This is a genomic window from Sorangium sp. So ce321 (assembly GCF_051530195.1).
Taxonomy (GTDB): Bacteria; Myxococcota_A; Polyangia; order Polyangiales; family Polyangiaceae; genus Sorangium.
Genome location: NZ_CP150329.1, coordinates 4,007,501 through 4,122,843, shown reverse-complemented (window position 1 = coordinate 4,122,843; position 115,343 = coordinate 4,007,501). Strand labels below are relative to the sequence as shown.

Below are 115,343 nucleotides of genomic sequence, written 5' to 3'. Positions count from 1 at the left end.
CGAGCCCCCCTCGATCGCCTCGATCAGATGGATCAGCTTCTCGGCGGCTTTCACGACGGCCTCTCGATAGGCAGCGTCGCTCTCCGCTTTCGTGAGGTTCTCTTTCTTGATCCACCTGACCTCCTCTCCTTGCGCCACCTTCTTGTGGCTGGCGACGCCGGTGGAGAAGAACACCGAGCAGCCCTGATGCTCGATCTTGAACCGCCCCGGCCGGTCGACGATCAGCAGCGGATAATACTCGTGTTGACCGGCGCCGAGCTGCTCGCCAACCGAAATCAGGTGAGGTCCCTCGTACAGCGTGCACCTGGGGCTCTTCCACTGTGCGACCTCCTTCTTGAGGAAGTCCACGCCCTTGTTGACCTCGTTGAGGGCCACCACGTCGAGCCAGTCCGCGTTGCGCTCAATGAGCGCCCTCAGGGCGTCGACCTTGTTCTGCGCGCTGTTCGCCTTCTCGGCGTCTTCGGGAGCGCCGTCTCCGGCGTCTTCGGGAGCGCCGTCTCCGGCTGGCTCTGGCTGGTTCCTTCTCCGCTTCTTCGGTGCTGGCTCCGACGATGGTTGGCTGTCTCCCTCCTCCTCGAGCATGGGATCCAGAGACGGCAGCGGGCCGTCGTTCCTGGCGCGCTTCCTCCGCGGCGGTGGCACGACGGCCAGCGGCGCCGGCTCCATCCGCCGCCTCTTCGTGGGCCTGCCCTCGGAGGGGTCGTCCGGGACGTCTTCATCCCTTGTTCGCTTCTGCCCCTGGGGCTGCTCGCCGAGGTGGTTGAGGTTCCACACGCAGAGGCCCAGTCGGAGAGGCGTGACGCGGGTGTTGGGCTCGTGGCGCGCGGCGGACGTCGCCGAGCCCGTGTCGATCAGAGGTGCGCTGTAGGAGCGCACCGGAGCGGACCACTCCCTGAGACTCGTCGTCGCGACGCTCACGTTGGAGCGCCAGAGATACGGCTGGTAGTGAAGATCCTCGCAGCAAAGGAGGAGGGTCCCCTTTCGCTGCGGGTCGTCGTCCACGAGAGGCCCCGGGACGATCTCCACCTCCAGATTCCACAGATCCCGTAGGATCCTCTCGTAAAACCCGCTCGCCCCTTCGAGCTCCGTCACCCCCCAGACGAGAGAGTTACGAAGCAGGAAATCGACCCTTTTTTTTGTCACCAGCCATGTGTTGATGGCGTCCACGATGGCCGAGCGGTCGCTGGTCAGCTCGTTCAGGAGGCCCCACCGGAGGAAGAGCGCCACAAGCAAGGGGTGGTTCGTCGGGTCTCGCCACAGCTCCTCCCACGCCGCGTAGACGGCGCGGCTGATCCCGTCGAACGCGGATTTAAGGTGCTCCAGGAGCTCGCTCTCCGGGCTCAATGGAAGCTGCGATAGCGCCTCCAGGTCCCATTCCTGGCCGCCTGGGACCTGGTCGAGCCCGAAGATCTCCTCCGCGGCGTGCCGCATCATCGCCGCCCTCACCGTCCCGGCGTCCCACTCGCCATCGGGTGCCCAGCCTATCCCTTCGTGGTTCAAATGCCTGGCCACGGAGTCGAAGAAGCAGTCTCCGCCATTGGCGACTTTTTCCAGGCGATATGGCATGGATCTTCATTCCGAGGATACCCGGCGGCGCCCGGCAAGGCGAGCCTTCCATCCGGGGCGCCGCCGAGCCGCTCGCTGCACGGCCCGTGGTCGGCGTGCCCGCCTCGCCCTGCTCATCCCCCGCGGGGCGCTCGCCTTCCGCTCGGGGATACCCCCCGCCGCCCCCGGGGCTCCGACAGCGAGCCTGCCCGCGCCGCAGCAGCCGATCACCACCCGGCTGCTGCTGAGGCAGCAGCGGAGCTATCCACCGCCCGTCCACGCTGACAACCCCCCTGGCCCGATTGGTGCTTGGGCCCGCCGCGGCGGATCCTCGATGAGCACCCCTGCAACGCTGTCTCCTCCCCTCGCCTCCGACACCGACGACCTCGCCGACGTGCTGGTGATCGGCGGCGGCCCCGCCGGCGCGTGGGCCGCGCTCGGCGCCGCGGCGAGCGGGGCGCGCAGCGTGGTGCTCGTCGACAAGGGCTATTGCGGCACCTCGGGCGCCACGGCCCCCGCGAACACAGGCGCCTGGTACGTGACGCCCGAGGGCGCCGCACGCGAGCGCGCGATCGAGGCGAGGTTCGCGCGGAGCGGCGGGCTCGCCCACCGCGAGTGGATGGCGCGCGTCCTCGAAGCGACCTGGACGCAGATCAACCAGCTGGCGGCGTGGGGCTACCCCTTCCCCGTGGACGACAGCGGCCTCCAGTACCGCGCCAACCTGAGGGGCCCCGATTACATGTACTTCCTGCGCCGGCAGCTCCGGCGCGCCGGCGTCCGCATCCTCGACCACTCCCCTGCCCTCGAGCTGCTCGTGAGCGACGGGGTGGTCGCCGGCGCCCAGGGCTATTCACGCCAGCAGGACGCCCCGTGGCGCGTCCGCGCCGGGGCCGTGGTGCTGGCCAGCGGCGGCTGCGCGTTCCTGAGCAAGGCGCTCGGCTGCGACGTCAACACGGGCGACGGCTACCTGATGGCCACGGAGGTCGGCGCCGAGCTCTCTGGAATGGAGTTCTCCGCCCAGTACGGCATCAGCCCGGCCTACGCCACGGTCACCAAGGGGCTCCCCTACTTCTGGGCGACCTTCACCACCGAGTCGGGCGAGGAGATCGACAGCCGCGGCAATCGCATGCTCGCGGTGGCGAGGGCGCTGCGCCGCGGGCCTGTCTACGCGGTGCTCGACCGCGCCGGCCCCGAGATCCAGCGCTGGCTCCGCGACGGGCAGCCGAACTGCTTCCTGCCGCACGACCGGCTCGGGCTCGACCCGTTCACGCAGCGGTTCCCGGTCACCCTGCGCTCGGAGGGCACCGTGCGCGGCAGCGGCGGGATCCGCATCGTCGACGACGAGTGCGCCACGAGCGTCCCGGGGCTCTACGCCGCGGGCGACGCGGCCTCGCGCGAGCTCATCGTCGGCGCCTCCAGCGGCGGCGGCAGCCCCAACGCGGCCTGGGCGATCTCGAGCGGCACCTGGGCGGGCCGCGCCGCGGCGCGCTTCCGCGCCGGCCTCGGCGACAGCGCCGCCGCGCGGCCCGTGCGCGCCGCCGGGACCGTCGGCCTCCGGCCCGGCGGGACAGCGGGCGGGCTCGGCGCCAGGGAGGTCATCGACCTCGTCCAGCAAGAGATGCTGCCGCTCGACAAGAACCTCTTCCGCCGCGGCGACCAGCTGGAGGCGTCGGTCGAGCGGCTCGAGGGCGCGTGGCGCGACGCGAGCGCGCACCTCCGCGCCGCCGGCGTCGCCCAGGTCCGGGCGCGCGAGGCGGCCGCGCTGCTGGCCACCGCGCGGTTCTGCTACCGCAGCGCGCTCGCGCGCGCCGAGTCCCGTGGGCTGCACCAGCGCACCGACCTGCCGGACACCGATCCCGAGCAGGGCCATTGCCTCACCACCGGCGGGCTCTCGTCCATCTGGGTCGCGCCTCGCCGGCTCCCGGACCAGCGCCCCTCATCGGCCCCCTCACCGGCCCCCCCACCGGCCCCCCACCAAGGAGACCTCGCTTGATCGAGCTCTTGAGCGACGCCCGCTGCATCGACTGCAACCTCTGCGTCAAGGTCTGCCCCACGAACGTCTTCGAGGCGAGGCCCGGCGAGGCGCCCTTCATCGCGCGCCAGGAAGACTGCCAGACCTGCTTCATGTGCGAGCTCTACTGCCCGACCGACGCGCTCTACGTGAGCCCGCTGGCCGAGCGCCGCGACCCCGTAGCGGAGGAGCGGCTCGCAGAGGACGGCCGCCTGGGGAGCTACGCGCACCACCTCGGGTGGCACGCCGCGAAGCCGGGGGGCACGGACCGCGACCCCACGTTCCGGTTCCGCGCCGTGACGGCCGGGTAACGCGCGCCGCGTGACGCTCCCTGCGCCGGCGCTCTCCCCTGCGCGGGGCGAAGGCCGCTGGAGAGCACGACCGCCATCTCATGAGGGCGCGCACGGCGCCCAGGACATTTCGGTGGAAGCCAATACCTCTCTGCAGCGCGCCCCTGGCGCTCCGTTGCTCCCGGACACGCCGCTCCGCTTCATCGTCCACTTCATCGCTCATTACCGCCCGTGGTATCTGGCGATGTTCGTGTTCGAGTCGGCGCACGCCTCGTTCGGGATCATGATCCCGTACGCCGTCGGTCAGGTCATCAAGGGGGTGACGCGCGAGTCGAGCGCCGGCCGCGCCGCGCTGACGGGCGAGCTCCGCGGCGCGCTGACGCTCTTCGTCGTGCTCATCGCGGGCGAGTTCCTTTTCAGCCGCATCGCCGGCCTCTGCCAGATCCTCGTCGGGCCGTGGCAGCGCCAGAACGTGACCCGCAACCTCTACGCGTACCTCCAGCACCACTCCCACCGTTACCTCAGCAACAACTTCGCTGGCGCGCTCGCCCACCGGATCAGCGAGACGTCGATGGGCGTCTCGCAGACGCTGTGGGCCGTCCTGTTCGACTTCTGGCCCATCGCCATCGTCTTCTCGGTCTCGATCGGCCTGCTCTACCGCGCTCACCCGGAGCTCGCGGCGTTCGTCTCGGCCTGGGCCGTCCTCTTCGTCGGCATCTCCTACTGGCTCGCGACCCGCTGTCAGCCGCACGCGGTGCGCGCCGCTTCGGCGCGGAGCGAGACGACGGGCAAGCTCGTCGATTCGGTCTCGAACCTCACGAGCGCGCGGCTCTTCGCCCGGTTCGGCTTCGAGCGCGAGTACCTGGACGAGCAGCTCGTGCGGGAGCTCCGGGCGGTGCGGAGGTCGAACTGGTACTCCGAGCGCGTCCGCTGGTTCCAGTTCGCGTCGGCCGCGCTGCTCAAGGTGGGGACGCTCTACCAGGCGCTCACGCTCTGGCAGCGCGGCGCCATCGGCGTCGCCGAGTTCGTCATGGCGACGAGCCTGTCGCTCCTCATCATCAACGAGGCGCGCAACCTCAGCCGCCGCTTCCTCGAGTTCTTCGAGTTCGTCGGCAACGTCGCGAACGGCGTGAACACCATCATCCGCTCCCACGAGCTCGTCGACAGGCCCGCCGCCGTCGCGCCGCGCCTCGAGCGCGGCCAGATCGAGCTCCGGGACGTGTCCTTCGGCTACACGCCCGATCAGCCGATCTTCGAGCGGCTCGACCTGACGATCCCGCGCGGCCAGCGGGTCGGGCTGGTCGGCTTCTCCGGCTCGGGCAAGTCCACCTTCGTCAGCCTCATCCTGCGGCTCTACGACATCAACGACGGTCAGATCCTGATCGACGGCGTGGACATCCGCGACATGACGCAGGACGCGCTGCACGCGCAGCTCAGCCTGATCCCGCAGGATCCCAGCCTGTTCCACCGGACGCTCCTCGAGAACATCCGCTACGGCCGCCTGGACGCGACCGACGAGGAGGTCGTCGAGGCCGCGCGCAAGGCGCACGCGCACGAGTTCATCGCGCAGATGAAGGACGGGTATCGCTCCATGGTCGGCGAGCGCGGGGTCAAGCTCTCCGGCGGCCAGCGCCAGCGCATCGCCATCGCGCGGGTCATCCTGAAGGACGCGCCGGTCCTGATCCTCGACGAGGCGACCTCGAGCCTCGACTCGATCACCGAGAAGGCGATCCAGGACACGCTGGACGGGGTCATGAAGGGCAAGACGGTGCTCGTCGTGGCCCACCGCCTCTCGACGGTCGTCCACCTCGACCGCATCCTTGTGTTCGACAAGGGCCGGATCATCGAGGACGGCACGCACGCCGAGCTGCTCGCCCGGGGCGGAGCGTACCAGCGGCTCTGGAGCAAGCAGTCCGACGGCTTCCTGGCGGACGGCGCCGCCGCCGAGCCGTCGATCCAGGCGCCGCCGGTCCGCGTCCTCGAAGCGCCGCGTCCGCAGCCAGCGGCCGACGGCGCCGACGGGCGCCCGCTGGCCACGCCGCTGAAGGCCTGGGCGCCGCTCGCCTGAGCGGCAGAGCGCGTGCTCCAGCGTCCCTTCGTTCCCGGCGCCGCCGGCTTCCGCCAGCGGCTGATCGTGCCGGAGCACATCCGAAAGCAGGTCGCTGTTCCGGTGGAGTCCAGCGGCGAGGAGCCTGTGTCGACAGGCCCGCCGGATTACCGGCTCGTGCTCACCGAGACCAGGTGGAGGCCGGCTCGCCAGGCCGGTCCTCCGCGGCTCAAGGGCGCGGGGATAGCGCGCGCCAGCACCGGAGACGCGCGCTTACCGGAAGGTCCACGGGTGCGGCTGGCCCATGCGGGTGCGGAAGGCTTCTTCCCAGCGGACGAGCCGCGGGGTGAGCCACGCCGTGCCCGAGGCCAGCGCGACGCCGGCCACCACGTCCACCGCGTAGTGCCAGCGGAGGAGCATGGTGGAGATGATGATGTTCATGGAGAAGAACGCGGCCACCACGGCCAGCCAGAAGAGGCGCCGGTCGGTGCGCGCTCGGTGGAAGGTGTACAGCGCGAACCAGAGCGGCCCCGCCGTGTGCAGGGAGGGAAAGACGTCCTTCATCGCGCCGCCGGCCTGCACGACGCTGCTCACGGCGCCCCAGAAGAAGCCGCCGTCGAGCGGCCCCTCGTAGAGGTGGCGCAGCGCCTGGATCGGACCGTACGCGGGGACCGCCATGTAGCCGAGCTGGCCAAGGCAGTACACGAGCGAGGTGCCGATCGCGAACTCGGTCGTGCCCCGGCCGGGGCGAGCCACCCAGAGCGCCAGCACCATCGACATGAAGCAGATGAGGAAGTAGCTGAAGTAGAAGAACGAGAACCACTCCACGATCGGGCGCGTGTTGAACCGCTCCATCCAGAGCGCCGGCTCCACCCGGAAGAGGAGGAGATCGAGGTGCAGGAGCTCCGCGTCGAGGCTGTCGTTGCGCACCGTCGGCAGGATGGTCCGCAGCGACAGGTAGTTGAGGAGGAAGGCCCCGACGAGCGAGAGCCGGTAAACCACGCTCCGGAGCAGGGGAGCCACGAAGGTCGCGCGGCGCACGAACACGCACAGGGACATCAGGGCGGCGATGCCGACGAGATTGCGCTGCACGCACTCGGTTCGCACCTCGCTCGCCGGCGCGAAGACCAGCGCGATCGTCGTCGCCACGAGGTAGCCGATGAGGATCACGTCCTGCAGGGCGAACACGGCGACCAAGCCGCGCAGCGCGTCCCTCCAGAGCGCTCCGGCGCGCTCGACGTCGACCAAGCCGCGGGAGCCGGCCACCTTACCACAGTCCGTTGTAAGCCTCTCGTGCATGTGGGGTTGTTCCAGGGATGGCGTGGTGCGCGCGCGGGCAGCTCGAGCCTGGCCGCTCTTTACCACGTGTAGCGTCGCCGTGACACGGCTGCCGTAACGCCGTCACGCCGTCACCTCCCACAGCAACCCGGAGGCCACGGGGACGTCGACTTTTTGACAGGCTGCTCCGCCATGCTTGACCGCGGCAGGCGCCGCGTCGCGACCGAGATCGGCGAGATCCACCTCCCCCGAGACGCCTCGCCTGGGCCATGCGTCGCCGCGCGGGCGAGGCCACGCGCGCGCAATCTCGCTTCGCGCGCCTGCGAACGTGACGACGCAGCGGCGCACGCGCTACGCGTTCCCCTCGCCTCTGCATCGCGGCCACCGCGCGTCGGGACGACCGGACCGACGAGCTGCTGGATGCGCAGAATCTGCGCGTTCGCCACCATCGCAATTTCTGCGTGCGTGCTGTACCCACCGAGCGCGCCGGCTGGAGGGGTGGAGAACGCGAACAGCGTGTCGTCAAGCGCGACGACACAGGAGCTGGGGTATTCGCGCTCGATAGCATCGCCGCGCGGACACGGCGCGGTGGCGCGGTGGCGCGGTGGCGCGGTGGCGCGGTGGCGCGGTGGCGCGGTGGCGCGGAACGGAGCGCATGGGCGAGCGGCACATCGCTCGACGATGTCGCCTCATCGCCGACGTCGTCCTTCTTGACAGCGCGCACCGGAGCCGCCGAGCTCCCTGCCACGGCGCTCCCCTCCGAACCGGTCGCCCGTACTGCCCTGGCGCCGCGCTGGCGGCCCGGAGGAAACCGCTCGAGCTCGGCCGTGGGGCAGCCCTGTCGCTCCGCGTGCCGGCGCCCCCCGCGGCATCGTCAGCCTGCGCGCGACCGCAGGGGCGCTGTCCACCCCCGGGCACGCACCGGCCTCCGGCCAGCCGCCCTCGCTGAACCACATCATCGCATGCCGCCCCCAGGACCCGCGACCTGGCCGACCTGCGGGGCCCTCTCGACCTGCGTCCCGGCGCCCGGGCCAGGGCCACCGGCGCGCGCTGCGCAGCTCACGCTGGACAGCGACAAACGATCATCATGGTTCAGCCCGTCAAGGGCCTTGACACGACTTCGTGCAGCGAGCGCCCCGTCAGCAACGTTGCGAGGGCTGAAGGTCAGACGAAAGAGCGTTGATGTCCCGGGCTCGACCGCATCCGCTCGCCACGGAACACGGTTCCTCGAGCGGACGGGGCGCGATGGCCCGTGCGCTCACGCGTGGTGGGGCAGTCTGCCGCGCGGCGGAACCTTGGCTGCAGAATCGGTATCAGCCAGGCTGAGCAGCGCATGCGGCGGATCCGCGGCCAGGCTGAGCAGCAAAATGGCGGCGGATCCATCGCGGGCTCCTGTTCGCCGGAGCACGCCCGCGCACGCGGCGGCGCGCGCGGAGCGACCGCCGCGCGACGCGTCCTGGACGCTCGGAAGCACCACCGAGAGCCACGGATCTCGCGCCGGATCCCCGCTGATCAAGGCCGGTGTCCATGATCTCTTCTCCATGGCATCCACGTTGCAATCTCCCTCGATGCCGACATCGTTCAAGGAAAAACCACGTGGCGCTGCACCTGGGTTGCCCCGTGCGTATGTTGAGCGATGCGCCCAGACACCACCAAGGAGACATCTCATGGCACAGCAACAAAACCAGAGCAGCAGTCGTGGGTTCGCGGCGATGGATGAGAAGCAGCAACGCGCGATCGCGAGCATGGGCGGGAAGGCCGCGCACCAGAAGGGCACGGCCCACGAGTTCAGCTCCGAGGAGGCCCGCGCGGCGGGCCGCAAGGGCGGCGCGACCGTGAGCCAGAACCGCGAGCACATGGCCGCGATCGGCCGCAAGGGCGGCGCGGCCGTGAGCCAGAACCGCAGCCACATGGCCCAGATCGGCCGCAAGGGCGGCGAGGCCCGCGGCGATGGCCCGAACGGCGCGCAGGGCAACAGCGGGCGCGAGGAGGAGCAGACGGAGCACGCCAGCAGCCACGAGCAGCACGCCAGCGCTGGCCAGCAGAGCCACTGATCCCGGTGCCGCGCTGCTGTAAGCGTCCCCCGCCCGGGGGACCGTGACATACGGGAGAGCCACGGGGCTGCCGCCATCGGCACCCCGCGGCGCCGTGCGCCGAGCGCAGCAGATGCGCCGGAGCGACCGCGAGGACGCGCACCGCAAGCCGGAGCGCAGGCCCTCTCGCCCTCCGGCCTGCCGCGCGCGGCCACCCCCTCGCGCCTCGCGCGAGCGCCCTCTCCAGGGCGCTCGCGCGAGGACGAGGCGGACGGCCAAGGAAGCGAGGAACGCCAGAAAGGACCAGCTCCCTGGTTCTCCTGGCGTTCCTGGCGCCTTGGGTGTTTTGTCGTTCGGGAGCGCCGGGCCAGGCGCGGCCGGGCGCCGCGCTGGCTAGCGCGTCACGGCGAGAGGGTCACGACGAAGACGTCGCCGTTGTCGAAATCGCGCGCGGGCGCGGTGTGCTCGAGCGGGGGGAGGCTACCGCCGAGCTCGATCCGCTCGCCGAAGAAGAGGCCCGCGGCGACGGTGTTGCCGCTGGCGGTGACCGCCTGGGCCGTGATGAACGAGTAGAACTGATCCCGGTAGACGTCGGACCAGAGCTCCTCGGAGAAGTCCGGGCTGAGCTTCGCGACGAACGCGTCGCCCGACGCCGGCGCCCCGACCGCGATGGGCGCCCCGCCGAGCGCCAGCGACCCGGTGAAGTAGCCGCTCAGCACGTGGTTGCCCCAGGGGTCCTGGGAGAACCCCCAGATGAACTCGTCGCCCGCTGAAGGAAACCCGCGCGCGGCGAGCGGCTCGCCCGCCTCGGCGTCGAGCCGGGCGAGGTAGAGGTCGTATTCTCCCGCCACGGGGTCCTCGATCTCGGTGGACCCGATCTGGAACCCCGCTGCGTAGTTACCGAGGACGACGGGATGGCCATCGATCCCGAGGCTCACGAGCTTCGCGAACTGCTCGCCGGCGCCCCCCAGCGAGCGCGCCCACACGAGGCTGCCCGAGGCGAGATCGAACCTGACGACGAGCCCGTCGATGCCGTAGATCGGCTCCCCGCCGCCGCCCCCGCCGTCGCCGCCGGAGCCGCCCGCGCCGGAGGTCTCGCCGTCGATGGAGCTCTCCACGACGTGGCCGTCGATCTCCAGGATGCCGCCGAACGCGCCGGTGGCGTAGAGGGCCGACTCGCTGACAGCGATGCTGCGGAAGCGCTGCCAGCTGTCCACGGATCCGAAGCGCTTGCTCCAGAGATGACCGCCGGCGGCGTCGAGCTTGGCGACGACGACGTTCGCGTCGCCGGTGCCCGTGAGCGCTGTCCCGGGATCCTCGCTGAAGTTGATGGCGCCGCTGGCGACGCCGAGGACGACGATCTCGTCCGCTCCGGTGACGGCGACGGCCGTGGCGTACTGGTCGAGCGCGTCGCCGAAGCGCCTGCTGAAGAGGTGATTGCCGTCGGCGTCGAGCTTGGCGACGAAGAGGTCCTTCCGGCCGGCGCTCACGAGCGCCGTGCTCGGGTCCGCGCCGAAGTTGAGGGTCCCCTCGAACTCGCCGGCGATGACCACGTTGCCGCTCGAGTCCGTCGCGACCGCGAACGGGTACTGCTCAGCGGCGTCGCCGAATCGCCTGCTCCAGACGTGCTCACCCGCCGCGTCGAGCTTCACCACGAAGATGTCGTGACGGCCCTCGCTCACCAGCTCATCGGCCTCGCCGCCGAAGTTGATCGCCGCCTCGAAGCCGCCGACGAGGAGGATGTTCTCGTCCTGATCCGCTGCGATCGCCTCGATCCGGTCGCGCTTCTCATCGCCGGCGCCGAGCCCCCAGAGGGCTTCTCCCAGGAACGCGGGCGGCTCGCCGCCGCCGCTGCCGCCAGCGCCCCCACCGCCGCCGGCGCCCCCGACCCCAGCGCCGCCGCCCACTCCACCGCCGCCGCCCACTCCACCGCCGCCGCCCACTCCACCGCCGGCGCCTCCGACTCCAGCGCCTCCGACTCCGCCTTGCCCGCCAGCGCCTCCGGCCCCGCCTTGCCCCCCAGCGCCGCCTTGCCCCCCAGCGCCGCCGACTCCACCGCCGGCGCCCCCGACTCCGCCTTGCCCTCCGGCGCCCCCGACTCCGCCTTGCCCTCCGGCACCCCCGACTCCGCCTTGCCCCCCGGAGCCCCCCTCGCCGCCGAGCCCGCCGGCGCCGCCCTCGCCGCCCTGGCCACCGGCGCCTCCGGCGCTGCTCGAGGAAGGCGAGCCGCCCCCTGGCTCCGAGTCGCAGCCGCCGCAGCCCAGGGGCATCCCCATGCTCGTCAGAAGCGCGATATGGGCCACTCTCGTGATGAAGTGCTCTTTCATTGTTCCTCCATGTATCGACGAAGAGCCCGCGCCGCCGGGTGTTCGGTGGAGGCAAGGAGGGTCAGGTACCCATCGTTGTGGGTTATCCAACGTCCTCATCCGCCGTGCCGTGGAGCTGGAGTACGCGTGTGCGCGGATCGAATCAAGAAGCTCCCCTGGCGAAATGGGGGACGACATCCTGCTACCTGCACGTCCTTCTCGCTCGCCCTCGCCCGACAGCGCCTCGCGCCCGCTGCGCGCCGGCCGGCGCGCGTCGCGCCTCGTCGGCGCGCTCGCGCGGTGCACGTTTGTCTCAATGTGGCGGAATGCCTCACTCCGAGCTCCTGGCGCGCGGGGACTTCGGCCGTCCTGGCCGCGCCGCGCGACGGTTGGTCGCGGTACGCCACCTGCATAGTCCAGCAGCCTGATGCGGACGGCCTGGCTCCGGAGCGCAAAGATCCTCTGCGCGCTCGCGCTCCTCGCGTGCAGCGGCGACAAGAGCCGCGCACGGGAGAGCTCCAGCGCGCCGGAGGGCGGCGTCGCGCCGCAGGCCGGGGCGCCGGTGGAGGCGGCGCGCGAGAGCGCCGAGGCGAAGCCGGCATTGCCATTTCGCGTGGCCACCTACAACGGCGGGCTCGCGATGGGCGTGCTGAAGTACGTTGACGAGCGGGCAGAGCCGCTCATCAACGCGCTCGCCGAGCAGCCCGTGGACCTGCTCTGCGTGCAGGAGTTCTGGCTGGAGGAGCACTGGCAGAGGCTCGTCGCCGCCACGTCCAGCAGCTTGCCCAACACGTTCCGGCTGCCGCCTGGTCACGAGGACGGCGGGTGCACGAGTCAGGAGACCGATCCGCTCGTGGCGTGCGCCGCGCAGAGCTGCGCGGGCTTGACCCAGCACGCATTGCTCCCATGTCTCCTCCAGAGCTGCGCATCGAAGCTCACCAGCCTGTCGCCCGATTGCTTCAACTGCCTCTCTGCGAACCCGCGGAAGGGGCCTGACGAGCTTGCCCGAGCGTGCCTTCGCACGCAAAAGAAGAGCGCCGCCGGCGCGCGTCCCCCCGCGCGCGCCGGCGGCGCGGCGGCCGTGGAGGTCTACTCCGGGGCCTCCGGCACGGCCGTCCTGACGAACGCCGAGATCCTCGAGCGGGATTCGCTGGTCCTCCCGTCCGCCATCGACCGCCGCGCGGTGCTCTACACCAGGCTCTCGCCGCCTTCCGTCGGCGAGCTCCACGTCTTCTGCACCCACCTCACGGCGAACATGGAGGGCGTCCCGCACCCCCGCAACACGTCGTGGCAGAAGGACCAGTCGGCGCAGATCGACGCGCTCCTCGCCTACGTGGACCAGAAGACGGGCGGCCGCGGCGCGACCCTCCTCCTCGGCGATCTGAACACCGGCCCCGCGATCGCGCCCTCGATCTCGGCGCGCCTGCCCGCCCACTACAACCGGCTGCTCGCGCGCGGCTTCGTGAACCCGTACGCGTCCCAGGAGGACGCGAAGTGCACGTATTGCTTCGACAACCCCCTCGACGGGGGCAAGGGCACCCGCGGGCTCCTCATCGATCACGTGCTCCTGCGCGGCTTCGAGGGCGACGCGTCCGGCGCCCAGATCATGCGGTCCAACCTCACGTTCGAGGCGGGCAAGAAGAAGGTGAAGAGCGGCTTCTCCGACCATTACGGGCTGCTCGTCACCCTGTTGAGGCGCGACTCATGACGCCCCCGGCGCACCGCGCTGGGCCTCTTCTTCACACTTCACCAGGCCTCTCCGGAGGCGACCGACGTTGACCGAAGTGACCGACGCGACGAACAGACACGACGGCCACGACAGACACGACAGACACGACAGACACGACGGACACGGCTGACGCGACTGACACGATCGATCACCGAGCGCCGGGATGCAGCCTTGGCGTCCACCCGCGGAGAGAGTATGACGGAGCGAGCTTACGACAAGAACACCGCCTGGACCCACGCCGTTATCTCTCCGATGGCTCCCTTCGCGACCGACCACGGGGCGGACGTGTGCGTGGTGGGCGCCGGGATCGCCGGGCTGACGACAGCGTATCTGCTCGCGAAGGCCGGCAAGAGCGTCATCGTCCTCGACAACGGGTCCGTCGGCGGGGGCGAGTCGGGGTTCACCACCGCGCACATCACCCACGCGCTCGACAGGCGCTGGGCCTCGCTCACGAAGCTCCACAGCGCGGGCAACCTCCGCCACGCGGCGAGGAGCCACACGCTGGCGATCGAGACGATCGAGCGGATCGTCAAAGAAGAGGAGATCGACTGTGATTTTCGGCGCGTCCACGGCTACCTCTTCACCGCCCCGGGGTCGCACCCGAGCACCTTGCGGGACGAGATCGAGGCCGCGCACCGCGCCGGGCTCGGCTCGGTCCATTACGTCGACCGGGCGCCGCTCCTGGATTTCGACACCGGGCCTGCGGTCCGCTTCCCCGATCAGGCGCAGTTCCATATCCGCCGGTACCTCGCGGGCCTCTCGCGGGCGATCGAGCGCGACGGGGGCAGGCTCTACACGCTGGCGCACGTGACCGACGTCGACGAGGACTCGGTGCCTCACAAGGTCGTGGTCAAGACGGCCCGGGGGCACCAGGTGATCGCCAGCCAGGCCGTGCTCGCCACGAACTCCCCCTTCATCCCCCGCATCAGCGTGCACACGAAGCAGGCCGGCTACAGGACCTACGTCATCGGCCTGCGCATCCCGCGGGGCGCCGTGCCGCCGGGCCTCTACTGGGACACGGCCGATCCGTTCCATTACGTGCGCGTGGCCAACGTCGACGGCGCGGACGGCCCCGACGAGGTGCTCATCGTGGGCGGCGAGGACCACAAGACGGGCCAGGCCAGCGACGCGGACCAGCGCCACGCGCGGCTCGAGGCGTGGGCGAGGGAGCGCTTCACCCAGGCCGGCGAGGTGCTGCACCGCTGGTCCGGCGAGGTGATGGAGACGGTCGACGGGCTCGGGTACATCGGCCGCGTCAAGAGGGACTCGCGGATCCTGATCTCCACGGGCGACTGCGGCAACGGGATGACCCACGGGACGATCGCCGGTCTCTTGATCTCGGAGCTCGTGCAGGGTCGCGAGAGCTGGATGGCGTCGCTCTTCGATCCCACCCGCGTCAACCTGAGCGTGGGCGCCGTCTCCGAGTACGTGAAGGAGAACGTCAATGTGGCGTGCCAGTACGCCTCATGGCTCGGCAAGGGCGACGTCGACGACGCGGCGCAGATCGCGCCGGGCTCCGGCGCTGTCGTGCGCAGGGGCCTGAAGAAGCTGGCCGTCTACCGCGATCCGCAGGGGCAGCTGCACGCGATGTCGGCCATGTGCCCTCACCTCGGGGGCATCGTGTCCTGGAACCCCGCGGAGCGCAGCTGGGACTGCCGCTGTCACGGGGCCCGCTACGACGCCATGGGCCGCGTCCTCCGCGGGCCGGCGACGAGCGATCTCGCGCCGGCCGCGCCGGTGGAGGCGCCCGCGGGCGCCGGAGAGCACGCGCCGCAGCCGGGTGCGCCGGAGGTCGTCGCCGTCCCTGTGTCGGCCGTCGCCGTGCCCCAGAGTCGCCCGGCCACGTGATCGGCGCGAATCGCGAGCGCCCCATGCGATGAGCGCGGCGAGCGCGGCGAGCGCGGTGATCCACGAGGGCGCGGAGAGCGCGGCGGACGCAGTGAGCGCGGTGATCCACGACATGCGGTGAACGCGACCAGCGCTGCGGGCGCGATGGGACCATCCGCGCGATGCGCGGGCGATGGCGTGGTTGACCCCTGCGCAAGCGGCGTGCGATCATGACCAGGTAGTCCGGGAAGGTCCCGGCAGCCTGGTGATGACATGAGTTTGCTGCGCCCCCGTGCCTCCCGCGCCGCAGGCATAGCGCTGGCCATCGTCTCGATGGCCGGAGCTCTCCCGGCGCGGGCCGAGCCCTCGGCGGCCGATCGTCAGACCGCGCGGACGCTCCTCATCGAGGGGCGCAAGAAGCGCGACGCGGGGGACGTCGCGGGCGCCCGAGAGGATTTCCAGGCCGCCCACGCGCTCGTGCGCGCCCCCACGACGGGGCTCGACCTCGCGCGCGCCGACGAGGCGCTCGGCCGCCTCATCGAGGCCCGGGAGACGGCGTACGAGGTCGTCCATCTGCCCCTCGGGAAGGACGAGCCCCCGGCGTTCACGCAGGCGCGGGCGGCGGCCACAGCGATGGTCGAGCAGCTCGAAGCGCGCATTCCGTCCCTGCTGCTGCGCGTCGAGGGCGCCGCGCTGGACCAGATCGAGGCGCGGGTGGACGGTCAGCCGATCCCGCGCGCGGCGCTCCCCTACCCGCGCAAGCTCAACCCGGGTCGCCACGAGGTGGCGGTGAAGGCGCCCGGCTTCCAGACGGAGCGGCGCGAGATCGCGCTGAAGGAGGCGGAGCGCGCGCCGGTCGAGGTCCGCATCACCCTCGTCCCGGGGGTCTCGACGGAGCCCGAGGCGGACGCCGACGGCGGGCCGCCCCCGCCTGGGGACGCGCCGCCGGAGCCGCGCGCGCCGGTGCCGCTGTGGGTGTGGGCGGCGGGCGGGGTGGGGCTCGCGGCGCTCGCGGGCAGCGCGGCGTTCGCGATCGACCACGCGGCCGCGCGCGATCAGGTCGAGAAGGACTGCCCCGGGTCCGTTTGCGACCGGCGCACCCACGATTTCGAGAGCATGGAGGCGCTCCGGGCGCGGTGGAACCGGAGCCTCGGCCTGTCGGTGACCCTCGGCGCGGCGGGGCTCGCCGGCGTCGGCGTGGCGGTGGGCGGCATCCTGCTGCGGCCCAGGGCGGGCACCGAGCGGGCAGCGCTGGTTCCGCTCGTGACGCCCACGGCGCAGGGCGTCCTGTGGCAGGGAGCATTCTGATGAGAGCGCAAAATTCCTGTGCTGTCACACCTGGCGCGGCGCCCGACAGGACGACGCTCGGGGGCCAGGTGTTCGGCGGCGCGGCGCTTGGCCTGGCCCTCCGCGGCGCGGCCGTCGGCCTGGCGGCGCTCGGCGGCGCGGCGCTCGGCTGCGCGCCGGATCTCAGCCTGTCGGACCCGGCGGGCTCCGGCGCCGGCGGCGAGGGGGGCCGCGCGCCGCAGTCGGGCGGCGAGGTGCAGTGGGCGCGCGCGCTCGAGGGCGACGGGGAGCAGGCGGGGGCGAGCGTGGCCGTGGCCGACGATCGCACCGCGGCGCTCCTCGGCAGGCTCACGGAGGCGGAGAGCGTGGCCCTCGACGGCAAGAGCGTGTCCCCGATCGGCGCGGAGAACGTGTTCTGGGCGCGGCTCGCTGCCAACGACGGGGCGGGGCTCGATCTGAAGCGCTTCGGCGCGTTCGATCCGCAGATCGTGAACGCGCTCGCGACGGACGGGAACGAGGGCCTTCTTGTCGCGGGGGAGTTCTCCGGGACGCTGGAGTTCGGCGGCGAGCCGCGGACCAGCGCCGGCGGGCGGGACGGCTACATCGCCCGCCTCGACGCCGAGGGGCGCGAGCTGTGGCTGCAGCCGCTCGGCGGCCTCGGCTTCCAGGCCGCGACGAGCGTGGCCGCGAGCGCGACCGGGCGCATCGTCGTGGCGGGCCGCTTCTCGGGCGCGCTCGTGATCGGCAAGAACCGGCTCGAGAGCGCCGGGGGCAGCGACGTGTTCGTGGCGAGCTTCGACGCCGACGGGACGCCGCTCTGGAGCAAGCGCTTCGGCGACGGCTTCGATCAGCAGCCCCGCGCGGTGGCGATGGACGAGCGCGGCAACGCGGTCGTCGTCGGCGATTTCGCCGGGACGATCGACCTCGGCGGCGAGCCGCTGCGGAGCGCCGGGGGTCTCGACGTGTTCGTGGCGAGCCTCGACGCGCTCGGCGAGCACCGCTGGAGCAAGCGCTTCGGCGACGCGGGGCTGCAGCGGGCCAGGGCGGTGGCGGTCGACGGGGCCGACAACGTCATCGTGGGCGGGGAGTTCGCCGGGACGATCGATCTCGGCGGGGGTCCCCGGACGGCCGGAGAGCGAGAGGCGGTGTTCGTGGCGAAGCTCGATCCGAAGGGCGAGCACCGCTACAGCCGGGTCATCGGCGAGCACGGCGCGTCGCTGGGCCAGCTGCTCGTCGACGGGACGGGCGACGTGCTCGTGGTCGGCGGGTTCCGCGGGGAGGCCGCGCTCGCGGGCGAGCCGGTGACGAGCGCGGGGGAAGACGACGTGTTCGTGGCCAAGCTCGATCCGGAGGGCGGCTATCGGTGGAGCCACCGCTTCGGCGGAGCGGGCCCGGACCGGGCGACCGGCGTGGCCGTCGATCGGGACAGGCAGGCGTTCGTGACCGGGGCGTTCACCGGAGACGTGCAGTTCGGTGAGAAGCAGCTCGAGGGCGGCGAGGGCACGGACGTTTTCGTGACGAAGCTGTCGCCATGAAGGTGGAGGCGCGATGAAGCGTACGGGAACAAGGGGCGTGCGGTCGCGCGGGCGACGGTGGACGGTGGGGCTCGCGGCGGGCCTGATCGGGCTGGTCTTGCCGGCCGCGGCGTGGGCGCAGGAGCTGGACACAGATCAGGACGGAATCGCCAATCCGAACGACAACTGCCCGGACGTCGCCAACCCGGACCAGGTGGATCTCGACGGCGACGCGACCGGGGACGCCTGCGATGTCGACTTCGACGGAGACGGCATCGACAACGACGCCGACAACTGCGAGAGCCTGAGCAACCCCGATCAGGCGGACTCCGATGGAGATGGCGTCGGGGATCTCTGTGACGACAACACCGACGTCACCGACACCGACAGCGACGGTATCTTCGACGACACCGACAACTGCCCCGAGGTGGCGAACCCGCTCCAGCAGGACACGGACGACGACAAGCTCGGCGACGTCTGCGACAACTGCCCCACCACGCGCAATCCGAACCAGGAGGACAGCGACGCCGACGGCACCGGCGACTTCTGCGAGCCGGACATCGACGCCGACGGCGACGGGCTCACCAACGCAGAGGACAACTGCCCGGCGGACGTGAACCCGGACCAGGCGAACGCGGACGGGGACGACCTCGGGGACGCGTGCGATCCGGACAGCGACGACGACGGGCTGGTCGACGGGGAAGACAACTGCCCCGTCGTTTCCAACCTCTTTCAGGAAGACACGGACCGCGACGGCGTCGGCGACGCCTGCGAGGACGACGACGACAACGACGGCATCCCGGACGAGAGCGACGACTGCCCGCACGTGCCCGATCAGGATCAGGCCGACAGCGACGGCGACGGCCGTGGCGACGCGTGCGACCTCGAGGCCGAGATCGATCGCGACGGCGACGGCATCGCGAACGAGAGCGACAACTGCCCTGACGTGCCGAACCCCGATCAGACGGACTCCAACGAGAACGGCGCCGGCAATGCGTGCGACGACACCGACGGCGACGGCCTGACCGACGCGGCGGACAACTGCGACGAGGAGCCCAACCCCGATCAGGCCGACAGCGACGGCGACGGGCAGGGCGACGCGTGCGACGACGACGGCGACGGCGACGGGGTGGTGGACGAGGAAGACAACTGCGACGCGGTCGCCAACCCCGATCAGGCCGACGGCGACGACGACGATCAGGGCGACGCGTGCGACGCCGATGACGAGGACGACGACGATGACGGCGTCCCGGACGACGACGACAACTGCCCGCGCGTGACCAACGCGGATCAGGGCGACGGCGACGCCGACGGGCTCGGGGACGCCTGCGACGGGAGCGGCGCGGGCGGCGCTGAGACCACGACCGAGCCGGAGGTCTCGTCCGGGCTGGTCTGCGCGATGCAGCGAGGCGAAGGCAGCGGCGCGCGCGTCGGCCTCGTGGCGCTCCTCGCGGGCGCGCTGGGCCTGGGGTCTCGCCGCCGGCGCCGGCGCGCGGGGTGATCGTCGCGGCGAGCGCCCGTCGGCGCCCGTTCAAGGCGCGCGGCACGGGCGCTGGTCGCGTTGAAGAGTGACGCGCGACGACGTCGGGTGGGGCGGACGACGCCAGGACAGGCGTGAAGCGCCTGGGCGTCGCGTGATTCGACCCCTCTGTCTCTCCAGATCGGCCTTCATCACGTCTGTCTCCAGGCTCGCTGGAGGTCGCCGCGGGCACAAGGTGGGTTGTTGCCCCACGAGCGCACGCCGCGCCCGGGCGGGCTCTGCCAGGTCTCGTGGTCCCTGCATTTTCATGAGCCGTGACCTTGCGCTGGTGTAACTGCTCTCCGTGAACGCGCCGGGGGACACCGCTCTGCAGCCGCGCTGCGGGCGGGAGCGCTGGCGCCACCTTTGGAGACACCATGCGCCTCGCTCTGCCGCTCTCTCTCTCGTTGCTGACCACTCTGTTCGGACTCACCCTGGGCGCCGGCTGCAGCGACAGCGCCGTGGATGGCGCCGCCCCATCGGGCGGCGCGGGCGCCGGCGACAGCGGCACGGGCGCCGGCGACAGCGGCGGCGGCAGCGCCAGCGGCGGCGCCAGCGCCAGCGGCGGCGCCAGCGCCAGCGGCGGCGGCGGAGCCGGCGCTGGCACCGGCAGCGCGGGCGGCGGGGGGATCCCGACCCCGACGACCATCGTCATGTGTCAGGGCAAGACGTACCAGTGCGGGGATCTCGTCGACAACGACGACGACGGGCTCCTCGACTCGCAGGATCCGGACTGCCTCGGCGCGTGCGACAACACCGAGGACAGCTACTACGGTGGGATACCCGGCCAGGCAGGGCCGGCGTGCACCGTGGATTGCTACTTCGACCAGGACTCCGGGGCTGGCAACGACGATTGCCACTGGAACCACCAGTGTGACCCGAACGAGGTCGCGCCCGGGTATCACCCCGAGTCCATCAACGGGACGATGTGCGCCTACGACCCTCGCGCATCGACGCCGGGCGCCCAGGGCCAGAGCTGCAGCGAGCTGAACGGCGAGCAGTCCGATCTCTGCCACAGCGTCTGCGGTCCGCTCACGCCGAACGGCTGCGACTGCTTCGGCTGCTGCGAGCTGCCCGCGGGCAGCGGCCTCTATGTCTGGCTCGGCTCGGACGCGGACGGCACCGGCGAGGGCTCCTGCTCGCGCGACGGCATCTCCGACCCGAGCCGCTGCGAGCCCTGCACCCCCGTCGACGCCTGCCTCAACACCTGCGGCCGCTGTGAGCTGTGCCTCGGCAAGGACACGCTCCCCGCCGACTGCTTCGATACAGGGACCGGCAGCGGCGGCGGCGGGGCCGGCGATGGCAGCGGCGGCAGCGGCACCGGCGGCGGCGCGGCCGGGACAGGCGGCAGCGGGAGCGGCGGCGACTCCGGAGGCCAGTGCGCGCCGGGCGTCCAGCCGTGCGGGCTCGCCGGTCAGGAGCCCTGTGCCGCCGATCACTACTGTATCACCGGTTGCTGCCAGCCCATTGTGAACTAGCACCGCGCTGGCCCTGGTTCTCCCTGGATTCGAAGGCAGGGCGTGAACCACGAAGAACGTAGAAGACACAGAGGTTTCGTTTCAACGCTCCTCTGTGTCCGCTGCGGTCCGTGGTGTATTGCCTCCGCTCGAGCCGGGGATGAGCTCCGGGGAACGAAGCGCGGGCCGCCCGCGAGCCGAGAGGCTGTGCGTGCGGCGACGAGACAGGGTTTGAAAGGAGACGAGTCCATGGTGATGCGCTCGATGGCTGTTGGGGTGCTCTGCGCCCTGGTGGGGGTGGGGTGTGGCGGCGATGACGAGGAGCAGACGAAGAGCTGCTCGGTGGCCGAGCAGACCGGGTGCGCCGCGACGCAGGTGTGTGAGGAGGTGGAAGGCGCCGAGCCCGCTTGCTTCGAGCCGGTGACGCTGAAGGGTCGCGTCTACAACTCGCTCGACGACAAGGCGATCGCGGGCGCCCGGGTGCTCGCCCGCGACGCGAACGACGCGGTGATCTCCCGGGTGGCGGTGACGAAGGCGGACGGGGCCTACGAGCTCGCCGTGCCTGCCCGCCGCGACGCGGACGGCGTCCCGGTCAAGGCCGATGTCACGCTGCGCGCCGACGCGCTCGCGTACGAGACCTTCCCGAGGGCGCCGCGGGTGGCGCTGCCCATCGATCTCTCGACCGCGACGGGCAAGCCGCTCTCGATCGCCTCGGCGGCGACCGAGATCGCGCTGCTGCCGCTCTCGGACAGCGAGGGGCTCGGCTCCGTCTCTGGCGTGGTGCACGCCGACCAGCCGGGCGGGACGCTGCTCGTCGCGGGCGGCGCCACGGGCGCGGCCGATCTCGACGGCAGCTACACGATCTTCAACGTGGCTGCGGGCGAGGTCACGGTGAAAGGCTACGCCGCCGGCCTCGCGCTCGACACGGCGAGCGCGACCGTCGGCGCGGGCAAGGAGACGACGGGCGTGGACCTCCACGCGACCGGGGACGCCACGGCGGTCGTGAGCGGAAAGGTTGAGATCGTGAATGCGTCAGGCGGGAGCGCGACGTCGGTCATCCTCGTCGTGGCCGACACCTTCAACGAGGCGACCGCGCGCGGCGAGACCCCGCGGGGGCTCCGTCAGGGCAACGTCAGCGGCGAGTTCTCGATCGCCGGGGTGCCTGACGGCGAGTACGTGATCCTGGCCGCGTTCGAGAACGACGCGCTCGTGCGGGATCCGGACACGTCGATCGGCGGGACCGAGATCGTGCGCATCACGGTCTCCGGCGCCGACCAGCCCGTGGACGAGTCTTTCAAGGTGACGGGCGCGCTCGCCGTCGTCTCGCCCGGCGCGAGCATGATGGACGAGGTGAGCGGGACACCGACGTTCGTCTTCGAGGACGACTCCAGCGAGGATCTCTACGAGGTGACGCTCTTCGACGCGCTCGGGGCGAAGATCTGGGAGAACCTCGAGGTGCCCAGGGTGTCGGGAAGCGAGGACGTCAAGGTCGAGTACGACGGTCCCGCGCTGGTCTCGGGGATGATCTACCAGTTCCGGGCCACCTCGAAGAAGGGCGGCACGCCCATCTCGCAGACCGAGGACCTGAAGGGGGTTTTCCTCTACGAGTGATCTCCGGAGGGCGCGCGCGGCGCGCGCGGCGCGCCGAGGCCGGCGTCAGCGGCGACGGCGGCGGGCGCGTCGCGCGCGGTCGAGCGCCGCGAGGAGCATGCCTATCGCCGCGAGCGCGCGGGCCGCGCCCGATACGCGGCCGGTCCCGCGGCCCGCCGCGGCGTGCGTGCAGCTGAAGCTGAAGCAGCAGCACGGCTCCGGCGGCGATCCTTCCCCGGCGTGGCCCCCTTCCCCTCCACCGCTCGCCGCGTCTCGGCCGCCGCCGGCACCTCCGCCGCCCGCTCCGCTGGCCTGGGTGCCGCACTGGCCGCTGGCGACGTCGCCCCCGGCTCCGGTCGCGCCGGCGCCGCCGCTGCCCGCGCCACCGCCGCTGCCCGCGCCACCGCCGCTGCCCGCGCCACCGCCGCTGCCCGCGCCACCGCCGCTGCCCGCGCCACCGCCGCTGCCGCCCGCAGCTTCTGTCGTGCCGCCGCTGCCGCCGCTGCCGCCGCTGCCCGCGTCTCGGCCGCCTCCGTCGCCCAGGTCGCGGCCCCCGCCGGCGCCGCCGTCACCTGCACCGCCGGTACCCGGGTCTCCCGCCGACCCGCTTCCGCCTCCGATGCCCGTGCTGCCACCGGCCCCTTCCGCGGGAGTCGCGTTCGGCGTGTTACGGCAGCCGAAGAGAGGTCGGCACTCGTCCGTGGTCGTCGGATCCCCGTCATCGCAGTCGAGGGGAATGCCGCTCACACAATTTCCCTCGAAGCAGCGCTCGATGCCATTGCAGACGTCGAGGTCGGCGCAGCGGGCGCCGTCCGGCAAGAGCACGTTGTCCGCGCATCTCCCGGCGCCGTCGCAGTACTCCCCTGGATCGCAGAGCGAGCCCGGACGGCAGAGCACCGTCGTCGGCTCAGCGGCGCACAGGTCGGAGCAGCAGTCGCGGTTGAACAGGTTGCCGTCGTCGCACTCCTCGCCTCGCCCGATCACGCCGTCTCCGCAGATCGCGGGCCGCACCATGAACACCGTCGGATCGGCCGGGCCGCCGAGCACCGGCTCGTCCGTGGACACGCTCGACTCGTTGATGCCGTCCGAGTCGGCGTCGAAGGAGACCGTTCCCTGGTTCGACAGGACCAGCCCCTCGGTGAACGGCGCGATCCTCGCGTCGATCGTGATGAGCACCCATTCCCCGGGCTCGATCACCCCGTCCCAGCCGATGGTGTTGGTCGTGGGATCGGACGAGACAACACCTTTCTCCACGACCGCGCCGTTCAGCGCGAGCTCCGGCGGGAGCACGTCCACGAACTCGAACCCCGGGTTGTCGGGCTGCTCGCGCCCGCCCAGGTTGTTGATGACCACCGAATAAACCGCGTTGTCGCCGGCCTCGCGCTCGCTGAGGACCGTCATGAACCCGAGCAGGCGGACCGGAATCGAGACGGAGGTGCGCTCGGTGCTCTCGTTGTTCTCCGGGTCCGGATCGTGCTCGGCCGCGGTGACCTTGGCCTTGCTCTCGATGACCTCGGCAACCTCGGACGGGGCGAGCGCGGGCGCAACCAAGGTGACCGCGATCGACGAGCTCGCCCCGGCGGCGAGCGACGCGCGTCGGCACACGAGCCCCTCGGCACCCAGCCCCTCGGCACCCAGGTTGCACGTCCAGCCGGTCCCGGAGGCGCTGACGAGGCTCGCCCCGGCCGGCAGGACGGACGTCACCACGACGTCGCTCGCGTCGCCAGGCCCCTCGTTGGCGACGCTGATCGTCGTGGTGAACTGCGCGCCGGGCGCCACCGGATCCGGCGCGTCCGCCTGGGTGATGGCCAGATCCGCCCCGCAGGCCCCGGACACGACCGGCACCGCTGCGAGCACGACGTTGTCGATCGCGACGCCGCACGGCCCGGAACGCCCGGCGTCCGTGCAGATCTGGCTGTCGTCCTGCGTGTAGTCGAAGCGGAGCTGGACGGTCCGGCCGCGCAGCCCCTCGCCCGGAAATCGGATCGACACGCGCTTGCTGCCGCCGGAGCTGCCGGACCAGACCGACTGGTCCGCGAGGTACTCCGGATCGTCCAGGGCCGGGAGGTGCTTTGGAAAATGGTGGAGCGCGCCGGTCACGATCCGCTCGGCGAACGCCTCCGCCAGGACCGCACGCGGCGCGGCGCCGGCCGTGAGGTCCTCGACGCGCAAGGTCAGGCCATCGAACGCCTGGACGAGCTTCTGCGGGTCGTCCTCCAGCGCGTAGGTGAGATCGAAATCTAGCGTGACATGGGATTTTTCGGAGCTGTCTGGAATTGTCACGTCGGGCGACACCAGCGCGACGTGCGCCGTGGTTGGCTGCTCGTCGTGGAACGCGGCGTTGTTGCCCGGCGTCAGCGTCTGCGAGACGACCCAGGTTGAGGCGGAGGCCGATCCGCCGGTGCGCACCGACTGCCAGCCGGCGGGCAGCGCGGGGGCGCTCGCGGCGTCGAAATCCTCGCGCAAGAGGACGTCGGCAGTGCCCGGGGCGCCCGTCTCGAGCTGGACGGGCAGCTGGATGACGCCCTGGTCGGAGCTCACCGTGAGCGTCAGGTCGATCGGCGCTCCCGGGTTGAAGTCCTGCGCCGTGCTGAGGAGGAACGGCGCGTCGCTCGCGGCGATACGGAGAGGATCGAGCTCCGGGTAGGTCGCGCTCGGCCTCACGATGGTCACCGAGGGCGTCTCCGTGGCGAGCGTGGCCGTGATCCCCGACACCGTCGTCCTGCCGGAGACCGGGTTGGCGAGGTAGTTCTCGAGGTACACGCCGACCTCGACGAGCTCCCCTGGATCGATGTGCTCGTTCGCGAGGTCGCCGCACGCCGGATCCGCGATCCGGGCGCCCGCGGCGCGCAGCGGGGGGACGCGCACGAACTCGTCGAGGGCGTCGAGCTGGACGTTCGGCGCGATCATGGAGGTCGACGCCGGCTGCCCCTCGTCGAACCTGGGTGCGGGACCCGTCACGCTGAAGACGCTGTAGAGCTCGCCGGCGAGCGCCATGCCGCCGATGCGCTCGCCGAGGTTCTGCCGGGAGACGTCGTTGCCGTGGCCCGCGTGGAAGGGACGATCCGTGATGGGCACGGGCGGGCTCCAGGTGGCGCCCTGGTCGCTCGACGAGGTGTGCACGACCTCGGTCATGTCGCCCGAGCTCGCGACATCCTGGTCGTAGTAGACGACGTGCGCGGTGCCGGTCGATCGGTCGACGGCGACGACGGGGAAAAACTGGGCTCGATCGCGCCCCGGGTCGCTGTTGAGCAGGACGGCGCGGCCGGAGACGCATCGCTCCGTGAAGGAGCGGAGGGCGACATCCCCCGTCCCTCGGTCGCCGCTCCGCTGGTAGACGACGTAGACCTGCCGCGTGGTGTGGTCGATGTCGATGGACGGAGAGAGCCTGGCGTGGTCCACGCCGGGGACCTGATCTTCCGGTGGGTAGCCGGTATCGTCGAGGAGGACGAGCGGTTCCCAGGTGACGCCTCCGTCGGTCGACCGGCGGCAGCCGATGTTGCGCCCGCGGCTCCCCGGCTCGATGGATCGGAAGACGGCGTAGACGACCGAATCCCGGTCGGTCGTCCCGGGGAGGATGCGCGCGCTCGGCCCGTCGAGGTCGCCGCCGGCCGGCGCCTGCGCGATCACCTCCGCCGCCGACCAGGTCTGCCCGAGGTCGTCGGAGTGGCTGTAGAGGATCCTCGGAGATGCCCCGCCGCGCTGAACCCAGGTGACGGCGAGCCGGCCGGTCGCCGTGTTGACGTCGACGGAGGCCTGCTCGGCGCGCTCCCCCGCAACGAACGCCGGGGCCACCTCCACCGGCGCGGACCAGGAGGTCCCGGCCGCGCTGCCGGGGTTCGAGCCGTGCATGCAGAGGCCCTGCACGCCGTCGGCGGGGCGGACATAAGTGGAGCAGCTCACGAACAGGTCGCGCCGCGGGTCGTGGACGACGCGGGGCGCGCCGAGCACCTGGCCGCCGGCGGCCGAGGGCAGCGCTGGCTCGCCGCCGGGGCCGTGCACCTCGGCGAAAGTCCTGCCTCCGTCGGCGGAGCGCGCGACGCCGGACAGGCTGCTCGGGTTCGCGAGCGCGCCACGCGGATCGGTGTACGTGACGACGAGGATGCTCGCGTCTGCGTTCGCTGCGATCGCGGCGTCGTTCTGGGCCCCGAGCGCCTCAGGAGAGTGCACGGCCCGGTCGGCGCCCGCGGTCGCCGCGAGCCGAGCTGCGCCGAGCACCTCGGGTTCGTCGCTGCCACATCCGGCGCCGGCCGTGAGCAGCTCCCCGCTGAGCAACAAAGCAATCCTGCATCGCGCGCGCATAAGCACCTCCGAACAGAGATAGATGCCGCGAGCTCGCAGGACGTGCCGATTGCCCCCACATGCACTGGCCGGTCCAGCAGCGAGGCGCGATGTGCTGCGGTCGTTTCGAGCGACTCCGACGCACGCCGCACGGTCGGCGCGGGCGGTGCGCCCGGCGTGGAGGATCGCCTCGACAGGCTTTCCCGTTCCTCCCGGGCGGCGGACCGGGCGCCCTGCGTATCGCGCGCGGACGGCCGCGCGGGCCGACGGCGCCAGGGTCGCCTGAGCGGGCGCTGGTCCAGCTCAGGTGCTGCGCCGGGGTCCGAGGTCGTCGTGGCTTGCCTGCGGGGCGAGAGGCGCCGGAGGATGGCCCGAGAGGACGAGCTCGGCGAGGCGGCGCGCGGCGGCGAAGGCCGCCTCCTCGTCTGGGGTGGCGAGGTCTTCAAAAGCCTCACCCAGGTTGGCGCCAGCGGCGGCGGCGAAAGCCTCACCCAGGTTGGCGGTACTGGCGGCGGGTCCTCCCACGGCGGGCCCTCCCGGGTTGGCGGCACTGGCGGTGGGCCCTCCCAGGTTGGCGGCACTGGCGGCGTCCTCGCCCAGGTTGGCGCGCCCGCTCAGGGTGAGCATCGCGATTCCGTGGAGGCCCGCGAAGAGAACATGGGTGTCCTCCGCCGGTCGTGCGCTGCCGTAACGGCGCAACAGTTCCACGAACGCGCCCCAGAGAGGGCGCGCGAGCCGCAGGCGCCCCTGCTCGCGCAGGCGAGCCCGGTCGAAGCGGCGCTCGGCCATGAGCCAGTACAGATCCGGATGGCGCAGCGCGAACTCGACGTAGCCCACCGCGAGCGACCGCAAGTCAGCACCGGCGCGCGCCCGCGCCTCCAGAAGCTCCGCGAGCCGCCGCCACCCGGCGCCGTCGACGCGGATGAGGAATCCGTCGAGCGAGCCGAAGTGGTGGTACAGCACCATCGTCGTCTGGCCCAGGAACGCGGCGATCTTGCGCGCGGTCAGGTCGTCGCGCGTCAGCCGGCCCTCGCAGAGCGCCTGAAACACGCGCGCGACCGGCTCATCGGCGTCCGTCACACCCATGCCCACAATCCTCTCACGTTCACGGCTCCCCTGTTGACATCCCGTGCATAACACTGTTATCCTGGTCCGGTATGGGATTGCTTCGCCACGATCCGGCTCGGTTCGGAGCCCACCGCGCCGGGCGCGTCCGGTTGCTGCGCCTCGCGCTCGCCGCGGGCGCGGTCGCGGGAGCGTGCACGTCGCGGCCACCTGCAAAGGACGACGCGCCCTCGGGCCCCTACGAGGTGGTGGACGGCTGGCCACGTATCCCTGAGGGGATGGTGTTTGGCCCAGCGCTCGACGTCGCGGTCGACGCGCGTGGGCGCGTGCTGGTCAGCCACGCGGCCGGGCGTACGTCAGGAAACGACGCGCCGATCACCGAACCGACCATCCTGGTCTTCGATCCGGAAACCGGGGAGCTGCTCGACGCGTGGGGAGAGGGGCTGTTCATGTATCCCCACGGGATCGAGGTCGATCGAATCGACTTCGTGTGGGTCACGGACTCCGAGCAGAACCGGGTGTTCAAGCTGACGGCGGAGGGGAACGTGGTCATGACCCTCGGCGAGGAGCCATGATGCGCGGGGGCGCGTGGCTCCTCGTGCCGCTCGTGGGGATCGGGTGCGCGACGAGCCCGGAGCAGCTCGACCGACCCACGAACGTGGCCTTCGGCCTGGACGGAGACGTCTACGTGGCGGACGGCTACAACCACGCGCGCATCGCGCGCTTCTCCGAGAGCGGCGAGTTCCTGATGGAGTGGGGCGAGAAGGGCTTCGGGCGAGGGCAATTCGACACGCCCCACGGCATCGTCACGGACGACGAGGGACGGGTTTACGTGGCGGACCGGGAGAACGCGCGCGTCCAGGTCTTCGACGCGGACGGCCGCTACCTTGCGCAGTGGAAGAGCGCCGCGCTGGGGCGGCCATGGGCCATCACGTTCGGGCCCGACCGGCATGTGTACGTGGTCGATGGGGGGGACCAGGATCCGGAGCGGCCGCGAGGGCATGTGCTGCGGCTCAACCTCGATGGGGAGATCGTGGACCGCTGGAGCACGTCCGGTGACGGCCCCGGGGAGCTCGACTGGGGGCACGGGATCGCGGTGGGGCAGGACGGAAGCGTGTACGTGACCAGCCTGAGGGGCCGCGGCGTACAGAAGTTCCGGAGGACGAAGTGAGCGGAAGAGCGCGCGCACTCGCGTTCGCCGCGGTCGCCACCGGTGGAGCGCTCGCGCCGACGCCAACCTGGGCGCAGGGGACAGGCGACATGCCGATGCGACCTGCGGACCGAGGTTATGTTGCTGTATACGGCATCTTTTCAGCCTCGCCGCAGCACCGGGAGCTGGCGACGATCCATGTCGCTCCCCAGGTCGCGGCGGGCATTCGCCTGACCCGCTGGCTGAGCGCAACCACGGACGTGACCTCGGCCTGGACCACGTTTCAGGTTGAGGGCGAGGCGCGGCGCTCGTCATTTCGCTTCGGGAATCCGTTCGTGAGCGTACAGGCGGCGCTGCTCGAGGAGCGAAAGCGCTCGATCTACGCCGGGTTAGGGGTTGCGCCGCCGGTGACGACGTTTCCCGGCACGATCCCGGAGAACACGGACGTCGAGTACAATTATGCGGTCGCAACGGCCGCGCGCGGTTTCGCGGATTGCTGGATGTGGGCGCCGAACGCGATCCCGATCGCGCTGTTGCTCCGCAGCAGGACGGAGCTGTGGAAGCCTGTGGTCGCTGGCGCCGAGCTGGACCCCGCCGTGCTCGTTTCCGTGAACTCCAATCCGTCGCGGCTGGCGGTCGCGGCCGCCGCATACGCCGGCGTCAGGATGGGGCCACTGACGCCCGGGCTGCGGCTGCAGTTGTTCACGCAATCGGCGCCGCTCGCCGGGCGAGATTTCTCGCAATGGGCGGCGAGCTTGTATGCGAACGCAGACTTCGAATCGGCGTTCGTTCGCTCCCAGGTTGCCATCAATCTGGATGCGCCGTTCGGCCTCGCGGGACAACGCGGTGCGACCGTCTGGGGGGCATCGCTGGGGGGCGGAGTCCGCCTGTAAAGGAGCACCAGCAACCTGACCCAGGTTGGCAACGGCAGCAACCTGACCCAGGTTGGCAACGGCTACCCCGGGCAGCGGCAGCAGCGGCACGTCGCGGGACCGACACACCTCGCGGGACCGACAACTAACGTTAGACAGCCGCGGCGCGACGACATGCCTGATCTGCGGGGCACAACAAGCCTTGGTCGGCGAAGGTGGCGGAGAGGGTGGCGGCCGTCACCGACGCGGACGTCGAGATCCACGAAAATCAGCTCTCTTTGGTCTGGCACAGCGCTTGAAATCTCCCGTCTGACCATGAGCCAGCCCCGCGCAATCATCCCCGGCGCTACCTATCTCCTCACACGCCGCGTCCTGCGAAGGCATTTCCTCTTGCGTCCCGATTCAGCCATCACACGGCTCGTCATTTACACTTTGGCTGTATCAGCTCGCCGCCATGGTATTCTCGTGCACGCGCTCTGCGTGATGTCCACACACCTTCATCTGGTCGTTACCGATACCCAAGGCCAGCTTCCGCGCTTTCTTCAGCAGTTCCATCGCCTTGTCGCGCTCGGAACCAAGGTTCTGCGCGCGTGGGAGGGTCCGATGTGGGCCCCTGGGGCAGCGAGCGTGGTGCACCTGGCGACACGAGATGCTCTGGTGGAAAAGATAGCTTATACCCTCGCGAATCCAGTAACCGCTGGCCTCGTACAGCATGCGCACGAATGGCCGGGAGCGAAGACGCGCGCAGACGAGCTCGGCAGCGGCACACTGCACGCGAAACGCCCTGAGGCATATTTCGACCCGAAGAACCGCCAGTGGCCCGAAGAGGCCGCACTTCCGATCACGCTTCCGCCGTCTATTCAAGCTATCGACGCCGACGGTTTTCGCCGAGAGATAACACACAAGCTCGAGCAGTACGAGCAGCAAGCTCATGCGACCGCACAACGGAATAGATTGGACTTCCTCGGCGCAGCTCGCGCGTGCGAGGTTTCACCCTACGAACGCGCGACGAGCATCGAGCCGCTTCGCGAGCTCAATCCGACGTTTGCGGTGGGTCGAGGGCATACGGAGGAACGAAAGGCTGCTATTGCTGCCAGGCATGCATTTCAGACCGCCTATCGGCAATCACTGCAGCACTGGCGAGGCGGCGTACGCAGCGCAGTCTTTCCAGCAGGGACATGGTGGATGCATGTATTTCACGGAGCTGTCGTCAACGACGGGGAGCTCGTAGCAGCATAGACGCGTCGCGAGGACCAGTTCCCATGAGACGATGAGATACACGAGCCAGGTCGGGCTGACGTCAGGTTGAAAGCTGAAAGCTTGGCATAGCTACGGTCGGGCCAGAGCGGAGGGCCGTGGCGCGGCGGCACGGCTGGACCCGGATCGCGGCGGTCGTGGGGTCGGCGCAACCACGGTCCGGTCTGGCCCCTTGGGGTCGGCGCAACCACGGTCCGGTCTGGCCCCGGTCCGGTCTGGCCCCTAGCTGGAAACGCAGGATCGCGAGGAACGTGCCGCGGACAGCCGATACTGGCCTAAAGAAAGGCGGACCAGAGTGAGAACTACAAGTACGATCTGCGCCACGGAGCAACTCGGACTGTCCATCGTTTCCCGGCGGGACACACATGCGGCGAGCCGATATTCGTGCCCCGACCTTGCGGCGGCACGGCTGACACCGGGGACGATGGTTACCTGATGGCTTTCACGGGCACTCGCGGTCGCAGCCCGAGCTACCTCGCGATCCTCGACGCCGCCAACCTCGAGGCCGACCCGACCGCCGAGGCCCACCTCCCCGTCCGCGTCCCCGCGGGGTTCCACGGCACCTGGGTCCCAAGCTCGTAGACCAACCTCCTCGTGACCCGCGGCTCACGCACCAGGCGGGGCGGCTCGCAATCTCGGCGGGGTGGCTCGCGGCGGCGGCCCGCAACCTCGGCGGCGGCTCCCAACCTCGGTCGGTTCGAGGCGAGGGGCGCGCTGGGCCCAACGGGCCGGGTCGACGGGCTGGCTCGGGGTCGGGGTCGACGTCCCTCGGCGCCGATCCGGTGGCCTCCCAGGTTCACGCGCCCGCGGTGGTCTCCCAGGTTCGCGCGCCCGCGCCAGCACCCAGGTTCACGCGTCCAAGGTTCGCGCGCCCAGCACGGTCGGCTCACGCCTCACGACCCCCCTCCCCATGCTAGACCGCGCTGCGCCGATGCCTCCCGAGCGCCCCCTCCTCGCCGCCTCGAGCTCCCCGCTGACCGCCACCATGGGCGAGCTCGCACGCAACCTCGACGAGCTCGCCTCGAACGACACCGACGGGAGCGGCGCACCCGCGTCCGCACCGACCGACCACGAGCCGCTCCCGTCGTTCGACCTCCCCGCGGACCGCCGCGTCGTCACGCCCCGTGATATCGCCGCAGAGCTCGCCGCCGCGCCACCTGGCACGCTCCACGTGACGGGCGCCGCCGGCTCGGCCGGCGCCCTCGTCATCCGTCGCCTCCTTGCTGCCGCGCCCGGCCGCCGCATCGTCGCCTTCACCCCCGATGTCGACAGCGCCCGGGCTCTCGCGGCGGACGCCTCGTTCCTGCTCGCCGCTCGGGACGCCGACGCCGCCGAGGCCGCCGGTGCCAGCGCCTTCGGCAGTGTCCTTCTCTACATGCCGAACGAGGCCAGCCCGTACGCGGACGTCAACCCGGATCGCCGCGGCGCCCAGACTCGCCTGGCCACGCTCTTCCACCTCGGCATGGACCTACCGTGGTTGGTCCTCGTCTGCCCCATCGCCGCGCTCGCCCGCAAGGTCGTCCCCAAGGACGAGATCACCGAGCACGCCGAGCTCGTCATCGCCGAGCAGGAGATGGATCGCGACGCGCTCTCCGCCCGCCTCGGCGCCTCCGGCTACGTTCGCAGCCCCCTCGTGGAAGACCCCGGCTCGTTCGCCGTGCGCGGCGCCCTGCTCGACGTCTGGGCCCCGTCCGCCGAGCTCCCAGTGCGCATCGACTTCTACGGCGACATCATCGCGTCGATCAAGACCTTCAACCCCGACGACCAGCGCACGGTCGCGGACGTGAAGGAGGTCTGGCTCCCGCCGGCGCGCGAGGCAATCCTCACGCCTGAAAACGTCGAGCGCGCTCGCCAGCGCGTTCGCGCCGCATGCGACGCCATCGACTTCCCGTCAACGAAGGCGCGGGCCCTCGTCGACGACGTTGCCAGCGGCCGCGCCTTCTTCGGGGCCGAGGGCTACCTGCCAGCCTACGTCGACCTCGCCTCCTTCGCCTCGTACCTGCCGGGCGACGCGCTCGTCGTCCTCGAGGACCCGGCCTCCCTCACCGCCGCCCTGCGTGACGAGCTCGGTCGCGCCGCCGCCGACCGGAGCCACAAGGATCGCGAGCCGCACTTCCCGCTCGGCGCCTTCTACGATGACGAGGCGCACGTCGCCTCCTGGCTCGGCGCGCGCACCGTGGTTGCGCTGCACCGCACCGGGGTTGAGGGCGCCGCGGAGGACCCGGGCTCGCTGGAGCGCTTCGAGGTCGTCCCCGAGGACGCCCCCTCGCTCGCCACGCGCGACCAGTCGGACCTGGAGCGCGCCATCAAGGCGGCCCGTGCCTCACGCGGCAAGCACGGCGCCCTCGACCCCCTCGTCCGCCGCGTGGTTGCCTGGCAGGAAGCGGGCCTGCGGGTGCTCATCGCGGCGCGCGCCCAGACCCAGGTTGAGCGGCTGGTCACCCTGCTCCGCCACCGCGATGTGCGCGTGAAGGCCAACCTGGGTCCGTTCGACCCCGCCTTCCTCGAAGGCAGCAGCTCGGCGGCGCCGCGCGACACGGCCTTCGTTGTGGTGGGCTTCCTCGCGCGCGGCGTCATCGCTCCGGCGGAGGGGATCGCGCTCGTCACCGAGGAGGAGATCTTCGGTGCTCGCGCCCACCGCCGCGCCGCCCGCGCCGCTGCGTCCTCCACGAAGCCGTCCCAGGCGTTCCTCGAGGACCTCCGGAACCTGGGCGTCGGAGACTACGTCGTCCACGTCAATCACGGCATCGGCCGGTATCTCGGCCTCGTCCACAAGCAGGTCGGCTCAACCACGGTCGATCTCATCGCCGTGGAGTACGCCGGGGGCGACAAGCTCTACCTGCCGGTCTACCGCCTGAACCAGATCCAGAAATTCAGCGGCGGCGAGGGCTCCCCCAAGCTCGACCGGCTCGGCGGGCAGACGTTCGCCAAGACCAAGGCGCGGGTCGAGAAGAGCGTCCGCAAGATGGCTGACGAGCTCCTGCGCCTCTACGCCGAGCGCCGCGCCGCCACCGCCGAGCCCATCTCGCCGCCGGACGACGACTACAGCGCCTTCGAGGCGACCTTCCCATTCGACGAGACGCCCGACCAGGCCCGGGCCATCACCGAGGTCGCGGCCGACCTCGAGTCCGGCCGTCCCATGGACCGCCTCGTCTGCGGCGACGTCGGGTTCGGGAAGACCGAGGTTGCCATCCGCGCCGCCTTCCGCGCCGCCAACGCGGGCAGGCAGGTCGCCGTGCTCTGCCCAACCACGGTGCTCGCGCAGCAGCACTACCTCAGCTTCAAGTCCCGCATGGCCTCCTACCCCATCGAGGTCCGCGCCATGTCCCGCTTCCAGACCAAGCAGGAGCAGGACGAGGTGTCCCGCGGCCTCCGGGACGGCAGCGTCGACATCGTGATCGGCACGCACCGCCTGCTCTCGAAGGACATCCACTTCAAGCGGCTCGGCCTGCTCGTCGTCGACGAGGAGCAACGCTTCGGCGTCACCCACAAGGAGCGCATCAAGGCCCTCAAGACCAACGTCGACGTCCTCACGCTCTCGGCTACCCCCATCCCCCGCACCCTCCAGATGGCGGTCTCCGGCCTCCGCGACATGTCGATCATCACCACCCCCCCGGTCGATCGGCGCGCCATCCGCACCGTCGTCACGCGCCACGACGAGGCCGTCCTCCGCGAGGCGGTCCTGCGCGAGCTCGGCCGCGGCGGCCAGGTCTTCTATGTCTACAACCGCGTCGAGGGCCTCTACGAGCGCGCCGCCCGCCTCGCCGAGCTCGTCCCGAGTGCCCGCATCTGCGTCGCGCACGGCCAGATGAGCGAGCAGAACCTCGAGCAGGCCATGATCGACTTCGTCGAGGGGCGCTACGACGTCCTCTGCGCCACCGCCATCATCGAGAGCGGTCTCGACATCCCCCGCGCCAACACCATCCTCATCGACCGCGCCGACATGTTCGGCCTCTCGCAGCTCTACCAGCTCCGCGGCCGCGTCGGCCGAGCCAAGGAGCGGGCCTACTGCTACCTCATCGTCCCGCCCCCGAACGCCATGACCGACGAGGCCCGCGCCCGCATCGAGGCCCTCGAGCGCCACACCGAGCTCGGCTCCGGCTTCCAGGTCGCCTCGCTCGACCTGGAGCTGCGCGGCTCCGGCGACCTCCTCGGCGCCGAGCAGAGCGGCACGGTCGCCCAGGTTGGCTTCGAGCTCTTCTGCCAGATGCTCGACGAGGCGGTGCACGAGCTGCGCGGCGAGCCCGTGGTTCACGACGTCGACACTGAGCTCTCGTTCGACGCCGACGCGCTTCTGCCAGAGGAGTACATTTCCGACGTTGGCGTACGCCTCTCCCTGTACAAGCGGTTCGCTGGCGCTGGCGGGGCCGAGGACGTGCAGGACCTCGCCGTCGAGATGGAGGACCGCTTCGGCCCGCCGCCGATCGAGGCGCGCCGGTTCGTCCACCTCATGCGGCTCAAGACCGAGCTGCGGCGGTTGAAGGCGCTCGCCTGCGAGGCGAGCGCGAAGGGGGTCACGCTGCACCTGCGCGAGGACACGCCGCTCGATCACGCCAAGGTGCTCAGGCTGGTCCAGCCGAAGGGCTCGCCTTACCGGCTCTCGCCCGACATGAGGCTGTCCCGTCGGGCCAGGGATGGCGAGGTCTTCACGAGCGGGCTGGAGGCGGCCGACAAGCTCCTCAGCGAGCTCGCTGGCTGCCTCAAGGACGGCGCCTGAGCGCGCCGCTTCCGTCGGTAGCGTGAGCCCGTGGGCACGCACCGTCGTGAGCCCGCACCGTGGTTCGGTCCGCCGGCCCTCACGGCGTCGGCCCGCACCGTGGTTCGGTCCGCCTTCGTGAGCCCGCACCGTGGTTCGGTCCGCCGCCGCGGTCCGCCGGCCCCCACCGTGGTTCGGTCCGCCCGCACGCGCCGGCCCCCGCCGCGCCGGCCCCCCACCGTGGTTCGGTCCGCCTTCGTGAGCCCGCACCGTGGTTCGGTCCGCCGGCCCTCACGGCGTCGGCCCCCACCGTGGTTCGGTCCGCCGCCGGCCCCCACCGTGGTTCGGTCCGCCGCCGCGGTCCGCCGGCCCCCCACCGTGGTTCGGTCCGCCCGCCCCCACCGTGGTTCGGTCCGCCCGCCCGGTCCGCCCACCCCCACCCGCGCGGCTCCCCGAGGGGGCGCACCGCCCCGACAGCGGCCCTCTCAGGACCCGGCCGTGATCACCACCGACGCCGCCGACCGCTGCGACCGCTGCGACCGCTGCGACGGCCCGTGGTGGACGGCCTCGATGTTGTTCCCGTCTGGATCGAGCACGAAGGCCCCGTAATACCCCGGGTGATAATGCCGCTCCCCGGGAGCGCCGTTGTCACGGCCTCCCGCCGCGAGCGCCGCCTCGTGGAAGCGGTGCACCTGCTCCCGATCCGCCGTCTGGAAGGCGAGGTGCACGCGCGACACCGGCCCGCCGTCGCTCGGCGAGACGAACAGCTCGTCCGCGGTGAAGTAGTCCGGCCCCTCCTGAATCGGATCGCGCCCGAGCGCCCGCAGCACCGCACGGTAGAAGCGCTTGCTCTGCTCCAGGTCGGCGACGCGGAGATGAACAGGGCCGATCAGCCTACCCACGTGGAATTGCATGGCGTCAGTGCCCACTACGACGCCGCGCGCGCCAGAAGCGCTCGGCGCGATGGGGACGCGGCGCTCCTCTGGTGATAATCTCCCGTGAGGGGAGGAAACGGATGACCGATCGCCCGGATCGCGAACAGCTCGAGGCGCTCCAGCGGAGCGTCATGACGACCTGGTACAGCCCGTTCCAGCTCGCCCGCTCCGCGCTCGACATGATCGTCTCGCGCCTGATGGGCGCGCGCGGCGACTTCCGGCTTCTCGAGGCGATCGCGGGGCCTCAGCCGCCCTTCGACTATGCCGTCCGAAACGGCGCCACGCGCGACGAGCTCTGGGTCGACTACGTGGCCGACACCGGTGATGGCTTCAACCCGACGTACGCGATCGCGAGCCTGCTCGCCCGGCCGTCGCTCTCGCTCGGCGGGCGGGAGACGAGGCGTGGAGAGGTGCTGATCATGGGCGGGGACCAGGTGTACCCCTCGGCCACGCGGCAGGCGTACTGGACGCGCCTCGTCGAGCCCTACGCGGCCGCGCTCCCGAAGGCCGACATCAAGGAGCCGCCGCACCTGTTCGCGATCCCGGGCAACCACGACTGGTACGACGGGCTCATGAGCTTCATGCGTCTCTTCGGCCAGAAGCGCACGCTCGGCGCGTGGAAGACGCTCCAGTCGCGGAGCTACTTCGCGCTGAAGCTCCCTCACGGCTTCTGGCTGCTCGGCGTGGATATCCAGCTCGAGGCCGACATCGACCAGCCGCAGATCGAGTATTTCTGCCGTCTGGCGAGGCACGAGATGCGCGACGGAGACCGCGTGGTCCTCTGCACCGCCGAGCCGGACTGGGTGAAGGGCGCCATCTACAACCCCGATCTCCAGAGCAACCTCGCGTTCTTCGAGAAGCAGCTCGCCGAAGCGCGGCCCGGGGTCGAGGTCGTCGCCCGCATCGCCGGCGATCTTCACCACTACCGCCGCCACGAGTCCGCGGACGGCCGGCAGAACATCATCGCCGGGGGCGGCGGCGCGTTCCTCCACCCGACCCACGGCGAGCCGGTCACGGAGGTCCGCTCCGGCGCGGGCGTGGACCAGCGCATCTATACCCTGAAGACCTCGTTTCCATCAGAGTCGGAGTCGCGACGGCTCACCTGGCGCAACCTCCTGTTCGCTCGATACAACCTCGGCTTCTGGCCCGCCGCCGCCTTCGTCTACATGCTCTCTTCCCTCACGCTGCCGCGCCCCGGGCCGGGCGCCGTGGCGTGGGTCCTCATCGTCCTGCTCCTCTTCATCGTCTTCACCGACACGCACCGGGTCTGGTATCGCCGGCTCGCCGGCTCGCTCCACGCCTGCGCCCACCTCGGGGCCGCGCTGGGGCTCACCTACCTCGGCGGCGCGCTGCTCCGCGTCGATGTCGGGAGCCTCCATTGTCTGTGGAGCATCCTCGGCGTGACGCTCTTCGTCGGCCTGACCGGCGCCGCGATCGGCTCGACGCTCATGGGTGCCTATCTCCTGATCTCGCTCAACGTCGCGCGGCGGCACGGCAATGAGGCGTTCTCGGCGCTCCGCATCGAGGACTACAAGAACTTCCTGCGCATCCACGTCCACCCCGCGGGGCTCACCTTCTACCCGGTCGGGCTGAGGAGGGTGCCGCGCGCGTGGAAGGTGGCGGAGGCCCGCGGGCCCGGCGAGCCGTACTTCGCCCCCGCCCGCGGCGCGCTCACGCCGGAGCTCATCGAGGAGCCGATCACGATCCCGATCGCGCCACAGCATCGCCGGAGCGACCCGCTCACGACCGACGCCGCCGCCGCAGGATCCTGCGAGCGCGCCGTCAACGAGCCGCATGAGCCGCGCGAGCCGCGGAGCCGCCCCTCTGGAGCAGGCGCGACGCCGGAGGCCGGCGCGATCGATCCGTAGGGGCTGGAGCGCCGGCGCCGCGCGCGCAGGCGGGAATGCCGGCGTTGGCGGGCGCGGGCGGATGCGCCCGAGGGAGGGCGCACGCTGCATGAGGCAGATCGCCTCATGTCGGGACATTCTGCCGTTCTCATGCGGGCACATCCGCACAGGCCGGGGGATCGAGCAGGGCCTCTCTGGACTGCCCTGCTCGCGGGGACTTCATGGCCCCTCTCTGCGCGCGTGTCCGGCGGCCGTGGGGCGAGCCACGCCGTCAGGGTGAGACGGCGAGGTTGGGGAGCGTCGACGTGGCAGGCGGCGGGCAGATGGCGCGTTGTTCCCCGGGGGGCGCGAGCGGATCCTGACCTTCCCTCGGGCACGAGCTCGGGCCGTTGGCGATGGCGTCCTGCTCGCGGTCCTCCGGGGTCCATTCGCGGTTGATGCTGGGTGCGTTCGCGAGCCCCTCGGCGCACGCCGTGGAGGCGGCGACGAGGAGCAGCGCGAGCGCGGAGCGGATCGAGGGGCAAAGAGGTCGTTTCATGGGCACATCCCGTCTCCCGTGGCGCCGGCGCTGGTGGCGCCGGTGCACGGAAGTCGTCAGGGTTTCCCGACGGGGTTCACGGTCCGTGCCAGGCCCAGGTCGTCGGGCCGTCCTGGCTGCCGGACGGCCCATCGCCGCCTGCCGCGGGCTCTACCGGCCGCGGGCTCTACCGGCCGCCGCTTCTACCGGCCGCGGCCTCTACCGGCCGCCGCCTCTGGAGGCGGTCGAGCCGAGCGCGGCGAGGCGGCTGCAAGCTCGACCTGAAGCGCCGCGATCCGTGGCTTGCGTCCACGCGGCGCTGCCCAAGGTGGTGGGCGGGGGGGTCTGTGCGGTGCGCGCCCCCGGAAGGAGTGTCGATATGGCGAGGGACGTCATCGAGGTGCTCAACGACCTCATCCAGCTCGATCGCGACGCGGTCGCCGCGTACGACCAGGCCATCGAGGCGTGCGAGCACGCTCGTATCAGGGAGATGCTCGCGAGGTTCAGGGATGACCACACGCGCCACGTGGTGGATCTGAGCGGGCAGGTGACATCGCTCGGTGGCATCCCGGCGCAGACCCGCGACCTCAAGGGCAAGCTCATCGAGGGGTTCACGGCGATCACGAGCATGGGAGACCAGAGCGCGCTCCTCGCGATGCGCGGCAACGAGGAGCTAACGAACCGACAGTACCAGGCGGCGCTGAACGAGGGCCTCACGACCGAGGCGCGGGTCATCGTGGAGCGCAACTACGACGATGAGCAGCGGCACCTCGCGTGGATCAAGGACGCGCTGTCGCGGAAATTCTGGGAGCAGGCCGCATAGAGCGACAACCGGGTTGAAGCTGCCTGAAAAAAAACTGAGGTTTGGACCTCCAGGACATCAAGGCGCCATGCTCTCTATTCCTGGCGTCCCTGGCGCGCTTGGCGGTTCGTTCCTCGGTGGATCAACGTGATCGGTATTCCAGGCGGGCGCTCGGCCCGGGACGGCGGCGAACACGACCTGAAGCAGGTTCTACGGTGGGGGTAATATGAAATTTAATCGGTCCATTCATCTCGCGCTCGCCATGGGCGCGCTCGCGGCCGTGCCAGCGCTCGCGGCCGCTCAGACGGGCAGCACGAGCCCGCCGCAGCAGCGCGAATCGGGCACCCCGGGCGCGGCGCAAGGCGGCAGCGCGCGCGGCAGCGCGCAGCAGGGCGGCAGCGCGCAGAAGGGCAATCAGCCTGGCGCGAGCGGCGGGCAGCGCGCGCAGCAGCAGGGGCAGGTCCAGAAGAAGCAGGCCATGAAGCTCCAGGAGCAGATCTCGTTTGAGGTCGAGGACGGGTGCACGTACACGGCGTCCGTGAACGGCCGGATCGAGCAGTCCGCGGCGAGCAAGTCGCGGCCGCCTGCGGGCGGCCAGCCTGGTGATGGCAGCCAGGGGCGAGGCGGCACCGGCGCGCAGGGCCAGACCGGCGGCGCAGCGCAGGGGACCGCCGGCGGCAGCCAGGCCCCGGCCGGCGGCGCCCAGGCGCGCGGACACGACACAGGTGGCAGCGAGGCTCAGGCGGGCGGCGCCCAGGCTCGCGGACACGACACTGGCGGCAGCCAGGCCCAGGCCGGCGCCGCCCAGGGCGGCAGCCAGGCGCAAGCCGGCGCCGCTCAGGGTGGCAGCCAGGCCGGGACGGGGGCCGGCGACCAGGAGAAGGTGAAGCCCAACCTGACGGTCTCCGCCTCCATGAGCTGCCCGAACGCGCCCGCCGTGCGCGTCACGGACACGCTGAAGACGGACACCGCCGTGTCCCGCTCGGAGCTCGAGGAGATGATCTCGCGGCGCGCGAGCATCGCGACCGAGAAGAGCGGACGCTTCTGCATGTATGTGCCGCAGTTCGAGCTGACGCGCGAGAGGCTGAGCGGAAAGGGCATCGCCCAGCTCTGCCGCGTGCCCGCGCCAGATCAGAAGCAGGGTATGCGGTAGTCGCTGGAGCAGGAGAAGGCGATCCTGGAGGCGCGCGCCTCCAGGATCGTTCGGAGATCGAGCCGCCGCGCGCGTGGGCGCGGCGGCTCAGCGCAAGGAGACGCTCAGATCGGAGGGCAGGGCGTCAGCCGGCCGATCACGTAGGGCCGCTCCGTATAACCGGTCGCAGGCGCGGGCGGGTAGTATGTGGCGCCCGAGGTGACGCTCCAGGTGTAGCCGTAGCCCACCAGGCTGCCCGAGAGATCGCTGTAGAGGCGCATGAAAGCCGTCCCCTCCCCCGCCGTGAAGATGCCGCCGACGCACCGGCTATCGGGGTAGCTGACGCTGCAGCCGTGGGTCGAGGTGGTGGAGTCGGCGATCGGCACCGCCCACTGATTCGTGTTCGAGAAAGTCGGGTTCAACGCGGGCAAGACCTGCGTCGCCGCGCCCGTGACGATCGCGGTGTGCCCGGTGTACGTCCCCGCCGGGCCGATGACGAGAACGTCGCCCGCCGCGATGTTGCTGACATTCGTGATCTTCGTGACGTGGTTCCCGGCGGTGAAGTTCGAGTAGTACTGCGCCGAGTTCGGGCTGGTCGAGCCCCAGAGGACGGCGATATCCGTGCTCGTGTACCCGAACGCCGACTTCTGGGCCGCCGTGAAGAACACAGCGCCGCTCCCCAACGGCGTCGTATCGGCGATGAGAGCGCTCGCGGCGGCAGAGATACCGGAGCACGCATCCGCGGGGGCGGAGCCGAACGCAACGAGAGAAACAGCAGCAGACGCCATCAGGAGACGAGCCACATTGCTGAGCATGAATTACCTCGGTTGACGGTTACTACGTTGCAGTTCCGCAGGCCGAGCAGATTCGGTAAAGGTGTTCGATCGGTCGTAGCCAGAGAATCGCACCTGGTCGGGTCGAGCCTAGCATCCAACGTTTACTTCCTATACACGGCTTCCGTCAACACACTTCTGGCAGAACTCGATTCAAAGACTCATTTTGATAGGCTCATGTGGGACACAAGAGCTCTTCGGATGGCACTGCCGGACAGTGTCCACCGTTTGCACGAGGCCTCGACTCACCGTCTCGGCCATCACGCGGCTGACGCCCTGCGCCAACATCTCCGAGGGGGAGCGGCTCATCGATCGGGCGATCCCGGAGATTGGTTCTGCTGGAATCCAGCAGCACTCCACACACGCTGAAGGCCGGAGCCGAGTTGCGCGGCCGTGGAGATGGCGGCCAGGACGTCCGGGCGACCGGGCGCGGTTGACGGTGGCGCGCAGGGCTCCAGGTGACGGTGCGATCGACAGGAGGTCCACGATGACGAAGCGACCGAGCCGTCCTTACGAAAAGGATTCGCGCTGCTGGCCCGGCTACGAGCCGGTCCCCGGCAAGCAACCGCACGAGCAGGGAAGCTGCCGCAAGAAGCCGGCGAGCAGGAACGGAGGGGTCGAGGTCGACCGAGAGGAGGCCCGGCGCAAGGCCGAGCAGGCGGCGCGGAGCCCGGAGGAGCGAGCCGCCATCAAGAAGAAGAGCAGCTCATCCGAGGTGCGCGCCCAGGGACGGCGGACGGCGAGGCGCGCGGGCAGCGCGACGGCGCGCACGAAGAGCGCGGCCACCGAGAGCGCGCCCAGCAAGCGCGCGGCTACCGAGAGCGCGCCCAGGGAAAGCGCGGCCGCGAGGAGCGCGTCCAGGAAGCGCGCGGCCACCACGAGCGCACCAAGGCGAGGCACGCGCTCCCGATCATCGGCGCGCTCCGGGTGAGCAGCAGCGGGGGACCGGCGCGCCGGGGCGGGCCGTGGTGACGGGCGCCGAGCACGATGCGGGGCTGTCGCTGGCACGGAGAGATTTCCCAGGATGATGGGGAACAGGAAGGGATCTCGGGTGGTATCTTCCCGCCTCCCCACCTTCATGCTCGGACGGCGGCACTGCTGAGCGACGCGAGGCGGAGCAGGCGGCCGCCTCGCTCCGCTTTCTCGCGCCCGTTACGGCAGTTTATCCGGCACGGGCACCTCCGGCCGCCGCCCTCGCGCCGTTCTTCGCGAGTCACGCGCTGGTCGGCACACCGCCGTGGGCCGCGTCAGCTCGCCGTCGGCGTCCGGCCACGGCAGCGGCCACTGTCCTGGATGTGTGAGCTATCGAGAGCGCCCGGGGTCGGCGGGCGCGCGCCGACGCGCAGTGAGACGCGCGCCGACGCGCAGCGAACCGCGCTGACATGGTGATGGAGAGGGTATCACGAGAGCGGCAAGCAGGACGTCAGCTTGCCGATCGCGTAGGGGCGCGTCGAGGGCGAATAGTAGGTAGCGCCCGAGGTGACGCTCCAGGTGTAGCCCAGCAGGTTTCCTGAGAGATCCGTGTAGAGGCGCATGTAAGCCGTACCGGTCCCGGCCGCGAACGTGCCTCCGTTGCACGCCCCCGACCAGCGGCTGTCCGGATAGCTGACGCTGCAGCCGTGGGACGAGGAGGTCGCGTCGGCGATCGGCACGGCATACTGCTTCGTGCTGGCATACGCCGGGCTCAGGGCCGGCGAGATCTGCGTCGCCGGACCCGTGACGATCGCGGCGTGGCCGCTGTACGTGACGACGCCCGACGAGTTGACCACCTGGTCGATGGCCAGGAGGTCGCCAGCGGCGATATCGGCGACGTTCGTGACATGCGTGAAATAGTGCTCTGCGATGATGTTGTCGTAGTAGACATGGGAATTCGGGCTGGTCGAGCCCCAGAGCACGGCGATGTCGGTGCCCGTGTACCCCGACTGATCCCTCATGGCGCGCGTGAAGAACGGAGCGCCGTTGGAGACCGTTGTTCCGGCCGTGATGATGTCGAGCGCCGCGTCCGCGACATCACTGCACGCTTCGGCCGGAGCGGAGCCGAGCGCCACGAGAGAAGCAGCAGCAGATACCATCAGAAAACGAGCCATATTGCTGAGCATCAGTTACCTCGGTTGACGGTTAAGCGTTGCCGTTCCGCAGGCCGAACAGATTCGATCCAGGAGGTCGATCGGTCAAAACCAGAAAGTGGCACCTGGTCGGGTCGAGCCTAGCATCCAACATCTACCGCCTATACCGGGCCACCGTCAACCCGCCTCGCCCCCATTATTCAGCTCGTGCATCGTTTTTCTGGGTTCATGTCGTACATATCAGCGCCCCGGCCGCATTGCCGGATCACGTCGACCCATGCATAAATGCCACACTCCATTGATTCGAGCGTCCATGCGGCAGACGCCACGCGCGGGCGCCTCCAGGAAGCGGCCGGGGGGAAGCTCGAATCCGGACACTGATTCTGCTGGATTCCAGCTACACTCCATGGATTTTATCATTCCCACTGCAGCCGCGCTGCGATAGGAGCGCCGGGCCAGCGCGCGCGTGGTGAGGGGCGAGGGGAAGAGCACGAGAGACAGAGGGGCACGCCTGGAGAGGCACGCGCTCCTGGTCAGCTGAGATGGTCCGCGAGGGCGAGGAGCGCCGCGAGGCGGCTCAAGGCTGCCGCCTCGCTCCCGCTCCCCTCCCCGCCTGCTTGCCTCAGTACGGCAGCTCATCCAGCGCTGGCGCCTCCCCGGGTCGCCCGCGCGCGCCGTTCTTCCCGAGCCGCGCCGTGTTCGGCACCCCCACGCCGGGCTGCGTCGGCTCGCCGTCGTCGTCCGGCCCGGGCAGCGGCTGCCCCATGGGCCGCCGCCCGGTGAAGCGGAGGTCCCGCGCGATCACCTCCGTGCGGTAGCGCCTGACCCCGTCCTTCTCGTAGCTCGACGTGCGCAGCCCGCCCTCGATCAGCACGCCGTCTCCCTTGGTCAGGACCTTCGCGAGCGCCTCGGCGCGCTGGCCCCAGAACACGATGTTGTGCCACTCGGTGCGCTCCTTGGGCTCCTTGTTCTTGTCGACGAACGACTCGTTCGTCGCCATGCGCAGCTGGAGCACCGGCGTGCCGTTGCCGGTGTAGCGCAGCTCCGGGTCCGAGCCGAGATTGCCCATGAGAATCACCTTGTTCAGACCTTCGTTCATGATGTGCTCCCTTTGATCGAGCGTCGTCATCTGTCGTCGTTTGCTGTCGTCTCTGTCGTCCGTACCGTCTTCTGTCGTTCGTGTTCTTCTCTATGTTTACCTGTCGTGGTGCGTCGTTCCTCGTGAGGCGCCATGTCGTCGTGGATGACGAGGAGCGGGTCCGGCGGCGCCCTGTCGCCGGACTCGCCCTCTCTGGGTCTCGCTCAGGAATCCATCGCCGCGCTGCCCGCGGGCCGCGCCGGCGCCGCCGCGTCGACGGCGGCGCGGAGCGACGTCGCCAGGGTCGGTTTCCCTATCAGCGCCTCGCGGGCGCGCTCCCTCCCCTGCCCGATGTGCTCGCCCCCGAACGACATGTGCGCGCCGCTCTTCTCCACCACGCCGAGCTGGCAGGCGAAGTCGATGAGGTCCGCCGCTCCGTCGATGCCGGATCCCCAGCGGATGTCGAACTCGGCTTCTCGGAAGGGCGGCGCCAGCTTGTTCTTCACCACTTTAACGCGTGTCCTCGACCCTATGGCCTCGTCGCTCACCTTCACCGGGCCCACCCGCCGCACGTCGAGCCGCACGCTCGCGTAGAACTTGAGTGCGTTGCCGCCGGTGGTCACCTCGGGGTTGCCGAACACGACGCCGATCTTCTGCCGGAGCTGGTTGATGAAGATGAGCGTCGTGTCCGTGCGGTGGCATATGCCCGTGACCTTGCGGAGCGCCTGGCTCATCAGCCGCGCCTGGAGCCCCATGTGCGACTCGCCCATGTCCCCCTCGATCTCGGCCTTGGGCGTCAGCGCGGCCACCGAGTCGACGACGATCACGTCGACGGCGCTCGAGCGCGCGAGCATCTCGACGATCTCGAGCGCCTGCTCGCCGTTGTCCGGCTGCGAGACGAGCAGCCGGTCGATGTCGACGCCGATCGAGCGCGCGTACGTGACGTCGAACGCGTGCTCGGCGTCGATGAACGCGGCGACGCCGCCGGCGCGCTGCGCTTCCCGCATCGCGTGGAGCGTCAGGGTCGTCTTGCCCGACGACTCCGGGCCGTAGATCTCCACGATGCGCCCTCGCGGATAGCCGCCGATCCCGAGCGCCGCGTCGAGCGACAGCGAGCCGGTCCGGATCAGGCCGATGTCCCTGGTCTCACTCTCATCGCTCAAGGCCATGATCGCCCCTTTCCCGAACTGCTTCTCGATGGCGCCAACAACGGTCTTCACGGTGCGGAGCTTCTCGGCGATCTCGGTCATCATCTTGGTCTCTCCTTTGTCGAACATGTCTGTCGTGCGTGTCTGTCGTGCGTGTCTGTCGTGCGTGTCTGTCGTGCGTTACGTGCCTGTCTTGCGTGTCTGTCGTGCGTTACGTGCCTGTCTTGCGTTACGTCTCTGTCTTGCGTGCGCGCCCCCGAGCGCGCGAGCTGCCGATACGGCGCGGCCGTCGGGGCGGCCGCGATCGCGCCCGCATCGCTGCGGCGCAATGATCCTTGGTCACGCGGCGGGCTCAGGCGCCCGCTGCGGCGGCCGCGGGCGGCGGCCCGGAGGCGGCCTCGCGGTCGAAGAGCCGCGCGCCGATCGCCTCGGCCACGTGCGCCGCCCGTACGGCGCCGCTCCTGTCCATGTCGGCGAGCGTCCGGGCGACCCGCAGCACCTTGGTATACGCGCGCGCCGAGAGACCGAGCCGCTCCACGGCCGACGCGAGCATGCGCGCGCCCGAGACGTCCGGCATGGCGACGCGCGCGAGATCGCGCGGGCCGAGACCGGCGTTGTGCGTCGCGACGACCTCGCCCACCTCGAACCGCGCGTGCTGCGCGGCCCGCGCCTCGACCACGCGCGCCCGCACGGCCGCGGAGCTCTCGGCAGCGTGGAGCGACGGCCGGCCGTCGCCCTCGGTCGCGCGGAGCGGCGCGCACAGGTGCGCGACGTCGACGGGGGGCAAGGCGATGTGCAGATCGATGCGATCGAGCAGCGGCCCGCTCAGCCGGGCGCGATACGCGCGGACGCGGTCGAGGGAGCAGACGCAGCGATTCCCACGGTCGCCATGGAAGCCGCACGGACAGGGGTTGATCGCGGCGACCAGGATGGGGCGCGCGGGGAAGACGACGCGGGCCCGGGCGCGGCAGAGGGCCACCGTGCCCTCTTCGAGAGGCTCGCGGAGGGCCTCGAGGACGCCGCGGCGGAACTCGAGGAGCTCGTCGAGGAACAGGCAGCCATGGTGGGCCAGCGAGACCTCGCCCGGGCGGATCGGATCGCCGCCGCCCACGAGCCCCGCGGCGCTCACCGTGTGGTGCGGGGCGCGAAAGGGGCGAGTCGTAACAAGGCCCCTGTCCGGCGAGAGCAGACCGGCGACCGAGTGGATCGCGGTGATGTCGAGCGCCTCATCATAGGACATCGGCGGCAAGATGGTGGGCAGTCGACGGGCGAGCATGGTTTTGCCGCTGCCCGGGGGACCCATCATGATGAGGTTGTGCCCACCGGCAGCCGAGATCTCGAGGGCGCGTCGCGCCCCGTGCTGGCCGCGGACCTCGGCGAGGTCCACCGACGCGGCGCTCGGCTCGGCGGCGGCGGTGGCGATGGATCCGGCGCCGGGGAGCGGCCTGCTGCCGCGGAGGTGCGCGACCACCTGGCTCAGGTGCTCCGCGATGAAGACGTCGACGCCAGCCACGCTCGCGGCCTCGCGCGCGTTGCCCTGCGGCACGATCGCGCGCGGGATCCCCTGCTCCGCCGCGCCGCGCAGCGCCGGCAGGACGCCGCGCACCGGGCGCACGGCGCCGCTCAGGGAGAGCTCGCCGAGCAGGCCAATCCGGTCGAGACCCTCGGAGGGGACCTTGCCGAGCGCCGCGAGCGCGGCGATCGCGATCGCGAGGTCGTAGGCGCCGCCGCTCTTCTTGAGGTCCGCCGGGGCGAGGTTCACGGTGATGACGTATTCGTCGAGCTCGACGCCGAGTTGCTGGAGCGCGGCGCGAACGCGCACGCGGCTCTCGCGGACGCTCGCCTCGGCGAGGCCCACCATCTGGAAGAACGACGGGCCGCGGCCCGAATCGACCTCCACGCGGATGGGGTGCGCGTCGAGCCCGAGCAGAGAGAACGTGAGCGCCGTGGCCTGCATGCCGGAGCCTCTTCGCGAACGGCGTGCCAGGCGGATATGGCGGCGAATCCAGGGAACTGGCGGGCCGCAGGGGTGGCGGATGCGACAAAAGGGGTGGCGGCCGCCAGGGGGGCGGCGGGATCGCGACCACGCGATCTGTCGCCCCGCTGCGCCACGCGAGCTGTCGCCCCGCTGCGCCACGCGAGCTGTCGCCCCGCTGCGCCACGCCAGCGAGCGCCCCTCAGCTCCGCCCCGCCGCCGTCCACCGCGGCGGGGACCTCCTCACCCGGCACCCGACGCGCTCGCCATGCGCAGGTGGCTACCCGGGCGCGCGGTACCTCGCCACGACGATCGTGATGTCGTCGTCCGGGCTCGGACACCAGCCCTCGACCTCCTCCAGGATCCGGTCGCGGATCGCGCTGACCGGCGACGCCTGGACAGCCTCGATGACGGCGCAGAGCCGCTCCAGCCCGAGCTGCTCGTTTTGCGCGCTGCGCGCCTCCGTCACCCCATCGCTGTAGAGCACGAGCACGTCCCCGTCCTGCAGGACGAACTCGGCATCTCGCGTCATGCCGCCGATCTCGGGCAGCGCCCCGATCCAGACGCCAGAGCTCGGGATGCAGGCGCAGCGACGCGTTCGCGCGGAGCACACGATGACGTCATCGTGCGCGCCAGCGAACGTCACGCGCCCGCCGCGCTCGTACCGGAGCAACAGGAGCGTCGCGTGCTCGTCGCGATCCAGGCGGTCGCGGACGTTCTTGTAGATCGCCCTGTTCAGCGCGGCGATGACCCTCGCCGGGCTCGCAGCCGGGTCATTGCACGTCAGCGCCGACACCATGCTCTGGATCATCAGCATGATGAGGCCCGCCGCGAGGCCGTGCCCCGCGACATCTCCGATGCCAAGCCACCCGCCCCCGCCGGAGGTCGGAATGACATCGTAGTAGTCGCCGCCGACCTCGACGGCCGGCTTCATGATCGCCGAGAGCTCGAGCCCCTCGATCGAGAGCCGCTTCGGCACGAGCGTCGTCTGGATCTGCGCCGCGACGCGGCTCTCCTGGCGGACCCTCTCCTGCTCCAGCCGCTCGCGCAGCTCCACCTCCCGCACGACCTGCCGGTGAAGCGACGCGGCCTTGACCGCGGAGCCGAGGTGGAGGCGCAGGACGTCATAGATCATCTCGTTCGCCTGCGCGTCGAGCACCGCGACCCCGAACTTCTCCACGTCGCCGAAGGCGACCGGGAGCACGACAACGCTCCTCCGCTCCGCGGCGTCCAGGAACCCAGGGGGCGCGAGGAGCTGGGACGGGAAGCTCACCGGCGGCACCTCCACCTCGCGGCCGTGCTCCATCAGGAACAGAGGCCTCATCGTGGCGCGCTGGGCGTCGTCGTAGAGCGACACCGCGACGCGCGAGAACTGCATCCGCGGCAGCTCCGACGCCAGCAGGCCCTTGAGCACCGGCAGGCTCAAGCACGCCGCGAAGCCCCTCGCGCCGTAGGTCACGTCGAGCGCGGCGAGCTCCACGTTCAGCCGCTGCTGCCCCTCGACGTGCACCGACGCGCTCCCGATCAGGATGCGCGACGCGTGCCAGAGCTGCTCCAGCGCGTCCGCCATGGCCGCCTCGTCGCCGTCCTCGGGCGGCGGGTGGACGCGCGCGCGCAGCAGCGAGATCACGCCCTGGAACTGGTCGAGCAGCACGCCCTCGCGCCTCGCCTCGTCGAGCAGATCCTGGAGCGCGCGCAGGAAGCGGCCCTTCAGGCCGGCGAGCTCCGCCTCGAGCGCGGCGAGCAGATCGCCCGCCCAGCCGTCGAGCGCGCCGGCCGGGACCACCACCGCCCTCATCAGCGCGCGCTCCAGCGGCACCCGCTGATCGGCGAGCGGGAGCGCACGACCCCGCGCCGACGGAGGCGGCGGCGCGAGCGACTCGCCCGAGTGGTAGCCGCAGCCGCACGACTCGCGCCGCGTGAGCTCCACCCGCACGAGCTGCAGCGCCGGCGCCGCCTCGCCGTCCATCATGCGCAGGACCGCGTTGACGGCGAGCCCGCCGAGCCGCTTGACGGGCTGGCGAACGGTGGTCAGCGACGGCTTCGTGAACCGCGCGATCCCGGCGTCGTCGAAGCCGCACACGATGACGTCCTCCGGGATGCGGCGCCCCTCCTCCTTGAGCGCGTCGATCGCCCCGAGCGCCATCCGATCGTTCGCGGAGACGACCGCGTCGAAGTCGACCCCCCGATCCAGGATCGCCCGCATCGCGTCGCGCCCGGTCGGGATCGTGAACGCGCCGCGCGCGAAGAGGCGCGGGTCATGAGGCATCGACCGCGCCGCGAGCGCGCTCCGGTACCCTCCGGCGCGCAGCTCCGCCTCCTCGTGGCCAGCCGGCCCGCCGATGTACGCGATACGCCGGCAGCCGTGGTCGTCGACCATGTGCGCGACCGAGAGCTCGGTCCCGAGGGCGTTGTCGATCATGAAGCTCGGCACGCCGGGGATCGCCATCCCGATGCTGCACACCGGCAGCGGCGCGAACGACGCGCAGAACGCCTGCATGCCCTCGACCCCGGCGAGGTAGCAGAGGGTCGACGACGCGACGATGAGGCCGTCGACCCTGCTCGCGCCGACGAGGTGATAGAAGCTGCTCCGGTCCACCTCGCCCGGCCCGCGCGCGGCGATCGGCTCGCCGAAGGCGGTCAGGAGGTTGACGTCGTGCGCCTCGGCGGCCCGCTCGACCCCGGCGCGCAGCTCGGATTGGTAGTCGCCGACGACGTTGTTGATCAGAAACGCGACCGTCCGGCGCCTCGTCGTCATGGCCGCAGCCTGTCACATCATCCGTCAGCGATCGAGACAAGCTCCGGGCACATCCGATCGAGGGGCTTCAGGCTCCGCCGCTGCCACGTGAGGCTCGGGTCGGTGACGAACCGTATCCTGCACTTCCGCCCGTGGCCCACGAGCCCGCAGATGAAGCCGACGAACGCCTTGATGCAGCTCGAGCTCATGAAGCCCAGGCCGCGCACGTCGAACTCGACGGTGCCGACCGAGAGCCTCGTCACCTCGGCCTCCAGCTCCTTGACATACTCCTTGAGCGGCGCGGCCGCCGCCATGTCGCCCCTCCCCGTGAGCTTGACGCTCAGGGTGCCGTCCTTCAACGCAGGCTCGATCAAGAAGCTGTCGGTGACGACAGAATCAACGCTCAAGCTATTCATCACTCCTCCATCTCTACCGGCTCGCGCAATGGTCGCCAGATCGTCCGCCCTCGATGCGGCGGTCGATGGCTGGTCCGGTGGTCGATACGAGCCCTCCAGGCTACGGCCTCCTCCGTCGGGATCCAATGCCTTCGTGCACGCCGCCTGCGCGCCCCGGCGCTCATGTGGGTGCGCAGGCACCAGACTCTCGACAAGGCCCGCCGAGCAGGACCGAGAGCGGCCGCTCTCCAGGTCAGCAGGGCGACAGCGGGCACCCCCAAAAATTACACTGCCGTGGTCCAATCGGGCGGCGCCGTGACAGCTCCATCGCGGGCGCGCGGCCGCGGGCGACCATCGACCCTGGGCCGATCGGAGCGCGCCGACGGGCGGCCTCACCTCGTCTCCGCCTAGGGGCGCACATCCCTCCACGTGTCGATTCCCGTCCTCCGCGCGAAGGTCGAGCTCATGTGTCAGCGAGCCAACCGTGACTTCCATTGGAACGAGCGGCCGCGCGGCCGTGATGGCCGAGGCGCGCCTCGCCGCGCACGTAAACCCGCGATGACGCGCCGTACCGAGCACCCCCTCTATCGAGCCTACATCAGCGACCCAGCCGTGGATTCGTGGCCTTGGGAAAAAATAATGTCCTTCCTCATTGCATGCTTGAACAATCGTTCGACCTGGACTTACAGTTCTGGATTGTGCGTTGTGTGGCCGCGGAGCTGCGCGACGCCTACGGAGGCATCTATGACTCGACTGCCCGGTTCACGGTGGGCGACGTTGGGCGCACTCGTCGCATCCTTGACTGCAATATCACTCTCCAGCGCTCCGGCGCTGGCGGCCCCCTCGTTCACGGCCTTCGAGAGCGGGCAGGTCCGCCCGCTGGCCATCTCGCCTGACAAAAAGCTGCTCTTCGCCGTCAACACGCCCGATAACCGCCTCGAGGTGTTCCGCATCGGCACGAGCGGCCTGGAGCACCGCGCGTCGATATCGGTCGGCCTCGAGCCGGTGGCCGTCGCCGTGCGCAGCAACAACGAAGTCTGGGTCGTGAACCACCTGTCGGACAGCGTGAGCGTCGTCCAGCTCGGCCTCGGCGGGAACACCGGGCGCGTCGTGCGCACCCTCCTCGTGGGCGATGAGCCGCGCGATATCGTGTTCGCCGGCCCGGGACGGGGCCGCGCCTTCATCACGACGGCACACCGCGGCCAGAACAGCCCGATCGACCCCCAGCTCACGACGCCCGGCGTCGGCCGCGCCGACGTCTGGGTCTTTGACGCGAACAACCTCGGCCAGTCCCTCGAGGGTAATCCGCTCAACATCATCACCCTCTTCAGCGACACCCCCCGCGCCCTCGCCGTGACCCCGGACGGCACCCGCGTTTACGCCGCGGCGTTCCACTCCGGCAACCGCACGGCCACCGTGAACGAGGCGCTGGTCCCCGACGGCTTCGGACCAAACGGCGTGCCCGGCCCCAGCACCAACGTCGAAGGAGTGCCGGCGCCCGAGACCGCCATCATCGTGAAGTATGACGGCGGACACTGGTACGACGAGCGGGGCGGGATCTGGGACAACCAGATGAGGTTCTCGCTGCCCGACAAGGACGTCTTCGTCATCGACGCCACGGCGAACCCGCCCGCGTGGATCAGCGGCGCCCAGGGGTTCTTCTCCGGCGTCGGGACGGTCCTCTTCAACATGACCGTCAACCCGGTGAACGGGAAGGTCTACGTCGCGAACACCGAGGCCTTCAGCCAGCAGAGCTTCGAGGGGCCCGGGATCTACGCCGGCGAGACCGCGCGCGGCCACCTGCATGAGAGCCGGATCACCGTCCTCAGCCCGGGGAGCGTCGCGCCGCGGCACCTCAACAAGCACATCGACTACAGCACCTGCTGCGCTCCGGTCCCCAACGCGGAGAACGCGAAGAGCCTCGCCTTCCCCCAGGAGATGGTCGTCACGAGCAACGGCGCCACGCTGTACGTCGCCGCGCTCGGCTCGAGCAAGATCGGCGTCTTCAACACCGCCGCGCTCGAGAGCGACACGTTCGTGCCGAGCACCACGAGCCAGATCCCGGTGAGCGGCGGCGGGCCGACCGGGCTCGTCCTCGATGAGGCCAAGAGCCGCCTGTACGTGCTCACGCGCTTCGACAACTCCATCTCGATCATCAACACCACGACGAAGACCGAGGTGGGACACGTTGCCATGTACAACCCCGAGCCGGCCAGCATCGTGGACGGCCGGCGCTTCCTCTACGACGCCTCCCTCACGTCGAGCCACGGAGACTCGGCCTGCGCGAGCTGCCACGTCTTCGGCGATCAAGACGACCTGGCCTGGAACCTCGGCAATCCGGACGGCTCCGTCGTGGCGGACCCGGGGCCCTTCCCGTTCGGCCTCCAGGACGTCATCATCAACCAGCCCATCACGAACCCGATCTTCCACCCGATGAAGGGGCCGATGATGACGCAGAGCCTGCGCGGCCTCGCCAACCACGGCCCGATGCACTGGCGCGGCGACCGCACCGGGGGCTATAGCGAGCCGAGCGCCCAGCCGGACGAGGGGTCGTTCGACGAGCGGGCCGCGTTCGGGCAGTTCCAGGTGGCGTTCCCCGACCTGCTCGGACGCAGCGAGCCCATCGCCGCCCAGGACATGGAAGCCTTCACCGATTTCATGCTCCAGGTCACCTACCCGCCTAACCCGATCAGGAACCTGGACAACTCGCTCACGCCCGATCAGCAGGCGGGGAAGGACTTCTTCAACGGCGACGTGGTCAACTCGATCGCGAGCTGCGGCGGGTGCCACGTCGTCGACCCCGACGCGAACCCGGGCGCCGACTTCCCCGGCCTCTTCGGGACGAGCGGCGGCTCCGTCTTCGACTTCCAGTCGCAGCTCTTCAAGATACCCCAGCTCCGCAACGTATATACCAAGGTCGGCGCCTTCGGCCTCCCGGACATCCCGTTCGTCTTCCTCGCGCGCGACAACAACCACATGGGCGACCAGATCCGCGGATTCGGTATCCTGAACAACGGCACCGTCGACACGATGTACCGGTTCTTCTCCGCGTTCGGGTTCTCCGACCAGTTCCCGAACAACGAGGACGCCATCCCCTTCACCCCGGCGGGCGACGTGATCCGCCGGCAGCTCGAGGCCTACGTGCTCGCCATCGAGAGCAACATGGCGCCCATCGTCGGCCAGCAGGTGACGCTCAAACATTCGAACGGGACGGTCGTCGCGCCGCGCATCGACCTGCTCATGGATCGCGCCGACCTCGGGGAGTGCGATCTCGTGGCGAAGACCCAGGGCTTCTTGCACGAGGTCGGGTTCCTCTACGTCGGCGGCGGCCAGTTCCTCACCGACCGGCAGATCCTCCCGCCCATCAGCGACGGGGTGCTCCGGCTGCTGGCCACCCAGACACACCACGATCTGACGTACACGTGCACGCCGCCCGGCTCGGGCGCGCGCGCCGGCATCGACCGCGACAGCGACGGCTTCCTCGACGGCGATGAGCTGGACTCCGGCAGCGATCCCGCCGACCCGAGCAGCACGCCCTGACCCGGGCCGCGCCCGCGCTGCTGCGCTCGACCCGCAGCAGCGCGGCGCGCTTCACCCGGCCGCCGCCCGCGCTGCTGCGCTCGACGCGCAGCAGCGCGGCTCGCTTCAGGCCGGCCGCGCCGCGCCCGGACGCCGCCCGAACGCCCCCGAGAGACCGTTCGGCCCCAGCGCATAGGCGATGCTGCTCTGCAGCGTCCCCATCGTCACGATGGACCCGAGATAGACGTTCTGCTCGATGAGCGCGCGGGCCACCTCCGGCCGCATCCCCGAGAGCACCGCCTTCGCCCCGAGGAGCTGCAGCGCCTTGGCCGTCTTGATCAGCGCCTGCGCCACCGCACAGTCGACCTGCGCCACGCCCGTGATGTCCAGGATCACCACCTTGGCCTGCCGCGCCTGGGACCCGGCCAGCGCCGTCTCGAGCACCTGCTGCGCCCGCGCCCCGTCCATCGCCCCGACGATCGGCATCACCAGCACGTCGTCGGTGATCGGGATCAGCGGCGTCTGCCGGCGCAGCATCTCCTGCTGGAGCAGCTCCCGCTCCGCCTCGGACGCCACGCGCAGCTCGAGCTCCCGCTGCAGCTGCTCGTTCGAGCGCTGCAGCGCCTCGGTGCCGCCGCGGATGTCCGCGATGAGCAGCGCGTTCTCCAGCGCGATGGCCGCCTGCGAGGCGAGCAGCCCGCAGACCTCGACCCGCCCCGGCGTGAACGCCCGCGGCGCCGCGTTGTTCTCGAGGTAGAGGATGCCCGCCGAGCGCCCCTGGTGGGTCATGGCCAGGCACAGGATCGAGCGCGGCTTGTGCTCGACGATGTACGGATCGCCGGCGAAGCGGCTGTCCTGCCGCGCGTCGTTCAGCACGACAGGCTCCCGCGTCCGCGCGACGAGCTGGACGACGCTCGTCGCGACCTCCTTGCTCTCGAGCGCCGGGATCGACAGCCCCGTCTCCACCACGTCGGGATCGACGCGCATGGAGGCCATGATCGCGAGCTTGCCGTCGCGCTCCAGGATGAGCGAGCCCCGCTGCGCCCCCGCGTTCGCCACGACGCTCCGCATCAGCCGATCGAGGAGCCGGTCGAGCACGTTCTCGCTCGCGACCGCCTGCATGGCCCGGACGACGGTCGCGACGTCGAACGACTCGGTGCTCCCCCGGCGCGTGCTCGTCGTGCCAAGCACCCTGCTCCGCTGCGTCTCGCCGATGGCGATCGCGTCGAGCAGCCGCTCGTGCTCCTGCGCGAGCTGCTCTGCCTTGGCCGTCGCTCCCCACCGGATGTATGCCCGGTACGCGTCGGCCAGGTGCCACCGCGCGATCTTCTCCCGCCCGCGCTGCAGGTAGAACCGCCCGCACAGCTCGTTGGCGAGCGCCTCGTGATGCGTGAACAGGCTCTCCCGCGCCCCCTCGATCGCCTGGTCGTAGAGCTCCGCCGCCTCCGCTTCCTTGCCGAGGACGCGCGCCATCTCGGCCCCGATGAGCCGCTCCTTGTGCGCGTAGTTCTCCGGGGCGTGCTGCGCCCACCCCGCGATCTTCGCCCGGTGCTCCGCCGCGGCCGCGAGGTGCCGCTCCCGCTCCTCCCCCGTGGCCGTCGCGCTCAGGGCGACGAGCGCGAGGCCCGTGTAGAAGGGGATGTCGTTGAGGAGGAACAGGCTCAGCGCGCTCGCGCTGTGCCGCTCCGCCCGCGCCGCCATCAGCAGCGCGTCCTCGTGGCTCCCGTACAGCACCGCGAGCACGAGCCTGCACACGAAGTACCAGCACCGCGGCAGCTCCTGCGCCGCCACGAGCCCCGCGAGGAAGTCGCCCTCGTCGAACGCGGCGTCGCTCAGGCTCTGGCGCCCCTTCGTCCTCCCCTCCAGGCACGCGACCATCTGCTGCGCGACGGCGAGCACCGGCGTGCCGAGCGGGTCCTTGGTCCGCTGCAAGAACCGCATGAAGCCGGCGAGCTCCTCCCGGAGCGGACCGAGCTCATGGCCCGACGAGAGCATGATCGTCCCGATGTTCAGGCAGGCGTACGCCCCGAAGCTGAAGTCCCCCGAGCTCAGCCCGGCCTGGTACGCCTTCGAGAGGCACGCGACCGAGCTGCGGGTCGGCTCGAAGAAGTGCGACGGCGCGCCGCACACGACGTACGCCTTGCACTGCAGCTCCACCCCGTCGGGCCGCTCGCTGAGCTCGAGCGAGACCCTCTGGAACTGGCGCGCCTCCTCGTACCGCCCCATCCCCCCCGCGAGCAGCAGGCAGTAGATGCCGTACGCGCAGGCCGCCGCGGGCGAGTTGCCGTACTTCAGCGAGAGGTTCACCTGCGTGACGGCGATGAGCGCGAGCAGCGTCGGATCGAGCGTGTATGCGCCCGGGATCATCGCCGCCAGGAGGCGCAGGGCGGCGAGGTGCTCGGCGTCGCCGACCCACGGCGCGTCCGCGAGCTGCTCGACGCGGCGCCCGGCCAGGTGGACCGGCACCTCCCCGAGCGCGGCCCCGAACGCCGCGCCGATCGCCTCCTGCCCCTCCGGCAGCTCGATCCCGAAGAGCGCCACGCCCTCGCGGCCGACGCGCAGCACCTCCGCGAACTCCCCGCGCATCGTGTGCACGAGGATCCGGAGGTTGTACACCTCCGCGCGCTCCAGCCGCGAACGCGCGTGCCCGAGCAGCTCCCGGATCAAGGCCTCCGCCTGCCCCTCGTTCCCGCTCAGCCACTCGCTCTCCGCCCGCTCCCGGTGCAGCGCGAAGCAGAGCGCGTAGTCCTCCTCCCACCCCCTCGCCCCGAGCAGCGACATCGCGACCTTGAAGTGCTCGGCCGCCGTCCCGTGGGCCATGGATGCCTTGGCCCGCCTCCCGACGCTCAGGTTGAGCCGCGCGAGCTCCAGCTGCTCCGCGCGGTCCTTGATCAGCGCCACGCCGCGGTTGCTGTGGCTCACAACCTTGAACAGATCCTCGTCGCGCGGCTCCCCGTTGAGCTGCGCCCGGAAGAGCCGGCCGATCCGGAGGTGCACCTCCTGCCGCTGCGCGTCCTCGATGAGGCTGTAGGCGGCCTGCTGCCCCCGATCGTGCAGGAACCGATATCGCACCTCCAGCGGCTGCTCCGCCGTCGTGCCGCCGGCCGTGTGGAGCAGCCGGTAGTCGGGGTCGAGCGGCAGGACGATGCCCTCGCGCAGCGCCTCCCAGAGATCCGCCGCGATGTCCGCGGGCGGCTTCTCGCGCACGGTCGACAGGGTCTTCAGGTCGAACTGGTGGCCGATGCACGCGGCGAGCTGCAGCACGCGCTGCGCCTCCGGCGAGAGCCGCTGCATCTTGTCCACGAGCAGGTCGTGGACGTTCACGGCGCCCCACCGCTGCCTGATCTGCGCGAGGTCCCACGTCCACCGGCCGGCCGTCGCGTCGAACGAGACGAGGCCCGCCGCGTACAGCTCCTTGAGCAGCTGGCTGAGGAAGAACGGGTTGCCCTGGCTCGTCGTGTAGAGCACCTCGGCGAGCGCCTGCACCTGCTCTCCGCGCGCGCTGAGCGCGTCGGCGATGAGCTGGCGCACGTCCTCCGTCGAGAGCGGCGGGAGCAGGATCTCGCGCCGCTCGACGCCCGCCGTCCGCAGCTCGCCGAGCCAGATCGTGAGCGGCTGCCCGGCGATCGCCTCCTGGTCCCGGTACGCGCCGATGATGAGCAGGTAGGCCCCGCTCGGATCGGTCAGCACGAGCTGCAGCAGCCTGAGCGACGCGGCGTCGGCCCACTGGAGATCGTCGAGGAAGAGCACCACCGGGTGCTCGGCCGTCGTGATGACGCGCAGGAAGTCCTGGAACACCAGGTTGAACCGGTTCTGCGACTCGCTCGGCCCGAGCTCCGGCAGCGCGGGCTGCGGCCCGATGACGAGCTCGATCTCCGGGATGAGGTCCACGAGGATCTGCGCGTTCTTCCCCGCGGCGCCGAGGAGCTTGTCCTTCCACTGCTCGAGCGACTCCACCGGCTCGGTGAGGATCTGCCGGACGCGCTGGCGCAGCGCGCCTGCCACGGGGGCGAGCGGCATGCTCCGGCTCAGCTGATCGAACTTCCCCTCGATGAAGTGCCCGCGCCGCTGCGTGACCTCCTTGTGGACCTCGTTCACGAGCGCCGACTTGCCGATCCCCGCGCCGCCCGCGATGAGGAACAGCTCGCACTTGCCCCCCCGCGCGCGATCGAAGGCGGCGAGCAGCTCCGCCATCTGCCTGTCGCGTCCATACAGCTTCTGCGGGATCCTGAGCTCGCTCGGGACGTCGTGCGAGCCCAGCGCGAACGGCGCGATCCGGCCGGTCGACTCGAGCGCCGACAGGCACGCATCCAGATCGGCCTTGAGCCCGGTCCCGCTCTGGTATCGCTCCTCGGCGACCTTCGACATCAGCTTTTGCACGATGTCGGACACCACCCTCGGGACCTCCGGCGAGCGCTCGCAGAGCGGCGTCGCGGTCCGCGCGATGTGGCTGTGCATGAGGTCCACCGGGTCGGTCGCCTGGAACGGGAGCACCCCGGCGAAGAGCTCGTACAGCGTCACACCCAGCGAGTAGAGATCGGTCCGGTAGTCGATGACGCGGTTCATCCTGCCGGTCTGCTCCGGAGACATGTACGCGAGAGTCCCTTCCAGGCGCTCCGGGCTCTCCACGGAGAGCGTCTCCTCCGAGAGCCGCGTCGAGCTCCCGAAATCGGTCAGCTTGACCTGCCTCGTCTCCGGGTTGACGAGGATATTCTGCGGCTTCACGTCCTTGTGGATGACGTGCTTGCCATGCACCGCCGCGATCGTCCCTGCCAGGGACGAGGCGATACGCAGCTTCGCCTTGAGATCGAGCCTCGTGGCGCGGGCGAGCGCGTCCAGCGTGACCCCTCCGAAGTCCTCCATCACGAGCGCCGCGCCGCCCGGGATCTTCTCCATGCCGTAGGCCCGGATCACGCCGTCGATCTGGAGGTGGCGTGTGGTCTCGAGCTCATGCCGGAGCTGCGCGACGTGCCGCTGATCGAGACGCTCCCCCTTCAGCACCTTGATCGTCACCGGAGCACCATCGCCATCGCGCTGTGCGCGATAGAGGAGGGTATCCGCGGTTTCGTACATCAGCTCAACCAGTGTGAAAGGGAGATCTCCGATCCTGGTCTTGCGCATGGTTCGTCGATGGTTGCATACGGGGAATACTTAGGGCAAGCCCTCAACGCGGAGCGGCGCGGTGGGTGATGTGCGCTGCGGTGCGGTCCTGCGCGTCGCGGTCTCACGGCGCCGCGGGAGCGCGCGTGTGCGCGGAACGAAGCTCGATGGGCCGCCGTGCGACCGGGCCGGCGCCGGATGTCGTCCATCTTGGGTGGCGGGCTCTCAGCGGCGCTCGAAATAGGCCAGTGGCGGGGCGCGGGGGACTCCGGATCTCCGCGGCTCGTGGCGAACGGCGGAGCGAGCTCAGCGACGCCACGACCGCGGAATGCCGTGGAGTGCCGTGGGAGTGGAATGGGAGTGGAAGAGGAGAGATCGACTCGGCTTTACCAGGGAGAGCTGCCCCCGGGGCGCCATCTGCTCTGCGGCGCACCCCGGCGCTAGGCGAGCCGCTCCCGACGGCCGACACCCCTCACCGCGCGGTAGTCGGTCAGCATCGAGCCGAGGATCGTGGCCGCCCCGGTGGCGACGTGGATGAGCGCGGCGAGCGGCGAGCGCTTCGCGTAGCCGAAGACGAACGGCGCCGCGATCGCCGACGCGCTCCACGCGTAGTCGATGGCCTCGTGCACCTCGATCGGAATCAGCTTCGCCAGGCTCAGCCGGTAGTCGGTGAGCATGGAGACGGACACGACCGAAGCGCCGAGGACGACGCCGGCGATCTTCGCCGAGCTCTTGCGCGCGGAGAGGCCCGCGAGGGCGACGATGAGGCCGTTCGAGTAGTCGAGGACGGAGTGGACGTCCTGCGGGATGACGCGCGCGATGGGCAGGGCGCCGAGGAGCGGTCGCGCGGGGATCGTCGCCCGCCGCTGCGTCGCCTGCGCGATCGCGCCGGGCCGGGCCCGCTCCGCCGGCATGTAGGTCGCCGGCAGGTCGTCTGCGCCCACGGAGATGTCGGACTGTGTCATGAGTACCTCCCGCTCCCCTGCAGAGGCAATCTGCAGACCGGACCGGAGCACGCGCGCGCGAGCGGGCGCGCTGCCCCGCGTGAGCCCGGCAGCCCCCCGGCGTCAGCCAGCCCAGGGGCGCCGGCGCTGGCCCGAGCCGGTCGGCCGCCGCGCTGCTCGTGGCCGCCGCGGTGGTCGGCCTCCGCGCCTTCGGGGCCGCGGCCGCGGCGCGGATCGCCGGGCGCGCCGCCCGTGGCCGCCGCATGCGCAGAGGGGCGCGACGCCAGCCCCTGTCCGCGCGATCAGCGATGCTAGGCTGCGCGCGCATGGGAGTCAGGATCATTCCTCTCGGCGGCCTCGGCGAGGTCGGCATGAACGCGTTGCTCGTCGAGGAGGAAGGCCGCCGCGTGCTCGTCGACTGCGGCGTCATGTTCCCCAACGACCAGGTGCTCGGCGTCGAGGTCGCGATCCCCGACCTCAGCTACGTGCGCGAGGCGGGCGGCATCGACGCCGTGCTGGTGACGCACGGCCACGAGGACCACATCGGCGGGCTGCCGTCGCTCCTGCGCGAGTTCCCCGTCCCCGTGTACGGCACGCGCTTCACCCTCCGGCTCGTCCGCGAGCGCCTCGCCGAGCACCGCATCGACGTGCCGCTGCGCGAGGTCGAGCCGCAGCAGCACTTCCAGGCGGGCCCGTTCCGCGCCGAGCCGCTCCGCGTGACCCACTCCATCCCCGACGCGGTGGGCTTCGCGATCGAGACGGGCGAGGGCATCCTCATCCACACCGGCGACTACAAGATCGACCTCACCCCCGTGGGCGGCGAGCGGCTCGACCTCGGCCGCTTCGCCGAGTACGGCCGCGCCGGCGTGGCGGCGCTCCTGTCGGACTCGACGAACTCCGAGCGCGACGGCTGGTCGGTCAGCGAGACCGCGGTGGCCGAGGGGTTCCTCCGTCCCTTCCGCGAGGCGAAGGGGCGCATCCTCGTCGCGCTCTTCGCCTCCAACGTCCACCGGGTCCAGAGCGTCCTCAACATCGCCGCCCAGCTCGGCCGCAAGGTGGTGCTCGCGGGGCGCAGCCTGGCGACCAACACGCGGATCGCCGAGGAGATCGGCATCCTGACCATCCCCCCCGGCGTGATCGTCGACGACGCCACGGCGGCCTCGCTCCCGCCCGGGCGCCTCATCGTGCTGGCCTCGGGCGCGCAGGGCGAGCCGAACAGCGCGCTCGCGCGCATGGCGGTGGGCGACCACCACCGGCTCCGGGTCGACCCGGGCGACACGGTGATCTTCTCGTCGCGCGCGATCCCCGGCAACGAGATCGCCGTGAGCCAGCTCGCGAACCGCCTGGCGAAGCGCGGCGCCGTGGTGCTCGACCGCGGCCTCGACCCGATCCACGCGAGCGGCCACGCGCAGGCCGAGGAGCAGAAGATCCTCCTCGACGCGGTGCGGCCGGAGCACTTCGTCCCCATCCACGGCGAGTACCGGATGCTGCTCGCCCACGCGCGCACGGCCCTCCGGATGGGCGTGCCGGCGGCGGGGGTGTTCGTGGTCGAGGACGGCGACTCGCTGGTCATCGAGAACGGCCAGATGCGCCTCGGCGATCCGGTGAAGAGCGGGCGGGTGTGGCTCGACGCGCGCGGCGGGCTCGACGTCTCCGCGATGGTGCTGCGCGAGCGCGAGCAGATCTCGGATCAGGGTCTCGTGATGGCGCTCGTGGTGGCCGACCGCAAGACGGGGGAGATCCTGCGCGGCCCCGAGCTCCTCGGGCGCGGCGTGGCGCACTTCGAGGAGGGCGGCCCGCTGTTCGCGGCCGCGCTCTCGAGCGCGCGCGACGCGCTCGCGGCGCTGTCGCCGGCGGCGCGCACGCTGGGCCCCGCGCTGGAGGACGCGCTCAGCCGCGGCGTACGGCGGGTGTTCCACCGCGAAGCGTCGCGTCGCCCCGCCGTGCTCCCCCTGGCGGTCCTGCTCTGACGGCAGCTCCGCGGGGAGCGCTGGCGGCCGATCCGAGCCGCTGACAGCCGCTCGCGCGCGCGCGGCTGACGCGGCTGACGCGGCTGACGCGCTGACGCTGACAGCCGGCGCGAGCGCGCCCGCCTGCGCCCCTTTCCTGAGCGCCGCGAGTGATTACGGTGCAGGGGCCGGCGGAGCCCCTTTGCTCTGCCGTGGCGTGGCCGACGTGGATCGTGGTCCATGCTGGGAGCTGTCCCCGCGCCTCGTGCTCCCGCGAGCACGAGCGGATCACCCGGGACGCGGCACCATGGTGGAGTAAGCGAAATGAAGGAGAAGCCCATGAGCTCGCTCCTGGCGGGCGAGACCGATAGAACATCCATCGACGTGGTCGACACGCGCGCCGAGGAGCGGCTCGACATCGACCTCAGCCATGTCGCGCTGCCGCGGCAGGAGACGCCTGCCGGCGGGCGGGCTGCGCCTTCGGCGCGGCCGAACGAGGACGTGACCGACATCTATCTCCAGGAGATCTCGCGCAACGCGCCGTCGAGCCGCGATCTCGAGGTGGAGCTCGGCGAGCGGATCGAGGCAGCGGAGCGCGCGGCGATCGAGGCCTGGGCGGCGTCGCCCGTGGCGCTGCGGGAGCTCGCGGCGATCGCGGACGATCTGCAGTCGGGGCGGGTCGCCATCGGCGATCTGCTGCTGAACGCGGACGCGGACGACGCGGCGCGCGAGGCGGCGTCCGTCCGCCTCGCGCGGCTGCTCGGGCTCGCGCGGTCGATGCTGGCCGCCGGGCAGACCGGGGCGAGCGCGCTGCGCGCCCGGACCGACCTCTCGGCCGGGCTCACCGACGTGCGCCTGGGGCCCGTGGTCGAGCAGCGGATCGAGCAGGCGCTGGGCCAGGCGCGGGCCGAGGCCGCCGGGCCGGAGCGGCGGGCGATCGAGGGGGCGCTCGCGGCCATCCGCGGCGCCCGCCGCGAGGCGGCGGAGGCGCGGGCCGAGATCGTCCGGGCGAACCTGCGGCTCGTGGCGTCGGCCGCCCGGCAGCTGAAGCACCGGGGCGTGCCGCTGCTCGATCTCATCCAGGAGGGCAACCTCGGGCTGATGCGCGCGGCGGAGAAGTTCGACTACCGGCGTGGCTACCGGTTCAGCACGTACGCCACGTGGTGGATCAAGCAGGCGCTGGCGCGCGCGCTGCTGTACCAGGGCCAGGTCATCAAGGTGCCGGTCCACCTCGCCGAGACGCGGCGCCGCGCGCTGCAGGCCCGCAAGGAGCTGGAGCAGGAGAACGCGCGCGAGGCGGCGCCGGAGGAGGTCGCGGAGCGGAGCGGGCTCTCGCTGGAGAAGATCCAGACCTTGCGGGAGATGGCGCTCCCGCCTGTGTACCTCGACGCGCCGGTCGGTGACGACGAGGGCGCTCGCCAGGGCGACTTCTTCGCGAGCGAGGAGGCGGCGCCGGACGAGCTCCTGGTCCAGCGCCGGATGCACACGCAGGTCCGCTCGCTGCTCGAGTCGCTGACGCCGCGCGAGCGCGAGGTGCTCCGCCTCCGGTTCGGCCTCGACGGCGAGCAGACGCACACGCTCGCCGAGATCGGGGGCATGTTCTCGGTGAGCCGCGAGCGCGTCCGGCAGATCGAGGAGAACGCGCTGAGCAAGCTCCGGACGTTGTCGCGGCGGCAGGCGCTCGAGACGCCGCTCGGGGGTTGACGATCGGGCCGGGCGCGGCGCGGCGGCGGTGCTCCGCTGCACGAAGCTCGTGAACAGGAGCTCTCCTGGGGGTGATGGCAGCGCTCCCTCACCCGAAGGACGCTCATGAAGGACATCCTCTCTGCTCGCCTGGAACCACGTGCTTTCTCCGCCGATACATGGTCCGAGTTGCTGCTCCACGCGCTCAGCGAGCGCTTCCTGAAGCGCGGCAGCTGGAAGAGCGGCCAGCAGTTCGTTGATCACCTGGACGCGAGTTGGTGGGATACGACCAGCTCTGCGCTCATCCGTTCAGATGGTCCTGTACGCGGCAGAAGGTGCACCGCTGGGTTGAGCGGTATGCCTCATGTCCGTGTTAAAAATCTTATCGAACAGTCCACCAGGGGGCCAGGTGGGGGCTCGAGTTCGGTGAAAGCTCCTGTCGCGGCGCGCGAGCGGGCGTGCGGGGGGCGTGGGCAGTCCCAAGCCCCGGTGGTGCGGCTCAATTCCTGTGCCAAGTCTCCCCTCGCGCATATACTTGGTCATGTGAGTTAAATTGCAGCGGCGAGCGAGCGGGGGGTCGATGATCGTTGGAACAGGCTATACGTTTCGCGAGAGGATCGCGGAAACCGCCGATTTCAGCCTGATCCGCGCATGCCGCGAGGGCGAGGACGTCCCGGTCTTGCTGAAGGTCCTGCGCGCGGAAAGCGCGACTCGCGCCGAGGTCGCGCGCTTCAAGCACCGGTGCGAGCGCATCGCGCAGCTCGCCTCGCCCCGCCTCGTCGCGCTACGCGGCGTCGAGGAGCTCTCCGGCGCCTTGATCCTCGTTCTCGAGGACTTCCCGGGCCGCGATCTCGCGCGGATCCTCGCCGCGCGCCCGGCGCGCAGACTGCCGGTCAGCGAGGCGCTCGATCTCGCGGCCGCGCTCGCCGAAGGGCTCGCCGCGGTGCACGCGGCGGGGCTCATCCACCGCGATCTGCGCCCGCACAACGTGCTCGTCGGCGCATGCGGCGCGGTCAAGATCACAAGCTTCGGCGTCGACGCCGAGATCACCCGCGCGCACGAACGGCTCTACGCGCCGGCGGTGATCGCCGACGTGCTGCCCTACGTCTCCCCCGAGCAGACAGGCCGCATGAACCGCGGCGTCGACTACCGGACGGATTTCTACGCGCTCGGCGTCATCCTGTACCAGGTGCTCACGGGTCAGCTCCCCTTCGAGGCCCTGGACCCGATGGAGCTCATCCACGCGCACCTCGCCATCGCTCCCGCGCCGCCGTCCCGCGTCGACCCGACGCTCCCCGAGGCCATCTCCGGCGTCGTGCTCAAGCTGCTCGCGAAGAACGCCGAGGACCGTTACCAGAGCACCGAGGGTCTGCTCGCCGACCTCGAACGCTGTCGCGAGGCCCTGCGCGGCACGGGGACCATCGAGCCCTTCGTCGCGGGCCAGCACGATCGCCAGGACCTGTTCCGGATCCACCAGAAGCTCTATGGCCGCGAGCAGGACATCGAGGCGCTGACCGCCGCGCTCGAGCGCGCGCTCGAGGGCAGCCGCGAGAGCGTGCTCGTCTCCGGCTACTCGGGCATCGGCAAGTCCTCGCTCGTTCACGAGATCCTGAAGCCGCTCGCGCGGCAGAAGGGCTATTTCACGAGCGGCAAGTACGACCAGTACAACCGCGACGCGCCCTACAGCGCGGTGATCCAGGCGTTCGACGGCCTGGTGCGGCAGATCCTCACCGAGAGCGAGGCGCGCATCGAGCGCTGGCGGAGCGCGATCCTCGAGGCGCTCGGGCCGAACGCGCAGGTCGTCTGCGACGTCATCCCCTCGCTCTCCCATGTGGTCGGCGCGCAGCCGCCCGTGCCGGCGCTCGACCCGCTCGAGGCGCAGACGCGCCTGAGCCGCTGCTTTTTGCTGTTCGTCTCGGTGTTCGCGCGCGGCGTGCACCCGCTCGTCCTGTTCCTCGACGATCTGCAGTGGATCGACGCCGCGAGCCTGGGGCTGCTCCGCACGCTCCTCGCCGACGACTCGCTCGAGGCGCTCTTCTTCTGCGGCGCCTACCGCGACAACGAGGTGTCGCCCGGGCACCCGTTCGTCCGGGCCATCGAGGAGCTCAAGCACACAGGGATCGTCGTGCGCGACATCGTCCTCGCCCCGCTCGCGCGCCCGCACCTGCTCGAGATGCTCTCGGACAGCCTCAAGCGCGACGACTGCGGGCCGCTCGCCGATGCGGTGCAGAAGAAGACCGGTGGCAACCCGTTCTTCGTCAAGGAGTTCGTCCGGTCGCTGCACGACCACGGCGTGCTCACGTACACGGCCGGGTCAGGCTGGCGCTGGGACCTCGCCAGGATCGACGCGCTCGCGTACACGGACAACGTCGTCGACCTCATGGTGCGCACCATCGCGCGCCTGCCGCCGGAGGCGGTGGAGGCGCTCAAGCTCGCCGCGGCGATAGGCAACCGGTTTGAGCTCGACATGCTCGCCACGGTGAGCGAGTGCTCGCCGGAAGAGGTGTACGGCCGCCTCGATCCCGCCGTCGGCGAGGGGCTCGTGCTCGCCGGGCGCGAGGGCTACCGCTTCGCCCATGACAAGATCCAGGAGGGCGCCTACGCGATGATCCCGGGGGCGGGCCGGCCCGCCTTCCACCTCCGGATCGGCCGGCTGCTCGCGGGCAAGCTGGACCTCTCCGAGAGCCAGAGCCTCTTCGACGTCGTCGGCCACCTGAACAGCGCAGGCGACCTCGTGTCGGACCCCGCGGAGCGCCTTTGCCTCGCCCGCATGAGCCTCGAGGCCGCCTGCCGCGCCGAGGACGCGTCCGCGTTCGGCGCGGCCCTGCGCTACCTGAAGCTCGGCCTCCTGCGCCTTCCAGAGGACGCCTGGACGTCGCAGTACCCGCTCCGACTCAAGTACGCGATGAAGACCGCGCTCATCCTCGCGCTCTCGGGCCAGCACGACGACGCCCTCGCGGTCCTCTCCGAGTGCCTGGAGCGCGCCACGAGCCGGCTCGATCGCACCGAGGTGCTGCGGCTCAAGATGGGCGTGCAGGTTCTCAAGAACGACCTGCCCGCCGCGCTCGCGGAAGGGCTCGCGGCCCTGCGCCCGTTCGGGATCGACCTGCCCCCGTTCCCCGACGAAGCCATGGTCGACGCGCAAATCCGGGCGACGATGGCGCTCGTCCGGGAAAAGACGCTCGAAGCGCTGCCAGACCTGCCGCCGCTCGCGGACCCGGAGAGCCGCGCCATGCAGGATGTGCTCCAGGAGCTCTTCGCTCCCTGCGGGTTCTTGAGCCCCAACAACCTCGGCATCACGGTCGCGAAGATCCTCGAGAACACGCTCCGCCACGGGCTATCGAAGCACGCGATTTACGCCTGCATCAACTTCGGGACGTTCCTCTGCGGCCGCGGCGACATCGAGCTCGGCTACCGCTTCGGCCGCGCCGCCATCGACCTTTCGGAGCGCCACCCGGACAAGATGTCCGAGTCGATGCTCCGCAACATGTGGGGCTCCTACGTGCAGCACTGGAGGGAGGGTTACCCCGCCTGCCAGAAGTCGCTGCTCGCGGGGATGCACGTCGGGCTCGAGACGGGCCAGTACATCTGGGCGTTTTACACCGCGGTCAACGCCATGATGAACAGCCTCCTGCGCGGCCTCCCGCTCTCCGACCTCCTCGCCGAGGCGCAGAGCTACCAGCCGATATGCAAACTCGACAGGGGCAACGCCATCACCTGGATGGTCGACGCGGTCGTACAGATCGCGCACCAGCTCTCGGTCGAGACCGCGCACCCGGCCAAGCTCAAGGGAGAATGGATCGACATCGACGAGGTGATCGAGGAGGCCCGCCGGATGGGCAACGTGCTCTCGCCTCCCTCCGCCCAGACGTACGTCGTGATCCTCGGCGTCTTCCAGGGCGCGTTTGAGGAAGCGGCGCGCACCGCGCTCTCGCTGGAGATCGAGATCCCGACCGTGGCGGGCTGGCTCGGCATCCCCGCGTGCCATTTCTACGCCGGCGTCGCGCTCACGCAGGCGGCGGACGTGGTCTCCCCGGACGAGCGCGCGCTCTTCCTCGCCCGCGCGGAGCTCTTTGCTGAAAAACTCTCGCGCTGGGCGGACCTCTGCCCGGAGAACATGGCGCACCGCAGCGCCCTGCTCGGCGCCGAGCTCGAGCGCATCCGCGGCGACGCGCGCGCGGCCTGGGAGCGCTACGACGAGGCGATCGCCCTCGCGCACCGCGGCGGCTACCTCCACGACGAGGCGCTCGCCAACGAGCTAGCGGGCCTCTCCTTCCGCGCGCTCGGCAAGACCACCATCGCCCGCACCTACCTGACCGAGGCGCACAGGGCCTACGGCCGATGGGGAGCGACCGAGGCGATGCGGCGCCTCGAGCGCGCGTACCCCGACCTCGTGCCCAGCGAGATCCTCCGCGGCGCGACGTGTCCGGAGGCCGCTGCGCCCGCCGGCACCGCGCTCGACCTCGGCTCGGTGCTCAAGGCCTCCCAGGCCATCTCGGGCGAGCTCGTCCTCGACCGGCTGCTCGACGCGCTCATGCGCATCCTGGTCAAGAACGCCGGCGCGCAGCGGGGCTGCCTGCTCCTCGCCCGCGGCGAGACCCTGCTCTTGGCTGCCGAGGCGAGGGCGGAGGGGCCCCAGATCGAGGTGCGGATTCCCCACGAGCCCGAAGCCTCCCCTTCGGATCTGCCGGTATCCCTCCTCAACTACGTCCGGCGCAGCCGGGAGAAGGTGATCCTGGACGACGGGACAGCACGGGATCCCCTCGTCGCCGGCGACCACCTCTCTCGGTACCCCAAATCCGCTCTCTGCCTGCCCATCCTGCGGCAGGCGGAGCTCGTAGGGCTGCTCTACCTGGAAAACGACCTCATCGCCGGCGCGTTCACCCCGGAGCGGCTTTCGGTGCTGGAGCTGCTCTCGGCCCAGGCCGCCATCTCGATCGCCAATGCCACGCTCTACGCCGAACTGCTTCAGGAGAACAGCGAGCGACGGCGAGCGGAGCAGGCCGTGCGGGACAGCAAGGAGCTGCTGCAGTCGATCATCGACAACTCGACAGCGGTCATCTACCTCAAAGATCTCGAGGGGCGCTACCTGATGATCAACCGGCGCTACGCCGAGCTGTTCCACGTCGGTGAGCAAGCGATCGTCGGCCGGACCGACTACGATGTCTTCCCCAGGGAGCAGGCCGATGCCTTCCGCGCCGTCGACCAACAGGTGCTGGCCACCCGAACGGCGCTGCAAGCCGAGGACGACGTCCCCCAGGACGATGGGCTGCACACCTATATCTCTCTCAAGTACCCCCTGTGCAACGCGGCGGGGCAGCCGTATGCCGTCTGCGGCATCTCCACCGACATCACCGAGCGCAAGCAGGCCGAAGCGGAGCGCCAGGCCCGCAAGACGGCCGAAGCCGAGAGCCACGCGAAGACCGAGTTCCTGAGGAACATGAGCCACGAGCTGCGCACGCCGCTCAACGCCATCCTCGGCTACGCCCAGATCCTCAAGCGCTCCCCGGGGCTCGACGATCGCCAGGCGACAGGACTGAACACCATCCAGCAGAGCGGTCAGCACCTCTTGACCCTCATCAACGACCTGCTCGACCTGGCCAAGATCGAGGCGGGCAAGCTCGAGCTCTATCCCGAGCCGATCCATCTCTCGAGCTTCCTGGCGGTCGTCGCCGACATCATCGGCGTCAGGGCGGAGCAGAAGAGCCTTCAGTTCCTCTACGAGGCCACGCCCCACCTGCCCCAGGCGGTGCTCGTTGACGAAAAGCGCCTGCGCCAGGTGCTGCTCAACCTGCTGGGCAATGCGGTGAAGTTCACCGATCGGGGGCGGGTGCGCTTCGGGGTGCAGGCTCTTTCCCAGGGCGAGACCGGGGCGCGGCTGCGCTTCGAGGTGGAGGATACCGGCGTCGGAATGACGCCGGAGCAGCTGGCCAAGCTCTTCCAGCCTTTCGGGCGGGTGGGGGACGTGCGGCGCCGCGCCGGGAGCGGCCTCGGGCTGATGATAAGCCGCCAGCTGGTGCACCTCATGGGGAGCGAGATCCACGTGGAAAGCCGGCCCGACGAAGGCAGCCGCTTCTGGTTCGAGGTGCCCCTGCCGGTGGCCGAGCTCGCAGCCCCCCTCCGATCCTCCGAGCGGCCCCCCATCGGCTACGAGGGGCCGCGCAAGCCGATCGACCAGGAGAGCCCGCTGCGGATCGGCGGCGCCCAGCTCGGGTTGACCCAGGTCCATGCCAGATCGGCTGCAGAGCGAGCCGAGGACGGGGAGGACGCGGAGCCCCTGGCGCCGCCCCGCGCGGAGATGGAAGTCCTGCATGCCCTGGCCCTGGAGGGCAACATGCGCGACATCCGAAAGCGGGCGGCCTACCTGACCACCCTCGGCGAGCGCTACCGTCCCTTCGCCGACCGCCTGGATCGCCTGACGCAGGACTACCAGTCCCAGGCGATCCTCAGCCTGGTCGAGCACCACCTGCAGGAGGTCGAGCCGGAGGCGACGGTGGGGCTGGCGCCGCCGCGGCGCGTGGAGGGCGGTCAGCGACCATGAGCAGAGCCACGGCACCCGGCGCGGGCCCCCGCACTATCTTGATCGTGGATGACATGCCAGCCAACCTCGGCGTGCTGGTGGATGGTCTGGAATGCACTGGTCATCGAGTGCTCGTCGCTCAGGGCGGTGAAGAGGCTTTGAAGCGGGCCAGCTTCACGAGACCCGACCTGATCCTGCTGGACGTGCTGATGCCTGGCATCGACGGTTTCGAGACTTGCCGGTGCCTGAAAGCGGCTGAAAGCACTCGAGACATCCCGGTGCTTTTCATGACCTGTGTGACCGACGCGGCCGACAAACTCGTGGGGTTCAAGTCGGGGGGCGTCGATTACATCACCAAACCATGCGACATCGGAGAGGTGATAGCGCGCGTCACGACGCACCTGAGCCTGCGCGACGCGCAAAAGGAGCTCGAAGCGAAGAACGCGCAGTTGCAGTGCGAGGTGGCGATACGCCAGCAAAAAGAGGCGGCGCTGCAGCGCGCTCATCAAGAGCTGGAGCAGCGGGTGCGCGAACGCACGGCCGAGCTGAGCAGCTCGAACGCCGCTCTCCGTGAGAGCCAGCATCTGCTTCAGGCCATCATCGACAATACGGCCGCCGTCATCTTCGCCAAGGACCTCGAGGGGCGCTACATGCTCATCAACCGCGGGTACGAAGAGCTCTTCCACATGGGTCGCGAGCAGGTCCTCGGCAAGACCGACCACGACCTCTTCCCACCCGAGCAGGCCGATGGGTACCGCGCCAACGATCTGCTCGTCCTGCAGCAGAATCGGGCCGTCGAGCTCGACGAGCCGGCTCCCCAGAGCAACGGCGTGCGCACCTACATGTCCCTCAAGTTCCCGCTCCGCGGCCCCGCCGGAAAACCTGAGGGCATTTGCGGCATCTCGACCGATATCACCTCCCGCAAGCACGCCGAGGACGTGCTGCGCCGTTCCTACTCGCTCCTCGAGGCTACGCTCGAATCGACAGCGGACGGCATCCTGGTCGTCGACAGCAGCGCGAGGCGCGTCGTGCGCCATAACCGCAGGTTCGCGCAGATGTGGCGCGTCCCCGAGGACGTCCTCGCCAGCGGATCGGCCGACACGTTCTTCGCGTTCGCCAGCAGCCGGCTCCGCGAGCCCGGGCCCTTCCTGCAAAGCGTCCATGAGCTCTACGCCGAGCCCGAGGCGAGCGCCGTCGATACGTTCCCGCTCCTGGACGGGCGGGTCTTCGAGCGTTACTCGCAGCCCCAGCGCCTCGGTGGGCTCGTGGTCGGGCGGGTCTTTAGCTTCCGCGACATCACCGCGCGCGTGGACGCCGAACAGCAACGCAATCGGCTCCTCCTGGAGGAGCGGCGCGCGCGTGCGGCGGCGGAGGAGGCCATCCATCTGCGGGACGAGTTCCTCCTTGTCGCCTCGCACGAGCTCCGCACCCCGCTCACCAGCCTGCAGCTCTCCGTTCAATCGCTGGAGCAAAGGCTCTCGCAAGGCATGAACGTCGAGCGCGTGCGATCCGCGGTCGCCCGCTCCGGGCGCCAGACCAAGCGCCTCGCCACGCTCATCGATACGCTCCTCGACGCCTCGCGGATCCAGGCGGGGAAGCTCGAGCTGAACAGGGCGTCCGTCGATCTGCGCGAGCTGGTCGCCGAGATCGTCGCCCACCTTGGCGACCAGCTCGCGCAGTCGGGCAGCACGCTCGCCATGCGCGCGGAGCAGCCGGTCATCGGCTGGTGGGACCCGTACCAGCTGGAGCAGGTCGTGACCAACCTCCTCACCAACGCGATCAAGTTCGGGGAAGGCTCACCGATCGAGATCACCATCACCGGGGAAGACGGGGTCGCACGGCTCTCGGTAACGGACCGAGGGATCGGGATCCCGGCCGAGGTGCAGGCGCAGCTCTTTGAGCGGTTTCGCCGCGGCGTCTCGTCGCGGAATTACGGGGGGCTCGGGCTCGGCCTCTTTATCACGCGCACCATCGTCGAGGCGCACGGCGGGCGAATCTGCCTATCGAGCGAGGTCGGCCAGGGCTCGACCTTCTGCATCGAGCTGCCGCTGTCGACCGAGGGCGCAGGGCGCCACGACGCGTAGCGAAGGCAGCCGGAGCCGGTCACCCCGACACGGCGCACCAGCGGCGGTGGGACCCGCGGCGCCGCGAGCGGCCCCTCGCCCGGCGGACGCCGCGCGAGGGCGCCGGCTCAGCGCGGCGCGTCGCCGCGGCGGTACTCCGCGGTGGCCTCGTCGAGCCGGGCCTTGAGCTCGGGATCGAGCGCGAGCTCGCCCGCGGCGAGCGTGGCGTCCAGCTGATCCGGCCGGCTGGCGCCGATGATCGCCGACGTGATCGCCGGGTTGGCGAGCACCCACGCCACGGCGACCGTCGTGAGGGACTGGCCCGCCTCGGCGACGAGGCCCTGCAGCTTCTCCACGGTCGCGAAGGCGCGCTCGTTCCAGTAGCGCTGCTGGTAGTTGGACGCCGCCGTGCCGAGCGTGAAGCGCGTGCCCGGCGTGGGGTCGCCGCGGTGGTGCTTGCCCGTGAGGAAGCCGCCCGCGAGCGGGTTGTAGGGGATGACCCCGAGGCCCTCCTCCTGCGCCAGCGGGAGCAGCTCGCGCTCGATCTCGCGGAACAGCAGCGCGTAGCGCGGCTGCACGGAGACGAAGCGCGTCAGCCCCCGCGCCTCGGCGCGGCCGAGCGCGCGCGCCAGGCGATAGGCCAGGTAGTTGGAGACGCCGATGTACCGCGCCTTGCCGGAGCGCACCACGACGTCGAGCGCCTCCAGCGTCTCGTCGATCGGCGTGTCGCGGTCGTCGGAGTGCAGCTGATAGAGATCCACGTAGTCGGTGCCGAGCCGGCGCAGCGAGGCGTCGATGGCGTCCAGGATGTGCTTGCGCGAGGCGCCCTGATCCCACTCGTTCGGGCCGACGCGGCCGACGCACTTCGTGGCCACGATGAACCGATCGCGCTTGCCCTTGAGCCAGCGGCCGACGATCTCCTCGGTGCGGCCGGCGGTCGGCAGGCCGCCGCCGAGCGGATACACGTCCGCCGTGTCGAGGAAGTTGACGCCGGCGGCCGCGGCCTTGTCGAGGATGACGCGCGAGGTCTCCTCGTCCGTCTGGAAGCCGAACGTCATCGTGCCAAGGCACAGGCGGGAAACGGTGAGGCCGGTACGGCCGAGGCGGGTAGTCGGGATGGTCATGGTCTTCCGTTGGGTTCTGTACTAGATACGGATCAATAGTAGATCGGCCCGACGCTGCCACCGCCGGCGACGACGGCGTCGCCGTTGATGGCGACGCTCCTCGGCGAGGCGAGGAACGCGACCACATACGCGACCTCGCGGGCGTCCACGATGCGGCCGATGCTCACCGACGCGGCCAGGTCCTGCTCGGACTCCGGCCGGGTGCGCTCGGTGCGCGTCGCGCCGGGGTGCACGACGGTCACGTTGATCCCCTTCGGGCCCAGCTCATCCGCCAGGTTCTTCGTGATCGCCGCCACGCCGACGTTGCGCAGCGTGGCGACCGGGCGGCCCGTCTTGCGCACCGCCAGCCCGCCGATGTTGATGATGCGGCCCCAGCCGTTCGAAACGAGGTGCGGCGCGACGGCGCGCGCGGTCCGCAAATACCCCACCACCTTGATGTTGATGTCCTCGATCACCTGCTCGTCGAGGATCTGATCGAGGCGGGTGGCCGGCGAGATCCCGCCCGGCAGGGCGGCGTTGTTGACCAGGATGTCCACGCCGCCCAGCGCGGCGACGGCGCGCTCGACGAGCGTGTTGACCGACGTCTCGTTGCCTGTGTCGACCACCAGCGGGACGACGCGGCGGCCGGTCTCCGCCGCGAGCTCGGCCGCGGTCGCCTCCAGCTTGTCCTTGCCGCGCGCGGCGATCACGACGTCGGCGCCCTCGCGCGCCAGCTCCCGCGCGATGGCCTTGCCGATGCCGCGGCTGCCGCCCGTCACGATGGCGCGTTTTCCGGTGAGTTCGAGGTCCAAGAGCGGCTCCCTTCCAGGGTAGACACGAGGTCTGGGTTACGTGCGCCGAGGCGCGGCAAAGGTTCGACCGATCACGCCAGACAGCGCTCCTTGCGGCGGCCGCGCGCGGCAAGTCCGGTGAGGAGAGCGGACATGGCTGCTCCCCGCGCCGATGAGCGGAGTCGGACGGCGAGCCGCGCATAGCACGTTTCGTTCCAGCCGGCGCTCACACGCCCTTCTCGTGGAACGGCACGCGCCCGCCGGGCGCGGCGCCGTCCGGTCATTCACCCGGCGGCCGTGCCCTCCCGGCGGCGTCGCGCCGCGCCGGCGCGCCGGCCGGCGGCTCGCCTGTTGCGCCCGCAGCAACCTGCTGGCGCGGTGCTGCCGGCGAGGCAGCCCGCGCGCCGGCCACACCGAGCCTGTCGAGGAGCGCGAGCACGCCCGCCGCGAGCGCGAGGATCGGCGCGACGATCACGCCGCCGAACCACGCGAGCGCGTGGGCGACGCCGAGCGTGGCGTCGCCCGCGCTGCCGGGCGGCGCCGTGCCGCTCAGCACGGAGACGTGCTCGCGCAGGCCGAGCAGGTGGCAGGCGACGAGGGCCGCGGCGAGCAGCGCGGCGCCGAGGGCGAGCGCGCGGGTCACGGGGCACCTCCCGCGGCGGCGATCCGCTCCCAGAGCGGGCCGAAGCTCAGCGCGTAGAGCAGCGCCGCGTCGCCGACCTGGTTGCTCGCGGCGTAGCGCAGCCGGTCGCCCTCGCGGATCGGAAACGCGGCGAAGTCGAGCGAGGTGAGCAGCGCCCCGAGGTACGGCGCGTCGCCGAAGGCCGCCGCGCCGAGGAGCGCGAGGCCGCTCGATCCGGCGCTCGCGCCCACGAGGGGCACGATCGGGCCCGAGTCCACGTCCTCCGGGCCGGACCAGGAGCGCGGCCACTCGCGCGCCCAGCCGAAGCCGAGGAGATCCGCGCCGAGCTCACGGCGCGCCCGCGCGTACTGATCGCGCGCGAAATCCGGGTCGATCAGGAGCAGCGCGTGCGCGACCAGCCACAGGGACGACCCCTCGGGGCCGTCCAGGATCCTGCCGTCGTGCGTGTAGCTCGACACGAGCAGCCCGGTCTTCGGGTCCACCAGCCTGGCGCGCGCGGCCGCGAGCCAGCGGCGGCCGAGGTCCAGCCCGCGGCGCTCGCCGCGCAGCGCGTCGGCCATGCGCATGGCGGCGAGGGCGAGCGTGTTGCAGAAGGTCCAGCACTCGTCGGGGTAGCTCTCGGCCGACAGCACGGGGCTCCGCTCCATGCGGGCCTGCATCTCGGCGACGCGGGCGTCGAGCTCGGCTTCGTACGCGGCGCGGCGCTCGACCAGCGCTCGGGCGCCCAGCATGAGCGCGATCTCGCCGTCCACGAAGAGGCTGCGCGCGGGCTGCTGCACGAACGGCCTCCCCGTGGCGTAGGGCATCATGAAGTGCAGCATCCCGCGCTCGCGCTCGAGCGCGAGGGTCTCGTCGACGATCCGATCCATCACGGCGAGGTGGCGCGCCTCGGCCCCTGGCTCCCGCAGCGCGGCGCTGGCGAGGCCGAGGACGAGGAAGGTCCGACCCATGAAGTCCCACTCGGCGTTCGTGGCCCGCATCCGCGCGAGCGTCGCGTCCTTCGCGGCCGTGTCCTCCCACAGGGAGAGCTGGTGCGCGAGCAGCGCCCGGCCGCGCGGCGAGAGCTCCCCGGAAGGGCGGTGCTCGGCGGCGTCGTGCCGGAAGAACACGTGCAGGCAAGGGAGCCAGACCGCCGCGGCGATCAGCAGCGACAGCGCGACGGCGCCGAGCCGGCGCAGGCGCCCGGCGGGGCGGCGCGCGACGCTGGCGGGAGAGAGGTCGGTCATGGGGCTGGACCCTGGTGCGGCGCCGTGGCCGGGCCGCGTGCGAGATGTGGCGGTTCCGAGGAGGCCTCGGGGATTTTATCACCGGGAGCCCACCCCGGAGGCGGTCGCGCCGGTGCTGGCCCCGGGCGCCGCGCGTGACCTCGAAGGGGCGAGGATCCGAGAGCTCCCCTCATCAGGTGTTCATTCGCACCGCGGTGACTGACAGCGTGGAGGGGAGATGGGTGTTCTCCGGCGATGTCGCTCCCGCCCTTTCGCAGCGCCGATCACAGGACTCATCGATTCACCACGTCGTCCAGGTCAGGCCGCGTGCGCAGGCCGCATCCGCCGTTCTCCTCACCTCACCCGGCGTCAGGAAGTTGCTCTCGCTGTTGTGTCACGTTCGCGTGTGGCAGGATATCTACCTTCTCGACAGGGAGATCATTCATCTATGTACACACGGACATCGAAGGCGGGTATCGCTGCCTGGATCATCGTGTCAGCGGTCGCGAGCGGCGTGTTCATCGGGTGCGGTTCCGGCGGTGAGCCGACATCGAGCGCGACGGGCACAGGGGGCGGTGGAGGCGACGGCGGCGGCGGAGACGGCGGCGCCGGCGGAGATGGCGGCGCCGGCGGCGCCGGGGCCGCGAGCGGCACCGGGGGCTCGGGGGCCTCCACGGGCGCGGGCGGGGAAGACCCGTACACGTGGCTGGAGGACGCGACCTCTCCGGAGTCGCTCGAGTGGGTGCAGGAGACGAACCAGGCGACGCTCGACGCCCTGACCGAGGGCGAGCCGTTCACGTCGCTCTACGACGATCACTACCGCGAGAGGACGAAGGAGCCGCCGCTCCGGTGCATCCCGGAGCCGGACGGCTTCGTCTACCAGTTCAAGCAGGACGCGACCAACCCGCGCGGGGTGTGGCGCCGGACGGCGGCGGAGGCCTGCCTGGCCGCGGCGCCCGCGTGGGACGTCCTGCTCGACGTCGACCAGCTCGCGACCGAGGAGGACGAGGACTGGGTCTATGCGGGGTCGGACTGTTACTACAACGATACCGACCTGTGCCTCATCTCGCTCTCGCGGGGGGGCAAGGACGCCATCGTCATCCGCGAGTTCGACAAGACGACGCGCGCGTTCGTCGCCGACGGCTTCGTCCTCCCCGAGGCCAAGTCCTATGTCGCGTGGAGCGACAAGGACACCCTGCTCCTCGCGTACGGCACGGACGAGGAAACGCTCACGACCTCGGGCTACCCGCGGCAGGTGAAGATCTGGCGCCGCGGCACCCCGCTCTCCGAGGCGAAGCTCGTCTTCGAGGCCGAGAAGGACACGGTCCTCTCCGCCGGCGCGACCGTTCATGACGTCGACGGGTCGAGCCTCAGGATCATCACGAGCTACGTCGACTTCTACCACGCGGACAACTACGTGCTCGGGAGCGACGATGTGCCGGTGAAGATCGAGGTGCCCCAGGACGCCACGATCTGGGATCTCTTCCAGGGCAAGCTGCTGGTCCGGCTCGCCTCGGACTGGAGCGTCTCCGGCGCGACGCTGAAGTCCGGCTCGCTCGCCGCCGTCTCGCCAGACGACGCGGCCTCGAGCGCGGAGCTCGTGTACGCGCCCGACGAGCGGAGCGCCTTCGTCGGGCTCACGAAGTCGAGGGAAGGCATCCTCGTCACGCAGCTCCGCGACGTCGCCGCCGAGGTCCTCTCCTTCACCTCCACGGACAGCGGGTGGACCTCGAAGGCGGTCCCCATCCCGCCGCTCGGGGACGCCGACGTCACCGCGGATCCGCGCATGGATGACGCGTATGTCACGTTCAGGAGCTTCCTTCAGCCCACGACGGTGTACCAGGTGCGGCCCGAGGGCGAGACGTACGAGGTGACGGAGATCAGCGCTTCCCCCGCGCTGTTCGACGCCTCGCCGTTCGAGGTCTCGCAGGACACCGCGACGAGCAAGGACGGCACCAAGGTGCCTTATTTCGTCGTCAAGCGCGCGGGGGCGCCCGCGGACGGCGACAACCCGACCCTCCTCTACGGCTACGGCGGGTTCGAGTACACGCTGCCGCCGTTCTACCTGGGGCTCACCGGCAAGCACTGGCTCGAGAAGGGCGGAGTCTACGTGCTCGCCAACATCCGCGGCGGCGGGGAGTTCGGGCCCGCGTGGCATCAGGCTGCGATCCTGGAGAACAAGCAGCGGTCGTACGACGACTTCATCGCCATCGCCGAGGACCTGATCGCGAAGGGCATCACCTCCCCCGCGCACCTGGCGATCCAGGGCGGGAGCAACGGCGGCCTCCTGGTCGGCGCCGTCACCATGCAGCGGCCCGACCTCTTCGGCGCCGTCTCCTGCGAGGTACCCCTGCTCGACATGCTGCGCTACCACGAGATCGGCGCAGGGGCGAGCTGGATGGGCGAGTACGGCGACCCCGAGGATCCCGAGATGGCCGAGATCATCCGCGCCTACTCGCCGTACCACAACATCGAGGCTGGCGTGGAGTACCCGCCGATCCTGTTCACGACGACCACCACCGACGATCGCGTCCACCCCGCGCACGCGCGCAAGATGGCCGCGCGCCTGAAGGAGATGAACATCCCCTTCTATTTCTACGAGGGTGAGAAGGGTGGACACGCTGGCTCCGCAGATCCCGAGACCTACGCGTTCCTCCAGGCGCTGAACACGACGTACCTCTATCGCGTCTTCGAGACCCAGTAGGAGAGCTCCCCGCGCTCGAGCCGCCAGGGCGGAGGCGCCGAGGAGGAGCGATCCACTCGTGTTCTCCCCCTGGCGCTCCTGGCGTCGTGGCGGTCTCCCCTTTTCCTTCCACACCCATTGACGCGCCTGGAAGGCGCGCTCGATCCGTCAGGACGGGTCGAAGAGGACGTGGAGCGCCTCGGGGCCGCGGAACGCAAAGCCCTTGATCTCCGGCGCCGGCGCGGCCGGGTCGAGGCGCAGGTCGGTGAGCCGGTCGAAGATGGCGTTGAGCGCGACGCGCATCTCGAGGCGCGCGAGGTGGAGCCCGAGGCACTGGTGCGGGCCGGAGCCGAACGCGAGGTGCGGCTGGGGAGGCCGGTCGAGGCGGAACGTGTCGGCCGCCTCGTAGCGGGCCTCGTCGCGGCACGCCGAGCTCGTGATGACGTTGATCGCCGAGCCGGCGGGGATGGGGCACCCCGCGATCTCTGTGTCTCGCGTGGCGACCCTGGACACCAGCGTGATGCTCGTGTCCCAGCGCAGCGCCTCCTCGACGACGGCAGGGATCAGCGACCGATCGGCGATTACCTGGGCCATCACGGCCGGGCGCGTGAGCAGGGCGACGAGCGCGTTGCCCAGCGCCCGGAACGTCGTCTCCGCCCCGGCGGGCAGCAGCAGGAGGAGAAAGCCGTAGATCTTCTCCTCCGTGAGGCGCTGACCGTCGATCTCCGCGGCGAGGAGCTCGCTGATGAGATCGCCCGCGGGCTCGCGCCGGCGGGCCTCGATGATGTCGGCGAGGTAGCTCCGCATCGCCTGCGAGGAAGCGATGCCCCGCGGCGGGTTCAGCGCGCCCTGCGCGACGTCCTCCGACCACCTGGCGAACTGCTCCTGATCCTGGAGCGGCACACCGACGATGCCGCAGATGACCTGAACCGGGTACTTCAGGACGACCTCGCGCATGAGGTCGGCGCGCCCGGCGGGCGCGATGCCGCCGAGCAGCCGGGCGATCGTGGGCCGCACCAGCGCGTCGTCCCACCGCTCGAGCACGGAGGCCCGGAACGCGTGCGCCACCAGATTGCGGTACTGGCGGTGCTCCTTGCCGTCCATGGCCAGCATGGTCTCGCCCATGTACCTGCCGATCACGGCGTTGTTGATCGAGCTCGAGAACGTCTCGCTGTCGCGCAGCACGCGCTCCGCGTCTTCATGGCGGAAGACGACGAAGCTGGGCTCGGGGCTGATCGCCGAGGCGTCGTAACGGCGGACCGGGGTCTCCGCCCTGGCCCTGGCCCACGTCGGATGCGGCTGGGCGTCCGAGAAGTCGAGGATGGATAGAGGCCTCTTGTCGTCCATCCTCACAAGCTATCGATACCCAGGCGGCAGATCAACGAGGGGCGTCCGGGCGGAAGAGCTTGGTCGCGATCGCGCGCGTCATGGCGAGGATGTTACCGCGCGTGAAGCGGAACCAGAAGCCGACGTAGCATCCGTTCGTGCGGAAGCCGGGGTTCACCGCGGCGTAGCGCCGCGCGGCCGGGCGGTCGAAGTAGCGCGACGGGTAGCGGCTCCGCGTCTCCTCGGTCATGAAGATGTTGACCAAGAAGAGGCCGGTCTCTTCGTCTACACGGAAGTCGCTCTCCCGGGCGAGCGCGATGAACGCCGCGCGCACGGCCTCGTCCTCGTCCCCGCCGCGGCGCCCCGGGTCGAAGATCTGGTAATGCGCGAGCGCCTCGGTGATGGCAACGAAGCCGAAGAGGCTGGCAATAGAGAGGCGGTACAGGCGGGTCCGCGGCGCGCGGCGCTTCGTGTCGAGCAGGAACACGAGGCCAGAGACGAGGTGCAGCCCGCGCGTCCGGAAGGCAGGCGCGATCCTCAGCTTGCCGCCCACGATGGCCAGGCTGCGCGGCAAGGCCAGGGGCGCCGTCTTCCAGAACTGGAAGCCGACGATCTCGCCCGTGTCGGCGCGGCGGAAGACGTGGACGACATCGTTGGTCTCGGCGTGGACGCGGAAGTGCTCGAAATCCTCGGCCATGAGCGCGGTCGAGAGGGCGTGGAGCTCGCGCAGGCGCGGCCCGGTGAAGTCGCGCCGCCGGAGGACCTCGAGGCGGACGGCGGGGCGGCGCGGGGAGAGACGGAGAGCGAGGTTCAGCATGGGGGGGTCCGTGGGGTCGAGCAGCCGCGCGGGGCTCGCGGCGCCCCGGTGGCTCGTCTTGTCGAGCGGCTCGGAGCTCTTGTACCGCGTCTCGACGCCGGATGGCGGCGCGCGCGCCCGAAGGCGTGCTCCAGGCCCACTCCGAGCGTGGCGCCGGACGCGGCGGCGCCGCTTCGGCCATCGGGGAGCCGACGCTCGCCGCGACTGCCAGCGTGGCCACCGATCCGTCGGGAGCCCCCGCGGCCCGTGCGCTCCGGCGTCAGCGCTGCGCAGGGTGACCCGGGCGATGTCCCGCGCGGGCGCGGCGACGGCGGCGACGGTAACGAGGAGCGCGGCGCCGCAATGCGCCAGATCGTCGCAACGGCCCTCGGCAGCGAGTGAACTGTGCCTTGCATTGCAACGGTGCCGCAAAATGCCGCACCAGGTATCGTTGCTCACGTCATGTTTTCTTGCGGATGGGACCGAAGTGTGGTTCGTTTATCGTAGACGACACATGCACTGTAGGGAGATTGGACTACTCGTGGGACTCGCGTCCCTAGCCTCGGTATCCTGCTCGCCGACAGCGCCCGTTCACCCCGAGGATGCGATCGTCCTCGGGGCCCTCCTCCCGTTCTCCGGGAGCGAGTCGGCGATCGGCCGCAACCTCGAACAGGCGATATTGCTCGCGATCGAGGACGTGAACGCCGCAGGTGGGCTTGACGGTAGACCGTTCGACATCATGAGCCGAGACAGTCACTCGAGCTCGGACCGTGGGTTGGATCAGCTGCTCGCCCTGCTTTACCTGGATGACGTCCACTACGTGATCGGGCCCGAGGAGAACGATATAGCCCGTGAGATCTCGCCGGACGTGAAGGCGCTCGATCGGTTCCAGATGTTGCCGGGCTATGCCGCCCCCGCCGCCGCGCGCAGCGAGACGATGGGGGGCTGGATGCGGCTCGCCCCCTCCCCGTTCGCCGTCGGTTGCGCGCTCGCGAAGTATGCCACTCACGAGAGCATCGATACAGTGAACACCCTCGCGGCGCGGGACGACTACAACGCCAGCGTCAGCAGGGAGTTCACGAGCCACTTCGTGGCGCTCGGGGGCAGGGTCCTCCCCTCGGTGACGTTCGCGTCGGGCGAGCTGACGTACACGAGCAAGATCGAGTCCGCCTTCCAGCCGAACGCCGGCCGGACGCTCCTGGCCGCTTATCCCGCCACCGCCTCGACCATCGTGACCGAGTGGACCGTCTCCGGACGGCCGGGCACCTGGCTCCTCGGCCCTGCGCTGCGCGCCGAGGCGCTCTTCGCCAACATCCCCGCTGGCTCTCTCGACGGGTACTTCGGGGTCTCGCCTTCGCTCAGCCTGCGGAGCGAGTGCCAGCTCGTGGACGAAGCCCAGGAGGCGGTCAGCTGCACGACCGAGAACGCCGCGGCCTTCGTCGAGCGCTTCTCCAGCCGGTGGAACGGCGAAGCGCCGTTCCCCGCGGCGCACTTCTATTACGACGGTGTCGTCCTCATCGCGATGGGCCTCGTGTACGCCCAGGCGACGGGCGGGGAGATCCCTTCGTCCGGACATGCGCTGCAGACGATCATCGGCGAGCTCAACAACCCCGAGAACGACGTGGCCTCATGGCGGGATCTGAAATCGGCGATGGCCAGCCTGCGCGCTGGGATCCCCCTCCGCTACGCCGGGGCAGCCGCGGAGTACGAGTTCGACCGGTACGGGGCGAGCAAGCATTACTTCATGCAGAAGTGGACCATCGACAGCGAGACCTTCGTCGATCTCGCCCCGGTCCCCGTCACGTGCGCGACCGACGAATGATCCCGCGGCGAGCTCGCCTGTCGCTCTCCCGGAGGTGAGCTCACCGCGGCAGACCTCGTCCATCGCTCCCGCGCCGCTTCGCTATGCCACCGCAAAAGCGGCGCTCAACAGGTCCTGCGGCCGGGACGAGGCGCCGATGTGGACGCGGAACTCTCCCGGCTCCACCACGCGGCGCCCCTCGGCGTCGAGCATGGAGAGCTCCGAGGCGGGGACGTCGAAGCGCACCGTGCGCGCCTCGCCGGCCGCGAGGCTCAGGCGGCGGAACGCCTTGAGCTCCTTCAGCGCCCACGTGGACGACGTCACCAGATCCTCGATGTACAGCTGGACGATCTCCACGCCTTCGCGCCCTCCGGCGTTGGTGACCGTCACCTCGAAGGAGGCCGCGCCCTCCCTGCCCACGCTGGGTGTCAGCACCTTCAGATCGCCATACGCAAAGCGCGTGTAGCTCAGGCCGAAGCCGAAGGCGAACGCCGGCTCCTGCGTGAGATCGGCGTAACGGGCCCCGTGCTGGCCGCGGGCCTGGTTGTAGAACACCGGCTGCTGGCCCACGTGGTACGGGAACGAGATCGTCAGCTTGCCCGAGGGGTTGATCCGCCCGAAGACCGCCTCCGCGACCGCCCGCCCGCCCATCATCCCCGGGTTGAACGCCTCGACGATGGCGGCCGCGCCGAGCACCGATCGCGGCAGCACCAGCGGCTTGCTGTTGACGAGGACCACGACCGTGGGCACGCCGGTCCGGGCGATCTCGTCGGCGAGCGCCCGCTGCCCGCCCATCAGCTCGAGGGTCGCCGTGCTCTTCGTCTCGCCGATGAACTCGATCCGATCCCCGACGACGAGGACCACCACGTCGGCGCCCCGGGCCAGCTCGACCGCCGCGGCGATGCCCGACTCGTCCTCGCTCACCACCGAGCAGCCCGCGGCGTGGACCACCTCGCACCCCGGCGGCGCGAGCTCCCGGATCCCGTCCACGATCGTGACGATGCTCGAGCGCGGGTGCTGAGGACCGTTGCCGCCGCTCATCTGGCCGGACCCGAGCGACCAGTCGCCCAGCTGGGCGATCGGGTCGTCCGCGTTGGGGCCGATCACCGCGATCCGCCGCAGCGGCGCCGGCCCGGCGGCGCTCGCCCCGTCGGCGAGCGGCAGGAGGCCGTCGTTCTTCAGCAGCACCAGCGACGCCCGCGCGACCTCCAGGTTGAGGTCCCGGTGGGCCGCGCACCCGATGACCTCCTTGATCCGCTGCTCGCTGCTGTACCCAGGGTCCTCGAAGAGCCCCAGGGAGAACTTGAGCGCAAGGACGCGCCGCACCACCGCGTCGATCTCGGCCTCCGCCAGGAGCCCGCGGCGCACCGCCTCCTGGGCGCCCTCGTAGAACTGCGGTGTGGCCATCATGAGATCGTTGCCGCTGCGGATCGCCAGCGTGGCCGCCTCGGCCATGTCCTTGCAGACCTTCTGATCGAGCACGAGGTTACCGACGTTGTTCCAGTCGGTCACGACGATCCCCTGGAAGCCCCACTCCTCCTTGAGGACCTCCGTCAGGAGCCAGCGATTGGCGGTGGCCGGGATCCCGTCCATCGACTGGTATCCTGTCATGAAGGCCATGCAGCCGCCCTGCGCGGCCCGCTCGAAGGGCGGCAAGAAATACGAGCGCAGGTAGCGCCGGGAGATGTTCGCCTCCGACGCGTCGCGCCCGCCCAGCGTCTCCGAGTACCCCGCGTAATGCTTCGCCGTCGCCAGCACCGCGTCCGGGTCGTCGAGGCCCTTGCCCTGATAGCCCTTCACCATCGCGCAGGCGAGCTCGCCGATGAGATAGGGGTCCTCGCCGAACGTCTCCCCCACCCTCCCCCAGCGAAGATCGCGCGTGAGGCACAGGACGGGAGAGAACGTCCATTTGAGCCCGGTGGCCCGCATCTCGGCGGCGGTGACCCGCGCCACCTTCTCCAGGAGCCCTGGCTCCCAGCTGCACGCCATGCCGAGCTGCGTGGGGAAGATCGTGGCGCCCGCCCAGAAGGAATGGCCGTGGATCCCGTCGTCCGCCATCAGGACCGGGATGCCGAGGCGGGTGCCCAGCGCGCGCCGGATCGCCGCGTCCGCGTCCTTCCCGTTGCAGTGCAGGAGGCTGCCGACCTTCATGCGCCCGATCGCGTCTTCGAGATCTCCCTGGGCGTCCAGCTGCATGAGCTGCCCGACCTTCTCGTCCAGGGTCATCCGACTCAGGAGGTCTTCCACCCGCTTGCCCACGGGTTGCCCGGCATCTTTGTAGAGGGGAGCGTCGTTCATGAGTTCTCCTGGTCGAGGTGGGGGCGCACGATAACAGGTCCGCCCGGCGGGGCAAGAGCGGGTCTTCTACCGTGCGTGCTTGGGAGATCCAGACTGACGCTCACGTCGGAGCGAGGTGGCGTGTCGGGAGGTTCGCCTTCAGCCCTCGACCTCGCGCTCGATCACCGGATCGGTGATGGCCATGGCGACCTCCTTTGAGCAGGAGAGACCGCCCCGCGCGCGTGCGCCGGTCAGCCGAGCCGCCGATCGACCGACCACGCGCCGCTCCCGCGCACCACGATCGCCGCGGCGATGGCGATGGCGAGCGCGTGGTACTCCCACCCCTCCCCCGCCTGGTTCCCGAGCCAGTTCATGAAGAACCCGTTCGGGAGGTGGGTCGTCGCCGCGACCAGCAGGAGCGCGCCGAGCCCGGCCGCCGCGAGCCGCCCGAAGGCGCCGGCGAGCAGCGCGAGCGGCGCGACGAGCTCCGTCACGATCGCGAGGGTCGCGAGCGGGCCGGGGATCCCGATCGACACCATCCAGCCGCGGGTCCCGGCGTAGCCGAAGCCGCCGAACCAGCCGAGCAGGTGCTGCGCCCCGTGCGGGAACATCACCGCCGCGAGCACGACCCGCAGCGCGAGCGCCACGCCGTCGTCCTCGGTCCGCGCGATCCGCGCGACCACCGCGGCGGCCGCGCCCGCCCTCTCCCGCTGCCGCTGCCCGGAGGCGATCGCGATCGCGCTCATCGCTGCACCTCCACCGCCGCCGCCGCCGGTCGCTCGAGCGCGAGCCCGGCGTCGCGCCACGCCGCCTTGCCGCCCGCGAACACCCGCACCGCGCCGTAGCCGAGCGCGGCGAGCCGCGCCGCGGCCGCGTGGGAGTTCCGGCACGTCGGCCCCGAGCAATAGACGACGATGGCCGTCTCCCGGCTCGGCGCGAGCCGCGCGATGCTCCGCTCGAGCCCGTCCAGCGGCAGGTTCACCGCCCCCGGCAGGTGCCCCGCCTCGTAATACGCCGCCGGCAGCACCTCCGCGACGACGAGGCCTTCACCCCGGCCGATCCGCTCCGACAGCTCCTCCAACCCGATCTCGTTCGACATGATGAGCCCTCCTTGGCTGACGGCCCGAGCCCCTCGGCGCCGTCGACGAGGGGAATCTGCGCGCTCCCGCGTCCGTCATCCAACGAATGATCCTGATGAGGTATCATCACGAACGTGAATCTCGCGACCGTGAACCTGAACCTCCTCGTCGCGCTCGACGCCCTCCTCGCCGAGCGCCACGTCACGCGCGCCGCCGCGCGGGTCGGGGTCACGCAGAGCGCGATGAGCAACGCCCTCCGCCAGCTCCGCGCGCTCTTCGACGATCCGCTCTTCGTCCGCGGCCCGCGCGGGGTGACGCCGACCCCGCGCGCGCTTTCGCTCGCCGAGCCGGTGCGCCGCGGCCTCGCCGCGCTCTCCGAGGCGTTCGCCGAGCCGAGGTTCGACCCGGCGTCCGCCGAGCGCACGGTCGTCCTCGCCGCGAGCGACTACGTCGAGCTGGTCCTCCTGCCGCCGCTCCTCGCCCGCATCGCGCGCGAGGCGCCGGGCGTCCACCTCGAGGTCCGGCCGTGGGGGCTGCACGAGGTCCCGGACGCCCTCGCGCGGGGGGAGCTCGACCTCGTCCTCGGCTACTTCGATCGCTTGCCGCCGCGGCACCGCCGCGAGCGCCTCTTCGAGGAGCGGTTCGTCTGCCTCGCGCGCCGCGGCCACCCGAGGATCCGCGCCCGGCTCACGCTGAAGGCCTGGGTCGAGACCCCGCACGTCGTCGTCTCGGAGCGGGACGACGGCCCCACGAGCGTCGATCGCGCCCTCGCCGCCCGCGGCCTGCGCCGGACCATCGGCGTCCGCGTCTCGCACTTCCTCCTCGTGCCCTCGCTCGTCGCGAAGACCGACCTCGTGGCGGCGCTCAGCCGCCGGGTCGCCGAGCCCTTCGCGGCCCCGTTCGGCCTGCGCATCTTCCCGCCGCCGCTCGAGCTGCCCGCGGGGCGCGTCGGGATGGTCTGGCACGAGCGGCTCGACGCCGATCCGGGGCACGCCTGGCTCCGCGGCGTCATCTCGGACGTCGCGGCGCACGTGTGATGACGGCGCGCACACGCGGCGCAGCGGGCGGCGCGCCGCCGCGATCGCGCGCTCCTCGGCGCGCTCGGCGATCCGCTCGACGGCGTCGTCGGGCTGGCCACGCGGATCCTCGGCGACGTGAGCGCCCTGATCGCCGAGGGCAACCTCAAGGTGTTCGCCGAGCTCGCCCCCGTGTTCGCGGGCCTCATCGCCGCGCTCGAGGGCGACGTCGGCCGCGAGCCGGCCGCGTTCGAGCGCCTGCTCGCGTCGCTGTCGCCCGGGCCCACGCAGCGCGGCGGCCAGAGCCTGCTGCGCGAGGCGCTCGCCGCGTACCGCGACGCGCGGGTGGAGGGCGACGCGCGGCGCCGGGCCGAGCTGATCTTGCTCGCGAACGCGCAGGTCGGCTTGCACGAGCAGATCCGGCTCCAGCCTTACATCGCGGGCTCGCTCGACGCGCCGATCGGCGACGCGCTGCTCGGGTGGGCGCACGGCGCGGCCACCGCCTCGACCGCCGGGGAGGCGCGCCACGCGGCCCACGGCTGGCTCGACGCGCTCCTGCACCCCGCCGCCGACGAGCTCACGCGCACCTGGGAATGGTTCGCGACGCGCGAGCTGATGACGCTCCGGCTGCCGGACGGCACGCTGCGGCTCGGCCGCGACCTACCGGCGCCCCCCGGGCGGCCGCTCTTCCCGGAGGCGCTGCAGGCGATCGATCTCCCGGCCCTGCGCGCGCTGCTCGGCCAGCTCGACGCGCTCGGCCCGGCGCCGGCGCCGCGGCTCGCCCCCGGTCCGGAGGCGGGCACCGCGGCGCGGAGCTGGGCGCGGCTCTCGGACCGGATGCGCTTCATCGCGGAGCTGTTCCGCTCGCGCCAGCAGGACGCGCGGCTGCTCGAGCCGCCGTTCAGCGAGGCGCAGCGCGCGAGCCTCCTCGAGGGCCGCGTGCCAGACGGGCCGCTCTGACGGCCCGCCCTCGTCGCATCACGCGCGGAGCACGGCGCTGCCCCACGTGAGGCCGCCGCCGAGCGCGCACAGCAGCACGTGCTGCCCGGGCTGGATCCGGCCGTCGCGGAGCGCCTCGTCGAGCGCCATGGCGACCGAGCCGGCGCTCGCGCCCGCCGGGCTGCCCCCGTCGAACGCGCCGAGGACGCGCTGCCTCGGGCACCCGAGGCGCTCGGCGAGGAGCGCGGTGATATGGGCGTCGGCGTGGTGCGGGATCACCCAGTCGAGATCGGCGGGCGCGAGCCCTGCTGTCACGAGCGCCGCGAGGGCCTGCGCGGCGAGGCGCTCCTCCGCGGCCTGCCGCAGCTCGGGCTGGTTCACGCGCAGGTAGTGCCGCCGGTCGGCGAGCCGCTCCTGGGTGAGCGGCTCCGCGGAGCCGCCGCCGGGCACCTGGAGGACGTCGGCCTTCCTCCCGTCGGCGCGGAGGCTGACGCTCAGGATCCCGCGCCCCTCGCCGTCGGCAGGCCCGACGACGACCGCGCCGGCGCCGTCGCCGAAGAGCGCGGCCGCGGCGCGGTCGCGCGGATCCAGGCGATGGGAGAGCAGGTCCGCGCCGATCACGAGGACGTGCTTCATGGTCCCCGCCGTGACGAACTGGTTCGCCACCGAGAGGCCGTAGAGGAACCCCGTGAGCGAGGCGGAGAGGTCGAACGACGGGATGAGCTCTGCGCCGAGCTTCTGCTGCACGTACACGGCGGTCGCGGGCATCGGCGCGTCGCCGCTCGACGTGGCGAGGATGATCATCTCGAGGTCGCGCGGCCCGATGCCGGCCGCGTCGAGGGCCGCCCTGGCCGCGCGCGCCGCCAGGTCGCTCGTCGTCTCGCCGGGCGCGGCGCGGCGCCGCTCGTTGCCCGCGCTCGCGTCGCCCGGGGCGCCGTCCGCCGGCGGCGCGTCGGAAGGCGCCGCGCTCTCCGGGGCGGCGGGCAGGGAGCGGCCTGTGCCGAGGATGCGCGCGCGAGGATTTCTGGCGTCGGACGTCATTGGGAGCGCAGCCTACATCATGGGCTCCGCGTTGAGACGGCCGATCGCGCGGGGCGGGTCGGTCCACGGAATGCTTGAGTCGGGAGCGCGCTCCGGTACATAAAGCGCCGCGATGGCTACGAGCTCCGAAGACAAAGACCGCCCCGACGAGGACGCGCCTTCCGAAGAGGCCGGCGCGAAGGACACCAGCGCGGAGGAGGACGGCGGGAGCCGGGCCGCTCCGCCTGCAGAAGCCGCGGCGCCCGCGAGGGCTTCGCGGCCTGCGAAGCAGGCGGGTGCCGCCCGGCGCCCCGCGGGCAAGAAGCCCGGCGCGCGGCCTCGCGCGGCCGCCCAGCCGCAAGGCGGGTCGCTCGGCAAGAGCATGATCTTGTTCCTCATCATCATTGGCGGCCTGGCCGCGGCGTTCGCCTATTTCGGGCGTGAGCCCGCGGCCGGCACCGCCGGCCCCAAGTGGAAGACCGGGGACAAGGCCCAGGTCGAGGTCACCCTGGTGTCCACGGACATCAAGGATCTCGCCTGCTGGTCGGCCGAGGAGGTCAACGGACGGCATTGTGCGTTCGAGTCCCCCAGCAAGGGGTGGTCGAAGGGCGATGCGGACGACAAGAAGCTGCTCCGCCCATACACCACCACCGATCGCGTCCAGTTCCTCGCGGCCGGCCTCTGGAGCGAGCCCGTCCTCACTAGCAAGCTCCCGTCCGCACGGTTCGCGGTGAAGTGCACCTACACCGTCGAAGGCCGGATGAAGAGGCCCGGCATCCGCTGGACGAGCGAGGGCGCGTGGCTCGACAGGACCGAAGACTGGTACACGGGGCTCCTGTCGGACTGCAAGCTCATCACACCCTGATGTCGCAGGCGCGCCGCGACCATGGAGGGATACGCCGTCCCGCTGCGGATACCCCGTCGCGCTGCGCCGGCGCGACAGCGCGCCGAGCGCGACAGCGCGATGACGGGAGCAGCGCGATGACGCGGCAGCACGCGCCGCGTCGTGCGCCATGCCCCTCGTAGGAACGTGACCCTCCGTGGTAGTGTCATGCTTGGTTTGGAGGTGCTCATGCCCTGTCATCGGGTGATCGCGTTGGCGTCGCTGGCTGCATTGTTCGCCGTTGCTGGATGTGAAGCTGACCCGGGCAGCGTGAACCTTCTGCCGAACTACATCACCGTATCGAGCTCGTCCGGCGGCGGCGCGGGCGGGGACGTCGGGACGACCACCAGCGTCACCACGACAAGCGCGGGCGGCGAGGGAGGCGCCGGCGGCGTGGCGTGCACGTGCGAGGAAGGGCTCTCGTGCTGTGGCCCGACCTGCGTGAACCTGGCCAACGATCCGCACAACTGCGGCACGTGCGGCACCCCCTGTGCTCCGGAGCAGGCGTGCATCCAGGGCGAGTGCAAGGATCCCTGCGCTCCCGAGTTCGGGTGCGAAGAGGGCATCTGCTGCGGCGAGGCGTGCTGCACCGACGGCACGCTCTGCTGCGACTTCGGCACCAGCGCCGAGATGCCTGTCTTGCTCTGTCAGGATCCGGTGAACGGCACCTGCCCCGTGGCCTGCAGCGGCTGCGAGAACTGACGGCAGAAGGACATCGATGGCGGAGCGGCGACGCGCGCTGCGCCCGGGCTGACCGGGAGCACCGCGCGTCGGCGCGTGGCACGCCGCGCGGGCCTCAGCGCGCCGTGCTAGCCATCGAGCGCGCTGCGCGGCTCGTCGCGCGCGCGCCGCGAGGGTCTTTCAGAGCGCTGCGCGCCTCGACGCACGCGCGCTGCGCCGCCAGCCGCGCGCGGTGCGCGGCTCGCCCCGCGCGCACACGTCGTGCGGCTCATCGCGCACCGCGCGGCTCATCGCGCGCGCGCACGTGCCGGGCCGCCTCGTCCGCGCGCGCGGCTCACGCCTTCTGGAAGGTCTTGCCCGGGTACTTGCGCTCGAAGTGCCCGACGACGCCGTGGCCGATCGCCTCGATGGTCAGCCCCGCGATGGTCATCTTGATGATCGGCCCGATCACGGGGACGAAGCCGACAGCCCGGGTGGCGAGGAATTTGAGGCCTTGCCCGAGGATCGCGAAGCTCCCGCCGGCGGCGGTCGTCACCACGGATCCCACGCTCTCGCCGTAGATCTCGCCGACCATCGACATCATGTGGGTCTCGATCGCGACGAGCCCGGCCGAGGTGGAGATCGGGAGCGGAAGGGCGGCGAAAGCGGCCCCGCCGATGGCGTAGCGGTGAACCCAGCGGCGAGCTTCATCCCTGCACGTCGTCATGGATCGAGGTTGCCGCAAGTCGCGCCGTCCGTCCATCGAGCATCGCGCTGGCAGCGCGGGCGCGGCGATCAGCCTGGGCGCACCCGCGTCTTCTGTGCGCTGCCTTCCCGCGCGTCGGGAACCGCGCGTGCATGGCCCTCGCCCGGCTCGACCTCGGCGCTCACGCCGGACGCCGGTGCCCAAGGCAAAGCGACCCCGCGAGGGATGTAGAACCGTCGGAGCCCGCGGATCGGAGCTCCAGCGAGGTGCCCATGACAGCTCGACGCACGCTCTTCAGCCTGCCCCTCCTCTTGTCCTGCGCCGCGCTCGCGGCGTGCGGCGCGGAGCCGCGCCCCGCCTCGCCCGGAGCGGAGCCGGGCCCGGGGGCCGCGGACGCGCCCGACGCCGAGGTCGTCCCCCTGTTTGCGGATATCGGCTCTCTTCATCACCCCGTGACGACCTCATCGCAGCTCGCGCAACGCTATTTCGATCAGGGGCTGAGGCTCATCTACGCCTTCAACCACGACGAGGCGAGGAGGGCGTTTCAGGAGGCCGCGCGCCTCGATCCCGGCCTCGCCATGGCGCGCTGGGGCGTCGCGCTCGCGCTCGGCCCCAACATCAACCAGCCGGCCGATCCGGCGCGGGAGCAGGCCGCCCTCGAGGCCATCGAGGAGGCGCGCGCGCTCGCCGCGTCCGCGAGCGAGCCCGAGCGCGCGTACATCGAGGCGCTCGCGAGCCGCCACGCGACCGCGCCGGGCGTCGATCGCGCCGCCCTCGACCGCGCGTACGCGGGAGCGATGCGCGAGCTCGCCCGCCGCTTCCCCGACGACCTCGACGCGAGCGTCCTCTTCGCCGAGGCGCTCATGGACCTGCGCCCGTGGGACCTCTGGACGCTGGACGGCCGGCCGCAGCCCGGGACCGAGGAGATCGTCGCCACGCTGGAGGGCGTCCTGCGGCGCGAGCCCGGTCACGTGGGCGCGAACCACTATTACATCCACGCGGTCGAGGCGTCGCGCGCGCCGGAGCGGGCGCTGCCGAGCGCCGAGCGGCTCGGCGGCCTGGCCCCGGGCGCCGGGCACCTCGTGCACATGCCGTCGCACATCTTCTTGCGCGTCGGTCGCTACGCGGACGCCTCCGACGCGAACGAGCGCGCGGTCGAGGTCGATCGCCGGTACATCCGCGAGCGGCGACCGGAGGGCATCTATCCGATGATGTACTTCCCGCACAACCTTCACTTCCTCTCGGTCTCCGCGAGCATGGAGGGCCGCGGCGCCGTCGCCCTGCGCGCCGCCCGGGAGGCCGTCGCCGCGGTGCCCGACCACGACGTGCGGCACATGCCGATGCTCGAGATGTTCCGGCCAGCGCCGCTGTTCGCGCTCGTCCGGTTCGGCCGGTGGGATGACGTCCTCGCGGAGCCGGCGCCGCCGCCCGAGCAGCGCTACACGACGGGGATATGGCGCTATGCGCGCGGGCGCGCGCTCGCGTCGAAGGGGCGCCCCGACGGCGCCGCGCGCGAGGCGGCGGCGCTCCGGGCGACGTCGTCCGAGGTCCCCGGCGACGCGAAGATCGGCATGAACCGCGCGAAGGACCTGCTCGAGATCGCCTCGCTCGTGCTGGAGAGCCAGATCGCGTCGGAGCGCGGCGAGACGGGCGCCTCGGTCCGCCTGCTGGAGGCGGCCGCGCGCGTCGAGGACACACTGCGCTATTTCGAGCCGCCGGACTGGCCCGAGCCCGTCCGCCACACGCTCGGCGCGGCGCTCCTCAAGGCCGGTGGCGCGCGCGACGCGGAGGCCGTCTACCGGGAGGATCTGCGGCGGAACCCACAGAATGGCTGGTCTCTCCGTGGGCTCGAGCAGAGCTTGCGCGCACAGGGCAGGGAAGAGGAGGCAGACGCCGCACAGGAGCGCTTCGAGCGCGCCTGGGCTCGATCCGACGTACAGCTGTCCGGGTCACGCCCCTGAATGTCCGGTCTCGAGCGCCGAGGGACGGCGCGGAAAAGCGCGCATTGCCGGCATGCGCATGGAGCGCATCTGCTACGTTGTGGGGGTGTTGCGCGCGAAGCTTGGACTCACGACATTCCAGTACCTCTTCTCTTTGACGACGACCCTGTGGGCGGTCTCGCTCCTCGGCTGCGAGGGCACCGATCTCCCGCCGTACAGCGCCCATCCGGGCGAGGGCGGTGGACCGGGGTGTGCGCCGGGGCAACTCGGCAGCTCGAGCGGCTGTGTGCCGGTGGGGATCCAGGGCTGCGTCGACGATTTCATCGACGAGGACGGCCTTTGCCGTCCCGCGCTCGACAGGTGCTCACCCGGGACAGTGCCGAAGCACGACGAGGGCTGCATCGAAGTCGGGATCCCCGGGTGTGCGATGGAGTTCGTCGAGGGCGGCGCCTGCCATCCCACGATGGCCAGGTGCCCGGAGGGGACGTTCGCGGTCCCGCAGCGAGGGTGTATATCCATCGATGGGCCGGACGGCTGCGGCTCGGAGCCCTGGGGCGAAGTCGTCGAGATGCCCGGCGATGTTCATGTCGATCCGGCGTACGGCGGTGAGGACGGCGCCGGTTCGCGCGAGCGGCCGTTCACGACGCTCGCGGCGGCGCTGGCGACGGTGCAGGCGGGCGGGCGGGTCGTCCTGGCAGAGGGCGAGTACGACGAGCCGCTCGAGATCACGAGGCCCATGGAGATCGTCGGGCGGTGCGCCTCGAGGGTCATGCTCCGGGGCGAGCAGAGCGATCAGAGCGGCAACGTCAGCGCGGTCTGGTTCCACGACGTCGAGGGCGCCGGGATTCGCGGCGTGAGCGTGACCAGCCCCTCCATCGGGCTGTTCATCCAGGCGGCGACGGTCTCCGTGCGCGACGTCCGCGTGACGGGCGCGAGCGGCAGCGGCGTCGTGGTGGCGCTCCCGGGCGCGAGCCTCGAGATGTCCCGCAGCCTCGTCGCGCGGGCGGGCGAGGGCACCGGAGACGGCTGGACGAACGTGCTCGTCGTCTCGGGGGCGCGGGCGCAGCTCACCGAGAACGCGCTGGTCGACGGCACCGTCAACCTGCGGATCAGCTCCGACGCGCAGGAGGTGGTCGCGGATGGCAACCTGCTCGAGGACACGGCCCCGCAGGCGGAGGCGGGCGGGAGCGTCGGTGTGCAGCTCGAGGCGGGCACGCTCCGGCTCGGCGCGAGCGCCCTCGTCCATCACCGTACGGGCGTGCTGGTGACAGGCGCCGGCGCGGCGCTCGTGGCGGCGAGCAGCCTCGTCGCGGCCCCGGCGGAGGGGGTGCCGGAGGCGCGCGACGTGACCGTCGAGCAGGGCGCCCGCGCGACGCTCGAGTCCAGCGTGCTGTCCGGCGCGTGCGACGCGCAGCTCGTTGTCACGGATGCAGGCACGGAGGTCGAGGCTTCCGGCAACCTCTTCCAGGGCGAGGCCGCGGCGCACGATCGCCTCGGCGTTGCGGTCGAGCAGCGGGGCGGCAAGCTCTCGCTGTCGTCGAGCCTCGTGCGTGAGGCCGGCGACGTCGGGCTGCTCGTGTCGGGCGGGGAGTTCTCGTCGCGGGGCGTGGTCGTCCAGGGCACCCGCGCGAGCCCGCTCCACCGGGACCGCGCCGCCGGCGTGCTGGTGCAGGGCGCGCGCGCCGCGCTGGCGTCGACCTATGTCCTGGAGGCCCACGTCGCCGGCGTGGCCGCCTTCCAGGGCGCGGACCTCGAGCTCACGGACAGCCTCGTCGAGCGCACGCGACCGGAGGAGCGCGACGGCATGGGCGGCGTTGGCCTGCTGAGCGGCGGGGCGTCGGGCATCGTCGTCCAGCGGTCGGCGGTGCTGGAGAGCCGCGTGGCGGGCCTGCTGCTGCTCTCCTCGCCGAGCACGGTGGAGGACACGCTCGTCCAGGGCGTCGAGGCCGGGAGGTTCGCCACGCTGGGCGGCGACGGGCAGGTGCCGTCGTTGCCGGACCTGGGCGACGGCCTACTCGTCCTTGATTCGACGGCGCAGGTGAGCTCGGTGCAGGTGGAGGGCTGCGCGCGCGCCGGGCTGCTCTTCAGCGACAGCGACGGCGCGCTCGCGCGCTCGCGCTCCACCGGCAACCGTTTCGGCCTGGTCGTGCAGGGCGCGCACGCGCCGACGGTGGCGCAGGACAACGTCTTCGACGACAACGAGGAGAGCGACCGCGTGACGTCGGGCGACCTCCCCGTCCCGGCGAGCGCCACGCCCGCGCCGTAGCGAGCCCACGGCGTGCCCCCGCCGTGTGACTAAAGCGAGAAGAACTGCCGGATCTTTCCGAGCAGCGCGGTCGTCTTGGCCTCCTCCGCGCCGGCGCGGGCGCGGCGCACGGAGACGTTCTCGTCGAGCGCCGACTGGCGCGCGACGAGGACCTCCGTGATCTTCTCGGCGATGCCCGGCGCCGCCGCCAGGATCTCCTGGAACGCCGCCTTGTCGACCTTCACGAGCTCGCAATCGCTCACCGCCTGGATGGTCGCGCTGCGCGGCTCCCCGGTCATCAGCGACATCTCGCCGAAGAACTTGCCGGGGCCGAGCCGCGCGACCTCGGCCGTGCTGCCGCCCTCGCGCCCGACGATGACCGACACCTCGCCCGACTGCACGATGAAGAGCTCGTGCCCCGCGGCCCCTTGCCGGATCACGACCTCGCCGACCATGTAGAGGCAGGTCTTCGACAGCGTCGCGAGCCGGTCGAGGAGCGGCGGCGGCAGCGCGGCCAGGAAGTCGACGACGCGCAGCGACTGCAGGCGGCGCTGCCGCTCGTCGGCCTCGCTGCGCTCCCGGGACTCGGGCGACACCTCGGCCATCCGGACGGTGCGGATGGGGAACGGGATGGAGATGCCCGCGCGGCGGAACGCGAACCAGATCCGCTGGCGCACGGCCGAGTCGACGCGGTCGCGGCGGGCGAAGTCGTCGATGAAGAAGCAGAGATGGTAGGTGATGCCGCTGTCGTCGAACCTCGCGGTGAGCACGAAGGGCGGCGGCGCGAGCAGCACCCCTGGCACGGACGCGACGGCGCCGAGCAGCGCCTGCTCGACGACCGGCGGCGGCGCCTCGTAGGGGCCCTGCACCTCGATCGTCCGCCGCGCGGTCACGGTCGGCTTCGTGAAGTTCCGGATCGTGCTCTTCGCGAGCGTGCCGTTCGGGATCGTGAGCTCGACCTGGTCGTTCGTCAGCACCTTGGTGGCGCGCCAGTTGATCTCGATGATCTGCCCGATGAGCCTCGGATCTGGCTCGACCTGGATCCAGTCCCCCACCTCGAACGGCCGCTGCGCCTGGATCGCGAGGCCGGCGAAGAGGTTGCCGAGCGTCTCCTGGAGCGACAGGCCGATCACCGCGGTGAGCAGCGCGGAGGTGGTGAGCAGCGATCCCGGCTCGACCCCCGCCGCGCGGAGGGTGATGAGCACGACGCCCGCGTAGACGAGCCCCTGGATGATGTCGTGGATGATCCGGGGCAGCGGCCGTCCGAGGCGCACGCCGAGGATCAGGTCGACGACGAGGAGGAAGGCGCCGCGACCGAGCGCGGTCAGCAGGAAGAAGAGCGAGACGACCGAGAGGGTCCGGTGGAGCGACGACGTCGGAGCGAGCGGCAGCCGGGCGAGCAGCGCTGCCACGTGGAAGCAGAGCAGCACGACCGGCAGGCGCAGCTTCCCGCGCTGGGCTGGCGGCGCCAGCATCCGCACCGCGATGAGCAGCGCCGCAGCGACGCCGATACCGATGGCGCCCGACGACGCGATGCGCACGAGAACGTCCGTGATGTGAGCGGCACCCCGCATGGCGGCCGATGGTAGGCGGCCGGCCGCCCCTGTCACAACCGCGTCGCGAGCGCGGCCTCGGGGCGTCACATCGCGCCTCCTTGCCGCTCAGGGAGGACGGGTGTCCGGTCGAAACAGCGCCTATCGGAGGGGCGGATTGCGTCGCCGAGAGCTTGCGTCGATGTCGCGGGATCGACGTGGGTCCGATGTCACGATGTTGTTGATGACGACGATCGCGCACCTCACGGACTTTCATCTCCTCGAGGCGGATCACGACCGGCGCCGCGGCGCCGCGCGGTGGCGGCTTCGTTACCTGAGCTTCGGCCGCCCGATCGAGGCGGCGCCGCGCCGCCGTCGCGCGCTGGCTGCGCTCATCGAGGCGCGGCGGAGCGGGGCGGACCACCTGGTGCTCACCGGCGACCTCACGGAGGACGGGACTCCCGCGCAGTTCGAGGTGCTCGCCGCCGTGCTGTCGGAGAGCGGCTGGGACCCGGCGCGCGTCACCCTGGTGCCTGGCAATCACGACGCGTATACATGCGGCGACGCGTGGGAGCGCGCCCTCCTCGGCTGTCTCCGCCCCTTCGCGGCGACGAGCGGTCGAGGGGCGACCGTCGCCCTCCCCGGGGCCATCGTGACCGCGGTGTCCACGGCCGTGGCGCAGCCGGTGACCCGCTCGGCGGGCGCGATCGCGGCGCGCGAGCTCTCGCGCGTCGCCTCGCTGGCGGCCGGGACGCGGCGCTCGGGCGACGCGCTCGTGCTCGCGCAGCACCATCCGCCGCTCCGGCACCCGATCGGCGCGATGCAATGGCTGGACGGGCTCGTCAACAGCAGCGAGCTGATGGCGCTGCTCCACGAGCACGACCACCTCCACGTGATCCACGGCCATACACACCGCGAAAATGACGCGCCCGTGCGCGCTGGCGCGCCCCCTCGCATCTTCTGCGCGCAGGCGCTCGTGGATGGGCCATCCCCGCTGCGCCTCTACCGCGTGCGTCATGGGCGAGTCCTTTCAGAGCGGACGAGCGTCTGGAGCGGCGCGTCGGCGCTGGCGATGGCGTAGAATCTCTCACAGGCACTGGAGCGGCGTACGCCCATCAATGCCCTCTTTCCGCCAAAGACGTGGCTCGTATAGAGTCGCCGGCGGATCATGAAATTCACTCGCTTGCTCAGGGCCTCCACCCCCCTCGTTGCTGTCTCGGCGCTCGCGCCCGTCCTGGGCTGTGGCGGCGCCGCGCCCACGCCCGCGGAGCCGGAGTTGCTCGACGCCGAGCCAGTCCAGACGTCGCGCCCGTCGATGAGCTCGAGGTCCGAGATCGGCGGGATGAACGAGGAGAAGGTCCAGGCGGCGTTCCAGCGCGCCTCGCCGCGGCTCTCGCGCTGCTATGAGAAGGGCGTCGAGCGGATCCCCTACCTCGGCGGCGATATCCGCTTCAAGGTCCGGGTGGCCGAGGACGGCTCGGCGCGCTGGGCGTTCGTGAAGGACTCGACCCTGGGCGATCGCGACACCGAGGCGTGCATGCTCAAGGTCCTGAAGGCGACGCGGTGGCCGAAGCCGGTCGGAGGCGAGGGCCTGGCGGAGAACAGCTTCACGTTCGAGCCGAGCAGCGACGAGCGCCCGCCCGTGCCGTGGACGCCCGACCAGCTCGGGACGCCGTACAAGAAGGCGCGGCCGGCGCTCGAGTCCTGCCGCAGCCAGGCGGGCGCCAGCCAGCTCAAGGCGACGCTCTACATCGACACCGACGGCAAGCCGCTCAGCGTGGGCGTGTCCAGCGCCGACGAACGGGGCGAGGACGCGGCCGAGTGCGTCGCGGGCGCGCTCCGCGAGATCACCTTCCCCTCCCCCGGCAGCTACGCCTCGAAGGTAAGCGTGGATATCGACTGACGACCGCTCACCGCCCGCTGCCGGTCGCCCGTGCGCCGGTCCAGCGCTGGCGGGGGTGGCGGGTGGACGTGCGCTCCTGTGTCCCGGGCCTGTCTGGCGTGGCGGCTGTGCCGGGCCCCTCGAGCGGGCGTCGAATCTCCCGTCCTTGCTGGGGGCGCGCGCCACGGGACTGCGCTACGCTCTCGCCGTGGGCAAGGTCCTCTGGCAGATCCTGGCGCTCTTGTGGAAAGTGGTTCGCCTCGTCCTGTGGAGGTGGCTGAAGGCGCGGCTGGCGAAGCTCATGGTGATCACCGCGGCGCTCGTCGGGGTGATCCTGCTCGTGGTGGCCGTGCTCGGCAGGCTGTAAAGCGAGCCTGGGCAGCCTGCGCCGGCGCCGTTCGCTTGTCCGCGGCGGTGCCCGGCAAGTAGTCTCCCACGCTTGCATGGCTAGCTCACCGTCCTCCTTGCTCCTCGCCGCCCTGGCGTGCGCGATCGCGTCGGGGGCCGCCGCTTGCTCCGAAGAGAGCCCCTCCGTGGCATCGCCTGCGCCCGTCGAGGCGGACGCACCCGAGACGCCTCCCGAGGTCAACGCACCGCGCGCCCCATCGGAAGCGGACGCTCCGCGCCGGGCGGTCGTCGAGGCAGCGGTCATCGAGAAGGCGCCGGCCCCGGCGGGGGCCGAGGTGACGCCGCCCGCGAACGCGGCGAAGGAGGGCGCGCGCATCTATTCGAGGGCGCGGTTCGCCTGGATCAACCCTGGCCCCTACCCGACGCGGGGCTGGAGCGGCTACCTGGGGCTCGGCGGCTCCGTCGCGCTGCGCGGCGGCAGCCTCGAGGCCGCGCGGACGCCGGGCGAGGGCTGCGACGCGTGGTACGCCATCGAGCCGCGGGGCTACATCTGCGCCGGCGCCAGCGCCACGGTCGACCCGAACGACCCTGTCGTTGCCGCGCTGCGGCCGCACGCGCCCCGGACCGACTCCCCGTGGCCCTACAACTACGCGGAGTCGACCGGCGCGCCGCGCTACCGCGCGCTCCCGAGCGCGAAGGAGCAGCGGCGCGCCGAGTGGGATCTGGAAGAGCACCTCGCGAACGTCGCGAAGGTGCGCGCCGCTGATGGCGCGAGCGAGCAAGCCATCCGGGAGATCGACGAGGCCCTCGTGGGCGTCGACCTGAAGCCGGCCGGCGTCGTGGCCCCGGCGCTGTTCCCCTTCGGCGATCTCGTGCGCGAGGGCCGCGACAGGATCGTGAACGGCTCGACGGTGGCGTTCACCGAGGTGTTCGACGCGCAGGATCGGACCTGGGTGGTAACCTCGGACCAGACGTTCATGCCGAAGGACCGGCTGAAGCCCTACCCGCGCTCGAGCTTCCAGGGCGTATGGCTGAAGGACGGGCGCTCGCTCCCGCTCGCGTTCTTCCGCAAGACCGATCGACCGAAGTACCAACGGGGCGCCGGCGGCCGCTTCGAGCCGACCGGCGCGTCGTTCGCCCGGCTCGCCTCCGTGGGGCTCACGGGTCGCGCCGAGGTCGAGGACGGCGAACGGTTCCTCGAGACACAGGAGGCCGGGATCTACGTGCTCGCTGACGACGCGGTGGTGGTCGAGGCGGCGAAGCGCTCGCCGCTCGAGGGCGAGAACGATCCCTCCTCGCCGCCGCGCAAGTGGATCGAGGTGAGCGTGCTCGGCGGCTGGTTCGTCGCCTACGAGGAGCTCACGCCGGTCTTCGCCACGCTCATCTCGCCGGGGCGCGGCGGCGTCCCGCAGAAGGACATCCCCGCGATCGAGACCGCGGCCACGCCGACCGGGCGCTTCCGCATCGACGGGAAGTTCGTGACGGCGACGATGGTGTCGAGCTCGAACGACAACATCGTCCACTCCGAGGTGCAGTTCGTGCAGAACTTCCACGGCCCGCACGCGCTGCACGGCGCGTACTGGCACGACGCCTGGGGTGAGCTGAAGAGCGGCGGCTGCGTCAACCTCTCCCCCATCGACGCGAAGCAGATGTTCGCCTGGACCGACCCGCCGGTGCCGGAGGGGTGGCACGGCCTGCGCGCCTCTCGCGACGCCGGCCGCTCCACGGTGGTGCTCATCCACCGTTGATCGCGCGCGCCATCCGGTCGACGAGCCGCAGCGCGGCTGCCTCGAACACGCCCGGATCGAGCAGCAGGCTGACCACGAGGAAGCCGTCGCGCGGCATGTCGAAGAAGTAGCCGGGGTGAACGATGATGCCCTCGTCGCGCACGAGGAGCTCGACCCAGCCGTCCTCGTCGAGCACGCGCGGCACCTCGAGGGTCGCGTACCAGCCGCCGTCGACCGGGAGCCGCCGGAGCGCGCCCCCGGCGCGCGCCGCGATCGCTGCGTCCAGGGCCGTGAGGTTCGCCTGCACGCGCGCCAGGATCGCGCGCTGGACCGGCGCGCGCGCGGCGAGGATCTCGGGCAGCGCGAGCTGCACCGGGGTGCCGACCGAGAGGTAGGTATCGGCGATCATCTCGAGCCGCTCCACGGCCGCGGCGGCGAGCTCCGGCGGTCCCGAGACCGCGATCCAGCCGAGCTTGAGCTGCGGCAGCGCCATCACCTTGGAGAGCCCGCTCAGGACGAAGGTAAGCGCCTGCCGTCGGCCCGCGAAGCTCGGCAGGCGGTCCGGGGGGAGCGCTCCGTGCGCGTAGTCGCCGAAGACCTCGTCGACGATCAGGGCGAGGCCGCGCTCCGCCGCGCGCGCCTCGAGCTCCGCGGCGTCGTCGCGGCGCACGAACGAGCCGGTGGGGTTGTTCGGGTGCACGAGCACCACCGCGCGCGTCCGTTCGCCGGCGGCGCGCTCGAGCGCGCCGAGGTCGATGCGCCACCCTTCTTCCTTGAGGAGCGGGTACGGCGTGAGCGCGACGTCTTCGAGGCAGGCGAGGTACTCGAGCAGCGGATAGGACGGCACCGGGACGAGCACGTCGTCCCCGCGCTCGGCGAGCAGCTTGAGCAGCCAGCCGTACGCCTCGCTGGTGCTCGCGGTCAGCACGACGCCCGCCGGATCCACGTCGAGGCCGCGCTCCTGGTAGTAGCGCGACACCGCGGCGCGCGCGGCGGGATCGCCGAGCGGCAGCGGCGCGTACCTGGAGCCGCGCGGCTCGCCCAGCCGCGCGACGAGCGGCGCTGCCTCGATGATCCCGCAGCGCGTCGGGTTCGACTCGGTGAAGTCGACCAGCGCGCGGCCTGCGCGGCGGGCCTCGGCGAGGACGGACGCGAGCCGGTTCTCCGAGAGATCCCAGCCGGTGCGCGCCGCGAACCGCAGCGGCCTCGCCGCGGCCGTTCGCCCCGCGTCCGTCTCTGCAGTGGGGGGTCGATCTGCGCTCACCTGTCTCTCCATCGCGTCCCTGATCTGCCGCGGTCGTGGCCTGTCCCGACCTGTCGCTCGGCCACGGTGACATGGACGGCGCCGGATGGCAGCCGGGCGCGAGCCTCACGCTGGCGCCGAGGTAGAGCGTCTGACCTCGGCGGCGCTCGCCGCGGCCGCGCTCAGCCGCGCAGGCGCCGGCGCGCGGCAAGGGCCGCCGCGAGGACGCTCGCCAGCCCGCCGGCGGCGCGGCCCGGCGATGGTCCCTGATCCGAGCCAGCCGCAGCGCAGGCGCACGCGCTGCTCGCGGCCTCGAGCTCCCCGTTCGCCATCCATACATCGCTCCCGACCGGGAGCTCGCGCGCGCCGAGCGACGTCCCGTCGTAGAGCACGTCGACGGTCAGCGTGGAGCCGCCGGAGCCGCGCGGCGCGGCGACCGCGAACCGCCACAGCCCGCGGCGAACCTGCCTGAGCGGCGTGTGCATCACCCCGCCGCGGAGCGCGACCGTGAGCTTGTGGTCGAGGCCGCCCAAGGGGGAGCCGTCCGGGCGCCGCATCTCGATCGTCCCCCAGACGGGCCATGACGGGTCGGGTCTGGCGTAGGTGCTCGACAGCACGTACCAGCTCCGATCGAGCGCCGGCTCGTCACCCGCGGCCTCGACCGCCTCGAGCGCGAGCCGCGCCCCCTCGAGATCGAGCACGCCGGCGCCGAGCTGCGCGTCCAGCGGCACCTCGCCTTTCGGGTAACGCGCGCCAGCCTGGAGCACCTCGGTGACCTCTGCCTGGCTCAGGTTCGGGTTCATCTGGAAGAGGAGCGCGATCGCGCCGGCGACCTGCGGCGCCGACATCGAAGAGCCCGAAGCGATCGCGTGGTAGTCGTCGACGACGAAGCAGGGCTTGTCGTCGGGGCACCCGGGCATGTCGAACAGCCCACCGTGCCCGTCGCGCGGGTCCACCCCCCGCCCCATGGCCGCCGCGACGAGGCCGCCCGGCGCGCTGATCTCGGGCTTGGCCACCCCGAACGGCGTGGGACCGGCCGCGCTGAAGTAGCAGGCGCTATCCTCCTGGAGGTCCTCGCCGTCGACGCTCATGAGGCGCACGCTCGCCGTGCTCCCCTGCGGCTTCCAGCTGACGCGGTTGATCGTGCATCCCACGGCGAGCAGCTCAGGGTGGCTCGCGGGCACGTTGATCGTGCCCTGCTTGATGCCGCGCGTGAACAGGAGCCCGAGGTCGTGCGACGGCGAGACATCGCCGAGCCCCGTCACCCAGAGCTGCGCGTCGCCGCGGCCTTGCAGGCGGACGGCGAACTCGCCTGCTTTCCACGCCCCGCTGAACGCCACGACGGCGCTGTTCGTGGCGGCGGTGATGGGCGACTTCCCGTTCGCGAGCCGGTTGATCACGGCGCCGGTCGTCTCGTCGTCGTCGCCGGTGTAGCCCGCGTCGCTTCCGGGCTCGACCAGGCCGATCCACTCCTCGCCGCCTGGCCCCTCGAGGCCGACCGACACCTCGTCCCCGGGCCGGAAGGTGATCCAGACGTACCCCTGCCCTCTCGACGCGCTCGGCGTGCGGATGGGCACGCGCGTCTCGGCGTGCGGCGAGACGTGCGCCTCGGTGTGGATCCCCATCGGTCCTGCGCCATCGACCTCGTACAGCGCGCCGCTGTTGCCGGCGGCGACGACGATCGCGCGCCCCCGGTGCTCGCCGCCGACCATCGCAGCGAGGCCTACCTCGAGCGGGCTCGTCCCGTCGTGGGGCCCGAAGTCGCTCCCGACGCTCAGGTTGACGACCGCCGGCATGTTCAGCTCGTCGGCGCGGTCGAAGATGAACTGCACCGCCTTGAGGATGTCCAGATCGTCGAAGCCCTCGCCGGGCCGCGAGGGAGCGGCGACGATCATCGTCGCCGCGGGCGCTACCCCGACGTAGCGCGGCCGCGTGGAGACCATCGGCCCGCCGTTGCCTGCCGCGATGGATGCCACGTGGGTGCCGTGCCCCGTGATGTCGCGGGGGACGCCCGACTCGCCCTTCGCGAGCATCGCGTCGATGTCGACGTCCGAGAAGATCGCGCACGAGGACTGGTCCTCGTCATCGCACCCGTATTTGTCCTCGAGCAATGGTTGCAGCCCTCTGGGGCCTCCGGCCTGCAGCATCCACTTGATGCGTGTCTTGCCGTTCTCGTCCCGGAAATCCGGGTGGGTCACGTCGATGCCCGTGTCGACGACGCCGACGATCACCCCTTTCCCGTCCGCGCCGGTGGCCTTCCGGTACGGCTCGACCCGGATCCACCCCTTGGAACGATCCAGGAGCGGCTGCCGCGGCGGTCCCGTGAGCAGCGACAGCTCCGGGTGCGCGGCGGAGAACGCGCCGACGTCGCCGGGCGCGAGCCGGACGGCCCCGAAGCCCGGCGCGACCGGGAGCAGCCCGAGCGACCGCGCATCGGCGCCGGCGGGCAGCGGCACCAGCACGGCGATGCGCCCGCGCGGATCGGCGAGCGGATGCCGGCCCGTGCGCGAGCCGAGCAGGCGCGCCATCGCCGGGGAGGGTGCGTCGGCGCGCGCCTCCCCCGTCGCGAGAGCGAGGCCGAGCAACGCGAGGGAGAGCGGAAGCCTGAGGGCTAGCACGCCACGAGTCTACACCACCTTCACGCGCGACCGGGCCGACGGAGCACGTCGCCCTCGCCGCCCGCCCCGCGCTCTCGCCGGCCACGCGCGCGGCGCGGCGTGAGGGCGCGCGCCGCTCACACGGGCGGCACGAGGTGCTTCTTGCGCGGACGCTCTTCGACCTTGCCGGCGTACCGCTCGAAGCGGCGCGCCACCTCACGACGGAGGTTCCCGGTCGGGACGATCGCGTCGATCACGAGCTCGCTCGCGAGCTTCTCCAGGTCGACGTCGGCCCGGTACTCGTCGCGCAGCTTCTGGACGAGCGCCTCGCGCTCGGGCCCCGCCGGGATCGCCTGGATCTTGTTGTAGTACACGGCGTTCACCGCGGCGCTCGGCCCCATCACCGCGATCGACGCCGAGGGCAGGGCGATGCACTCGTCCGGCGCGAACGCCGGTCCGCACATCGCGTAGAGCCCGGCGCCGTACGCCTTGCGCACGATGACGGACAGCTTCGGCACGCTCGCCTCGCTCACCGCGGCGATCATCTTCGCGCCGGCGCGGATGATCCCTTGCCGCTCGACGACGGTCCCGATCATGAAGCCGGGCACGTCCGCGAGGTACAGGAGCGGGATGTTGAAGGCGTCGCAGAGCCAGATGAACCGCGCCGCCTTGTCGGCCGAGTCCACGAACAGCACGCCGCCCTTGTACTTCGGCTGGTTCGCGACGATCCCGACCGCGCGCCCCTCGACGCGCGCGAGCCCCGTGATGATCTCCTTCGCGTAGAGCTTCTTGATCTCGACGAAGCTGCCCTCGTCGATGATCGCGTCGATCACGGCCATGATGTCGAACGGCTTGTTCTCGTCGGCGGGGATCACGTCCTCGAGCGGCCGCTGCCCCGGCTTCTCCGGCCTCGGCTCGACGCGGGGCGGAGCCTCCGCGGAGCTCTGGGGCATGAATGCGACGTAGCGCTTCGCGAAGGCGATCGCCTCCTCCTCGGTCTTCACGAGCACGTCCCCGCACCCCGAGACCGAGCAGTGCATGCGCGCGCCGCCGAGCTCCTCGAGCGTGACCTTCTCGCCGATCACCATCTCCGCCATCCGCGGCGAGCCCAGGTACATGCTCGCGTTGCTCTCGACCATGCACACGACGTCGCAGAACGCCGGGATGTACGCGCCGCCCGCCGCCGACGGTCCGAACAGCAGGCAGATCTGCGGCACCAGGCCGCTCAGCTCGACCTGGTTGTAGAAGATCCGGCCCGCGCCGCGCCGCCCGGGGAACATCTCGATCTGGTCGGTGATCCGCGCGCCCGCCGAGTCGACGAGGTAGAGAAGCGGGCACCTGAGGCGCCGCGCGGTCTCCTGCACGCGCAGGATCTTCTCGACGGTGCGCCGGCCCCACGAGCCGGCCTTCACCGTCGAGTCGTTCGCCATCACGCACACGGGGCGCCCGCCCATCGTCCCGGTGCCCGTGATGACGCCGTCGGCCGGCAGCTCGGGATCCAGCGCGTTGGCGAGCGCCGCATCCTCGATGAAGCTCCCCTCGTCGAGGAGCAGCGCGACCCGCTGCCGCGCGAACAGCTTGCCCTGCTCCGCGTTCTTGTCGTGGTACTTCTGCGCGCCCCCCTTCTCGATGCGCGCCGTGAGCTCCCTCAGCTTCTGATCGAGCGACATGGCGCGACCCATAGCCCTAAGCGCGCCGGGCGACCACCTCCCGCGCCGCTGTTTCGAGCTCCCGCGCCGTCCGGGCTACCAGCACCTTGGTCGACGCCGCCGCGTAGCGCAGCATCGCGCTGTCGCCCGTCCCCCAGGCGCCGGGCCCCTCGGGGCAGAGCCAGAGCAGCGCCCGCGCCCGGTCCCGGAGCCTCCTGACGACCTCCGCCTGGTCCGCGAAGTAGTTCGTGCGTCCGTCGCCCAGGATCACGAGGGTCACCCGCCTGTCGACGTCGCGCCCGTAGCGCTGCTCGAAGGCGCTGAGGACGCGCCCGTAGTTCGAGTTGTGGGCGCGGCTCACCACCTCGCCGCGCTGGATGCGCTCGAGCGCTGAGCCCGTCGGCATCGCCGAGAAGAGCTCGGTCGTCTCGGCGAGCTCGCTCACGAAGACGAACGACCGCGTCCGGTCGAAGAGCTCCTGCGCCGCACAGACGAACTCGAGCATGAATCTGGCGGCGACGCGGACCGAGTCCGACACGTCGCACAGGACCATCAGCCGCGGCTTGTCGCGCCGGCGCGCCCGCCGCGCCGGGTGAAACGGCACGCCGCCCGTCTGGAGGCTGCGCCGCAGGGTCCGGTGGGGGTCGATCCTGCCGCGCCGCGCGCGGCGCCTGCGGACCCGCTCGGCGCCGCGGAGCCGCTCGGACAGCGCCCTCACGGCGCGGCGCACCTCCTCCATCTCTCCTTCCCCGAGCGACGCGAACGGCACATCCATGCGGCCGGGGACCGCGGGCTCCTCGCCCTCGAAGCGCCGCAGCGACAGCGTCACGTGCTCGCGCACGCGGTGCCGCATCCGCTCCAGCTCCGCGCCGAGCGCCTCCGCGAGGGCCCGCCCCCGGTCCTCGCCGAGCGCCTCCTCGAGCGCGCTCCGGATCCGCCGGAGCGCGCTCGCGACCGCCGGCACCCCGAGCTGATCCATCACCCGCTGCGCGAAGAACCCGACCTGGAGCGAGCTCGTCATCGGCGCGAGCGCGCGCGCGATCCCCGCCGACTGGAGCGCTCGGTCGAGCTCCCCCGCGGTCCCGGCGAGCGCCTGGAACCCGATCGCGTCGCCGGAGACGCCGCTCCGCTCCGCTGCGGCGGTCAGCAGATCGCGGAGGGCGGAGAGCTCGCTCGCCGAGAACCCGCGCTCCTGCAGCCGCGCCCAGAGATCCCCGACGTGCGCGCCCTCGGGCGCGAAGAAGCGGTCGAAGGCGGCGTGATACCGTCGGATGTCGGCCGCGCGGTCGACGACCACCGCGCCGATGGCGTCCCGCAGCGCCGCGCGGCGCTCGAACCCGACCAGGGCGCACGCGCGCGCGACGTCGATCGCCTGCGCCGTCGACACGGCGAAGCCGTCGCGGCGCAGCGCCCAGAGGAACTCGTCGATGGAGAGCAGCATCGGAGGCTACCCGGCGGGCCTGCGCGGCCCTGCAGCCGTCACGGTGACGGCGCCGGCTCCGCGAGCAGCGCCTGGAGGAGCTTCTCGACCTCGGCGTGGCGGGTGGGGTCGTACCCGACCAGCACATCGCGGATGACGCCCTTCTTGTCGATCACGAACATCGTGGGGAGCGCCTTGACGCCGTACGCCCCGGAGGTCGACTCCGAGGCGTCGGCCGCGACCGCGTAGCGCATCGAGAGGGCCTGCGCGGTCTTCGTCGCGACGCCGACGCTGTCGCTCGTCACGCCGACGACCCGCAGCCCCTGGGCGGCGTACGTCGCGTGCCACTTCGAGAGCTGCGGGGCCATCAACCGGCACGGCGCGCACCATGTGGCCCAGAAATCGAGCAGGACCACGTTTCCACGCAGGGCCCCGACGTTCGCCGGGACGGTCCCCGCGACGGTGGCGAGCGATTTCCAGGCTGGCGCGAAGGTGCCGATCTTGTCGAGGCGCAGGATCTGATCGTGCCCGGGGAACGGCACGAGCGTCGGCGCCACGTCGCGCTCTCGGCCGCCGCGCCGGATCCGGAGGTTCACCACGTTCCCCGGCCCAGCGAGCGCGACGCGGGCGACCAGCTGCTTCGGATCCTCGAGCGGGACGCCATCCGCCGCGACGACATGGTCGCCGTCCGCGATGCCCGCCTTGGCCGCCGGCGAGCTCGTGACGACGTGCCGCGCGATCACGCCTCCGGCCGGGCCGGGCTCCAGCTCCACGCCCAGCCAGGCGCGGCGTGACGCTTCCTCGGCCGCCGCGTGCGAGGCGGCTCCCACCAGCGCGGCGCCCGACAGCGCGACCAGCGTTGCAGCGAAGAGGGCGCGCAACGCGCGGCCTCGCCTGGAAGAGGCCAGGTGCATCCCGGGCAGTGTAGCATCTCGCCCGGTGCGGTCCCGGTCCCGACCCCGCCTCTCTGCGCGGTTCGCGCTCGCCGCGCTCGCCGCGTTGTCCCTTGCCTCCGCGATGCTCGGGGCGGCGGCATGGCCTCCGTCGAGATGGGCGCCCCTGCCGCTCGGCTGTGCGCCCTCTGGCCCGCGAGCTCCTGCCGCGGCTGCATCGGACTGGCTCGAGGACCGCACCAGCGCCGCCACCGAGCCGCGCGCGCCCGCCGCGCCGACCGCCGCCCCACCGGCCGTGGAGCCCGTCACGTGGGAGCTCTCCGCCCAGCTCGCGAGCTTCAAGCCCGCCACGGGTCGAGCTCGCTCTCAGCACTTCACCGGCGACATGGAGGCCGAGGTGCGGATCAATGCGGCCGCCAGCCCCTACCCGCTGCTCGGCCCGGAGCGCGTCCTGCCGCCTGGCGCGGCCCTGGTCGAGTTCCACTATCCGGCGAGCTCGTCGGAACCGGTGACGCTTCTGGCCATGGTGAAGCGACCGGCCGGCTATGACCCTGACGGCGGCGACTGGGAGTACGTCGTGCTCACGCCCCAGGGCACATCCACGCACCGTGGCGCTTTGCCTCTCTGCAGGCGCTGCCATGCTGATGCCCCGCACGATCATCTCTTCGGGGGGCCCCGATAGCGCATAGCGTCACAGACTCCCGGTGGTCAGCTACCTCGGTCCGCAAAGATTGCGACGCACGGCTTCCGACGCGACAACGTTGCCCGAGGCATCGACGTTCAGGAGCTCGGAACCTGCGGAGAAACCGTCACGAAACGTGCTTATTCCGCTGGAGGGCGCGCGCCGAAAGCTTGCTGCGGACGACGCCGCGAGATGGCACAGAGGCTGCTCAAGGCGGAATTGACCGCGCTTTTGCTGGGGGCTGCAGCATCTCGCGGCTCCTCCTTCCCGATGCGCCTCATTGGCTTGCGCTTGCGCTTGGTCGCTCGGCTGACGCTTACTTCGCCTCGTCCATAGCTCAGCAGCTGCTTGGCTTACGATCTCTTCCGTTACTTCTGGCTTGGCCTGAGCTTCGCCTTGCGGATCGAGAGCGTGTGAAAGCGCGCGGCCATTCCTCGAGGGAATCGCCGCGCGCCATGTTTTCGTCCAGCAGCTGCCGCGGTGGTCGGCTCTGATGACATCGCCGCCCCTGGGACGGCGCGGCTCGCTCGCCGGGCGTGGCAGACACGCTCCAGCCAGCAGGCTCATCTTCGCCGAGGGGCGGAGGCCCCAGGACGAGGCGGACGAAATCGCGCGGCGTTCGAGGCTGAGAGCCGTGCGTCTGAGCGGGCCCGCACCGGCCCAATCACTTTTTCTTTGACAGCACGCTCCAGGCCGTATAAACGCCGGCACTCACTTCGCGCAAACGAGCGCGACACGAAGAGTGTGGTGGCGTAGCCACGCCTTGCAGATTGTCTTCACCAGAGCGCCCATAGCTCAGCTGGATAGAGCATCGGCCTACGAAGCCGGGGGTCGGAAGTTCGAATCTTCCTGGGCGCGCCTGATCGGTAGTGTGACAGTTCCTGAGACGCTCATGGACGACGGAGCAGATGTGCTCCTCTCCGCCGCAGGACAGGCGGAGGACGGCACTGACGTGCTGCGGATGCGCGAGGCGCTCGCGGAGGCGGAGGCTGCGGCAGCCTGCGGCGACGTGCCCGTGGGGGCGCTCATCGTCGACGCGAACGGGTCCGTGCTGGCGCGAGGCCGGAACCGGCGCGAGGTGGATCAGGATCCGACCGGGCATGCCGAGGTGGACGCGCTGCGAGCGGCGGCCAGGCAGCTTGGTCGGTGGCGGCTCGAGGGGGCGACCGTCTACGCGACGCTGGAGCCGTGCCCCATGTGCGCGGGCGCTCTCGTGAATGCCCGGATAGCGCGGCTTGTCTACGGCTGCCCGGATCCGAAGGCGGGAGCGGTCGATACGCTCTTCACGATCGGGCGCGACAATCGGCTTAACCATCGCTTCACGGTCACGTCGGGCGTGCTTGCCGACGAGTGCGCCGCCCTGCTTCGCGCGTTCTTCGCGAAGCTGCGGACAGCTGCGCTCAAGCGCTGACTGCCCGGGCCGCTCCGTGCGCGGCTCAGCCGCGGCTCGCGCGTATCGATGCCGCTCGTGCGCGGCTCAGCCGCGGCTCGCGCGCATCGGGGCGGGATTCGACGTGGCCATGGTCGCGCGTGGCGGGGGTCACGGCGCGGTCCACCCATCGCCCTGCTCCTCCTCCGGTCTTTCCTCGCCGCCTTCCCCGGCGGGCTGACGCGGCGCCAGGTGAGGGGCTGGGGAGCCTCGCACGACCGTCTCCTGAAGCCCCTTCTCGAGCTCCTCGTCGGAGATCCGCTGGCGCCTGTGCGCGATCTGCATGAGCTTGCGCAGGTACCCGCTCCATGCCGGCGTCACCTCGCCGCTGGCACCGAAGTGCTGCACGCTCGGGTTGGGCAGGATCGACGCGATGTAGAGCGCCTGTCCGAGCGAGAGCTGCGCCGCAGACGCGTTGAAGTAGTGCCGCGCGGCGGCGCCGATGCCGTAGACCAGCGGCCCGAACTCCACCACGTTCAGGTAGAGCTCCATGATCTGCTCCTTGGTGAGCTCCTGCTCGAGGTACATCGTGAGCAGCGTCTCCTGGAGCTTGCGCGCCACGCTCTTGGTCCGCTCCAGGTAGAGGTTCTTGGCGAGCTGCATGCTGACGGTGCTCGCCCCTCGCACGAACCTCCTCTTGCGGAGGTTCTCGCGGATCGAGTTCTTGATGGCTTCCTCGTCGAACCCGTGGTGCCGATGGAAGCCGCCGTCCTCGGTGGTCAGCACGGCGACCTCCATGAAGCGGGAGATGTCTTCATAGGGGACCCACTCGGGGGTCCCTGGCCCGGACTCGACCTCGACGCGCTGGCCGCCTGGCCCGTAGACCAGGCGCCTGAAGGCGCGCTTGAAGCGGTCGACGCTCAGCTCCGACGGCATCTCCGCCACGCGGCAGGTGTTGGAGACGCCCCAGTCGAGCAAGAACGTCCGATCCAGGTTGGCTGTATCGAAGCGGAGCTTCCCCTCGATCCCGAACGAGCCGGCGAGCCGCATGCCATGGAGCTTCGCCACGACCCCTCTGGGCACCGAGTCCAGCATCGACTGGCACGCCGTGAGCGGCACCTCGAAGGTGCCGCGGACCCGATGCGAGGCCCCGGCGCGCTCGTACTCACCGCGCGCGATCAGCCTCAGCGCGCCGAGATCGACCTCGGCGTCCTCTGCGATGACCTTGGACCCGTCGAGCTTGCCGTTCGCCTTCGCGCGCCACGCCAGATCCAGGCCGGCGATGGGCTCGTCCGCGAGCGCTGCGCTCCGCAGGGACAGGTTCTTCAGCCTGCCCTCGCCGTCGATGCCCAGCGCCTGGCCGTCCGCTGATAGGACGACGCGCGCGCGGCTGACGATCGAGGTGCGCGCCACGTCGAACAGCCCCATGTCGCCCTCGTGGACGCCGAGGGTCGAGAGCCAGATGGGCCCGCCCTGCACGTCGGCGACGATCTCCTGCGAGGTATCGTTTGCGTCGCTGATCGGCACACGCAGCCGAAATGTGAGCGCCTGCTGGGCATCAGCGCCCACGGCCGCGATGCCCGCTTCTCCCGGCGAGAGCTCCACCACGAGGGAGCCCGCCTCCCGCCGCACGGCGAGGCTCCCGGGTCCCAGGTTGAGCATGTCGGCGTCTCGCTTCAGCCGCGCGGTCACGCCTGCCACGTCGACCTTTGCGCCTTCGCCGAGCGCCAGATCGATCCCTCGGGCCATCCGCAAGAGGGCTTCTCGAATCGCGGCCCCGCGGTTCTGGCCCGCGTCGTCCCCGGCGAGGCTTTCCGCTGCCGTCTTGACCTGTGCCGGTCGGGTGCTGCCGCCTCGCTCTGGCGCCCGCTGGGGCTCCGGCTCGGCCTCCGGGAGCGCCACCTCGGCGTCGATGGCCGCAGCCGAGAGCTCGCTGACCTGGTACCGCGCCTGCTCCCGGACGAGCACCAGTCGGCCCTCTCGGACCGAGAAGGCCGCGCGTCCCAGGGACAACATCGCCTCCCGAGCGGAGATGGCCGTCTGCCCCTCGGCGCGCGACAGGCGTACCCCGGCCGCGGACAGGCTCTCGCTGGGGGCGTCGGCCCGATCGTTCCAGACCAGCCTCAGCCCCTCCAGTTCGGTGCTACCGCCCCCGCGTATCGTGGCGGTGCTCGGGCGACCAGGAGGCTGCCCGGCACGCCACGTCTCCAGCTCGCGGAGGATCACCTCTCGCGGACCGACGGCGGCGACCGTTCCCCCGCGCATGACCACCCTGCGCCCCGAGAAGCCGAGCGCCACGTGGACGTCTTCCAGCCGTATGGAGACGCTCGGGGCGCCCCGCAGCCGGACGTCGACGCCGTTCAGCGAGACGCCGCCCCATGTGGGCCGGACGTGCTCGATTTCCAGCGACGCGCCGTATCCGTCAGCTGCCTGCTCGGCCTGGTAGCGCACAAAAGGCGCAAACCCGATGATGAGCCCGCAACCGAGGGCACCACCGACGCCCGCAGCGACTTTCCAGCGCTTGGATCCCAAGGTTCCCCTAGGGTAGCAACGCCTGGCCGCCGGGAGAAACTCGCAGAATCATCTCGCGCAGCCACCTCGTCGAGTTGCTTCGCGGCCACCTCGCTGAGCTGCCTCGCGGCTGCCCGGAGCCACTTCAGTTCCGCGCCTCGCCTGGCGTGCCAGGCCCTGCTCGGCGCTCGCAGCCGGTGATGCCGGCAGCCCGGACGCCGAGGGCGAACAAGGCTCAAGGTGTCTGGCTGGAAATGCCATCACACCGCGCGATGTGATCGCCCTGACGCTGAGCCTGCAAGGCGCGCGGCCCGGGGTCCAGGGCGCCTGGCCAACGGCGACCAGAGGGCAAAAAAAAACCTGCGCACGGCGATGCCTGTGCGCAGGTTTGAAGAAAATCCCGGCGGCGTCCTACTCTCCCACCAGGTTGCCCTGGCAGTACCATCGGCTCCAAGAAGCTTAACTTCCGAGTTCGGTATGGGATCGGGTGTGACCTTCTCGATATCACCACCGGAAACTTGTGGGTGCGTCCATTAGGAGCCCGCGGAGCCCGCTTCTCGCGGGGCTCTACGCTGGGCCAGCTGTGTCACGCTGCTCGTCACCCGAACTCCGGGCGCGACGCTTCGATGTTTGCCTTAGAAGTATGGTCAAGCCGCACGACCTATTAGTACCGGTTAGCTCCTCCGATTGCTCGGCTTCCACACCCGGCCTATCAACCTCGTGGTCTACGAGGGGTCTTTAGGGGCCTTGCGGCCCGGGACACCTAGTCTTGAGGCCGGCTTCCCGCTTAGATGCTTTCAGCGGTTATCCGTTCCGTACATGGCTACCCGGCTATGCCCTTGGCAGGACAACCGGAGCACCAGAGGTACGTCCACCCAGGTCCTCTCGTACTATGGGCAGCTCCTCTCAAGTGTCCTACGCCCACGGCAGATAGGGACCAAACTGTCTCACGACGTTTTAAACCCAGCTCGCGTACCGCTTTAATCGGCGAACAGCCGAACCCTTGGGACCTGCTCCAGCCCCAGGATGCGATGGGCCGACATCGAGGTGCCAAACCGCGCCGCCGATATGAACTCTCAGGCGCGATCAGCCTGTTATCCCCAGAGTACCTTTTATCCGATGAGCGATGGCCCTTCCATACAGAACCACCGGATCACTAACGCCTGCTTTCGCACCTGTTCGACCTGTCGGTCTCACAGTTAAGCTCCCTTGTGCGTTTGCACTCTACGCCTGGTTTCCAATCAGGCTGAGGGAACCTTCGCACGCCTCCGTTACTTTTTAGGAGGCGACCGCCCCAGTCAAACTGCCCACCAGGCAGTGTCCCCGACCCAGTTCATGGGCCCAGGTTAGATTTCCAGAATACCCAGGGTGGTATTTCAA

General features: G+C 71.1%; 75 protein-coding genes, 1 tRNA gene and 2 rRNA genes (2 of these 78 running past the window's edge). 40 read left to right on the top strand and 38 right to left on the bottom strand.

The features are described 5' to 3' along the window. A protein-coding gene (locus tag WME89_RS15865; RefSeq protein ID WP_438009983.1) for a hypothetical protein crosses the window boundary here: on the bottom strand, positions 1–1,566 show its 5' end (the start). Its footprint begins 2,181 nt before the window's first position; the window shows 1,566 of its 3,747 coding nt (coding positions 1–1,566); it begins with the start codon at positions 1,564–1,566; its stop codon lies beyond the left edge, outside the window. Between the two features lie 313 nt (positions 1,567–1,879). Between WME89_RS15865 and WME89_RS15860 the strand changes: the two genes are divergently transcribed. The 3 genes from WME89_RS15860 (at position 1,880) to WME89_RS15850 (ending at position 5,914) form a co-directional block, all read left to right on the top strand. After that, positions 1,880–3,538, top strand: a complete 1,659-nt coding sequence (locus WME89_RS15860) for an FAD-dependent oxidoreductase (RefSeq protein ID WP_438009982.1) — start codon at positions 1,880–1,882, stop codon at positions 3,536–3,538. Beyond that, on the top strand, positions 3,535–3,867 hold the full coding sequence (locus tag WME89_RS15855; protein WP_437626044.1) for a 4Fe-4S binding protein: 333 nt from the start codon (positions 3,535–3,537) through the stop codon (positions 3,865–3,867). Before WME89_RS15860 ends, WME89_RS15855 begins: the two co-directional genes overlap by 4 nt. 223 nt (positions 3,868–4,090) lie before the next feature. Continuing rightward, a complete protein-coding gene (locus WME89_RS15850; RefSeq protein ID WP_438011939.1) occupies positions 4,091–5,914 on the top strand; it encodes an ABC transporter ATP-binding protein in 1,824 nt (607 codons plus the stop codon). A 252-nt stretch (positions 5,915–6,166) separates the two neighbouring features. Here WME89_RS15850 and WME89_RS15845 read toward each other — a convergent pair whose 3' ends face one another. Together WME89_RS15845 and WME89_RS15840 are read right to left on the bottom strand one after the other, a co-directional pair. Then, the gene (locus WME89_RS15845) at positions 6,167–7,192 is read right to left on the bottom strand and encodes a phosphatase PAP2 family protein (protein ID WP_438009981.1); all 1,026 of its coding nucleotides are present in this window, start codon (positions 7,190–7,192) and stop codon (positions 6,167–6,169) included. A gap of 1,237 nt (positions 7,193–8,429) precedes the next feature. Continuing rightward, positions 8,430–8,756, bottom strand: coding sequence for a hypothetical protein (locus tag WME89_RS15840; protein WP_438009980.1), 327 nt, complete (start codon positions 8,754–8,756; stop codon positions 8,430–8,432). A gap of 82 nt (positions 8,757–8,838) precedes the next feature. Between WME89_RS15840 and WME89_RS15835 the strand changes: the two genes are divergently transcribed. Next, the gene (locus WME89_RS15835; RefSeq protein ID WP_438009979.1) at positions 8,839–9,225 is read left to right on the top strand and encodes a KGG domain-containing protein; all 387 of its coding nucleotides are present in this window, start codon (positions 8,839–8,841) and stop codon (positions 9,223–9,225) included. A 380-nt stretch (positions 9,226–9,605) separates the two neighbouring features. On the opposite strand, the gene WME89_RS15830 is transcribed toward WME89_RS15835, so the two are convergent. Next, a complete protein-coding gene (locus tag WME89_RS15830) occupies positions 9,606–11,111 on the bottom strand; it encodes a PE-PGRS family protein (RefSeq protein WP_438009978.1) in 1,506 nt (501 codons plus the stop codon). 826 nt (positions 11,112–11,937) lie between these two features. Here WME89_RS15830 and WME89_RS15825 point away from each other — a divergent pair. The 7 genes from WME89_RS15825 to WME89_RS15795 all read left to right on the top strand — a co-directional run bounded on the left by WME89_RS15825 (position 11,938) and on the right by WME89_RS15795 (position 22,454). Then, on the top strand, positions 11,938–13,218 hold the full coding sequence (locus tag WME89_RS15825; RefSeq protein ID WP_438009977.1) for an endonuclease/exonuclease/phosphatase family protein: 1,281 nt from the start codon (positions 11,938–11,940) through the stop codon (positions 13,216–13,218). 216 nt (positions 13,219–13,434) lie between these two features. Further along, the gene (locus WME89_RS15820; RefSeq protein ID WP_438009976.1) at positions 13,435–15,087 is read left to right on the top strand and encodes an FAD-dependent oxidoreductase; all 1,653 of its coding nucleotides are present in this window, start codon (positions 13,435–13,437) and stop codon (positions 15,085–15,087) included. A gap of 312 nt (positions 15,088–15,399) precedes the next feature. Continuing rightward, positions 15,400–16,374, top strand: a complete 975-nt coding sequence (locus WME89_RS15815) for a hypothetical protein (protein ID WP_438009975.1) — start codon at positions 15,400–15,402, stop codon at positions 16,372–16,374. Then, on the top strand, positions 16,374–17,888 hold the full coding sequence (locus WME89_RS15810) for a hypothetical protein (RefSeq protein ID WP_438009974.1): 1,515 nt from the start codon (positions 16,374–16,376) through the stop codon (positions 17,886–17,888). Before WME89_RS15815 ends, WME89_RS15810 begins: the two co-directional genes overlap by 1 nt. 13 nt (positions 17,889–17,901) lie before the next feature. Then, entirely contained in the window at positions 17,902–19,368 is a 1,467-nt protein-coding gene (locus tag WME89_RS15805) for a thrombospondin type 3 repeat-containing protein (RefSeq protein ID WP_438009973.1), read from the top strand. A 395-nt stretch (positions 19,369–19,763) separates the two neighbouring features. Beyond that, a complete protein-coding gene (locus WME89_RS15800) occupies positions 19,764–20,864 on the top strand; it encodes a hypothetical protein (RefSeq protein ID WP_438009972.1) in 1,101 nt (366 codons plus the stop codon). 228 nt (positions 20,865–21,092) lie between these two features. Next, positions 21,093–22,454 (top strand): hypothetical protein, encoded by a 1,362-nt coding sequence (locus WME89_RS15795; protein WP_438009971.1) that lies wholly within the window; start codon positions 21,093–21,095, stop codon positions 22,452–22,454. Positions 22,455–22,499: 45 nt separating this feature from the next. Here WME89_RS15795 and WME89_RS15790 read toward each other — a convergent pair whose 3' ends face one another. Together WME89_RS15790 and WME89_RS15785 are read right to left on the bottom strand one after the other, a co-directional pair. Continuing rightward, positions 22,500–26,708, bottom strand: coding sequence for a hypothetical protein (locus WME89_RS15790; protein ID WP_438009970.1), 4,209 nt, complete (start codon positions 26,706–26,708; stop codon positions 22,500–22,502). Positions 26,709–27,017: 309 nt separating this feature from the next. Beyond that, positions 27,018–27,800 carry a TetR/AcrR family transcriptional regulator gene (locus tag WME89_RS15785; protein WP_438009969.1) on the bottom strand — a complete coding sequence of 261 codons (783 nt, stop codon included), beginning with the start codon at positions 27,798–27,800 and terminating at the stop codon, positions 27,018–27,020. A 71-nt stretch (positions 27,801–27,871) separates the two neighbouring features. On the opposite strand from WME89_RS15785, the gene WME89_RS15780 reads away from it, so the two are divergent. From WME89_RS15780 to mfd, 6 genes are all read left to right on the top strand, one after another. Then, entirely contained in the window at positions 27,872–28,354 is a 483-nt protein-coding gene (locus WME89_RS15780) for a hypothetical protein (RefSeq protein ID WP_438009968.1), read from the top strand. Continuing rightward, positions 28,351–28,950 carry a hypothetical protein gene (locus WME89_RS15775; protein WP_438009967.1) on the top strand — a complete coding sequence of 200 codons (600 nt, stop codon included), beginning with the start codon at positions 28,351–28,353 and terminating at the stop codon, positions 28,948–28,950. Before WME89_RS15780 ends, WME89_RS15775 begins: the two co-directional genes overlap by 4 nt. 89 nt (positions 28,951–29,039) lie before the next feature. Continuing rightward, a complete protein-coding gene (locus WME89_RS15770) occupies positions 29,040–29,822 on the top strand; it encodes a hypothetical protein (protein WP_438009966.1) in 783 nt (260 codons plus the stop codon). A 294-nt stretch (positions 29,823–30,116) separates the two neighbouring features. Beyond that, entirely contained in the window at positions 30,117–31,040 is a 924-nt protein-coding gene (locus WME89_RS15765; RefSeq protein ID WP_438009965.1) for a transposase, read from the top strand. A gap of 333 nt (positions 31,041–31,373) precedes the next feature. Beyond that, entirely contained in the window at positions 31,374–31,640 is a 267-nt protein-coding gene (locus WME89_RS15760) for a carotenoid oxygenase family protein (protein WP_438011938.1), read from the top strand. 328 nt (positions 31,641–31,968) lie between these two features. Beyond that, positions 31,969–35,775 carry a transcription-repair coupling factor gene (gene mfd, locus WME89_RS15755; RefSeq protein WP_438009964.1) on the top strand — a complete coding sequence of 1,269 codons (3,807 nt, stop codon included), beginning with the start codon at positions 31,969–31,971 and terminating at the stop codon, positions 35,773–35,775. Between the two features lie 464 nt (positions 35,776–36,239). Here the strand turns inward: mfd and WME89_RS15750 are convergent, their stop codons facing one another. Further along, positions 36,240–36,668, bottom strand: coding sequence for a VOC family protein (locus WME89_RS15750; RefSeq protein ID WP_438009963.1), 429 nt, complete (start codon positions 36,666–36,668; stop codon positions 36,240–36,242). 101 nt (positions 36,669–36,769) lie between these two features. Between WME89_RS15750 and WME89_RS15745 the strand changes: the two genes are divergently transcribed. Then, the gene (locus WME89_RS15745; protein ID WP_438009962.1) at positions 36,770–38,557 is read left to right on the top strand and encodes a metallophosphoesterase; all 1,788 of its coding nucleotides are present in this window, start codon (positions 36,770–36,772) and stop codon (positions 38,555–38,557) included. Positions 38,558–38,807: 250 nt separating this feature from the next. Here the strand turns inward: WME89_RS15745 and WME89_RS15740 are convergent, their stop codons facing one another. After that, a complete protein-coding gene (locus WME89_RS15740) occupies positions 38,808–39,074 on the bottom strand; it encodes a hypothetical protein (protein ID WP_438009961.1) in 267 nt (88 codons plus the stop codon). A gap of 358 nt (positions 39,075–39,432) precedes the next feature. Between WME89_RS15740 and WME89_RS15735 the strand changes: the two genes are divergently transcribed. After that, positions 39,433–39,876: a PA2169 family four-helix-bundle protein gene (locus WME89_RS15735; RefSeq protein WP_438009960.1), complete on the top strand. Its 444-nt coding sequence runs from the start codon at positions 39,433–39,435 to the stop codon at positions 39,874–39,876. A 205-nt stretch (positions 39,877–40,081) separates the two neighbouring features. After that, positions 40,082–41,008: a hypothetical protein gene (locus tag WME89_RS15730; RefSeq protein WP_438009959.1), complete on the top strand. Its 927-nt coding sequence runs from the start codon at positions 40,082–40,084 to the stop codon at positions 41,006–41,008. 104 nt (positions 41,009–41,112) lie between these two features. Here the strand turns inward: WME89_RS15730 and WME89_RS15725 are convergent, their stop codons facing one another. From WME89_RS15725 to WME89_RS15690, 8 genes are all read right to left on the bottom strand, one after another. Then, complete coding sequence (locus WME89_RS15725; RefSeq protein WP_438009958.1) at positions 41,113–41,670, bottom strand: hypothetical protein; 558 nt, start codon at positions 41,668–41,670, stop codon at positions 41,113–41,115. A 690-nt stretch (positions 41,671–42,360) separates the two neighbouring features. Continuing rightward, a complete protein-coding gene (locus WME89_RS15720; protein WP_438009957.1) occupies positions 42,361–42,720 on the bottom strand; it encodes a hypothetical protein in 360 nt (119 codons plus the stop codon). Positions 42,721–43,220: 500 nt separating this feature from the next. Next, on the bottom strand, positions 43,221–43,892 hold the full coding sequence (locus WME89_RS15715; protein ID WP_438009956.1) for a hypothetical protein: 672 nt from the start codon (positions 43,890–43,892) through the stop codon (positions 43,221–43,223). Positions 43,893–44,508: 616 nt separating this feature from the next. Beyond that, positions 44,509–44,985 carry a single-stranded DNA-binding protein gene (locus WME89_RS15710; RefSeq protein WP_438009955.1) on the bottom strand — a complete coding sequence of 159 codons (477 nt, stop codon included), beginning with the start codon at positions 44,983–44,985 and terminating at the stop codon, positions 44,509–44,511. Positions 44,986–45,188: 203 nt separating this feature from the next. Beyond that, on the bottom strand, positions 45,189–46,217 hold the full coding sequence (gene recA / locus WME89_RS15705) for a recombinase RecA (protein WP_438009954.1): 1,029 nt from the start codon (positions 46,215–46,217) through the stop codon (positions 45,189–45,191). 247 nt (positions 46,218–46,464) lie between these two features. Next, on the bottom strand, positions 46,465–48,069 hold the full coding sequence (locus tag WME89_RS15700; RefSeq protein ID WP_438009953.1) for a YifB family Mg chelatase-like AAA ATPase: 1,605 nt from the start codon (positions 48,067–48,069) through the stop codon (positions 46,465–46,467). 298 nt (positions 48,070–48,367) lie between these two features. Next, positions 48,368–50,845 carry a SpoIIE family protein phosphatase gene (locus WME89_RS15695; protein WP_438009952.1) on the bottom strand — a complete coding sequence of 826 codons (2,478 nt, stop codon included), beginning with the start codon at positions 50,843–50,845 and terminating at the stop codon, positions 48,368–48,370. Positions 50,846–50,862: 17 nt separating this feature from the next. Continuing rightward, positions 50,863–51,240, bottom strand: coding sequence for an STAS domain-containing protein (locus tag WME89_RS15690; protein ID WP_438009951.1), 378 nt, complete (start codon positions 51,238–51,240; stop codon positions 50,863–50,865). 723 nt (positions 51,241–51,963) lie between these two features. Here WME89_RS15690 and WME89_RS15685 point away from each other — a divergent pair. After that, complete coding sequence (locus WME89_RS15685) at positions 51,964–54,759, top strand: beta-propeller fold lactonase family protein (RefSeq protein WP_438009950.1); 2,796 nt, start codon at positions 51,964–51,966, stop codon at positions 54,757–54,759. 105 nt (positions 54,760–54,864) lie between these two features. Here WME89_RS15685 and WME89_RS15680 read toward each other — a convergent pair whose 3' ends face one another. After that, positions 54,865–59,811: an AAA family ATPase gene (locus WME89_RS15680; protein WP_438009949.1), complete on the bottom strand. Its 4,947-nt coding sequence runs from the start codon at positions 59,809–59,811 to the stop codon at positions 54,865–54,867. A 467-nt stretch (positions 59,812–60,278) separates the two neighbouring features. Continuing rightward, the gene (locus WME89_RS15675) at positions 60,279–60,803 is read right to left on the bottom strand and encodes an SPW repeat domain-containing protein (protein WP_438009948.1); all 525 of its coding nucleotides are present in this window, start codon (positions 60,801–60,803) and stop codon (positions 60,279–60,281) included. A gap of 305 nt (positions 60,804–61,108) precedes the next feature. On the opposite strand from WME89_RS15675, the gene WME89_RS15670 reads away from it, so the two are divergent. From WME89_RS15670 to WME89_RS15655, 4 genes are all read left to right on the top strand, one after another. Further along, complete coding sequence (locus tag WME89_RS15670; protein ID WP_438009947.1) at positions 61,109–62,752, top strand: ribonuclease J; 1,644 nt, start codon at positions 61,109–61,111, stop codon at positions 62,750–62,752. A 318-nt stretch (positions 62,753–63,070) separates the two neighbouring features. Next, the gene (locus WME89_RS15665) at positions 63,071–64,435 is read left to right on the top strand and encodes a sigma-70 family RNA polymerase sigma factor (RefSeq protein WP_438009946.1); all 1,365 of its coding nucleotides are present in this window, start codon (positions 63,071–63,073) and stop codon (positions 64,433–64,435) included. Between the two features lie 559 nt (positions 64,436–64,994). After that, positions 64,995–70,955, top strand: coding sequence for an AAA family ATPase (locus WME89_RS15660; protein ID WP_438009945.1), 5,961 nt, complete (start codon positions 64,995–64,997; stop codon positions 70,953–70,955). Then, positions 70,952–73,018, top strand: a complete 2,067-nt coding sequence (locus tag WME89_RS15655; RefSeq protein ID WP_438009944.1) for an ATP-binding protein — start codon at positions 70,952–70,954, stop codon at positions 73,016–73,018. The genes WME89_RS15660 and WME89_RS15655 overlap by 4 nt, the downstream gene beginning before the upstream one ends. A 107-nt stretch (positions 73,019–73,125) precedes the next feature. Here WME89_RS15655 and WME89_RS15650 read toward each other — a convergent pair whose 3' ends face one another. The 4 genes from WME89_RS15650 to WME89_RS15635 all read right to left on the bottom strand — a co-directional run bounded on the left by WME89_RS15650 (position 73,126) and on the right by WME89_RS15635 (position 76,760). Beyond that, on the bottom strand, positions 73,126–74,121 hold the full coding sequence (locus tag WME89_RS15650) for an aldo/keto reductase (RefSeq protein ID WP_438009943.1): 996 nt from the start codon (positions 74,119–74,121) through the stop codon (positions 73,126–73,128). 32 nt (positions 74,122–74,153) lie between these two features. Continuing rightward, positions 74,154–74,912: an SDR family NAD(P)-dependent oxidoreductase gene (locus WME89_RS15645; protein WP_438009942.1), complete on the bottom strand. Its 759-nt coding sequence runs from the start codon at positions 74,910–74,912 to the stop codon at positions 74,154–74,156. A gap of 259 nt (positions 74,913–75,171) precedes the next feature. After that, positions 75,172–75,534 (bottom strand): hypothetical protein, encoded by a 363-nt coding sequence (locus WME89_RS15640; RefSeq protein ID WP_438009941.1) that lies wholly within the window; start codon positions 75,532–75,534, stop codon positions 75,172–75,174. Then, on the bottom strand, positions 75,531–76,760 hold the full coding sequence (locus tag WME89_RS15635) for a hypothetical protein (RefSeq protein ID WP_438009940.1): 1,230 nt from the start codon (positions 76,758–76,760) through the stop codon (positions 75,531–75,533). Before WME89_RS15635 ends, WME89_RS15640 begins: the two co-directional genes overlap by 4 nt. A gap of 427 nt (positions 76,761–77,187) precedes the next feature. Here WME89_RS15635 and WME89_RS15630 point away from each other — a divergent pair, with 427 nt between their 5' ends. Then, entirely contained in the window at positions 77,188–79,443 is a 2,256-nt protein-coding gene (locus tag WME89_RS15630; RefSeq protein ID WP_438009939.1) for a prolyl oligopeptidase family serine peptidase, read from the top strand. Positions 79,444–79,590: 147 nt separating this feature from the next. Here the strand turns inward: WME89_RS15630 and WME89_RS15625 are convergent, their stop codons facing one another. After that, entirely contained in the window at positions 79,591–80,769 is a 1,179-nt protein-coding gene (locus WME89_RS15625; RefSeq protein WP_438009938.1) for a cytochrome P450, read from the bottom strand. A gap of 31 nt (positions 80,770–80,800) precedes the next feature. Further along, complete coding sequence (locus WME89_RS15620; RefSeq protein WP_438009937.1) at positions 80,801–81,565, bottom strand: hypothetical protein; 765 nt, start codon at positions 81,563–81,565, stop codon at positions 80,801–80,803. A gap of 493 nt (positions 81,566–82,058) precedes the next feature. Between WME89_RS15620 and WME89_RS15615 the strand changes: the two genes are divergently transcribed. Beyond that, a complete protein-coding gene (locus WME89_RS15615; protein ID WP_438009936.1) occupies positions 82,059–83,366 on the top strand; it encodes an ABC transporter substrate-binding protein in 1,308 nt (435 codons plus the stop codon). Between the two features lie 81 nt (positions 83,367–83,447). Here the strand turns inward: WME89_RS15615 and WME89_RS15610 are convergent, their stop codons facing one another. The 3 genes from WME89_RS15610 to WME89_RS15600 all read right to left on the bottom strand — a co-directional run bounded on the left by WME89_RS15610 (position 83,448) and on the right by WME89_RS15600 (position 86,721). Continuing rightward, positions 83,448–85,643 (bottom strand): glycoside hydrolase family 3 N-terminal domain-containing protein, encoded by a 2,196-nt coding sequence (locus tag WME89_RS15610; protein ID WP_438009935.1) that lies wholly within the window; start codon positions 85,641–85,643, stop codon positions 83,448–83,450. A gap of 230 nt (positions 85,644–85,873) precedes the next feature. Beyond that, positions 85,874–86,305 (bottom strand): DoxX family protein, encoded by a 432-nt coding sequence (locus WME89_RS15605; protein ID WP_438011937.1) that lies wholly within the window; start codon positions 86,303–86,305, stop codon positions 85,874–85,876. Positions 86,306–86,364: 59 nt separating this feature from the next. After that, complete coding sequence (locus WME89_RS15600) at positions 86,365–86,721, bottom strand: rhodanese-like domain-containing protein (protein ID WP_438009934.1); 357 nt, start codon at positions 86,719–86,721, stop codon at positions 86,365–86,367. Positions 86,722–86,835: 114 nt separating this feature from the next. Here WME89_RS15600 and WME89_RS15595 point away from each other — a divergent pair, with 114 nt between their 5' ends. Beyond that, a complete protein-coding gene (locus tag WME89_RS15595; RefSeq protein ID WP_438009933.1) occupies positions 86,836–87,738 on the top strand; it encodes a LysR family transcriptional regulator in 903 nt (300 codons plus the stop codon). 117 nt (positions 87,739–87,855) lie between these two features. Beyond that, on the top strand, positions 87,856–88,677 hold the full coding sequence (locus tag WME89_RS15590) for a hypothetical protein (protein ID WP_438009932.1): 822 nt from the start codon (positions 87,856–87,858) through the stop codon (positions 88,675–88,677). Between the two features lie 18 nt (positions 88,678–88,695). Here WME89_RS15590 and WME89_RS15585 read toward each other — a convergent pair whose 3' ends face one another. Further along, positions 88,696–89,697 carry a 3-oxoacyl-ACP synthase III family protein gene (locus WME89_RS15585; RefSeq protein ID WP_438009931.1) on the bottom strand — a complete coding sequence of 334 codons (1,002 nt, stop codon included), beginning with the start codon at positions 89,695–89,697 and terminating at the stop codon, positions 88,696–88,698. Between the two features lie 112 nt (positions 89,698–89,809). Here WME89_RS15585 and WME89_RS15580 point away from each other — a divergent pair, with 112 nt between their 5' ends. Together WME89_RS15580 and WME89_RS15575 are read left to right on the top strand one after the other, a co-directional pair. Continuing rightward, a complete protein-coding gene (locus tag WME89_RS15580) occupies positions 89,810–90,541 on the top strand; it encodes a hypothetical protein (protein WP_437625958.1) in 732 nt (243 codons plus the stop codon). A 288-nt stretch (positions 90,542–90,829) separates the two neighbouring features. After that, the gene (locus WME89_RS15575; RefSeq protein WP_437666443.1) at positions 90,830–91,261 is read left to right on the top strand and encodes a hypothetical protein; all 432 of its coding nucleotides are present in this window, start codon (positions 90,830–90,832) and stop codon (positions 91,259–91,261) included. Positions 91,262–91,574: 313 nt separating this feature from the next. Here WME89_RS15575 and WME89_RS15570 read toward each other — a convergent pair whose 3' ends face one another. Continuing rightward, positions 91,575–91,946, bottom strand: coding sequence for a hypothetical protein (locus WME89_RS15570; RefSeq protein ID WP_438009930.1), 372 nt, complete (start codon positions 91,944–91,946; stop codon positions 91,575–91,577). A gap of 251 nt (positions 91,947–92,197) precedes the next feature. Between WME89_RS15570 and WME89_RS15565 the strand changes: the two genes are divergently transcribed. Together WME89_RS15565 and WME89_RS15560 are read left to right on the top strand one after the other, a co-directional pair. Beyond that, positions 92,198–93,886: a hypothetical protein gene (locus WME89_RS15565; RefSeq protein WP_438009929.1), complete on the top strand. Its 1,689-nt coding sequence runs from the start codon at positions 92,198–92,200 to the stop codon at positions 93,884–93,886. Positions 93,887–93,971: 85 nt separating this feature from the next. Next, positions 93,972–96,131: a DUF1565 domain-containing protein gene (locus tag WME89_RS15560; RefSeq protein WP_438009928.1), complete on the top strand. Its 2,160-nt coding sequence runs from the start codon at positions 93,972–93,974 to the stop codon at positions 96,129–96,131. Positions 96,132–96,160: 29 nt separating this feature from the next. Here the strand turns inward: WME89_RS15560 and WME89_RS15555 are convergent, their stop codons facing one another. Next, positions 96,161–97,684 carry a cyclic nucleotide-binding domain-containing protein gene (locus WME89_RS15555; RefSeq protein ID WP_438009927.1) on the bottom strand — a complete coding sequence of 508 codons (1,524 nt, stop codon included), beginning with the start codon at positions 97,682–97,684 and terminating at the stop codon, positions 96,161–96,163. A 202-nt stretch (positions 97,685–97,886) separates the two neighbouring features. Here WME89_RS15555 and WME89_RS15550 point away from each other — a divergent pair, with 202 nt between their 5' ends. The 4 genes from WME89_RS15550 (at position 97,887) to WME89_RS15535 (ending at position 101,620) form a co-directional block, all read left to right on the top strand. Further along, complete coding sequence (locus WME89_RS15550) at positions 97,887–98,723, top strand: metallophosphoesterase family protein (RefSeq protein WP_438009926.1); 837 nt, start codon at positions 97,887–97,889, stop codon at positions 98,721–98,723. 87 nt (positions 98,724–98,810) lie between these two features. Next, positions 98,811–99,545 carry an AgmX/PglI C-terminal domain-containing protein gene (locus WME89_RS15545; RefSeq protein ID WP_438009925.1) on the top strand — a complete coding sequence of 245 codons (735 nt, stop codon included), beginning with the start codon at positions 98,811–98,813 and terminating at the stop codon, positions 99,543–99,545. A 187-nt stretch (positions 99,546–99,732) separates the two neighbouring features. Beyond that, positions 99,733–99,891, top strand: a complete 159-nt coding sequence (locus tag WME89_RS15540) for a hypothetical protein (protein WP_436617224.1) — start codon at positions 99,733–99,735, stop codon at positions 99,889–99,891. A gap of 166 nt (positions 99,892–100,057) precedes the next feature. Further along, complete coding sequence (locus WME89_RS15535) at positions 100,058–101,620, top strand: L,D-transpeptidase family protein (protein ID WP_438009924.1); 1,563 nt, start codon at positions 100,058–100,060, stop codon at positions 101,618–101,620. Here the strand turns inward: WME89_RS15535 and WME89_RS15530 are convergent. From WME89_RS15530 to WME89_RS15510, 5 genes are all read right to left on the bottom strand, one after another. Next, positions 101,607–102,863 (bottom strand): pyridoxal phosphate-dependent aminotransferase, encoded by a 1,257-nt coding sequence (locus WME89_RS15530; protein WP_438009923.1) that lies wholly within the window; start codon positions 102,861–102,863, stop codon positions 101,607–101,609. The genes WME89_RS15535 and WME89_RS15530 overlap by 14 nt on opposite strands. Positions 102,864–103,024: 161 nt before the next feature. Continuing rightward, positions 103,025–105,460, bottom strand: coding sequence for a S8 family serine peptidase (locus WME89_RS15525; protein WP_438009922.1), 2,436 nt, complete (start codon positions 105,458–105,460; stop codon positions 103,025–103,027). Positions 105,461–105,576: 116 nt separating this feature from the next. Beyond that, positions 105,577–107,109, bottom strand: a complete 1,533-nt coding sequence (locus tag WME89_RS15520) for an acyl-CoA carboxylase subunit beta (protein ID WP_438009921.1) — start codon at positions 107,107–107,109, stop codon at positions 105,577–105,579. A 16-nt stretch (positions 107,110–107,125) separates the two neighbouring features. Further along, positions 107,126–108,529 (bottom strand): VWA domain-containing protein, encoded by a 1,404-nt coding sequence (locus WME89_RS15515; protein WP_438009920.1) that lies wholly within the window; start codon positions 108,527–108,529, stop codon positions 107,126–107,128. 38 nt (positions 108,530–108,567) lie between these two features. Next, a complete protein-coding gene (locus WME89_RS15510; protein WP_437666466.1) occupies positions 108,568–109,389 on the bottom strand; it encodes a redoxin domain-containing protein in 822 nt (273 codons plus the stop codon). 307 nt (positions 109,390–109,696) lie between these two features. Here WME89_RS15510 and WME89_RS15505 point away from each other — a divergent pair, with 307 nt between their 5' ends. The 3 genes from WME89_RS15505 to WME89_RS15495 all read left to right on the top strand — a co-directional run bounded on the left by WME89_RS15505 (position 109,697) and on the right by WME89_RS15495 (position 111,494). Continuing rightward, positions 109,697–110,083 (top strand): hypothetical protein, encoded by a 387-nt coding sequence (locus tag WME89_RS15505; protein WP_438009919.1) that lies wholly within the window; start codon positions 109,697–109,699, stop codon positions 110,081–110,083. Between the two features lie 784 nt (positions 110,084–110,867). Then, a tRNA-Arg gene (locus tag WME89_RS15500) sits at positions 110,868–110,941 on the top strand. A 52-nt stretch (positions 110,942–110,993) separates the two neighbouring features. Next, complete coding sequence (locus WME89_RS15495; protein WP_438009918.1) at positions 110,994–111,494, top strand: nucleoside deaminase; 501 nt, start codon at positions 110,994–110,996, stop codon at positions 111,492–111,494. Between the two features lie 129 nt (positions 111,495–111,623). Here the strand turns inward: WME89_RS15495 and WME89_RS15490 are convergent, their stop codons facing one another. The 3 genes from WME89_RS15490 to WME89_RS15480 all read right to left on the bottom strand — a co-directional run. Further along, positions 111,624–113,903, bottom strand: a complete 2,280-nt coding sequence (locus WME89_RS15490) for a biosynthetic peptidoglycan transglycosylase (RefSeq protein WP_438009917.1) — start codon at positions 113,901–113,903, stop codon at positions 111,624–111,626. A gap of 458 nt (positions 113,904–114,361) precedes the next feature. Continuing rightward, positions 114,362–114,478, bottom strand: a 5S ribosomal RNA gene (gene rrf / locus WME89_RS15485). Positions 114,479–114,606: 128 nt separating this feature from the next. Next, a 23S ribosomal RNA gene (locus WME89_RS15480) occupies positions 114,607–115,343 on the bottom strand (it continues 2,272 nt past the right edge of the window).

Coding starts and splice junctions, on each gene's coding strand:
- WME89_RS15770 (WP_438009966.1), top strand. CDS start 29,040: ATGCCGATGCGACCTGCGGACCGAGGTTATGTTGCTGTATACGGCATC.
- WME89_RS15750 (WP_438009963.1), bottom strand. CDS start 36,668: ATGCAATTCCACGTGGGTAGGCTGATCGGCCCTGTTCATCTCCGCGTC.
- WME89_RS15695 (WP_438009952.1), bottom strand. CDS start 50,845: ATGACGACGAGGCGCCGGACGGTCGCGTTTCTGATCAACAACGTCGTC.
- recA (WP_438009954.1), bottom strand. CDS start 46,217: ATGATGACCGAGATCGCCGAGAAGCTCCGCACCGTGAAGACCGTTGTT.
- WME89_RS15565 (WP_438009929.1), top strand. CDS start 92,198: ATGACAGCTCGACGCACGCTCTTCAGCCTGCCCCTCCTCTTGTCCTGC.
- WME89_RS15735 (WP_438009960.1), top strand. CDS start 39,433: ATGGCGAGGGACGTCATCGAGGTGCTCAACGACCTCATCCAGCTCGAT.
- WME89_RS15585 (WP_438009931.1), bottom strand. CDS start 89,697: ATGACGTCCGACGCCAGAAATCCTCGCGCGCGCATCCTCGGCACAGGC.
- WME89_RS15730 (WP_438009959.1), top strand. CDS start 40,082: ATGAAATTTAATCGGTCCATTCATCTCGCGCTCGCCATGGGCGCGCTC.
- WME89_RS15685 (WP_438009950.1), top strand. CDS start 51,964: ATGACTCGACTGCCCGGTTCACGGTGGGCGACGTTGGGCGCACTCGTC.
- WME89_RS15675 (WP_438009948.1), bottom strand. CDS start 60,803: ATGACACAGTCCGACATCTCCGTGGGCGCAGACGACCTGCCGGCGACC.
- WME89_RS15835 (WP_438009979.1), top strand. CDS start 8,839: ATGGCACAGCAACAAAACCAGAGCAGCAGTCGTGGGTTCGCGGCGATG.
- WME89_RS15860 (WP_438009982.1), top strand. CDS start 1,880: ATGAGCACCCCTGCAACGCTGTCTCCTCCCCTCGCCTCCGACACCGAC.
- WME89_RS15610 (WP_438009935.1), bottom strand. CDS start 85,643: ATGAACGACGCTCCCCTCTACAAAGATGCCGGGCAACCCGTGGGCAAG.
- WME89_RS15815 (WP_438009975.1), top strand. CDS start 15,400: ATGGCCGGAGCTCTCCCGGCGCGGGCCGAGCCCTCGGCGGCCGATCGT.
- WME89_RS15570 (WP_438009930.1), bottom strand. CDS start 91,946: ATGACGACGTGCAGGGATGAAGCTCGCCGCTGGGTTCACCGCTACGCC.
- mfd (WP_438009964.1), top strand. CDS start 31,969: ATGCTAGACCGCGCTGCGCCGATGCCTCCCGAGCGCCCCCTCCTCGCC.
- WME89_RS15555 (WP_438009927.1), bottom strand. CDS start 97,684: ATGCGGGGTGCCGCTCACATCACGGACGTTCTCGTGCGCATCGCGTCG.
- WME89_RS15765 (WP_438009965.1), top strand. CDS start 30,117: ATGAGCCAGCCCCGCGCAATCATCCCCGGCGCTACCTATCTCCTCACA.
- WME89_RS15710 (WP_438009955.1), bottom strand. CDS start 44,985: ATGAACGAAGGTCTGAACAAGGTGATTCTCATGGGCAATCTCGGCTCG.
- WME89_RS15810 (WP_438009974.1), top strand. CDS start 16,374: ATGAGAGCGCAAAATTCCTGTGCTGTCACACCTGGCGCGGCGCCCGAC.
- WME89_RS15805 (WP_438009973.1), top strand. CDS start 17,902: ATGAAGCGTACGGGAACAAGGGGCGTGCGGTCGCGCGGGCGACGGTGG.
- WME89_RS15825 (WP_438009977.1), top strand. CDS start 11,938: ATGCGGACGGCCTGGCTCCGGAGCGCAAAGATCCTCTGCGCGCTCGCG.
- WME89_RS15715 (WP_438009956.1), bottom strand. CDS start 43,892: ATGGTATCTGCTGCTGCTTCTCTCGTGGCGCTCGGCTCCGCTCCGGCC.
- WME89_RS15745 (WP_438009962.1), top strand. CDS start 36,770: ATGACCGATCGCCCGGATCGCGAACAGCTCGAGGCGCTCCAGCGGAGC.
- WME89_RS15680 (WP_438009949.1), bottom strand. CDS start 59,811: ATGTACGAAACCGCGGATACCCTCCTCTATCGCGCACAGCGCGATGGC.
- WME89_RS15545 (WP_438009925.1), top strand. CDS start 98,811: ATGAAATTCACTCGCTTGCTCAGGGCCTCCACCCCCCTCGTTGCTGTC.
- WME89_RS15650 (WP_438009943.1), bottom strand. CDS start 74,121: ATGACCATCCCGACTACCCGCCTCGGCCGTACCGGCCTCACCGTTTCC.
- WME89_RS15845 (WP_438009981.1), bottom strand. CDS start 7,192: ATGCACGAGAGGCTTACAACGGACTGTGGTAAGGTGGCCGGCTCCCGC.
- WME89_RS15670 (WP_438009947.1), top strand. CDS start 61,109: ATGGGAGTCAGGATCATTCCTCTCGGCGGCCTCGGCGAGGTCGGCATG.
- WME89_RS15850 (WP_438011939.1), top strand. CDS start 4,091: ATGTTCGTGTTCGAGTCGGCGCACGCCTCGTTCGGGATCATGATCCCG.
- WME89_RS15550 (WP_438009926.1), top strand. CDS start 97,887: ATGACGACGATCGCGCACCTCACGGACTTTCATCTCCTCGAGGCGGAT.
- WME89_RS15660 (WP_438009945.1), top strand. CDS start 64,995: ATGATCGTTGGAACAGGCTATACGTTTCGCGAGAGGATCGCGGAAACC.
- WME89_RS15655 (WP_438009944.1), top strand. CDS start 70,952: ATGAGCAGAGCCACGGCACCCGGCGCGGGCCCCCGCACTATCTTGATC.
- WME89_RS15780 (WP_438009968.1), top strand. CDS start 27,872: ATGGGATTGCTTCGCCACGATCCGGCTCGGTTCGGAGCCCACCGCGCC.
- WME89_RS15600 (WP_438009934.1), bottom strand. CDS start 86,721: ATGTCGAACGAGATCGGGTTGGAGGAGCTGTCGGAGCGGATCGGCCGG.
- WME89_RS15615 (WP_438009936.1), top strand. CDS start 82,059: ATGCACTGTAGGGAGATTGGACTACTCGTGGGACTCGCGTCCCTAGCC.
- WME89_RS15665 (WP_438009946.1), top strand. CDS start 63,071: ATGAGCTCGCTCCTGGCGGGCGAGACCGATAGAACATCCATCGACGTG.
- WME89_RS15700 (WP_438009953.1), bottom strand. CDS start 48,069: ATGCAGGCCACGGCGCTCACGTTCTCTCTGCTCGGGCTCGACGCGCAC.
- WME89_RS15520 (WP_438009921.1), bottom strand. CDS start 107,109: ATGTCGCTCGATCAGAAGCTGAGGGAGCTCACGGCGCGCATCGAGAAG.
- WME89_RS15690 (WP_438009951.1), bottom strand. CDS start 51,240: ATGAATAGCTTGAGCGTTGATTCTGTCGTCACCGACAGCTTCTTGATC.
- WME89_RS15800 (WP_438009972.1), top strand. CDS start 19,764: ATGCGCCTCGCTCTGCCGCTCTCTCTCTCGTTGCTGACCACTCTGTTC.
- WME89_RS15775 (WP_438009967.1), top strand. CDS start 28,351: ATGATGCGCGGGGGCGCGTGGCTCCTCGTGCCGCTCGTGGGGATCGGG.
- WME89_RS15740 (WP_438009961.1), bottom strand. CDS start 39,074: ATGAAACGACCTCTTTGCCCCTCGATCCGCTCCGCGCTCGCGCTGCTC.
- WME89_RS15580 (WP_437625958.1), top strand. CDS start 89,810: ATGGCTACGAGCTCCGAAGACAAAGACCGCCCCGACGAGGACGCGCCT.
- WME89_RS15795 (WP_438009971.1), top strand. CDS start 21,093: ATGGTGATGCGCTCGATGGCTGTTGGGGTGCTCTGCGCCCTGGTGGGG.
- WME89_RS15515 (WP_438009920.1), bottom strand. CDS start 108,529: ATGCTGCTCTCCATCGACGAGTTCCTCTGGGCGCTGCGCCGCGACGGC.
- WME89_RS15625 (WP_438009938.1), bottom strand. CDS start 80,769: ATGGACGACAAGAGGCCTCTATCCATCCTCGACTTCTCGGACGCCCAG.
- WME89_RS15620 (WP_438009937.1), bottom strand. CDS start 81,565: ATGCTGAACCTCGCTCTCCGTCTCTCCCCGCGCCGCCCCGCCGTCCGC.
- WME89_RS15635 (WP_438009940.1), bottom strand. CDS start 76,760: ATGACCGACCTCTCTCCCGCCAGCGTCGCGCGCCGCCCCGCCGGGCGC.
- WME89_RS15820 (WP_438009976.1), top strand. CDS start 13,435: ATGACGGAGCGAGCTTACGACAAGAACACCGCCTGGACCCACGCCGTT.
- WME89_RS15630 (WP_438009939.1), top strand. CDS start 77,188: ATGTACACACGGACATCGAAGGCGGGTATCGCTGCCTGGATCATCGTG.
- WME89_RS15785 (WP_438009969.1), bottom strand. CDS start 27,800: ATGGGTGTGACGGACGCCGATGAGCCGGTCGCGCGCGTGTTTCAGGCG.